The sequence below is a fragment of the Brevibacillus sp. SIMBA_040 genome, assembly GCF_046535075.1.
GTDB lineage: Bacteria > Bacillota > Bacilli > Brevibacillales > Brevibacillaceae > Brevibacillus.
In genome coordinates this window covers 57672-173014 of record NZ_JAWRXI010000007.1, presented here as the reverse complement: position 1 = coordinate 173014, position 115343 = coordinate 57672, and the positions used below count along the sequence as shown (strand labels likewise).

At 48.7% G+C, this 115343-nt stretch carries 115 protein-coding genes and 1 tRNA gene (2 of these 116 cut by a window edge); 42 read left to right on the top strand and 74 right to left on the bottom strand.

Annotation, left to right across the window (positions count from 1 at the left end; genetic code table 11):
• The 6 genes from SB752_RS13850 to SB752_RS13825 all read right to left on the bottom strand — a co-directional run.
• A protein-coding gene (locus SB752_RS13850; protein WP_410716212.1) for a potassium channel family protein crosses the window boundary here: on the bottom strand, nt 1–708 show its 5' portion. The gene continues 60 nt to the left of window position 1, outside the view; 708 of the gene's 768 nt are visible here — the first part of the coding sequence; the start codon lies at nt 706–708; the stop codon falls past the left edge of the window.
• A 51-nt stretch (nt 709–759) separates the two neighbouring features.
• Nucleotides 760–1197 (bottom strand): DUF350 domain-containing protein, encoded by a 438-nt coding sequence (locus tag SB752_RS13845; RefSeq protein WP_410716211.1) that lies wholly within the window; start codon nt 1195–1197, stop codon nt 760–762.
• A gap of 25 nt (nt 1198–1222) precedes the next feature.
• Nucleotides 1223–2464: a glutathionylspermidine synthase family protein gene (locus tag SB752_RS13840; protein ID WP_410716210.1), complete on the bottom strand. Its 1242-nt coding sequence runs from the start codon at nt 2462–2464 to the stop codon at nt 1223–1225.
• Nucleotides 2465–2467: 3 nt separating this feature from the next.
• Nucleotides 2468–2734: a hypothetical protein gene (locus tag SB752_RS13835; RefSeq protein WP_410716209.1), complete on the bottom strand. Its 267-nt coding sequence runs from the start codon at nt 2732–2734 to the stop codon at nt 2468–2470.
• Between the two features lie 11 nt (nt 2735–2745).
• Entirely contained in the window at nt 2746–3195 is a 450-nt protein-coding gene (locus SB752_RS13830; RefSeq protein WP_410716208.1) for a hypothetical protein, read from the bottom strand.
• A 141-nt stretch (nt 3196–3336) separates the two neighbouring features.
• Nucleotides 3337–4113, bottom strand: coding sequence for an inositol monophosphatase family protein (locus SB752_RS13825; protein ID WP_410716207.1), 777 nt, complete (start codon nt 4111–4113; stop codon nt 3337–3339).
• Nucleotides 4114–4319: 206 nt separating this feature from the next.
• Here SB752_RS13825 and SB752_RS13820 point away from each other — a divergent pair, with 206 nt between their 5' ends.
• Nucleotides 4320–4697: a hypothetical protein gene (locus SB752_RS13820; RefSeq protein ID WP_410716206.1), complete on the top strand. Its 378-nt coding sequence runs from the start codon at nt 4320–4322 to the stop codon at nt 4695–4697.
• 58 nt (nt 4698–4755) lie between these two features.
• On the opposite strand, the gene SB752_RS13815 is transcribed toward SB752_RS13820, so the two are convergent.
• Nucleotides 4756–5232 carry a PaaI family thioesterase gene (locus tag SB752_RS13815; RefSeq protein ID WP_410716205.1) on the bottom strand — a complete coding sequence of 159 codons (477 nt, stop codon included), beginning with the start codon at nt 5230–5232 and terminating at the stop codon, nt 4756–4758.
• Nucleotides 5233–5451: 219 nt separating this feature from the next.
• Here SB752_RS13815 and ilvD point away from each other — a divergent pair, with 219 nt between their 5' ends.
• Nucleotides 5452–7128, top strand: a complete 1677-nt coding sequence (ilvD, locus tag SB752_RS13810) for a dihydroxy-acid dehydratase (protein ID WP_410716204.1) — start codon at nt 5452–5454, stop codon at nt 7126–7128.
• A 186-nt stretch (nt 7129–7314) separates the two neighbouring features.
• Here the strand turns inward: ilvD and SB752_RS13805 are convergent, their stop codons facing one another.
• On the bottom strand, nt 7315–7815 hold the full coding sequence (locus tag SB752_RS13805) for a C40 family peptidase (RefSeq protein WP_410716203.1): 501 nt from the start codon (nt 7813–7815) through the stop codon (nt 7315–7317).
• Between the two features lie 492 nt (nt 7816–8307).
• On the opposite strand from SB752_RS13805, the gene trmB reads away from it, so the two are divergent.
• Together trmB and SB752_RS13795 are read left to right on the top strand one after the other, a co-directional pair.
• Nucleotides 8308–8952 carry a tRNA (guanosine(46)-N7)-methyltransferase TrmB gene (gene trmB / locus SB752_RS13800; protein ID WP_410716342.1) on the top strand — a complete coding sequence of 215 codons (645 nt, stop codon included), beginning with the start codon at nt 8308–8310 and terminating at the stop codon, nt 8950–8952.
• Nucleotides 8953–9100: 148 nt separating this feature from the next.
• A complete protein-coding gene (locus SB752_RS13795) occupies nt 9101–9286 on the top strand; it encodes a hypothetical protein (protein WP_410716202.1) in 186 nt (61 codons plus the stop codon).
• Between the two features lie 25 nt (nt 9287–9311).
• Here SB752_RS13795 and SB752_RS13790 read toward each other — a convergent pair whose 3' ends face one another.
• The 5 genes from SB752_RS13790 to SB752_RS13770 form a co-directional block, all read right to left on the bottom strand.
• A complete protein-coding gene (locus SB752_RS13790) occupies nt 9312–10172 on the bottom strand; it encodes an ABC transporter permease (RefSeq protein ID WP_410716201.1) in 861 nt (286 codons plus the stop codon).
• Nucleotides 10144–11106: an ABC transporter ATP-binding protein gene (locus SB752_RS13785; protein WP_410716200.1), complete on the bottom strand. Its 963-nt coding sequence runs from the start codon at nt 11104–11106 to the stop codon at nt 10144–10146. Before SB752_RS13785 ends, SB752_RS13790 begins: the two co-directional genes overlap by 29 nt.
• A gap of 76 nt (nt 11107–11182) precedes the next feature.
• On the bottom strand, nt 11183–12364 hold the full coding sequence (locus tag SB752_RS13780; protein ID WP_410716199.1) for an anti-sigma factor family protein: 1182 nt from the start codon (nt 12362–12364) through the stop codon (nt 11183–11185).
• Nucleotides 12361–12909, bottom strand: coding sequence for an RNA polymerase sigma factor SigX (locus tag SB752_RS13775; RefSeq protein WP_410716198.1), 549 nt, complete (start codon nt 12907–12909; stop codon nt 12361–12363). Before SB752_RS13775 ends, SB752_RS13780 begins: the two co-directional genes overlap by 4 nt.
• Before the next feature lie 140 nt (nt 12910–13049).
• A complete protein-coding gene (locus SB752_RS13770) occupies nt 13050–13766 on the bottom strand; it encodes an AAA family ATPase (protein ID WP_410716341.1) in 717 nt (238 codons plus the stop codon).
• A gap of 67 nt (nt 13767–13833) precedes the next feature.
• Here SB752_RS13770 and SB752_RS13765 point away from each other — a divergent pair, with 67 nt between their 5' ends.
• Nucleotides 13834–15258, top strand: coding sequence for a L,D-transpeptidase (locus SB752_RS13765; protein WP_410716197.1), 1425 nt, complete (start codon nt 13834–13836; stop codon nt 15256–15258).
• 127 nt (nt 15259–15385) lie between these two features.
• Here the strand turns inward: SB752_RS13765 and SB752_RS13760 are convergent, their stop codons facing one another.
• The 3 genes from SB752_RS13760 to tkt form a co-directional block, all read right to left on the bottom strand.
• Complete coding sequence (locus tag SB752_RS13760; protein ID WP_410716196.1) at nt 15386–15736, bottom strand: hypothetical protein; 351 nt, start codon at nt 15734–15736, stop codon at nt 15386–15388.
• A 101-nt stretch (nt 15737–15837) separates the two neighbouring features.
• Entirely contained in the window at nt 15838–18396 is a 2559-nt protein-coding gene (locus SB752_RS13755) for a transglycosylase domain-containing protein (RefSeq protein WP_410716195.1), read from the bottom strand.
• A gap of 227 nt (nt 18397–18623) precedes the next feature.
• Nucleotides 18624–20630 carry a transketolase gene (tkt, locus tag SB752_RS13750; RefSeq protein WP_410716194.1) on the bottom strand — a complete coding sequence of 669 codons (2007 nt, stop codon included), beginning with the start codon at nt 20628–20630 and terminating at the stop codon, nt 18624–18626.
• Nucleotides 20631–20757: 127 nt separating this feature from the next.
• Here tkt and SB752_RS13745 point away from each other — a divergent pair, with 127 nt between their 5' ends.
• The gene (locus tag SB752_RS13745; protein ID WP_289143032.1) at nt 20758–20916 is read left to right on the top strand and encodes a hypothetical protein; all 159 of its coding nucleotides are present in this window, start codon (nt 20758–20760) and stop codon (nt 20914–20916) included.
• Nucleotides 20917–20936: 20 nt separating this feature from the next.
• On the top strand, nt 20937–21392 hold the full coding sequence (locus tag SB752_RS13740; RefSeq protein WP_410716193.1) for an NUDIX hydrolase: 456 nt from the start codon (nt 20937–20939) through the stop codon (nt 21390–21392).
• A 62-nt stretch (nt 21393–21454) separates the two neighbouring features.
• Here SB752_RS13740 and SB752_RS13735 read toward each other — a convergent pair whose 3' ends face one another.
• The 3 genes from SB752_RS13735 to SB752_RS13725 form a co-directional block, all read right to left on the bottom strand.
• Nucleotides 21455–22027: a DedA family protein gene (locus SB752_RS13735; protein WP_410716192.1), complete on the bottom strand. Its 573-nt coding sequence runs from the start codon at nt 22025–22027 to the stop codon at nt 21455–21457.
• A gap of 172 nt (nt 22028–22199) precedes the next feature.
• Nucleotides 22200–22406 (bottom strand): YqgQ family protein, encoded by a 207-nt coding sequence (locus SB752_RS13730; protein ID WP_410716191.1) that lies wholly within the window; start codon nt 22404–22406, stop codon nt 22200–22202.
• Nucleotides 22403–22801, bottom strand: coding sequence for a hypothetical protein (locus SB752_RS13725; protein WP_410716190.1), 399 nt, complete (start codon nt 22799–22801; stop codon nt 22403–22405). Before SB752_RS13725 ends, SB752_RS13730 begins: the two co-directional genes overlap by 4 nt.
• Nucleotides 22802–22986: 185 nt before the next feature.
• Between SB752_RS13725 and SB752_RS13720 the strand changes: the two genes are divergently transcribed.
• Entirely contained in the window at nt 22987–24159 is a 1173-nt protein-coding gene (locus SB752_RS13720; RefSeq protein ID WP_410716189.1) for an MFS transporter, read from the top strand.
• Between the two features lie 63 nt (nt 24160–24222).
• Here SB752_RS13720 and abc-f read toward each other — a convergent pair whose 3' ends face one another.
• From abc-f to SB752_RS13700, 4 genes are all read right to left on the bottom strand, one after another.
• Nucleotides 24223–26172, bottom strand: coding sequence for a ribosomal protection-like ABC-F family protein (gene abc-f, locus SB752_RS13715; RefSeq protein ID WP_410716188.1), 1950 nt, complete (start codon nt 26170–26172; stop codon nt 24223–24225).
• A 364-nt stretch (nt 26173–26536) separates the two neighbouring features.
• Nucleotides 26537–27301, bottom strand: a complete 765-nt coding sequence (locus SB752_RS13710) for a stalk domain-containing protein (RefSeq protein ID WP_410716187.1) — start codon at nt 27299–27301, stop codon at nt 26537–26539.
• A 168-nt stretch (nt 27302–27469) separates the two neighbouring features.
• On the bottom strand, nt 27470–28408 hold the full coding sequence (locus SB752_RS13705) for an AEC family transporter (RefSeq protein WP_410716186.1): 939 nt from the start codon (nt 28406–28408) through the stop codon (nt 27470–27472).
• Nucleotides 28409–28423: 15 nt separating this feature from the next.
• Entirely contained in the window at nt 28424–28828 is a 405-nt protein-coding gene (locus SB752_RS13700; RefSeq protein WP_410716185.1) for a hypothetical protein, read from the bottom strand.
• Between the two features lie 266 nt (nt 28829–29094).
• On the opposite strand from SB752_RS13700, the gene SB752_RS13695 reads away from it, so the two are divergent.
• The 4 genes from SB752_RS13695 (at nt 29095) to SB752_RS13680 (ending at nt 32313) form a co-directional block, all read left to right on the top strand.
• Entirely contained in the window at nt 29095–29922 is an 828-nt protein-coding gene (locus SB752_RS13695) for an amino acid ABC transporter substrate-binding protein (RefSeq protein WP_410716184.1), read from the top strand.
• A 117-nt stretch (nt 29923–30039) separates the two neighbouring features.
• Nucleotides 30040–30876, top strand: a complete 837-nt coding sequence (locus SB752_RS13690) for an amino acid ABC transporter substrate-binding protein (RefSeq protein WP_410716183.1) — start codon at nt 30040–30042, stop codon at nt 30874–30876.
• Nucleotides 30863–31558 (top strand): amino acid ABC transporter permease, encoded by a 696-nt coding sequence (locus SB752_RS13685; protein WP_410716182.1) that lies wholly within the window; start codon nt 30863–30865, stop codon nt 31556–31558. Before SB752_RS13690 ends, SB752_RS13685 begins: the two co-directional genes overlap by 14 nt.
• Nucleotides 31559–31575: 17 nt before the next feature.
• Nucleotides 31576–32313 (top strand): amino acid ABC transporter ATP-binding protein, encoded by a 738-nt coding sequence (locus SB752_RS13680; protein WP_410716181.1) that lies wholly within the window; start codon nt 31576–31578, stop codon nt 32311–32313.
• 507 nt (nt 32314–32820) lie between these two features.
• On the opposite strand, the gene SB752_RS13675 is transcribed toward SB752_RS13680, so the two are convergent.
• The 3 genes from SB752_RS13675 to SB752_RS13665 all read right to left on the bottom strand — a co-directional run bounded on the left by SB752_RS13675 (nt 32821) and on the right by SB752_RS13665 (nt 35879).
• The gene (locus SB752_RS13675) at nt 32821–33381 is read right to left on the bottom strand and encodes a nitroreductase family protein (RefSeq protein WP_410716180.1); all 561 of its coding nucleotides are present in this window, start codon (nt 33379–33381) and stop codon (nt 32821–32823) included.
• 437 nt (nt 33382–33818) lie between these two features.
• A complete protein-coding gene (locus SB752_RS13670; protein ID WP_410716179.1) occupies nt 33819–34844 on the bottom strand; it encodes a phosphotransferase enzyme family protein in 1026 nt (341 codons plus the stop codon).
• Nucleotides 34845–35096: 252 nt separating this feature from the next.
• A complete protein-coding gene (locus SB752_RS13665; protein ID WP_410716178.1) occupies nt 35097–35879 on the bottom strand; it encodes a SagB/ThcOx family dehydrogenase in 783 nt (260 codons plus the stop codon).
• 140 nt (nt 35880–36019) lie between these two features.
• On the opposite strand from SB752_RS13665, the gene SB752_RS13660 reads away from it, so the two are divergent.
• A complete protein-coding gene (locus SB752_RS13660; RefSeq protein ID WP_410716177.1) occupies nt 36020–36916 on the top strand; it encodes a LysR family transcriptional regulator in 897 nt (298 codons plus the stop codon).
• Nucleotides 36917–36953: 37 nt separating this feature from the next.
• On the opposite strand, the gene pdxR (SB752_RS13655) is transcribed toward SB752_RS13660, so the two are convergent.
• Nucleotides 36954–38393, bottom strand: coding sequence for a MocR-like pyridoxine biosynthesis transcription factor PdxR (gene pdxR, locus SB752_RS13655; RefSeq protein WP_410716176.1), 1440 nt, complete (start codon nt 38391–38393; stop codon nt 36954–36956).
• Between the two features lie 165 nt (nt 38394–38558).
• Here pdxR (SB752_RS13655) and SB752_RS13650 point away from each other — a divergent pair, with 165 nt between their 5' ends.
• A complete protein-coding gene (locus SB752_RS13650; protein ID WP_410716175.1) occupies nt 38559–39488 on the top strand; it encodes a DMT family transporter in 930 nt (309 codons plus the stop codon).
• A gap of 18 nt (nt 39489–39506) precedes the next feature.
• On the opposite strand, the gene SB752_RS13645 is transcribed toward SB752_RS13650, so the two are convergent.
• Together SB752_RS13645 and fdhA are read right to left on the bottom strand one after the other, a co-directional pair.
• Nucleotides 39507–40253, bottom strand: a complete 747-nt coding sequence (locus tag SB752_RS13645; RefSeq protein WP_410716174.1) for an MIP/aquaporin family protein — start codon at nt 40251–40253, stop codon at nt 39507–39509.
• A gap of 18 nt (nt 40254–40271) precedes the next feature.
• Entirely contained in the window at nt 40272–41489 is a 1218-nt protein-coding gene (fdhA, locus tag SB752_RS13640) for a formaldehyde dehydrogenase, glutathione-independent (RefSeq protein ID WP_410716173.1), read from the bottom strand.
• Nucleotides 41490–41741: 252 nt separating this feature from the next.
• Between fdhA and SB752_RS13635 the strand changes: the two genes are divergently transcribed.
• The gene (locus SB752_RS13635) at nt 41742–43502 is read left to right on the top strand and encodes a sigma-54-dependent Fis family transcriptional regulator (RefSeq protein ID WP_410716172.1); all 1761 of its coding nucleotides are present in this window, start codon (nt 41742–41744) and stop codon (nt 43500–43502) included.
• Nucleotides 43503–43617: 115 nt separating this feature from the next.
• Here the strand turns inward: SB752_RS13635 and SB752_RS13630 are convergent, their stop codons facing one another.
• Both SB752_RS13630 and SB752_RS13625 read right to left on the bottom strand, forming a co-directional pair.
• A complete protein-coding gene (locus SB752_RS13630) occupies nt 43618–44712 on the bottom strand; it encodes a glycoside hydrolase family 15 protein (protein ID WP_410716171.1) in 1095 nt (364 codons plus the stop codon).
• A gap of 244 nt (nt 44713–44956) precedes the next feature.
• Nucleotides 44957–45772, bottom strand: a complete 816-nt coding sequence (locus SB752_RS13625) for an inositol monophosphatase family protein (RefSeq protein ID WP_410716170.1) — start codon at nt 45770–45772, stop codon at nt 44957–44959.
• A gap of 169 nt (nt 45773–45941) precedes the next feature.
• On the opposite strand from SB752_RS13625, the gene SB752_RS13620 reads away from it, so the two are divergent.
• Nucleotides 45942–46388 (top strand): hypothetical protein, encoded by a 447-nt coding sequence (locus tag SB752_RS13620; RefSeq protein ID WP_410716169.1) that lies wholly within the window; start codon nt 45942–45944, stop codon nt 46386–46388.
• A 67-nt stretch (nt 46389–46455) separates the two neighbouring features.
• Here the strand turns inward: SB752_RS13620 and SB752_RS13615 are convergent, their stop codons facing one another.
• Nucleotides 46456–46668: a CstA-like transporter-associated (seleno)protein gene (locus tag SB752_RS13615; protein ID WP_410594921.1), complete on the bottom strand. Its 213-nt coding sequence runs from the start codon at nt 46666–46668 to the stop codon at nt 46456–46458.
• Complete coding sequence (locus tag SB752_RS13610; RefSeq protein WP_410716168.1) at nt 46665–48755, bottom strand: carbon starvation CstA family protein; 2091 nt, start codon at nt 48753–48755, stop codon at nt 46665–46667. The genes SB752_RS13615 and SB752_RS13610 overlap by 4 nt, the downstream gene beginning before the upstream one ends.
• Before the next feature lie 640 nt (nt 48756–49395).
• Between SB752_RS13610 and SB752_RS13605 the strand changes: the two genes are divergently transcribed.
• On the top strand, nt 49396–49518 hold the full coding sequence (locus SB752_RS13605) for a hypothetical protein (protein WP_410716167.1): 123 nt from the start codon (nt 49396–49398) through the stop codon (nt 49516–49518).
• Between the two features lie 155 nt (nt 49519–49673).
• A complete protein-coding gene (locus SB752_RS13600) occupies nt 49674–50159 on the top strand; it encodes a hypothetical protein (protein ID WP_289138860.1) in 486 nt (161 codons plus the stop codon).
• Between the two features lie 72 nt (nt 50160–50231).
• Here the strand turns inward: SB752_RS13600 and SB752_RS13595 are convergent, their stop codons facing one another.
• The 5 genes from SB752_RS13595 to hppD all read right to left on the bottom strand — a co-directional run bounded on the left by SB752_RS13595 (nt 50232) and on the right by hppD (nt 55265).
• Nucleotides 50232–50564 (bottom strand): hypothetical protein, encoded by a 333-nt coding sequence (locus tag SB752_RS13595; RefSeq protein WP_410716166.1) that lies wholly within the window; start codon nt 50562–50564, stop codon nt 50232–50234.
• A 12-nt stretch (nt 50565–50576) separates the two neighbouring features.
• The gene (locus tag SB752_RS13590; protein WP_410716165.1) at nt 50577–51278 is read right to left on the bottom strand and encodes a pirin family protein; all 702 of its coding nucleotides are present in this window, start codon (nt 51276–51278) and stop codon (nt 50577–50579) included.
• A gap of 249 nt (nt 51279–51527) precedes the next feature.
• Entirely contained in the window at nt 51528–52319 is a 792-nt protein-coding gene (locus SB752_RS13585; protein WP_410716164.1) for a LytR/AlgR family response regulator transcription factor, read from the bottom strand.
• On the bottom strand, nt 52288–54015 hold the full coding sequence (locus SB752_RS13580; RefSeq protein WP_410716163.1) for a LytS/YhcK type 5TM receptor domain-containing protein: 1728 nt from the start codon (nt 54013–54015) through the stop codon (nt 52288–52290). The genes SB752_RS13585 and SB752_RS13580 overlap by 32 nt, the downstream gene beginning before the upstream one ends.
• Nucleotides 54016–54173: 158 nt before the next feature.
• Nucleotides 54174–55265 carry a 4-hydroxyphenylpyruvate dioxygenase gene (gene hppD, locus SB752_RS13575; RefSeq protein WP_410716162.1) on the bottom strand — a complete coding sequence of 364 codons (1092 nt, stop codon included), beginning with the start codon at nt 55263–55265 and terminating at the stop codon, nt 54174–54176.
• A gap of 220 nt (nt 55266–55485) precedes the next feature.
• On the opposite strand from hppD, the gene SB752_RS13570 reads away from it, so the two are divergent.
• Both SB752_RS13570 and SB752_RS13565 read left to right on the top strand, forming a co-directional pair.
• A complete protein-coding gene (locus SB752_RS13570; protein ID WP_410716161.1) occupies nt 55486–56181 on the top strand; it encodes a class I SAM-dependent methyltransferase in 696 nt (231 codons plus the stop codon).
• Between the two features lie 185 nt (nt 56182–56366).
• Nucleotides 56367–58067 carry a M14 family metallopeptidase gene (locus tag SB752_RS13565; RefSeq protein ID WP_410716160.1) on the top strand — a complete coding sequence of 567 codons (1701 nt, stop codon included), beginning with the start codon at nt 56367–56369 and terminating at the stop codon, nt 58065–58067.
• Between the two features lie 80 nt (nt 58068–58147).
• On the opposite strand, the gene SB752_RS13560 is transcribed toward SB752_RS13565, so the two are convergent.
• From SB752_RS13560 to SB752_RS13525, 8 genes are all read right to left on the bottom strand, one after another.
• Nucleotides 58148–59095, bottom strand: coding sequence for a methyl-accepting chemotaxis protein (locus tag SB752_RS13560; RefSeq protein ID WP_410716159.1), 948 nt, complete (start codon nt 59093–59095; stop codon nt 58148–58150).
• A 26-nt stretch (nt 59096–59121) separates the two neighbouring features.
• Nucleotides 59122–59874, bottom strand: a complete 753-nt coding sequence (locus SB752_RS13555; RefSeq protein ID WP_410716158.1) for a hypothetical protein — start codon at nt 59872–59874, stop codon at nt 59122–59124.
• A gap of 192 nt (nt 59875–60066) precedes the next feature.
• Nucleotides 60067–60306 carry a helix-turn-helix domain-containing protein gene (locus SB752_RS13550; protein WP_410716157.1) on the bottom strand — a complete coding sequence of 80 codons (240 nt, stop codon included), beginning with the start codon at nt 60304–60306 and terminating at the stop codon, nt 60067–60069.
• A gap of 99 nt (nt 60307–60405) precedes the next feature.
• Complete coding sequence (locus SB752_RS13545) at nt 60406–61026, bottom strand: LysE family translocator (RefSeq protein WP_410716156.1); 621 nt, start codon at nt 61024–61026, stop codon at nt 60406–60408.
• Between the two features lie 5 nt (nt 61027–61031).
• A complete protein-coding gene (locus SB752_RS13540; protein ID WP_410716155.1) occupies nt 61032–61466 on the bottom strand; it encodes an Lrp/AsnC family transcriptional regulator in 435 nt (144 codons plus the stop codon).
• Nucleotides 61467–61675: 209 nt separating this feature from the next.
• Nucleotides 61676–63163 (bottom strand): DEAD/DEAH box helicase, encoded by a 1488-nt coding sequence (locus SB752_RS13535; protein ID WP_410716154.1) that lies wholly within the window; start codon nt 63161–63163, stop codon nt 61676–61678.
• A 269-nt stretch (nt 63164–63432) separates the two neighbouring features.
• Entirely contained in the window at nt 63433–64506 is a 1074-nt protein-coding gene (locus SB752_RS13530; protein WP_410716153.1) for a M42 family metallopeptidase, read from the bottom strand.
• 25 nt (nt 64507–64531) lie between these two features.
• The gene (locus SB752_RS13525) at nt 64532–65539 is read right to left on the bottom strand and encodes a LysR family transcriptional regulator (RefSeq protein ID WP_410716152.1); all 1008 of its coding nucleotides are present in this window, start codon (nt 65537–65539) and stop codon (nt 64532–64534) included.
• A gap of 145 nt (nt 65540–65684) precedes the next feature.
• Between SB752_RS13525 and SB752_RS13520 the strand changes: the two genes are divergently transcribed.
• Together SB752_RS13520 and SB752_RS13515 are read left to right on the top strand one after the other, a co-directional pair.
• Entirely contained in the window at nt 65685–66146 is a 462-nt protein-coding gene (locus SB752_RS13520) for a nucleoside deaminase (RefSeq protein WP_410716151.1), read from the top strand.
• Nucleotides 66139–67335: an MFS transporter gene (locus SB752_RS13515; protein ID WP_410716150.1), complete on the top strand. Its 1197-nt coding sequence runs from the start codon at nt 66139–66141 to the stop codon at nt 67333–67335. The genes SB752_RS13520 and SB752_RS13515 overlap by 8 nt, the downstream gene beginning before the upstream one ends.
• A 68-nt stretch (nt 67336–67403) precedes the next feature.
• Here the strand turns inward: SB752_RS13515 and pepV are convergent, their stop codons facing one another.
• The 5 genes from pepV to SB752_RS13490 all read right to left on the bottom strand — a co-directional run bounded on the left by pepV (nt 67404) and on the right by SB752_RS13490 (nt 72710).
• Nucleotides 67404–68840 carry a dipeptidase PepV gene (gene pepV / locus SB752_RS13510; RefSeq protein WP_410716340.1) on the bottom strand — a complete coding sequence of 479 codons (1437 nt, stop codon included), beginning with the start codon at nt 68838–68840 and terminating at the stop codon, nt 67404–67406.
• Nucleotides 68827–69558 carry a GTP pyrophosphokinase gene (locus tag SB752_RS13505; RefSeq protein WP_410716149.1) on the bottom strand — a complete coding sequence of 244 codons (732 nt, stop codon included), beginning with the start codon at nt 69556–69558 and terminating at the stop codon, nt 68827–68829. Before SB752_RS13505 ends, pepV begins: the two co-directional genes overlap by 14 nt.
• Nucleotides 69559–69560: 2 nt before the next feature.
• Nucleotides 69561–69857 carry a hypothetical protein gene (locus tag SB752_RS13500; protein WP_410716148.1) on the bottom strand — a complete coding sequence of 99 codons (297 nt, stop codon included), beginning with the start codon at nt 69855–69857 and terminating at the stop codon, nt 69561–69563.
• Between the two features lie 191 nt (nt 69858–70048).
• Nucleotides 70049–72127 (bottom strand): methyl-accepting chemotaxis protein, encoded by a 2079-nt coding sequence (locus SB752_RS13495; RefSeq protein WP_410716147.1) that lies wholly within the window; start codon nt 72125–72127, stop codon nt 70049–70051.
• Between the two features lie 109 nt (nt 72128–72236).
• Nucleotides 72237–72710 carry an N-acetyltransferase gene (locus SB752_RS13490; protein WP_410716146.1) on the bottom strand — a complete coding sequence of 158 codons (474 nt, stop codon included), beginning with the start codon at nt 72708–72710 and terminating at the stop codon, nt 72237–72239.
• A 199-nt stretch (nt 72711–72909) separates the two neighbouring features.
• On the opposite strand from SB752_RS13490, the gene SB752_RS13485 reads away from it, so the two are divergent.
• Nucleotides 72910–73509 carry a TetR/AcrR family transcriptional regulator gene (locus tag SB752_RS13485; RefSeq protein WP_410716145.1) on the top strand — a complete coding sequence of 200 codons (600 nt, stop codon included), beginning with the start codon at nt 72910–72912 and terminating at the stop codon, nt 73507–73509.
• Nucleotides 73510–73539: 30 nt separating this feature from the next.
• Here SB752_RS13485 and SB752_RS13480 read toward each other — a convergent pair whose 3' ends face one another.
• Genes SB752_RS13480 through SB752_RS13470 form a run of 3 tightly spaced genes read right to left on the bottom strand, consistent with a single transcriptional unit; the run spans nt 73540 to nt 76701 of the window.
• Entirely contained in the window at nt 73540–75228 is a 1689-nt protein-coding gene (locus SB752_RS13480; RefSeq protein WP_410716144.1) for a peptide ABC transporter substrate-binding protein, read from the bottom strand.
• 3 nt (nt 75229–75231) lie between these two features.
• Nucleotides 75232–75405, bottom strand: a complete 174-nt coding sequence (locus SB752_RS13475) for a hypothetical protein (RefSeq protein WP_289138903.1) — start codon at nt 75403–75405, stop codon at nt 75232–75234.
• Between the two features lie 18 nt (nt 75406–75423).
• Nucleotides 75424–76701, bottom strand: coding sequence for an ATP-binding protein (locus SB752_RS13470; RefSeq protein WP_410716143.1), 1278 nt, complete (start codon nt 76699–76701; stop codon nt 75424–75426).
• Nucleotides 76702–76883: 182 nt separating this feature from the next.
• On the opposite strand from SB752_RS13470, the gene SB752_RS13465 reads away from it, so the two are divergent.
• On the top strand, nt 76884–79376 hold the full coding sequence (locus SB752_RS13465) for a U32 family peptidase (RefSeq protein ID WP_410716142.1): 2493 nt from the start codon (nt 76884–76886) through the stop codon (nt 79374–79376).
• Between the two features lie 29 nt (nt 79377–79405).
• Nucleotides 79406–79636, top strand: coding sequence for a DUF1128 domain-containing protein (locus SB752_RS13460; RefSeq protein WP_410716141.1), 231 nt, complete (start codon nt 79406–79408; stop codon nt 79634–79636).
• A gap of 84 nt (nt 79637–79720) precedes the next feature.
• Here the strand turns inward: SB752_RS13460 and SB752_RS13455 are convergent, their stop codons facing one another.
• Nucleotides 79721–81217, bottom strand: coding sequence for a DHA2 family efflux MFS transporter permease subunit (locus tag SB752_RS13455; protein ID WP_410716140.1), 1497 nt, complete (start codon nt 81215–81217; stop codon nt 79721–79723).
• Between the two features lie 225 nt (nt 81218–81442).
• Nucleotides 81443–82687, bottom strand: a complete 1245-nt coding sequence (gene fabF / locus SB752_RS13450) for a beta-ketoacyl-ACP synthase II (RefSeq protein WP_410716139.1) — start codon at nt 82685–82687, stop codon at nt 81443–81445.
• A 131-nt stretch (nt 82688–82818) separates the two neighbouring features.
• On the opposite strand from fabF, the gene SB752_RS13445 reads away from it, so the two are divergent.
• Nucleotides 82819–83691 (top strand): helix-turn-helix transcriptional regulator, encoded by an 873-nt coding sequence (locus SB752_RS13445; protein WP_410716138.1) that lies wholly within the window; start codon nt 82819–82821, stop codon nt 83689–83691.
• 33 nt (nt 83692–83724) lie between these two features.
• On the opposite strand, the gene cimA is transcribed toward SB752_RS13445, so the two are convergent.
• The 5 genes from cimA to SB752_RS13420 all read right to left on the bottom strand — a co-directional run bounded on the left by cimA (nt 83725) and on the right by SB752_RS13420 (nt 90046).
• Nucleotides 83725–85347: a citramalate synthase gene (cimA, locus tag SB752_RS13440; RefSeq protein WP_410716137.1), complete on the bottom strand. Its 1623-nt coding sequence runs from the start codon at nt 85345–85347 to the stop codon at nt 83725–83727.
• Nucleotides 85348–85519: 172 nt separating this feature from the next.
• Entirely contained in the window at nt 85520–86359 is an 840-nt protein-coding gene (locus tag SB752_RS13435) for an alpha/beta hydrolase (protein WP_410716136.1), read from the bottom strand.
• Between the two features lie 175 nt (nt 86360–86534).
• On the bottom strand, nt 86535–87662 hold the full coding sequence (locus SB752_RS13430; protein WP_410716135.1) for a YheC/YheD family endospore coat-associated protein: 1128 nt from the start codon (nt 87660–87662) through the stop codon (nt 86535–86537).
• 110 nt (nt 87663–87772) lie between these two features.
• On the bottom strand, nt 87773–88966 hold the full coding sequence (locus SB752_RS13425; protein ID WP_410716134.1) for a M20 metallopeptidase family protein: 1194 nt from the start codon (nt 88964–88966) through the stop codon (nt 87773–87775).
• A gap of 84 nt (nt 88967–89050) precedes the next feature.
• Nucleotides 89051–90046 carry a PHP domain-containing protein gene (locus SB752_RS13420; RefSeq protein ID WP_410716133.1) on the bottom strand — a complete coding sequence of 332 codons (996 nt, stop codon included), beginning with the start codon at nt 90044–90046 and terminating at the stop codon, nt 89051–89053.
• A 179-nt stretch (nt 90047–90225) separates the two neighbouring features.
• Here SB752_RS13420 and SB752_RS13415 point away from each other — a divergent pair, with 179 nt between their 5' ends.
• Genes SB752_RS13415 through SB752_RS13405 form a run of 3 tightly spaced genes read left to right on the top strand, consistent with a single transcriptional unit; the run spans nt 90226 to nt 91894 of the window.
• Nucleotides 90226–90411: a hypothetical protein gene (locus tag SB752_RS13415; protein WP_410716132.1), complete on the top strand. Its 186-nt coding sequence runs from the start codon at nt 90226–90228 to the stop codon at nt 90409–90411.
• Between the two features lie 21 nt (nt 90412–90432).
• Complete coding sequence (yqeK, locus tag SB752_RS13410) at nt 90433–91056, top strand: bis(5'-nucleosyl)-tetraphosphatase (symmetrical) YqeK (RefSeq protein WP_410716131.1); 624 nt, start codon at nt 90433–90435, stop codon at nt 91054–91056.
• 13 nt (nt 91057–91069) lie between these two features.
• Entirely contained in the window at nt 91070–91894 is an 825-nt protein-coding gene (locus SB752_RS13405; protein WP_410716130.1) for a class I SAM-dependent methyltransferase, read from the top strand.
• A gap of 11 nt (nt 91895–91905) precedes the next feature.
• Here the strand turns inward: SB752_RS13405 and SB752_RS13400 are convergent, their stop codons facing one another.
• The 3 genes from SB752_RS13400 to SB752_RS13390 all read right to left on the bottom strand — a co-directional run bounded on the left by SB752_RS13400 (nt 91906) and on the right by SB752_RS13390 (nt 94093).
• Entirely contained in the window at nt 91906–92730 is an 825-nt protein-coding gene (locus tag SB752_RS13400; protein WP_410716129.1) for a class I SAM-dependent methyltransferase, read from the bottom strand.
• Nucleotides 92731–92828: 98 nt separating this feature from the next.
• The gene (locus tag SB752_RS13395) at nt 92829–93302 is read right to left on the bottom strand and encodes a dihydrofolate reductase (RefSeq protein ID WP_410716128.1); all 474 of its coding nucleotides are present in this window, start codon (nt 93300–93302) and stop codon (nt 92829–92831) included.
• Nucleotides 93299–94093: a thymidylate synthase gene (locus SB752_RS13390; RefSeq protein ID WP_410716127.1), complete on the bottom strand. Its 795-nt coding sequence runs from the start codon at nt 94091–94093 to the stop codon at nt 93299–93301. The genes SB752_RS13395 and SB752_RS13390 overlap by 4 nt, the downstream gene beginning before the upstream one ends.
• A gap of 129 nt (nt 94094–94222) precedes the next feature.
• Between SB752_RS13390 and pdxR (SB752_RS13385) the strand changes: the two genes are divergently transcribed.
• Both pdxR (SB752_RS13385) and SB752_RS13380 read left to right on the top strand, forming a co-directional pair.
• On the top strand, nt 94223–95653 hold the full coding sequence (gene pdxR / locus SB752_RS13385; RefSeq protein WP_410716126.1) for a MocR-like pyridoxine biosynthesis transcription factor PdxR: 1431 nt from the start codon (nt 94223–94225) through the stop codon (nt 95651–95653).
• Nucleotides 95654–95783: 130 nt separating this feature from the next.
• Complete coding sequence (locus tag SB752_RS13380) at nt 95784–95981, top strand: hypothetical protein (protein WP_410716125.1); 198 nt, start codon at nt 95784–95786, stop codon at nt 95979–95981.
• A gap of 96 nt (nt 95982–96077) precedes the next feature.
• On the opposite strand, the gene SB752_RS13375 is transcribed toward SB752_RS13380, so the two are convergent.
• Entirely contained in the window at nt 96078–96284 is a 207-nt protein-coding gene (locus SB752_RS13375; protein ID WP_103106582.1) for a cold-shock protein, read from the bottom strand.
• Nucleotides 96285–96469: 185 nt separating this feature from the next.
• Here SB752_RS13375 and SB752_RS13370 point away from each other — a divergent pair, with 185 nt between their 5' ends.
• The 4 genes from SB752_RS13370 (at nt 96470) to SB752_RS13355 (ending at nt 99574) form a co-directional block, all read left to right on the top strand.
• Entirely contained in the window at nt 96470–96931 is a 462-nt protein-coding gene (locus SB752_RS13370) for a hypothetical protein (protein ID WP_410716124.1), read from the top strand.
• A gap of 187 nt (nt 96932–97118) precedes the next feature.
• Nucleotides 97119–98582: a sodium/proline symporter PutP gene (gene putP, locus SB752_RS13365; RefSeq protein ID WP_410716123.1), complete on the top strand. Its 1464-nt coding sequence runs from the start codon at nt 97119–97121 to the stop codon at nt 98580–98582.
• A gap of 120 nt (nt 98583–98702) precedes the next feature.
• On the top strand, nt 98703–98942 hold the full coding sequence (locus tag SB752_RS13360) for a DUF3951 domain-containing protein (protein ID WP_410716122.1): 240 nt from the start codon (nt 98703–98705) through the stop codon (nt 98940–98942).
• Nucleotides 98943–99001: 59 nt separating this feature from the next.
• A complete protein-coding gene (locus SB752_RS13355) occupies nt 99002–99574 on the top strand; it encodes a GNAT family N-acetyltransferase (RefSeq protein ID WP_410716121.1) in 573 nt (190 codons plus the stop codon).
• A gap of 85 nt (nt 99575–99659) precedes the next feature.
• Here SB752_RS13355 and SB752_RS13350 read toward each other — a convergent pair whose 3' ends face one another.
• The 3 genes from SB752_RS13350 to SB752_RS13340 all read right to left on the bottom strand — a co-directional run bounded on the left by SB752_RS13350 (nt 99660) and on the right by SB752_RS13340 (nt 103959).
• Nucleotides 99660–100100, bottom strand: coding sequence for a zinc ribbon domain-containing protein (locus SB752_RS13350; RefSeq protein ID WP_410716120.1), 441 nt, complete (start codon nt 100098–100100; stop codon nt 99660–99662).
• A 245-nt stretch (nt 100101–100345) separates the two neighbouring features.
• Nucleotides 100346–102313 (bottom strand): dynamin family protein, encoded by a 1968-nt coding sequence (locus tag SB752_RS13345; protein ID WP_410716119.1) that lies wholly within the window; start codon nt 102311–102313, stop codon nt 100346–100348.
• Complete coding sequence (locus SB752_RS13340) at nt 102310–103959, bottom strand: dynamin family protein (RefSeq protein WP_410716118.1); 1650 nt, start codon at nt 103957–103959, stop codon at nt 102310–102312. The genes SB752_RS13345 and SB752_RS13340 overlap by 4 nt, the downstream gene beginning before the upstream one ends.
• Nucleotides 103960–104156: 197 nt before the next feature.
• Here SB752_RS13340 and SB752_RS13335 point away from each other — a divergent pair, with 197 nt between their 5' ends.
• From SB752_RS13335 to SB752_RS13320, 4 genes are read left to right on the top strand one after another with little or no spacing between them, the layout of a single operon-like run.
• The gene (locus tag SB752_RS13335) at nt 104157–105734 is read left to right on the top strand and encodes a spore germination protein (protein WP_410716117.1); all 1578 of its coding nucleotides are present in this window, start codon (nt 104157–104159) and stop codon (nt 105732–105734) included.
• Entirely contained in the window at nt 105731–106837 is a 1107-nt protein-coding gene (locus SB752_RS13330) for a GerAB/ArcD/ProY family transporter (RefSeq protein ID WP_410716116.1), read from the top strand. Before SB752_RS13335 ends, SB752_RS13330 begins: the two co-directional genes overlap by 4 nt.
• Nucleotides 106830–108041 carry a Ger(x)C family spore germination protein gene (locus SB752_RS13325; protein ID WP_410716115.1) on the top strand — a complete coding sequence of 404 codons (1212 nt, stop codon included), beginning with the start codon at nt 106830–106832 and terminating at the stop codon, nt 108039–108041. The genes SB752_RS13330 and SB752_RS13325 overlap by 8 nt, the downstream gene beginning before the upstream one ends.
• Before the next feature lie 22 nt (nt 108042–108063).
• The gene (locus SB752_RS13320) at nt 108064–108213 is read left to right on the top strand and encodes a hypothetical protein (protein WP_410716114.1); all 150 of its coding nucleotides are present in this window, start codon (nt 108064–108066) and stop codon (nt 108211–108213) included.
• A 54-nt stretch (nt 108214–108267) separates the two neighbouring features.
• Here the strand turns inward: SB752_RS13320 and SB752_RS13315 are convergent, their stop codons facing one another.
• The 6 genes from SB752_RS13315 to SB752_RS13290 form a co-directional block, all read right to left on the bottom strand.
• Nucleotides 108268–108795: a type 1 glutamine amidotransferase domain-containing protein gene (locus tag SB752_RS13315; protein ID WP_410716113.1), complete on the bottom strand. Its 528-nt coding sequence runs from the start codon at nt 108793–108795 to the stop codon at nt 108268–108270.
• Nucleotides 108796–108998: 203 nt separating this feature from the next.
• Nucleotides 108999–109081: transfer RNA gene (locus SB752_RS13310), tRNA-Leu, on the bottom strand.
• 162 nt (nt 109082–109243) lie between these two features.
• Nucleotides 109244–110443: a cytochrome P450 gene (locus SB752_RS13305; RefSeq protein WP_410716112.1), complete on the bottom strand. Its 1200-nt coding sequence runs from the start codon at nt 110441–110443 to the stop codon at nt 109244–109246.
• Between the two features lie 93 nt (nt 110444–110536).
• Nucleotides 110537–111553 (bottom strand): anti sigma factor C-terminal domain-containing protein, encoded by a 1017-nt coding sequence (locus tag SB752_RS13300; RefSeq protein WP_410716111.1) that lies wholly within the window; start codon nt 111551–111553, stop codon nt 110537–110539.
• Nucleotides 111543–112067 (bottom strand): RNA polymerase sigma factor, encoded by a 525-nt coding sequence (locus tag SB752_RS13295; protein ID WP_410716110.1) that lies wholly within the window; start codon nt 112065–112067, stop codon nt 111543–111545. Before SB752_RS13295 ends, SB752_RS13300 begins: the two co-directional genes overlap by 11 nt.
• A gap of 55 nt (nt 112068–112122) precedes the next feature.
• Nucleotides 112123–112626, bottom strand: coding sequence for a hypothetical protein (locus SB752_RS13290; protein ID WP_410716109.1), 504 nt, complete (start codon nt 112624–112626; stop codon nt 112123–112125).
• Between the two features lie 136 nt (nt 112627–112762).
• Here SB752_RS13290 and SB752_RS13285 point away from each other — a divergent pair, with 136 nt between their 5' ends.
• From SB752_RS13285 to SB752_RS13275, 3 genes are all read left to right on the top strand, one after another.
• The gene (locus tag SB752_RS13285; RefSeq protein WP_410716108.1) at nt 112763–112990 is read left to right on the top strand and encodes a hypothetical protein; all 228 of its coding nucleotides are present in this window, start codon (nt 112763–112765) and stop codon (nt 112988–112990) included.
• Between the two features lie 108 nt (nt 112991–113098).
• Nucleotides 113099–113527, top strand: a complete 429-nt coding sequence (gene fosB / locus SB752_RS13280) for a metallothiol transferase FosB (protein ID WP_410716107.1) — start codon at nt 113099–113101, stop codon at nt 113525–113527.
• A 462-nt stretch (nt 113528–113989) separates the two neighbouring features.
• On the top strand, nt 113990–115343 hold the 5' portion of the coding sequence (locus SB752_RS13275) for a protoglobin domain-containing protein (RefSeq protein ID WP_410716106.1). Its footprint extends 368 nt past the window's final position; the window shows 1354 of its 1722 coding nt (coding positions 1–1354); it begins with the start codon at nt 113990–113992; its stop codon lies off the right edge, out of view.

The following is a 115343-nucleotide window of genomic DNA, read 5'->3' as shown; positions in this document are numbered from 1 at the left end:
TTCATATTCTTGCTCGTTCAAACCTTCGATTTGCTGTATGTGTCTGATCGCCTGCTGCTTCATCTCTGCTGTCAATCGATCTGGCTCTTTCGGGGCTTTGGAATCATGCGTTTCCGTCCAATGGGTGGCAAAGTTAGCTGTCAATGCTCCTAGCATGCCGATTCCCGTCAGCATCAGAATCGCTGCCATGATTCTCCCGCCTGATGTCACCGGTGAAATATCGCCATAACCTACCGTTGTAGTCGTGACGATCGACCACCACAGTGCATCCTGAAAGCTCTTGATATTGTCATTAACGCCGTATTCCAGCAAATAGATCGCCGTCGAGCTCCATAGCATGATAATCGTCACGACACCAAACACACGACGCATGTTGCCAGAGCGAACGATTCCCCACAAAAACGGAGATGCCCGCACAATACGGATCAATCGGACAACACGCATAATTCGCGCAATATAAAAATACGAATCCAATGGAATCATCGCAACCAAGTCGAACCAGTTGGTCATTACGAATTTTCGCTTGTTTGGTGCCAGCCATAGACGGACCACGTATTCCACAACCAGTAATGCAATGAGTGCGTTGTCTACCACATGCATGAGTTCGTCCGTCAACAATGGGTGATTGGAAAAGTCCGCAGACAAAAGAATCGCATACGTAATCACGAGCATGATCACAAAAATCTCATACATGATGCGCCAAAACACTTTTGACTCCTCCCTAGACTCTCAGGTGTCACACAAGCTGCCGCAAGCCACTTAATAGCTGATGAGGGCTGCCATTAACAAGCCAGCCGCGATGCTGAGACGGGAGGCGAAAATGCCGACAGATACGTTTCCATTCGGAATTTCAGAGACGACTTTAAAAGGGGTAACCCATTCAAACAAATAAAAAATGAGCACTTGGAAAACCATGCCGACGATACCCCAAACGACCAAATCCAGGAGATTGACCGAGTGATACACAGCCGAAGCGAGAACAATGGCAAGGCCAATGATCTTGCCTCCCAGATCGTGCGCGGCTGCTTTTGCTGCTGCCATTTTCTTCGGATCGTCCGTTTGCGCCCCTTGTTTGATCAGATCAAATTCCTTGTAAGGAGTGGTAAATGTAAAAACAAAAATCCCGATGATCAGAATCGGAAGCGTCACCGCCAAATACATCAAAAAATTGAGGATATACCCCCATTGAGAAAGCATACTGCTCTCCTCTCCTTTCGAATCCTTATCCGTCGATGCCTACCGGCAAATAGTAGGACATGTTGTTCGTAATGGGACCTCCGACACGGGCGACAAGTGCTGAAGCTTTTCCGCCGATCCAAAAAGACCCCCAGAGCAGATGACCCGCATATGGTCCTTGCGCTGTTTGCACGCGAATATCCGGCAGCTGCACCCGTTTTTGATAAATCATGGGCTGCTCCCAGTAAAACTCCTCCTGATCTTTTTCCAGGACGTTACCTTGCGCATCAAAGATCACGACTCCGCCGCCCTCTCGTCCAAAGATGGGCTTGGTCACGTAATCCGTACTCTCTTCAAAACGATTTTCAAAGTAAGTCGGCAGCATGTACTTTTCAATACTGTCCTGTTCCTCTGGCGTAAAAAACTGATTGGACTCATGCAAATTCCAGATGAGTGCCTGAAGTGCTTTTGTCTGAATGAGAAAAGCCGATGGCGGATTGATAATCGCCAGTTTGCGTTCTGCAATCAAGGAAAGAACATGCTCCCCAGTGGGATATCCATCTTCGTCCTGTTCTGTCGCCAGCTTTTCCAGCGCATGCAAGCGGTACAGCACATCTACTGGGAGCAGCTCATCGCCTTGTTTTACGTATAAACGATTCTCCCACACGCGCAGCTGTTCCAGTGCAGCAAATCTAGCTGGAAGCCCCGAGACGCTCAGCAAATACTGCGTCGTTCCTTTATCCTCTTCATGCCAGTCCAAGGAGCTGAACCAAATATGCTCAGTCCAGTAGCCACGCCGCTGATAATCCACCAAAGCACCCGCAAATGCACAAGTGAGGTGTGCTTCCATCCCGGTATTCGGGTCTTCTTGCCCAAAAAAGCGACAAGCGCGACCGTTCACATAAAAAGCTTCTACAATTCCCGTCGGTGTATCACTGTTACATTCCAGCATTTTCAAGCCTTCTGTTGTTTGCGCAAAATCAAATCGTCCGATCACGGTTGGCTGTATCTCGTTCACGACTGTCCGGACTGCACCCAATGCCTCTCTCGGCACTCCCAGCTCAAGCAACAAAGAATCCTCTGCCCGCTGAAGCACAGGGACGACCTTGGAAAAAATCTGGCCCAAGCGCTCGGTTGCCGTAGATAGCTCTTGTCTGAAATCGCGCGAGATTAGGTGAATATCTGCCAGCGCATATTCTTCTCCATACATCCAATCCCACGTAAATATGCCTTGCTCACGCATTGGTCTATACAGCTGTTCACGTCGATCCTGATCAGATGTCCTCATAAGTCACCCCGAGCTGGACGAGCCGGAGCTGCCGATTCCGCCTTTGGAGCCGCTTGTAATGCCAGACGAACTACTTTTGTACTTGCTGCCGCCTGAGCCTACGTAGGTGGATGAGCTTCCACCCCCGCTGCCGCCATCGTCACAATATCCATCATTATTGGAATCGTAGCAATCATCGTCATATCCGTTCGCTCCTGACGAGCAGCCACTGACCGTCAAAGCAGCGGCTACAAACAGGCCGACTACTTTGGCAGACTTTGTTTGTGCCATTTTTCTTCCCCCTACGCTGTCGGCTGTGCGTAATAGATGTACACATGCCTGTCTTCATCCACTTCTGCCGATGTTTTTTCCCATTCCATTCCATTCAGGAGCAGATAATCGCTTTGCAGATGCAAGAGCGCATCATCATCATCCTTGAAATGATAGGTATGAACCAGTGGATAATCAGCTGTTCCTTCCTTATAGTGCCGCAGCTCGAGCTGAATGCTCCCCCAGCGTTTTGCCGCTTGTTGGACGTAATCGACTGCTTGTTCCTCCGTTGAGCGCTTCACATAAATCACGTAGCAATTCGGCTCAATGGCGCAGGACGTTTTTTCATAGACGACATGCCCTTTGACCAAATAATCGCAGGCAAAGCGCAATGATACCTCGTCCTTATCAATAGGATCGTAATAAAATAGCAACGGAAAGCCGTTAGCCTCATCCAGAAGCCGGTATTCTAACCTCGCCAACCTATTCACCTCTTTATTTCATCTCGAAGGATAACCATATATACGCGCCTCGAAATAAATGGTTGCCCTCAAAAAGAAAAAATCCGGCAGATAAAAAACCCTCTATCGAGGGCATCTCATGGAGGAGCGACCGCCGCTTCTTTATTCGTGGATCATGCCGCGAATCGTCTCGTGCAAATGTCCATTGCTGGCAACTAACGAACGCATATGCTCCGATTCAAACGCCTCATGCTGATAAGGAACTCCCTGCCAATCGGTGATGGTTGCTCCTGCTTCCTGGGCAATCACAATCCCTGCAGCGACATCCATAATCCCTGAGCGCTGCATCACGATATACTCAATCCAGCCGTTTGCCAGCAAGCACCAATCAAGCGCTGGACCCACATTGCGCAAAACGCGTTTCGTTTCCATGACGAATGGATTTGTAAACGCCAGCTCCTGTTCCTTGGTAATGCTGTTTCGTCCACGAATATACGTGCCCACTGCTCTTGCTTTGTCTGTTCTTTTATTAACCGAGATACGCTTTCCATTCAAATAGGCACCTTTGCCTTTTTCCGCCCAAAACATCTGACCTGCGACCGGATTGTAAACGACCCCGAGGACAAGCTCCCCACGGTGCTGCAAGGCAATCGATACCGAGAAGTAAGGGTAACCGATAAAGTAATTATTGGTACCATCGAGCGGGTCGACGATCCATAAATACTCTTCATCTCGTGAAACCATTCCCACTTCCTCGGAGAAAATCGTATGGGTAGGAAAATGACGGTGCAATACCTCGATGATCCGCTGTTCACTTTCTTTATCCTCTGGCAGCTTTACATCGTTATGAAGCTCCTCGTCCGGAATGAGCTGTTCCAAAAAGCGTTCCTTTAGAAATTCTCCCGCCACGCTCGCTGCCTCTTTAGCAATCTCCAGCAATGATTCCATCTCCTTCTTCGTTTCCCGATTGTTTTCCCTTGCACTTATGCAGCAAGCTTTTCTATTATAGAGAGATACCCAGCGCCATGTCGATGAAGCGATACTTCATTAGCTATAAAAACGATCCTATTTAAGGAAGTCACGGCGTATTTGCGAGGGGCAAGGCAAATGATAGAGATGCCCGACGCTGATCAAGGAGGGGAATTATGAACAGTAACTTCATTCGTCTGAAAAACATGGAGGGTGAGCTCAAGTTCACCCAAATGAACAATAGTCTTGGCTGCACTGTCACGAGCAAGGAGCTGGTGTTTTTCAAGCCACACATGACGTACCACCTGTTCCTGCACGATATCGTGAGTATGGTTCCGATCACATTAAACGCAGCTCCCGTATCATTTCGCCAGCAAAGTGAAACGATTCAAGCGTCGTTCGGTTCGGATTATTACAAGCTCATTGTTAAATGGGTGCGGGTCATCTCCCGCTCTGGCATCGTGGAGAAGGAAGATATGGAATTTATCGTTCCACTCTCTCCTAAATTGTTGTCCTACATTTCACAATACAGCGGGCTGGTTGTGATTCGTTGAGCAAGCAGGAGAGAAATCAGGAGAAAACGCTCCTGCTCTCTCTCCCCAGCTTTTCCCCCTATTTCTTCAGCACAATAAAAGTCCCCGTTCCATGCGCTACCCGTTTGTTCCGCTCATCGTAAACTGTGCTTTCCATGACTACCAAGGTTTGTCCCCGATGCAAGAAGGTCGCCTCAGCACGAAGCCTCTTTCCTTTTCCTGGACGTAAGTAATTGATTTTTAGCTCCGTTGTCACAGCATACTCAGCAGGTGACAAGGACCGATTGATCAATGATCCCATCGCTGAATCAATCAGCGTGGCGAGGATTCCACCGTGAACAGCCCCACCTGAGTTGTGCATGTAAACGGTCAAGGGCACGTCAAAACGGTAGGTCTGCTTGGCTTCATCGACAAACTCGCCCTTTAGCCCGAGGAATCCAGATACATAGGAGCTATTGCGCTCGCGTTTCTGACGGATGGCTTGAACTGCCAGCTCCAAAATTTTGCGCTCGTCCTCTGTCCCTTCTTCCCATATATTTTTTAATTCCTCTATCATTTCGTTCACTCCAACAAAAATATTTTCGTTTTTCTATTTTAGCTCAAACGCCCGATTTTTGCTATGATACCAAAGCTTATCTCGGTCAGAAGTGCCTCTGCCAAAGTGCTGGACTGAGCAAATGTTCAGACTTTTACGGTTGTTTCTAGTAATAAAAATTGATAAGATAGTCAAAACAAAAAGACAGGTATTTTTCTAACTGGAAGGGAGATTTTCAAATTGGCTAGACAACGCAGCGATATGATCAAAAAAGGCTTTGACCGCGCACCACACCGTAGCTTATTGCGTGCAGCAGGCGTAAAAGACGAGGATTTCGACAAACCGTTTATCGCCATCTGCAACTCGTACATCGACATTATTCCAGGTCACGTGCATTTGCAGGAGTTTGGCAAAATCGTCAAGGAAGCTGTTCGTGCAGCGGGCATGGTTCCGTTTGAATTCAATACCATCGGAGTAGATGATGGAATCGCCATGGGACATATCGGTATGCGCTACTCCCTGCCAAGCCGTGAAATCATCGCAGACAGCTTGGAAACCGTTGTAGCCGCTCACTGGTTCGACGGCATGATCTGCATTCCGAACTGTGACAAGATCACTCCTGGTATGATCATGGGTGCCTTGCGTGTGAACATCCCTACCGTGTTTGTTACTGGTGGCCCGATGAAAGCCGGTAAAACAAGTGATGGCCGTTCTATCTCGCTCTCTTCTGTATTTGAAGGGGTAGGCGCGTATCAGGCTGGTCTGATTGATGACAAACAGCTGGACGAGCTGGAGCAATATGGATGTCCGACTTGCGGTTCCTGTTCCGGTATGTTTACTGCCAACTCGATGAACTGCCTGTTAGAAGCAATCGGTCTCGCCCTGCCTGGAAATGGTACTGTTCTCGCTGTTTCTCCAGAGCGCAAAGAACTGGTTAAGTCATCTGCAGAAAAACTGAAAAATCTGATTGAGCGTGATATTAAGCCACGTGACATCGTAACACTCGAAGCGATTGATGATGCTTTCGCACTCGATATGGCAATGGGCGGTTCCACCAACACGGTTCTGCACACGCTGGCGATTGCACAAGAAGCTGGCTTTGAATACCCAATCGAGCGCATTAACGAGGTAGCGAAGCGCATCCCGCACATTTGCAAGCTCGCTCCATCTTCTGATTATCATATTGAAGATTGCCACGAGGCTGGCGGTGTGTCTGCCGTTCTCAATGAAATCGCGAAAAAACCAGGTGCGATCCACCCTGACCGCATCACGGTTACCGGGCAAACTCTGGCGGAGAACATCGCCAATGCCGAAATCAAAAACGATCAAGTAATCCGTCGTTTGGACAACCCGTACAGCGCTTCCGGCGGACTGGCGGTTCTGTTTGGAAACCTGGCGGAGCAAGGCTCCATCATTAAAACAGGTGGGGTAGATCCTTCTATTAAAAAGCACGAAGGTCCGGCCATTTGCTTCGACTCGCAAGAAGATGCACTCGCAGGAATCGCAGCTGGCAAAATCAAATCCGGTCATGTTGTTGTCATCCGCTACGAAGGTCCAAAAGGTGGCCCAGGTATGCCAGAAATGCTGGCTCCTACCTCTCAAATCGTAGGGATGGGTCTGGGTAAAGAGGTTGCTCTCGTCACAGACGGACGCTTCTCTGGCGCTTCTCGCGGTATCAGTATCGGTCACGTATCTCCAGAAGCAGCTGAGGGTGGTCCAATCGCTTTCGTACAAGACGGAGACATCATCTCGATTGACCTGGAAGAACGCACCATACATCTGAACGTAGACGAGAGAGAGCTGGCTCGTCGCGCAGAAGGCTGGAAAGAGTTTGAGCCAAAAGTGAAGACTGGTTACCTGGCTCGTTACTCCAAAATGGTTACCAATGCGAGCATGGGTGGTATTTTGAAAATCTAATCTGTGCCAATTACAAAAGCTCTTGTATGACGGGATCTCCCTCATAACAAGAGCTTTTTGTTTTGATACAGCGGAAGGGTGGCTTCACCCTGCCCGTCAGCCACTAGAACGCCGCGATTTACAAATATTACTTTCGACCTAGACGCAACATCTTGCGTTTTCAGACGTATTACTTAGTAGAGTAGATTACAGAACGCGACGCGCTGAGACAAAGCGCTTCTCCCAAGACGTCCCTTTGAAAGAAGAGAAGGTAACGCCAGGTTGTCCATAGGTATGTAAGAGCTTGTTGTTGCCCGCATAGATCGCCACATGTGTGATGCGCTTGGAGGTCGTAGTCTGGCTCGCCTTAAAGAAGATCAGATCGCCCTTTTTCAAATTGCTCTTGGACACGCTTATCCCCTTTTTGGATTGAGCACGTGAATCACGAGGCAATTCTTTCCCGACCGCTACACGAAACACGCGTTGCGTAAAGGATGAGCAGTCAAATACAGCCGTTGTATTTTTGCTCGCGCCAAATTTATAAGGTGTACCCAAATATCTTTTCCCAGTCGCAATGACTTTGTCAGCCTTCGCTTGTGTCCAAGCTGCATGCGCTACATTTTGATCTCCCGGCAATGGCGCTACGATAGCGGTCATGCCTAATGTTAGGCCCATCAGGATTCCTACGAATGCTTTATGTAATTTCATGTTGTTCATCCTCCCTTTTGTTCGTGTTGAAAAGGTATCGTACGTGTATCGTACAAAAAGCAGCTAAGCCTCCCTTTCCGAAACGCGTTGCATGGTTTTATATGCAAAGTTTGGCTGACCTCTCACTTGTTCTCTACTTTACCAAAGCTATTACGCCTTGAAATTACCAAATTATTGCCAAACTACGTAACCACTTCTGGATATCCTTTCCCCTTGACAGCCTGAAGCCTTATTTTACGGGCATTCCTCAAATTTTCAGTAAATTTTATTCCCAAGATGTTCCTCGCAATTGTGCTAAATTTATCCTGCGCTTTTCCCCAAAACCCACTCGTTATGCGACTTATGTCCTAGTGCTCTTTGTAAAAAATTCCTAACTATCGATGCGGTTGGTGGTCTTTGCTGGAATCAATAAACTCTTTCTTCTCTAGGCTTGCAACCTAGCAAGACTCATCGTAAAGTAGATAGGAGTTCGTTTTCATGAAGGAGGCACATATGCGACTGCGCAACATTCCAGGTGCCGAATCGGCCCTGCGTGAATATCCGACATTCGTTGATAACCCCGTTAGCTACAAGGGACGGTGGAAGGATCGCTTCGGAAATGACAATCCGATCCACATCGAAATCGGCTGTGGAAAAGGACGTTTCATTAATACACTGGCCGAGCGCCACCCTGACGTAAACTTCATTGCTGTTGAGCTAAAGGCTGAGGTCGTCCTGCGCGCTGTTCAGCGCACAGAATACCGTGAGATACCTAATCTGGCTTTTGTTCAGTTTGATGCTTCAAAACTGACTGAACTGTTCGCGGATCATGAAGTTTCTCGCCTTTATCTCAATTTCAGCGATCCTTGGCCAAAAACACGTCATGCCAAGCGCAGACTTACCTACGCGAGCTTTCTCCAGACGTATCGCCAAGTGTTGAAAGAGGACGGCGAGATTCATCTCAAGACAGATAATGAGCCATTGTTTGAGTTCTCCCTCAACCAATTTGCTGGCGAGCGTTTCCAAATGCACCATATTACGTTCGACCTGCATCAGTCCAAGCTAGCAGCAGACAATGTAATGACCGAGTATGAAGAGCGCTTCTCCAATCGCGGACAACGCATCTACCGCGTAGAAGCCAGCTGTCAGATCAAGTAAACGGTACCAAAAACAAAATCGCCTGATCATCCAGAAGAGTGAAAATCTCTTCCTGTGAGGTCAGGCGATTTTTATTACTTTTCCCCCAAATCAAAGAGAGAAATGGTAGAATATTATAAACCTAAATTTTCCAGATGGAGGCTGTACTATGCTTGAATTCGGATTCGCCCCTTTTCTCCCAATACTCATTATGCTAGCGTTTTACGCGCTGGTTGTGTACTTGATCATCTCTGTCATCCGTTTTATGAAAAACAAGACCTTGCATGACCAACAACAAAATGAGAAGCTGGACCAACTAATTCAGCTACTAAAAGAAAGAGAACGGCAGCAATAGCCGTTCTCTTCGTATTTTCGTCTGCTTACACATCGCGTTTCTGAAAAACCCGAACCGCCAAGAGCAAAGCAGCCACTCCATAACAGAGCGTGTAAATAAACATCGCCGTGCTCGGTGCGGACGCCGTGCCAAAAATTCCTTGTGACGCAAACGAAATGGGGTCGTCAGCCGTATCAAACAACGCAATGGTCGATTGTCTGAACAGTGAATCGGTAGGAAATAGCAGGCTGGAGATGATACCTATGTTCATCAACGAGCTATTGCCGATCATCGTGCCCAATTGCTCAATAAAACCGCCAATAAAGCTGATGCCGTAAAGGATGATCAGGATAATCCCGCCGGTCACCGTAGTGGTCATACTGCTGAGAAGCAGGGAGACGCATACGAGAATGACGGGCATCAACACAAAGTAGAAAAGGGAAGAGAAAATTTGTCCCACACTGACATCAACCGCCAGAACGCCTCCGCCAACCCATTGATTAATCCCTAGCAGACCGACAAACATCAGCGTCGAATAAATGATGAGCATACTTGCGAGTCCGCCAAACTTGCCCAGTAGATACTTGTGCCGGGGCAGCGAGCGCGCGAGCCATGTATCGATCTGATGGCTTTCTACCTCTGAAGCGATGCTGCCAACACTGCTCAATATAGCGAGTAATGCGGTAATAAAGGAACCGAAGTACAGTCCCATCCCAAGCAGTTGGGTTGAGAAAAAGCTCTGCTGCAGCAGCATCTCGCTGCCTCCAGTCATTTCGCCCATTTCCCGAGAAGCGTACCAGGTAGCCACCCCGAATAAGATCAGAAAGGCAATCGACATCAGGATCGTAATCGTAAATATCCGTTTGGAAATCATCTCTCTATACGTGATTTTTACGATCGGCCACATGCGCTTCCCCCTCCTTTTTCTGCACCCAGTACAGGAATACTTCCTCTAGCGACTGCTGCTTCTTGATCACCTCATGAACGGCGGCACCACCTGCAATCAATTCTGCCAAAAGGGCTGGGACACGCCCATCTTCGTCCAACGTGAACAGCCACGTCGCCTGCCCTTCGTTTTGCCTGAGCAGCCGCATGTCCGTGACATAGGCTGGGACATTCGCTTGCAGCTTGTCACTCCCTTGCTCAAGCGTCAGCTCAATCTGTGGCAGAACCGCACTCAGCTTTCGCCATTCACCATGAACGACCAGCTCTCCCCGATGAATGATGCCGACATGATCACACACGCTCTCCATTTCACTCAGCAGATGACTGTTGAGAAAAATCGTCTTCCCTTGATCACGCAGCCTCGCTATCAATTCACGAACTTCCTTTCGCCCAATCGGGTCCAAGGCTGACGTCGGTTCATCCAAAAAAATCAGCTCCGGGTCAGACAATAGGGCACATGCGAGACCGATACGCTGCTGCATCCCTTTGGAAAAGCCGCGGATTCTCTCTTTTTCCCGCCCTGCCATGCCTACCAGCTCTACGACATCGCGAATGATCGTCTTGCGTTCGCTGCGGGGCAATCCACATAGCTCGGCATGATGCTCCAGCAGCTGCGTACCGGTCAACCAGTCCGGATATCGGAACAGCTCCGGTAAATACCCTACCTTTTTGCGTGACTCTACACTCCCGATCCGGTGCCCAAGCATGAGCGCTTTTCCATTCGTCGGATGCAAGAGCCCGAGCATCGTACGGACAAACGTACTTTTTCCCGCTCCATTTTGTCCAAGAAAGCCAAAAACGGAGCCTCGTGGTACTTGAAGGGTAATGTTTTTACAGCCTGCCTTGCCGCCGTACTGTTTGGAAAGCTCCCAGGTTTCGATAACGAAATCAGACATCCGTTTCCTCCACTTCCGCCAAAAACAGGATAAAGCAGAGTCTCCCCTGATGGAAAACTCTGCTAGCTCCCTGTATTTACTTCAAATTTTTTGCCAATGTCAGCAGCTCTTCTTCGGTTGAATTGCTGCCGCCCAGTGTATGGATTTGACCATTTTCCTGCCAGATCAGCTGCTTGTGGTACGAATTCGTGATCAGAACGCCTGCCTGACCGTGTACTTTTACTTCTTTCATTTTGCTATCGCCGTCTTCCAGATACGGAAGCGGGAGAGTATGCTGCCAATCGTCAATGCTCAGCATTTGTTTTTTCACGTTATTTGGGATAAAAGGCAAGGACAGCATGGTGTCTCGAAGCTGCCCCATGTCTACTCCATCTGGCGCCTGCAGCTCAGGTGCGCTCACCACGGAGTATGAGATGCTGTCCTTATCGTTTTTCATCCAGATGTTTTGCATGTTGGCTACGTGGAGCGAGAACCGTTTTCCACTCAAATTTTCGTCAAAACGGTTTTCAACCTTCAGCTGTGCCAAAAGCTTGTTTGCTTTCTCGACATTCATTTCAAAATGGATCGTATACGGTGTGCTGACGTCTACACCCTCGAACGTCATATCACTTGGGATAGCTGGCAGCTTCACACCTGCTTTTTCAGCTGATTCTCTACTATTGTAGTATTTATTGTGCTCGCCTTTGTCGATCTTACCCTGATCAGCCTCGTCAATCCACAGCTTGCCGATGCCCGCAAGCTCCATCTCGCCTGCCTTGCCGCTGTTCAGCCAGCCTTCTACCTGCGCCAGATCATCTTGTGTTACTTTTACAAACTCCACTTTATCCATTCTGAAAATGGACAGGAAATCACTCGCAGCCGCCTGCACTTGTGGAAACGATAGCGATACAACCAGAACCGCTGCTACCGATGATCCTGTTACCCATCTCTTTGTCTTTTGATTCATGTCCTTCCAGCTCCTTTTTGCCACATGCTCTTGATTCGCAGTACGATTTTGTGAAACAAAGCTTGTATGCTGCCCGATCCGTTGTGAAAAGGTCTGCCAGGCAGCCTCCGTATTTACCTTTACTTGATCGGTCGGACGAAATAGCTGCTGCTTAAGCGTCCCGCGGGTCCAGGAATCAAGCGCAGACAATGCTTCCAGCTGCTCACTGCATTCCGTGCATGTCTCCAAGTGGGCAATGAATCGCTCGCTTTCCTGAAGTCCGCATTCTCCATCCAAAAATGACTGCATAAAGCCCGTATCTGCACATTTCATCCTTCTTCCCCCCTTAGCAGGTCGTACAGCTTGCGAAATTTGCTCTTGGCTCTTGATAGGATCGTCCCTACGGAGCTGACCTCCATCCCTGTGGCCTTTGCCAACTCCGCATAAGGATAGCCTGAGTATTTCATAATGAGCAAGGTTCGTTCCCGCTCGTCCAGCTGCGCGAGAACGTCACGCACCTGATCGATCGCTTCCTTTTCCAGACACATCTCTTCTGAGGAAGGAGATACTCTTTCCTCTTCAGCTGCTCCTCGCTCTTGTCTGTCATACCTGCGCTTTTCTGAACGCAAGTAGTTATAGGACGCGTACAGGGCTGATTTGGAAAGCCATGCCGGGATGTGCTCAATAGCCGAACGATCTGTATGATAAAAGGAGAGGAAAACGTCCTGGGCGATATCCTCAGCCGTTTGCTGATCTTTGACAATCCGCATGATCTGCCTGACGACAAAGGGATAGTACGTCGTAAACAAATCCTTGAAGGAATCTGTCTCATCTTGGACATGCACTCGATTCATCATCAGTTTTGCATGCACCTCCACTAGCTCTCCCTCCCCTCACTCATGTGCCTGCCATACGCTACTGACTCGTGCCAGCCGTGTATGGAGAGGCTGCTTTCTGCTTCGCTCATCTAATAGAAACCGCCGAAGCCATTTTTGTGACAGTTAGGAGAGATATTTTTTTATTCCATGAGAAATTTGGTCGGATTCTCGAGAAATCGCCTTGTAATTTGGTAATGCTCCGTCTCTTCGTATCGTATCTCGGTGAGCGGAGAGGCATCGAAGTTCAAAATAGTAGCTCCCGGCAGTCCCATCAAAATCGGAGAATGCGTAGCAATCAAAAACTGTGCCCCCTCCGCAATCAGATCCTGCATGACATACAGAAATGCTAGTTGACGCATGGGCGATAAGGCCGCCTCGGGCTCGTCCAAAAGGTAGATCCCTCTCCCTTCGAATCGATGCGAAAACAAGGAGAGAAAAGATTCCCCGTGTGACTGCTCGTGGAGGGAGCGTCCACCGTAATTTTTATAGCGCGTGGAGCGAGTTCTCTCTGTTTCATCTATATGACTGGCAAACTGATAGAAGCTCTCTGCACGCAGAAAAAAACCATGGGTCAGCTTGGGCATCCAGGAGAGGCGTATGTAGTCGCCAAGGCTCGCTTCTGCCTTGTCCACGTCGTAAAAATTATTTCTGGACCCGCCCGCAGTATGAAACCCGCATTGATAGGCAATCGCTTCAAGCAGTGTCGACTTGCCCGATCCATTCTCCCCTACAAAAAAGGTGACCGGGTTCTCCAGCTCGATCTCCTCGATGGACTGCAAAGAGCCAAGCCCGAACGGATATTGTTTCGTATCGGGAAATTCGTCTCGAAGAAGCTTGATCGTTCGCAAGCAAACCATCTTTTTCTCCTCCATCCTCACTATTTTGCTCATCTGTGCCGATACATCCTAATAAGGGGGAGTATCGGTGGACAAGGTTTCATTTTTACAAGAGAAAAGCGCGTTTCACATGAAATATCCGGATCAAAGCGACCTCTCCTTTTACCGATGGTTTACCGAACAGCATCCCGATGAGGCGATCGGTTGGTATCATCTTGGCCAAGAGAGAGAAGCGCGAGGAGAGTCAGAGATGGCGCTTGCCGCGCTCAGACGCGCATTGCGCGCAGGGCAAGGCCCCTTCTACGATGATGCGAGAGAAGCCTATCAAACACTACTGCGAGCAAAACGACAGCAGGACATGAGAAAAAGAATACGTTTGCTGCTTGGCTCGATGCTCTTTCTCTTTTTCCAGTTTGCCTATTCGCCAGGACTGTTGACTGAGCCTGACCAAAAGGCTACCTCTCCACAAACGGCTATACCCAAACCGGCGGCGGTTCCTGACCGGCCCCATGTAGAAGTCATTGCCGTTCCATTGAATCTCAGCAAAGAAGAGAGAGCAAAGCAATTACGTCTCTATATAGAAGCAAGACGTCCTGCGCCCACACAGCCATTTACATTGATTGCTGTTCCTGAGGTTCCCGGCAGCCCATTATTTACGCCGCTCTTGTTTTATCAGCCAAGAGAAGTGCTTGGGGTCATGCAGTACAATCCCGTGAATCGAACCGTCACGAATCAAAAATGGTTTGACCGTCCTGGTCGTTATGAACAGGAGCCGTTGGTTCTCTCGGCAAGAGCCCTACTTGAGCAGGAGCAAATAACTCTCCAGCATGTCCTGACATTGCGCAACGCACTGTATCGAACGTATCAGCAAACAGGCTCGTTGCCTGCTCGCTTGGCTGATTTGGCGGCAGCCTACCCGAGCAACACGCTGCCACAAGTCCCTGCGCCACTCACGGAATTAGGTCTGCTCTCTTATGAATATCGACCGGGATTGTTCCGTCCAGAGACTGCTTGGGCAAGCATACGTGATGTTCTGCCTCTCCCTGGGTATCCCGAGCCGCTGCATTCATTGGAGCCGCTCCAGATTCAGCTGTCACAGTCGACCCGAACAATGCGGCTTGTAAGCGGCTCACACGTTGTGCGCAGCTATCCTGCTGGGATCGGTAAAAACGGCTCTACACCTGAAGGCTATTATACGATTCAGCAAAAAATCAGTCGCCCACGTGGTCATGACAACATCTACGGCACGCGCGGCATGGTTTTTTCCGGCGATGGATATGCCATTCATGGTACCAATCATCCGGAGAGCATCGGGAGTGAGGTCTCACTCGGATGCATTCGCTTGCATAATAAAGATGTCGAAGAGCTTTACAGCTTTGTCTCATTGGGAACAGAGGTGGTCATTTCAGATATAGCGGCACCTGTTAAGCCGTGGAGCAATCCAGCCCCTTTCATACTGGCCGCAGGTCCAAAAGAGGAAACGCCAACGATTACGTACAATTGGCTGCATTGAGGTATTTCACTCGCGCCCCTTTGTAGGAAAGACGAGAGAGAATGGATTTCGTTACGCTAGAAAGTTTCTCCAGCAACCAGGAATCAACCAAAAAAGCGCGCTCCCTTTTCACGGGAACGCGCTTTACTTATTTTTCTTCTTCAAGCTGGCTAATCGTTTCTTCTTGTTCTTCTTCCGCTTTCCAATAATCGAGCACTTTTCCTTGCAGAACTTTCCCCTTGATGAATTCCACTTGCTGCTCACTGAAATCCTGTGTCCATTCGACGCCCAGTTCCTCAGCCAGACGTACCACGGTCAACAGCTCCGACCAAGCGACGTATCGTTTGTACCAGAAAAACTGAGGCTGTTCATTCATGTATGGGTATAAATCGTCAAAATCGGTGTGTTTACAGTCGAGAGCTCGCTCAAAATTCACCTTGGCTTGGCGCAATTGTTCAATGAAAAATGTGGGTAAATCCCTTTTTGCGTAGTCAGACATGGACTGTCCCCCCCTGTCTCCCGATTTATTGGTATTGTACCACGCGGAAGAAGATGTGCAAATAGGTGAATCTGTTTGAGTGGTTCATTCTATGCTAGTCGTTACCCATTTGTTCCTTCGGGAAATGGCTGCTGTGAGCCATCCTCAGGTGGTGGCGGTAATTCAATCCCTCCAGAACCCGGTTGGTTTCCGGTCGAATTCCCGATATCAGGCGGTGGTGCTTCTCCACTGTTTGGGTTGCCCTGATTTCCCTGGTTACCGTTATTTCCTTGGCCACCTGGCTGCTGACCATCTGTCTGGTTGCCGTTACCTTCACCGTTGCCATTATCGGGTGGCAGCTGACCGGAATCACCATTCCCATTTCCTTCTGGAATTCCTTCTTGATTATTGCCATCCTCGTGATGATCCTGGCCGTCATTAATCAAGTTTTCCAGCTGCTTCGTGTTGATCTCAACGATTGGCGAAGGTGTCTGTTCCTGCCCTTCCTTATTGCGTGGAATAACCATGTAGCGATATTTCACTGGGCTATCCAATACGTCTAGATAGATCGTATCTTTAACATCAGAGGCGATTTTTTGGCTTTCACCATTCTCTTTCACTCGGTAGACGTCATAGGTGTAGTCAGGTTCGCCACCAATCCAGCTTAAAAGGACTTGCAGTTGCTGAGTATTGCTATCCATCGTCATAGTCGCTTCCAATTGAATCGGCGGAGTTGTTTCTTCCTCTGGCTCTTCTTCTGCTGCTCCACCAGGTCGGACAAAGTCCGTAGACTTCACACCTTTCAAGCCCTCTGCCAATACCTTGGAAAACATCTGGGCTGTCAGACTGCTACCTTGACGCATCAAGTGATTTTTATCCTCTTTATCAAAGCCCATCCAGACTGCACCGACGTATTCAGGGGTGTAGCCTACAAACCATGCATCCTTGTTGACGCTGCTGTCTCCAATCGTGGATTGAGTTGTACCCGTTTTCCCTGCTACATGACGGCCAGAGATACGAGCTGCTTTACCGGTCCCCTCTTGAACTGCCCTTTCCAGCATGGTGTGGACAGTCCACGCTGTCTGTGGCTTCAGAACCTCAGTTTGTTTTACTTCATACTCACGCAAAATACCAACGGCTTTGTTTTCAATCTTGGTGATGGTATGCCCCTCAGAGACTACGCCTCCATTCACAAAAGCCGTATAGGCTTGCGCCATTTTCAGCGGGGACGTTCCTTTGCTTAGACCCCCCAGCGCGATAGCCAGGTTACGGTCCTCAGGCTCCATCTCAATGCCGAATTTCTCCAAATATTTCAATGCAGTTGGTACTTTAATCTCGTTCAACAGCCAAACAACAGGAATGTTCAGTGAGTCAATCAATGCCCGGTTCATGCTCACAGTCTCGCTGTACTTGTTGTTGTAGTTGCGCGGCTCATAGCCGTTAAAGCTTTGCCTTTTATTGCTGAGAGATGAATTTGGACCCCATTTTTTACTATCGATATCAATCGCTGGAGCGTATACCGCGATTGGCTTAAAGCTCGAGCCTGGTTGACGCTTCATATCTGTTGCAAGGTTGAAGCCTTTTACAGCATAATTGCGTCCGCCCATCATGCCTGCAATCCCGCCATTTTTAGCATCCACCACGATCATTGCAGACTCTACACTGCGCTCTGTTCCGTCTTTCGGGAAGTTTTTCGGATTTTCATACTCTTTGACCATGGCATCCTGGATTTTCGGATCAAACGTCGTGTATATGGACCAGCCACCGCGATACAGCTCTTCCTCTGTCACGCCATACGTCGTTTCCGCTTCCTCTACCATGTGATCGAAAAATGCCCGATAGCCTTTTTTCAGTCCCGATGAGCCTGGCACCTCAGACGGTTCCGTCGGCAGCGGCTCTGCCTGTGCTTCGTTCTTTTGCGCTTCCGTAATGATGCCTTGCTCTGCCATCAGGCGAATAACCGTATCCCGGCGAAGCTTTGCTTTTTCAGGATTGTTGAATGGGTTGTAGGTTGTCGGTGCTTTTGGAATCGCCGCCAGCATCGCTGCTTTTGCGATCGTAAACCTTTCATCGGAAACTGACATTCCAAAGTAATACAAGGAAGCATCCTCGACCCCGAACTCCCCTTTACCCAAATACACGCGGTTTAAATACATCTCCAAAATTTGATCCTTGGAGTATTTCCGCTCCAATCCGATTGCGATACTCATTTCTTTCGTTTTACGCCAAAATGTTTGATCTAGGGTGAGAAATACGTTTCTAGCTAACTGTTGAGTAATGGTACTGCCGCCCTCTGCCAACGACCCTTTTTTGATGTCATTGACGATGGCGCCGCCAATCCGAATCATGTCCACGCCCTTGTGATCGTAAAAGCGTCGATCCTCAACGGCGAGGAAGGCATTGGTTAATATTTTTGGCATTTCACTAATCGACTTGTATTCACGGTTTTTTTCACGAATCAAGCTCGTGAGCTCGACGCCGTTTTTGTCATATATTACGGTTGGTTCTGCTTTCAGATCCTTCAGCTTTTGCTCATTTTCCTCAATCATCCGGTCTCCGGCGTACAGCAGGGAAAAGTATCCCCCGATGACGCTCAAAAGAAGAAAGATTGCAAATGATACAGTAATCATCAGCAAGCTGCTTTTCTTCTTCTTGACCTTCTTCTTGGCCTTTGTTGCCATTTTTTACCTCCTGAATTCTCTCTCCCCCACATCATTATAGACGATTGCATTCGAAAAAAGTTTCTTTGCGCGGGTAGCTATCTATCACTTGGTTGTATTTTGGCGGCTTTTGGCGGCCACGGGCTGCCTTTATCCTACCATTCTTTTTCGCGTTGTACGGTGGAAAAGTATTGGAAAAAGCCTATCTTCCATAATAGAAGATAGGCCTGCCCCGATAAACAAATTGCTTACTTCAGCAATTTTTCAGCTTCTGCTACTACATTTTCAACGGTAAAGCCGTATTCTTTCATGATGCGGTCTCCAGGTGCAGATGCGCCAAACTGGTTGATGCCGATTACGATACCGCCATCTCCTGCATAGCGCTCCCAGCCCATTGGAGAGCCCATCTCTACTGCTACACGCGCTTTTACAGCTGGTGGAATTACAGAATCACGGTATTCCTTGGATTGACGCTCGAACAGGTTCCAGCTCGGCAGAGAAACGACGCGCGTTTCTACTCCACGGGACAGAAGCTGTTCACGTGCTTGCATCACCAAGGATACTTCTGAGCCAGTCGCAATCAGGATGAGCTGTGGTTTGCCGCTTGGTGCGTCCGCGAGTACATAACCACCTCTGCTCACGCCTTCTGCTGCTTTTTCCAGCGTTTCCGGCAAGACAGGCAGATTTTGACGAGTCAGAACCAATACCGTTGGCTCATCTGTGCGAGATACTGCATATTTCCATGCTTCATTCGTTTCTACCGCATCGGCTGGACGCAGTATGTTCAAGCCTGGCATCGCACGCAGGGACGCCAATTGCTCGATTGGCTCATGGGTTGGTCCATCTTCACCAACAGCGATGGAATCGTGCGTGAAGACATACACCACTGGCTGCTTCATCAATGCAGAGAGGCGGATTGCTGGACGGACATAGTCAGAGAAGACGAAGAATGTACCGCCGTAAACTTTTACGCCACCATGCAGCGCCATACCATTCAGAGCCGCTCCCATCGCGAACTCACGAACCCCGAACCAGATGTTGCGGCCTTCGTATGTGCCCGGCAGAAAGTTGCCAGCCTCTTTGATCACGGTATTATTGGAGTGTGCCAGGTCAGCAGAACCGCCCAGGAAGAACGGAACGCTAGTCGCGAGTGCATTGATCGCATTACCAGATGCTACACGGGTAGCCAGTTTTGCGCCTGCTTCATACGTTGGCAAATGGTTGTCCCAGCCTGCTGGCAGGTGACCTTCCTCTGCCGTTGTGAATTGCTGCGCCAAGTCAGGGTATGCTTTGGCATACTCAGCAAACTGGTCGTTCCAGGATGCTTCTGCCTTTTCGCCAGCCGCCGCCAGTCCTGCATACAGCTCAGTTACTTCTTCTGGTACATGGAACTCGCTTTCATGTGTCCAAGCGTAGTTCGCTTTTGTCAATTTTACTTCGTCTTTGCCGAGTGGTGCGCCGTGGGAAGCACTGGAACCGCCTTTATTCGGGCTGCCGTAACCGATCACGGTTTTTACCTCGATCAGGGTAGGACGATCCAAATCCTGCTTCGCTTCAGCAATCGCTGCTTCAATCGCAGCCAAATCATTTCCATCCTCTACACGCAGGTACTGCCAGCCATAGGCTTGGTAGCGTCCAGCTACATTTTCGGAGAAGGAACGAGACAGCTCGCCATCCAAAGAGATATCATTAGAATCGTACAAAACGATCATTTTCCCCAGTTTCAGGTGAGCTGCCAGAGAGGAAGCCTCGCTGGAAACACCCTCCATCAAGTCGCCATCGCCACAAATCACATAGGTGAAGTGGTTTACGATGTCGAATTTGTCGCGGTTGTATACAGCAGCCATGTGCTTTTCAGCCATTGCCATCCCTACAGCCATCGCGATACCTTGTCCCAGAGGACCGGTCGTGGCATCAACACCAGCAGTATGACCAAACTCAGGGTGCCCAGGCGTTTTGCTGCCCCATTGGCGGAAATTATGTAGATCTTCCAGAGAAACATCGTATTTCATTAAGTGCAGCATCGAGTATAATAGCATGGAGCCATGCCCTGCTGACAGGACAAAACGGTCACGGTCAATCCACTTCGGATTGCTCGGGTTTACCTTCATAAAACGGCTATACAGCACGTGCGCCATTGGAGCTGCGCCCATAGGCATTCCTGGGTGGCCGGAGTTTGCCTTTTCGATGGCATCGATAGCCAGCGTGCGGATGGTATTAATGGAAAGCTGATCAACAGATGTATGCTGAGTCATCTCGAAAAATCCTCCCTGCTTGTTCTTGAAATCACTGCCTGTAACCGAATGAAAACATACTGTGCAATTATAGCACAGTTCAAGCCCATATTCATGTCTGCTTTCACGAAAAAAGGAGGTACCTATTATGTCTACTTTATATCTCATTATCGGAATTGTGCTGGGTGTCGCAGGCTTTGGCATGCTGCTTTTGGCCATGACAAGCTCCCCACTTGTGAAACAAAGAAAGCTGGAACGCCAGCGCAAAGCAGCTGAAAATCACCGTCCGGAAGAAGGCGGCTTCTAAAAAGGGAGAGATAAAGGCACATGAACAAGGATCGCTTTACCATGCCGGTAGCCGTTCATCTTTTTCTAGTTCGCGGCACCGAAATATTGCTGCTTCGCCGTTACAATACAGGCTATGAGGACGGCAATTACAGCGTGCCTGCAGGCCATTTGGATGGGGGCGAGGAAGTGGTGGCAGGAGCCATCCGTGAGGCAAAAGAAGAATGCGGCATCGAAATCGAGCCTTCAGATCTGCAAGTCGCAGGCGTCATGCATCGTCGTTCTACTGACGAGCGAATCGACTTTTTTCTGGTCACCTCCCACTGGAGCGGTGAAATCATCAATTGCGAGCCGGAAAAATGCGATGAGCTGCGCTGGGTGAACATGGATCACCTGCCGACTAACGTCATTCCTTACGTCCGTCAAGGCATCAGCAATTACAGGAGGGGACAATGGTTTGACAGCTTTGGCTGGGTCAAGTCCGCCTCTACCGTATAAACCGAGAAAATGAAAAAAGCAAACAACCACAATGGGATATTCGTTCCCGGTTGTTTGCTTCTTTATCCTTTCTCCATCCGTTGAAGCTGCCGAATCGCCATATATACAGCGCCAACCACGCACAGCCCGACTAGAGTAATTTTGCTGTACGTATAGACACCCGCCACCATTTGATCCATCCGATCCGCAAATAAATAGCCCGCGAGATAATAATGAAAGGTCCACAGAATGCTGCTCGGAAAAAAATACAGGCAAAACATCCGAAACGGCAGACGCCCCGCCCCGACTACAAACGGAACCAAATGACGAACAACCGGAAAAAAGAAACCGAGGCAAAGCATCCATCCTAGGTATCGGTTCCACTCCTCCCGGGTTCTCTCCAGTCCCGCCGGGATGATCCTTCGCTTGCGCAGCCAGTGGACGATGGGGCTTCCTATTAATGCCCCGACTATGTATCCGGTTACTAGCACGATTGACACTCCAGAGTAAATCGCGAAAAAGGCTAACCATACCTGTAAATCTATATGTGCAACCTGCGCCCCCATGGTCATCACTGTGATTTCATCCGGAATTGGCTTTTCTATCATTCCTTTTACCATAGTGGCAAACAGAGTAATATAATCTGCTCGTATCACTCCCCATCCCTCCCTTGCTCCCTACCTCTATCCTACCGAGGAAACCTTTCAAAAAGAGAGAGATTCGTTTAAGAATGTTTAAAGGATTTCTGAAGAATTTCTTAAGGAGACGGAAAAAGGCGTGCTCATCGCCAGACACATGCCTGATGATAAACACACCTTTTCTTTTTTCTTACTGTCGTCCCTCTGCCTTTCGCTTGTCACGCAAAGCAGACAATGCCTCCAGAAACTCTTCCTTGTCGATGACATTCAACTCATAAAGGTCCCGGATTTCATCTTCTATCAAAAGCAAATCCCCCTCGGGATCTCCCGTATAAATGAACAGGCCGAAGCGGTGCAAAAACGCTTTTAAATCGAAATCATTCGAGCCAGCTTTCAATTTGCTCCCTCCAGATCGCTTTCCATCCTAGCGAGGACGGCGTCGTAGTCAAATTCGACAGCAAAGCCAGTAATTACGATGATCTTTGCAGTTGGATACGCTTCGAGCCACGCCTCCTCCTCTTCTGGCTTCAAACCGACGATGTACAAAGGATCTGATGATAGCTGTTCATGCTCCAGACAGAGCTTTAAAAATGTGTGGCATCTGTCTTGTTCCTGTGCCGCATTGAGGACGAGTACCGCCCGTGTTACCTCTCCTGACTGCCTTTTCTCGGCTAGCATCTCAAAGGTTTTCGCGGTAGGGACAAGCGCATTCACCTCAGGAAAACGATCGAGGACTTCATCCAGCCAATCATCTTCATGCCAGGCCAGGTAGTACATCATCGCAGTAGACATGATCACAAACACCTCATGGATATATACTTGACAACATTCTGAACGATTCTTGTTTCTTTTCCATTATAACATGGATCATGCCCACATGCTTATGTTGCTGGCTTGACTTCCCATGAACCATCACGTAAGGTGGAAAAAGTAAACAACATCCTGAATCGATTTTTGTGTGAAAAGAGGTATTTTTTGTGAATAAGAAGCATCTGGCCCTCTTGTTCTTGATTGCTTTTCTCACGATGCTGGGCTTTGGTATTATTATCCCGATCCTACCATTTTTTGCGGAACAGCTGGGCGCGTCTTCCTTTCAAATTGGCGTCCTGTTCGCCAGCTACAATATTATGCAGTTGGTGTTTGCTCCGATCTGGGGAACACTTTCAGACCGCATCGGAAGAAAACCTTTAGTTTCGTTTGGCCTGCTTGGATTTTCCATCACCTTTATCCTGTTTGGAATCGCGGACAGTTATACAGAAATGCTCATTTACCGGATTTTGGGTGGAATCGTCTCTGCCGCTGCACTGCCTACAGTGACAGCGATGGTTGCTGACCTGTTCCCCTCCAATGAACGGGCAAAGGGCATGGGAGTAATCGGCGCAGGGATTGGTCTCAGCTTTGTTTTTGGACCAGTCATCGGCGGATTGTTAAGCGGTTACGGATTTGCCGTTCCTTTTTACGCTTCCGGTATCGTGGCACTTCTCACGTTTTTTGTTATTTTGTTTGCACTACCTGAGAGCTTGCCAAAAGAAAAGCGGGCTTCCTACAAGCGCGAAGCACATGGAAATCCGCTCGTGTCTCTATTTGGCTCTCTATCACTACTGTATGCGATTCTATTTATTGTCTCTTTTGCTTTTTCGGGACTGGAGACGACCTTCGCCCTGTACATCCATGATCTGTACGGCTTTACCTCCAAAGATTTGGGCTATATGTTTTTGGTCATGGGGATTATTGCTGCCATCGTCCAAGGCGGGATGATCGGCAAAATGGTGAAGCGACTAGGTGAAGCAGCCGTTCTTACTCTGGGAATGATCTTGTACGGAATCGGTTTTTTCGCTATTCCACTCTCCGGAAACTTTTGGGTGCTCGCCCTCATTCTTTCCTTGTTTGGAGCTGGACAAGGCATGATTCGAGCGACAGCTACGGCCATGATCACGCAGAGAACCACACAAGGACAAGGTGTCACGTCTGGAGCCATCAGCTCTATGGACAGCTTGGGCCGGATTTTGGGTCCGCTCGCAGGTGGTGCTGTCTACCAATTCACGTACAGCGGTCCTTTCCTTCTCGGAGGAGTATTAATGGTCCTGATCCTGCTCTGGTTCAGAAACAGCTACCGTCGCTTGCCTGAGCCGAGTGTACAACAAGCATAAATACATACAAGAAGATCCGCCAGTGATGAACAAATGCTGGCGGATCTTTTTTACTTCCCCAACCTATGCTTCTTGCAACGCAAGCCAAGCAGAATAGGTGGCGTCCATCTCGGATTGCACCTGCTCCATCTCTTGCTGCCATGCAACGAGCTGCTGATAATCCGCTCCCTCGCTGTGCAGGAGAGCTGTTAGTTCTCCCTTTTGCTCTTCCAGTCCGGCGATTTTTTGTTCCAGCTCTGCCAGCTTGTAAGCGTTCGGACGCTTGGCTGGGACTGGAGCTGGAGCAGCTGCTTCCGCGGGTGTGGTGTCAACGACTGGAACAGGCTTCTCTGGGACTACCGTCTTCGCACGCTCCTCACGCACCACCGTCTGGACCAGACTGCGCTGCTTTTGCTTTTCCCGCGCTTCCTCATAAGAACCAACATCGTGAACCAGCCCTCTGTTCTCCACCCAGAATACACCATCTACCATCTTTTGCAGGAAGTAGCGGTCGTGAGAGACGATAAACAGCGAGCCTTTAAAATCTGCGAGCGCTTCCTCCAACGTTTCACGAGCCTCGATGTCCAGATGATTCGTCGGTTCATCCAGAATCAGGAGATTGATTTCCTGATGCATCATCTGGGCAAGCCGCAGGCGCATCCTCTCTCCGCCACTCAGCTGTCCAAGCCGTTTAAACACTTGCTCTCCGTAAAAAAGGAAGCGGGCAAGCAGATGTCGCGCTTCAGGCTCTGTGACGCGAGCAACCTCACGGAATACGTCAATCAGCCTTTGATTCTGGTCACCCTCCAGCGCTTGCTGTGATAAATAGCCGACCTTGACGTTGCTGCCTATCTTCAGCGTACCGTTATCTGGTGGAAGCTCGCCCAGCAGCAGCTTGATCAATGTGGATTTGCCGCAACCGTTTGGGCCGAGCAGTGCTTTTCTTTCGCCAAATCGAAGCAGGAAGCTCGCGTCCTCAAACAGGCGTTTCCCACCAAAGGACTTATGCACGCCAGTCGCCACCAGGACATCCTGACCGCTGCGCTCCGTCTTTTGAAATTGAAGGCCCATGCGATTCTCTTCCATTCGCGGTCTTTCAATTCGTTCGATCCGCGCCAGTGCCTTCTCCATGCTTTTTGCCCGGCGATGAAAAGCCTCGTTAGGCGGATTGGAGCGATTTCCCCATTCCTTCAGCCGCTTGATCGTTTCTTTCATTTTCTTGATTCTCTTCTGCTGTTCTTGGTAAGCGGCAAATTGACGCAAAAGCCGTTCTTCCCGCTCCGTCACAAACGCACTGTAGTTCCCGATGTAAAACTCTGCCTCGCCACCGTCTACATGATAGACCGAGGTTACGACCGCATCCAGGAAGTAACGATCGTGAGAAATGATCAATACTGTGCCAGGATAGCTTTTTAGAAACTCCTCCAGCCATTCCATCGAATGGACGTCCAAATGGTTTGTCGGCTCATCGAGAAGGAGAACATCACTACGCTGACACAGCAGCTTGGCCAGACCGGCTTTCGTTTTTTCTCCCCCACTCAGTTTGGCGAAAGGAGTAGCCAGCAAGTCAGGGGAGATTCCCAAGCCCTCTGTCACTTGTGCCATTCTCGTCTCCCACTGATACCCGTCCATTTGCTCAAACTCGTCCTGCCATCTCTGATAGCGTTGCATCAAACGGTTCAGCTCTTGTTCGTCTTCACAGGCGTCCCCCATCTGCTGTTCCAGCTCGCGCAATTGCTCCTCAAGCTTGCGTACTTCCGTAAAAGCACTCGCAACTACGTCTTCTCCTGTCCACTCTGCTGGATAAGAAGGCGTCTGCGGCAAATAAGCCCATACCGTTCCTTTTGCGCGGTACAGCTCACCTGCATCAGGGCTTTCGATTCCTGCCAGCAGCTTGAACAGAGTCGTTTTGCCAGCACCGTTTGGCCCTACGATTCCGACCCGTTCGCCTGCTTTTATTTCCAAAGTGATATCCTGCAAAACCGGATCTGCTCCATACGATTTCTGGATCTGTTGAGTAGCTACAATTATCATGATAAATTCCTCCCTGGCATGGTGATACGACTAAAAATGGACGCAAAAAAGCCGCAGGCATCATACCTGCGGCATCGTGAAAGGCTGACTACACAGCAAAAGCTGGTGCTAGTCAGTAGCCTTAAAATTTACAAGAACAAATTGTTCCCGCTAAGATGCATGGTACGCCTCTGGATACTCCGTTCAGTTGTATGACTGAAAAAGGACAGACTGATCCCGTTAGGCGCTACATCATGCGTCATACTGGAAGTTTCTACCACAAACCAAGCCTGAAGAGTTCCGAACACGTACCTACACCTCCATTCCAAATAAGTAATCTTATCCCACATCATACAACAGGGAGTGGAAAATAACAACAGCAATGCTACTTAAATGGTTGATTCGTATCAACATCGATGACAACCAGCGTCGTGTATGGCGCAAGCTTTGCCTTCCCTACCAAATACGGATAGGTGATTACCTGCGGATACATCCGATCAGGATCAGGCGAGGTCTGCTTCACGTATACGATTAGCTGCTCCCAGCTTTGCTGAACCTTGACCACTTGTAGCCCATACCCCGGATGCGGTGATTCCCCTCGGGCTATGACATACAAATCGCCCAGGTTATACACTCCCTTTTCCTTTTTCACCGATTCAACAAAAGCCTGCTGCTCTGCCGTCAGCTTCTCGGCAGCCACGAGCACAAATTTATCCTCAGACTGCGCTGCGATGACTTCCACCGCCCTTTTTTCTGCATTCCATTCGATTTTGTAGCCCGCTTGTTCTGCCATCCATCTCAGCGGCAAGTAAACCGTGCCGTCACGAACAATAGCGGGCTGCCCATTCTCTTTCCAGGTTCCGTTCACAGCCACTTTCCCTGAATCTATCTGAAACGTCAGGGTAGCTTGCCCACGAGTTAGTTTTCCTGTATTTCCTTCCTGCTTCCACTCTGCCTGCAACAGGCTTTTCGCATCCTCTGCAGACACATACGTGCGCTGAGCAACGATAATTGACACCTTTTGCATCCCGGCTTGCTTTCCGTCTACCATGATCGCCGGAGTAGCAGACGACGCTGGTGCGGCCATGATCGGTTGTGCTGCGAATAGCGACATCCCTAGTACAACAGCAAGTGCAATCTTTCTTTTCATCGCCATTCCTCCATTCTTGTATTTTCATTGTCTCTATCTTGTTAGACAGAGTACCCCTCTTATTCGTTTCATGGGCAAAAGAAATAGTCGCACCTGCGCAAAAACCCGATCCTCTCACAACTGCGAAAAGACCGGGCTTCTGGTGTTGTAATTGTTGTTGAAAAGCGATTAGTGCAAAAGCCAATTTCCCATGAGTACAACTGCCGGTATCGAGAGCAGCGCAAGCAGAGTGGAGAAAACCGTCGTCATCGCGCCCATCTCTTCATCCGCAGAATAGCGTGCAAACAGGATAGAGGCAAGCGTCAACGTAGGCATCGCTACCTGCACCAGTGTTACGCTGACAATGTCCTGATCCAGCGGAAAGGTCGACAATAAAAAGGCAGTGAGCAGCGGGAACAAAAACAGCTTAAACGCAATCGGCATCCCGAGGAGTGGCAAGGATACTTGCGGCTTATTGCGTAAAAAGAGCGGCAGCAGCATCCCGATGTACATCATTGCCAGCGGGGAAGCCAGCTTGGACAGCGTACCGAATAAGCTCTTGACTGGCTCTGGAGGTGCAAATCCGATCAATGCCGAGCCGAGTCCGAGTACAATTGCGATCATCGGAATATTGACGAGAGTCTTCAAGCCTTTCAGCGAAAACGAGCCTTTTTCCTGGAGCATCATAACCCCGACGGTCCAAAGGACAACATCTACACCCGCATCAAAGATCGCTGCCAGCAGCGCTCCCTTCGGACCAAACAGTGCGGCACAAAGTGGCAAGCCGATAAATCCCGTATTGCCTAGACCCGACAGAATCGCAATTTCACGCCGTTTTTTAGCTGGCAAGGGAAGAGTCCGCGCGCCTGCCCAGCCAAGAAAAATTCCTAAACAATTTAAGAAAATGGAAATGAGGAATATTGTGAAAATTTGCGCGATGACTTGCTTGTCCATCGGCGTCTGAAAAATCCCGTCCAAAATAATACAGGGCATTGCCACATTAATAATAATGGTGATAACCAGCTGGCGGGAATCGGCCGTCAGTGGCTGTCGGTAACCAATCAGGCTACCGATCCCAATAATGACGGCCATCACAAGAATGGACTGTTGCAGTGTTTGCAGTTCCATCGTACTCTCCCCCGCCTACATTTCTACAGGGAGCCATTGCAGCTGCTTCGGCTCACCTTTATCGCATGTACGCAGCACATCCCCGCATAAAGGCACTACCTGCTCTAAAGGTACACACCATGAGACCGGAAATGCCACTTCACTTCCCTCGATCACCAGCGATGCCATCACAGCAGCTCTCTGCTCATCTGCCGTCAAAACAAAATGCTTCTCAGAAGGCTCATGCTCCTTCCACTGAACGAGCACCAAGCCGTTATTTCCACCTGCAACCACGAGGTCTACGTGATAGCCATAGGCAGCATGCACCAAAGTCCGATCGACACCGTTTAATTGGGCAATCTCCTTTAATACCTCATGCCAAGCAACGTGCTTTTGCTCGACGCCGCTCTCATCTGTATAGACACGCCAATCGTTTAACATGATTACGAACTCCTTTTGAAAAAAGCCCAAGATTCGTACCTAATTGTACGCTTCTTCTGGAGGAACCTCAACCACTAGTTGTCCAGTCCCCGCTATTTTCAACATAACCTGCGAGGAAAAAGCGAATCCTTATGAGGTGGGCAAACACAATCAGCTTATCAAATACATAGTATTATGATCGGAATTTAAATAATTTTCGTTGACAAAGCCATTGTCTGCCACTACTATGAATCCATGAAATCAGATCAACAAAAGGGGATTTTCAAATGAAGAAGATCGTTTTCTCCACTCTATTATCTTGTCTGCTCCTGGGAATGGTCGGTTGTAGCAGCTCCAGCTCCCCTTCCCAGCCTAATAACGCTACACCTCCAACTGAGCAAGCTTCCGCTCAAAATTTGCTCGAAAAGGTCAAAAGCGAGAAAAAGCTCGTCATCGGAACGGAAGGAACATACTCTCCGTTTACTTTCCATGATCAGTCCGGCAAATTGACCGGCTATGATGTGGATGTCGTAACCGAGGTTGCCAAACGTCTCGGAGTGGAACCCGAGTTTCAGGAAACCCAATGGGATGCCATGTTTGCAGGTCTCGATTCCAAGCGCTTTGATGTGATTGCCAATCAGGTAGGCATCCGCCCTGACCGTCAGGAGAAATACGATTTTTCCAAGCCCTACTCCATTTCTCGCGCTGTTCTGGTTACGCACAAGGATAATACTACCGTAAAAGATTTCAAAGACATTAAAGGACTAAAAGCAGGACAATCGATGACGAGCAACTACGCAGATCTCGCTCGCGCCAGCGAAGCAGAAATCGTCGGCGTAGACAACTTTAATCAAGCGATCGATTTAATTGCGCAAAAACGTGTGGACGTCGTCATCAACGATAACTTGTCCGTACTCGATTTCTTAAAGGCTAAGCCAGATACACCGATCAAGGTCGTAGCGAAAAACGAACAAGGACAGCCAACCGGCTTTATGTACCGAAAAGGCAGCACCGAGCTGGCAGACGCCATGAACAAAGTGCTGGATGAAATGCAACAGGATGGTACACTCAAAACGATTTCCGAAAAGTGGTTTGGCGAGGATATTTCCAAGTAACAGCCTTGCTGGTTTCATACGATCAAGCATTAAATTTTTCTTATACGTTGACAAAACAGCTTGGCCCTTTTAGTATGGGTCTAAATTAATTCACATCGGTTTAGTGGGGGATCATTTATGAAAAAACTATTGCTTTCCGTTCTCGTTTCTGGATTATTCGTCGCACTTGCGGGCTGCGGTGCTTCGTCTACTGATCAATCTCAGCCAAATAACAATACTTCCACCCCAGCAAAGGAAGATAAGAAAGAGCAAAGCTTGTTGGATAAAGTAAAAGCAGACGGAAAAATACTCATTGGTACAGAAGGAACCTACGCTCCATTTACCTTCCACGATCCATCCGGCAAGCTGACCGGGTATGATGTAGACGTAGCAACAGAAGTAGCCAAGCGAATCGGTGTGGAGCCTGTGTTCCAGGAAACGCAGTGGGATGCGATGTTTGCGGGGCTCGATTCCAAACGCTTTGATGTGGTAGCAAACCAGGTAGGTATCCGTCCTGATCGCCAGGAAAAATACGACTTCTCCAACCCGTATACCGTTTCTACAGCTGTTCTCGTAGCGCATAAAGACAACACCACTGTAAAAGGCTTTGAAGATATCAAAGGACTGAAAGCAGGGCAAACCTTGACGAGCAACCTGACTGACATCGCTAAGAAAAATGGCGCTGAAATCGTTGCTGTCGAAGGCTTCAACCAAGCAATTGATCTGCTCGTTACCAAACGGGTAGACATCACTATCAATGACGGATTGTCCTTGCTCGACTTCCTGAAGCAAAAGCCAGATACTCCAATCAAGATCATTGCTAAAGATCCGAACGTATCGAAAAACGGATTCTTGTTCCGTAAAGGAAGCACTGATCTCGTAGAAGCTTTCAACAAAGCCCTCGACGAAATGGAAAAAGACGGTACAAGTGCAAAAATTTCCGAGAAATGGTTTGGTGCAGATGTTTCTAAATAACTTTTTTGACAACCCTGAGCGCCTGAACCGTTGGATCGATATCGCACAAAGCTCCTTTCTGCCTCTTTTGAAAGGAGCCTTGCTCTATTCTTTGACACTTGCCCTCGTTTCCTTTTTCATTGGTCTGATCATTGCGATTTTGACTGCACTGGCTCGTCTCTCCGGAATCAAGCCGTTGATCGGGCTCGCTCGTTTTTATGTCTCGATCATTCGAGGGACACCTCTGTTAGTGCAGCTGTTCATCATTTTCTTTGGTTTGCCGAGTGTCGGAATTATGATTGACCCGTTTCCTTCTGCGGTGATCGGCTTCTCGCTCAGTGTCGGTGCCTATTCCTCCGAGGTCGTGCGCGCTGCGATTTTGTCTATTCACAAAGGACAATGGGAAGCGGCGTACTCGCTTGGGATGACGTATTGGCAAGCGCTTCGGCGTGTCGTTCTGCCACAGGCTGCCCGTGTCTCGGTTCCTCCTTTGTCCAACTCGTTTATCAGCTTGGTCAAGGATACGTCACTGGCAGCTGCTATCCTCGTTCCAGAGATGTTTCGCAAAGCCCAGGAAATCGTGGCCGCTACATACGAACCGCTTTTGGTCTATTCAGAGGCCGCTCTTATTTACTGGATGATCTGCTTTGTCCTCTCTATCATTCAGGATCGCATCGAAAACAAACTGGACCGTTACGTATAAGAAGTAGGTGAATGCTCATGATTACGATTACGAATTTGCATAAACAGTTTGCTAGCCTCGAAGTATTAAAAGGGATTTCGCTGAACGTCGAAAAAGGAAAAGTAGTCGTTATCATCGGTCCTTCCGGCTCTGGCAAAACGACTCTGCTCCGCTGCCTCAACGCCTTGGAAATCCCAACGAGTGGAAGTGTCCAAATCGGCGAGGTCAAGCTCGATTTCTCCCAAAAGGTTGAACGATCAAGTATTCCGCGCCTTCGCAAACAAACCGGGATGGTTTTTCAGAGCTACAATCTGTTCCCCCACATGACTGCACTGGAAAACGTCATGGAAGGTCCTGTGACCGTAAAAAAGGAAGACAGGGAGAAAGCAAAAACAAAAGCGGCTGCATTGCTCGCAAAAGTAGGGCTGGGAGACAAGCTGGACCATTTTCCGGCCCAGCTCTCTGGGGGTCAGCAGCAGCGCGTAGGCATTGCTCGTGCGTTGGCTATGGACCCGCAGGTTATGCTGTTTGACGAGCCTACCTCTGCTCTTGACCCAGAGCTGGTCGGAGAAGTTCTGAAGGTCATGAAGGAGCTCGCCCTGGAAGGCATGACGATGGTTGTGGTGACTCATGAGATGGGCTTCGCTCGCGAAGTTGCTGATGAAGTCATTTTCATGGATCAGGGTGTCGTCGTGGAGCGCGACAGCCCTCAGCAGCTGTTTAGCCAACCGCGCGAGGATCGGACGCGCCAATTTTTGCAGCATCTCAAATCGTAAACTGTATAAATAAAAAGGCTCTGCGTTCGCATTTGAACACAGAGTCTTTTTCCATTTCTATTAGGCATTAGTCATCCCAAAAGCTCGCTACCAGAAGAATAATCAGAATGATCCACAAAAAGCCGCCGTTACCAAATCCAAAGCCGCGTCCGCATCCCATCTGCTTCACTCCTCTCGTCTCATACCATTGTAGAAGCACCTCGCTCTTGAATCAAAAGCGCTTCACGTTAGCATATGACGAACCTTGCTTGCCTGCATGGATGCCTGTCTATAAAAAAGGGATTTACGAAAAAAAGGGTGCTTGCCCTCTTTGGTGGGATGAGTCTAAAAATTAACAAATGCTTTATGATGTCTCTACTCTACCTTAATATCCAACGTCTATCATATAAATTGTCAGACCCTACGATGGACATAACGTCCTCCATTTACCGCCCGTATAGCCCCCTTCTAGATCGGGCGGGCTTTTTTATTTTTAGCCTCTCCCATGGGTAGTCTCGCTTCTTGTATTTATTCAAATCGGGTGAATTTTTCTTCTGCTGGTGTACGCGTTTTGGCAGCAGGAGGATTCTCTGTATCGAAGAAGCCCAGGTGCAAAAAGCCGACAATTTTCTCTCCTGGCTGTACCCCGAGAATCGTATGGGCTTTGGGGTCCCAGTTGTGCGGGTTCGTTTTCCATACGACGCCCAGATCTCGCTCCCATGCAAGCAGCTGGAAGTTTTGAATCAAGCAGCACACTGCACTAAAATCTTCCTCCCATTGCTTTTGACGCGGGTCCTCTTTCATGATGACGATCAAATAAGCCGCTGGTTGGCTATACATTTCCCTGCGTTTGTCATGGACGTCAGGAGAATAAACCGTAATCAGGCGCTCTACGAAAGCTTCCTTCTTTTCCGTAGAAACAAATACGAAGCGCCACGGCTCACGCAATCCATGGTTTGGCGCATATACTGCGTCATTTAACAGCTCCAGAACGAGTTCTTCTGAAACAGCATCCGGTTTATAATTGGTTTTGATAGAGCGGCGCTCTCGAATTACTTTGGCAATGGACACAGTCTTCACCTTCTTCATTTATAGACATCGTCTTTTGATAATGGTTATCAATATCATATAATATCTTTTACTCGTAGCAAAATCAAGTAAAAGTTACCTTTTGAAGCCACTGCTCTCCTACTTTCACTTTATTCAAACTCAGTCAAGCCTGCGACTTAAAAAGCGACAATTGCGCGTTTGTACTGTTGTCCTTAAAAATAATCACCCACCAAAGAAACAGCGGCTGACCAAGACCTGAAAAAAGCCTTAGACAGCCGCCATTGTTATTGAACTAGCGTTTATTCATTTGAATTATTAAATCTAAAGATTAACTTATATCCATCAAATGTCATGCCAGACTCTTCATTGTAATTACCACTCGAATAATTCGATACAGTTTTACGCCAAAATTTTTGTCCTATTGTATTTCGTTCTGATGGATTGGTATGTAGTCATCCCCCCTAAATCTAATCAAATCACGGTTGATCAACTTCTACGGGTTCTATCCCCTTGAAAAGAAAACTATTGCCATTTATGTATTCTTTGATATATGCCTGGGCATATTTTTGTTCATGAATCAAATTCGAAATTTCAGTGGGATCAGAAGAGTGATGACTATAATTTTCAATCATGATCATGACAAAAAAGCACTCTAATTTGTGAATATAATCCATACCTAAACTTTTAACGCTCTCATAACCTTGAATAAATAATTTTCGCTGTCTGGGGGAAAGTCCCAACAAAGCACCCGCCATGTCATACAAATAGTATCCATAGCCACATCTTCCAAAATCGATTGGGTGTGGTTGTTCATTACAAAAAACGACGTTTCCTGAATGTAAGTCAGCGTGAATAAGACCATAGTCCTGATCAGTCTGACCCATACCTTCAAGGTGGTCTACAATCTTATCTATAGCTAATTGATATAGACTCCAAGCACTGCTCGATAAAAATCTTGCATAATAACGTTCTAGGTTGCGGATATCGGAAAGAAAGCTAGTGATGCCCCAATGAGGTCGAACAAAATTATATGGTGTAACAAAACGAGAAGAAGCTTCGTGCAGTTTCCCCATCAAAACACCCATGCTAAATACACGGTTATCCGTAAATTCTCCACTTGAATGCTCTCCGTCAACCCAACTCATTATGGTGACAAAAGGTCTATGATATCCCTCTTCAGTAACACACTCCAACACATAAGAATCATGAATGCTTGCAATTCCTACAGGGACAATTATACCATGTACGTTTCTCAATTCATTAAGAAGTAATAACTCAGAATAGATCTCTTCTTGATTCATTCGTTGCGAATGAATGCGAAGCAAATAACTATTTGACGTGTTTGTTTCAATTTTATATGTAATGGTATCTGACAATTGAATGAAGCGGATGCAATTCCATTCTAGTTCATACTGTTGTAGAGCTGTTAAAGCAACTTTTCTCGCACGCGAAAGCAAAGCTTGCCTACTTTCCTCTGAATCAAAATGAAAAAATTTATTCAATTAATGATTCTCCTTCCCTGTTTTGTTTAGTGCCCAAATCCATTTTGATAACTGTATTTCAAAAATTACGTGAATATAAAAGTGTCCATACAAAATGTTCGCGAAGAAACCGACTCTTCCTTTATTTGTAATTAAACACCCAGTTTGCGTAATGAACAACCGCTAGTCATACACACAGGTTTGACATACGAACGAAACCAAAGAGCATATAAAAAAAGATAGCTTGCTTCACACAAGCCATCCTCTGCTTCCTTATTCCGGGCGCCGATCCTTCCGCCAATCTCCGCCCGCTATTTTACCTACAGATGCCATCAGGACCGACAAGTGCGAGTTCCCATCGATTCCCAAATATTCGTTCATATCATAATCCATCCAGTGGCCGATTGTGCTTACCCCAAGACCCAGGCTGTTGCCTGCCACATGCAGGTTTTGTGAAACATGCCCCGCATCCCACCAAATATAGCGATAGGCACGCTCTTTATACTTATCCTTGGTGCGATCAACCACGGCTGTCCAGACAAAATTAACTGCTGCACGGCGTGTCATCTCTTGCTCCTCGGTAAACAAATAAACGGTTTCTGACGTGTCCCCCTGCTTCAATCCCTCCAATGTCCAGTTTTCAACATCGAGGTGATAGAGCCCCTTTTCCAAGCCTTCCACTTGATTGACAAACAAATACGTTTCGATCGGATACAAAGCACCTGCAGAGGGTGTCGTCCGCAGCTGGTAGTCTCCCATGTCATCTGTAATGCCTTGGGTTGCCCAGAGTAATAAATTAAGCTCATTTAACGTCAATGGCTGTGGCAAAAAATTACGCTTGGACCGCCGATTTGCCATTACCTCCCACACATTTGCTGCTGCAGGAAATTGTGGCTGACCTAATGGTACTCTAACGAATGCCTCCTCATATCGCATATAGGTCGCCGGTCGTTTGGAAAAATCGTAGCGCGAAGCCCATCCTTTTTCCAGCTCTCCTACGCGGTAAGACGTTGCTTGAATAAAATCATTCGCGATTCGTTGCCAGTCGGGATGCAAAATCGTTCTCCTCCTCAGAATACCTTCTTAATATACTGCTTCTTGCCTTTTACTATAAGCAACTACGTTCCATTAGTAAAACAATCGTTTATAATAATTAGTATTAGCTTTTCCTAATACTAAAAAAGGAGGACGCACTCGTGACACTGGCGCAACTGCAAGTGTTTGTCGCCGCAGCCAAGGCCGGTAGCTTCACAAGGGCTGCGGAGGAAATCGGCTTTACGCAATCGGCTGTCTCGCAAATGATTCACGCCCTGGAAAAAGAGCTCGGCGTCTCCCTCTTTCACCGTAGTAGAAGCGGAATTACTCCTACTAGCATAGGTGAACGTATGCTACAGCATGCGCGGGACATTTTGAACATCACCTCCTGCATGACCCAGGAAGCGAATATGGCTCGTGGTCTTGCTTCTGGAACATTGCGCATCGCCTCTATTCCAAGTGTTGCCTCTCGATTTTTGCCTGGGCTTCTCGGCAGCTTTCGCAAACGGTTTCCCGCTGTGGAAATTCTCCTGTTGGAAGGTGAAAACGACGAGATCAATTCGTGGTTAACCAACTCTGTCGTCGACATCGGCTTTACTGTTCACGCAGACAAAGACCTGCAAACCATCCCGTTGCTGCAGGACGAGATGATGGTCATTCTTCCCGATACCCATCCGTTAAAGGATCATGCCACTCTCAGCTTTTCGCAGATTGTCAATTACTGCTTTATCATGCCAAAGGACGGCTGTATCAAAAACATGCTGCACAAAAACAGCATCAATCCCTCGATTACATTTGAAGTTCGTGACGTCACCACCATTTTGACCATGGTGCAGGAATACGTCGGGGTCACAGTCATGCCTGAGCTCTACATTCCAGAGATTATCCCAAAGGTGGTCGCCATTCCCCTGCATCCCGCTATTACGCGTGAGGTCGTTCTAGCGGCAAGAGACTGGCAGGCGATTTCTCCGATCACGGCGGAATTCGTTGTACACAGCCAGAAGTATGTAAAAGAATTGGAGCCGATTCACATAGCTAAACAGGGACAAAACCAATAGCCGTTTTGTCCCTTCCCCTTTTTATCTGCTATACGCTTTATAGACCGCGAATTATCTCGCTTAGTCGATAGATGCCTGTCTCCATATCTTGCAACGACGCGTATCCGTAGGAAATTCGCAGGTACCCCTCTGGCTCTTGACCGTATATATTTCCTGGATTTAAAAGAATTCCTTGGCGCAATGCCTTGCTAAACAGCTCCATCATGGATATTTTCCCGTTGATCGCAAGCCAGATCAGGAACCCTCCCTGCGGTATTTCCCACGTCGCCAGATCACTCATATGCTTTTGCAAGGCGCAAATGACAGCTGCCCTCCTCACCGCTAACTGCTCCCGTACCTCACTCATATGCTCTTCGTACAGTCCGCTTGCCAGCCATTCTGCAGCTACTCGTGATGACAGCGAGCTCGCACCATAGTCCGTTTGCATTTTCAAATCGGATAGCCGCTCGATTACTGGCTCCGGACCGACTACCCAGCCAATGCGTAGACCCGGCGTCAGTGTTTTGGACAGGCTGCCCATATAAAGCACATGTCCGTGCTTGTCTTTCGCTTTTAACGGCGGAGGAGGCGGTGCATCGATCCATAGCTCGCGATAGATGTCATCTTCAATAACCGGGAGCCGCTCAGTCTCGCAAACGCGCATGAGTTCTTCCCGCCGACTCGCAGACATCAAGATGCCTGTCGGATTATGAAAGCAGGGGATTGTGTATAAAATCGAGCTGTTTTCCTGCTTACGCCTCTTGATGATCTCATCAGGCTTCAGTCCATGCTGATCTATCGGCAATCCCGCCAGCTGCATTCCCGCGGATTGAAAAACGTGTAACGAGTATAGGTAGGATGGCTGCTCCAGTAATACGGTAGAGCCCCGCTGCAAAAGTCCGACCGAGATCAATTGGAGTGCTTGTAATGCTCCCGAAACAATCAGAATGGATGATGGCGAAGCCTCAATCCCTTGTCGTCGTAGATAGTCGCTCAGCGCCTGTCGCAGAGGATAGTATCCTCTAGGCTCCTCATACCCGAATCTCCCCAGCTCTCTAGTGACCTTCTCCATGACATGCTTCATCGTTTCCAGCGGAAAAATATCGGGAGAAAGCTCTCCTTTGCTCAGCTGAATCAAATCAGGATCAAATTCATCCTGATTGATCTTTTTAACAGCTGTCAGGCTCGGCTTGTGCAGCCCCGATTTGACGTACTCATTCCAATCCGGAGGAGGCGTCGCAGCAAGCAATGTCCACGTATTGTTGACCACGACCGTTCCCATCCCCATTTTACCCTCAATCAATCCGTCAGCCGTCAGCTCCTCCAAGGCTGTGATGACCGTGCTTCTATTTACGCCAAACTGCTCTGCCAAAACTCGCTGACTAGGAATTTTACTGCCAATTGGCCATTCCCCAGTAGAGATTTTGCCTCTGATATAATCGATGATTTGCTGATATTTAGGCAGCTGACTTGCCTGGCTGCGCCGCTCTCTCGCCATCTCATCCCATCCCTTTGTAAATTCGTTTCCGTACGAGTGGTTGGTTTTTTTGTCGCGCAAGTGGTTGCAGATATTTTATCACTTGTTGATTACGATGGTAAAAAGAATGATGCACAAAGCACAAGGTGGTTGGTTTTACTTTACGTAAAGAGAGGAACGAGAGGCATGTCCAATCATACCCGAATTCGAGTTTTCGCTGCGCATGGAATCAGTATTTTTCTTTGGGCATCAGCCTTTGCCGGAATACGTGTCGGACTTGAGGCCTACTCACCAGAGCATCTGTCCGTCTTGCGTTTTCTCGTAGGCTCTCTTTTCCTGGCAATCCTGACGCCCTTTTTTCGTATTCGCTTGCCTGCGCTACGAGATGTACCCTTCCTGCTATTATTGGGGGCTTTGGGCTTTACAGTCTACCATACGGCGCTCAATTACGGAGAGCAAACGATCAGTGCGGGGGTCGCAAGTCTGTTCGTAGCCACTACGCCTATCTTTGCGGCATTGCTTGCCCTCCTGTTCTTTCGAGAGCGCTTTGGGATAAAAGGGTGGATCGGCGCACTGATCGGTTTTACCGGCGTCGCACTGAGCTCCGTTGGGACAGGTGAACCGATCCAGCTAAGCAGTGGGATTTTTCTGATTCTTTTGGCTTCTTTTTCGGAGAGCATTTACTTCGCCTTTCAAAAAAAGTATGTAGAAAAGTACGGCTCGTTTGCCTTTACCGCTTACACGATTTGGGCGGGAACGCTGTTTATGCTCGTTTTTTTGCCGGGACTGGATACGGCAGTGATGCAAGCACCGTTAGACGTGACACTCAGTGTTTTGTATCTCGGCATTTTTCCTAGCGTCGTGGCTTATTTGACTCTTGCTTACGTGACATCGGTAGTCGGTACTTCGGAAGCCACCAGCTCACTTTATCTCACTCCGGCTCTTGCCTTTTTGATTGCGTGGGTCTGGCTAAAGGAAGTGCCCTCGCTACTCACGATTATCGGGGGAGTAGTGACGCTCGGCGGAGTATTGCTCTCCACCGTCAAAACTGACAAGACAGGCAGCACGATACCTCAGACAGAAAAAAGAAGCACTGCTCACGTCAAAAATGTGTGAGCCTGTGCCTATTCTTCCTTATTGCTGCAAGGACTGATCCCGCGAGCGAGAAAATGCGATTTTGTCGTAGGAGAGCGCAGCCAGAATCGCTCCCGCAAGCGGTCCTATGAGATAAATCGGAAATTGACTCCAGTAGACCTTGCCGCCCATCAACGAATCGATGACGTACGGTCCAAATGTACGAGCCGGATTGAAGGAAGAACCTGTCGGGCCTGCCGTCATCATGATAATCCCTGCTACCGTCAAACCGATGATCAGACCCGCAAATCCTGCCGGTGCACGCTGATCAACCGCAACACCCATGATGACGAGCATCAGCACGTAAGCTTCGATCGCTTCGATCACCATCCCGCGAATATAGCTCGTGTCTGCCGAAAGCACCGTAGCACCCAAATTTCCGATCACGGCACCATCGCTGCCCAGCACAGCCACAATCCCTAGTGCGCCAATTACCCCACCCACCAATTGGGCAGCGATATAAGCTGGAACCTCCTGCCAGGAAAACCGCCCGACAGATGCCAAAGCCACGGTGACAGCGGGATTGATATGGCACCCGGAGACTTTGCCAAACGTGTAAATCATCGCGGCAACAATCAATCCAAAAGCCAGGCTAACCACACCGATATCAGCGAGAGTAGCTGTCTGATTGCTCTTGGCTGTCAAAATCCCTAAGAAAGCTGCCGTTCCTGGCCCAATCAAAACTAACAACGCCGTTCCAATCAGCTCAGCAGCACTCCGCTTCCACAGAGAAGGGGGATGCTCCATTGTCCCCACCTTCCTCTCTTATCGGCGTACCAACCCGTGCGGATCAATGACGAACTTCTTGGCTGCGCCACTGTCAAACTCGCTATAGCCTTTCGGTGCATCATCAATCGATATGAGCGTCGCATTGACAGCTTTGGCAATTTGCGCACGTCCACTCAAAATGGACATCATCAAACCTTGGTTGTATTTCATGACAGGAGTTTGACCAGTCACAAACGTATGCGCCTTTGCCCAGCCCAGTCCGAAGCGAATTTTCAGTGTCCCTTCTTGTGCATCTGCATCGATCCCGCCCGGGTCACCAGTAACGTACAGTCCAGGAATCCCCAACCCTCCGCCTACACGTGTAACCGTCATGATCGAATTCAATACAGTCGCGGGCGCTTCCGAATGATTCGGGCCGTGACCATGCGCTTCAAAGCCTACGCAATCAACCGCGCAATCCACGACTGGCTCTCCCAGTATTTGCTCGATCAGCTCACCAAGATTGTCATGCTTGCTAAGGTCCACCGTCTCGCAGCCAAAGCTTCTCGCCTGTGCCAGCCGCTCTGAATTGAGATCGCCGACAATCACGACGGAGGCACCTAGGAGCTGTGCGGAATGAGCTGCTGCCAAGCCAACGGGGCCAGCTCCCGCAATGTAGACCGTTGAGCCTGGCTTCACACCTGCGCTAACAGCCCCGTGGAAACCTGTCGGGAATATATCGGAGAGCATAGTCAGATCGAGTATTTTTTCCATTGCTTTGTCCTTGTCCGGGAATTTCAGCAATTGGAAATCGGCATAAGGAATCATCACATACTCTGATTGACCGCCTACCCAACCGCCCATGTCCACGTATCCGTAAGCTGAGCCGGGACGATCCGGGTTGACGTTCAGACACACATGCGTTTTTTGCTCCCGGCAGCTACGGCAACGCCCGCACGCAATATTAAAGGGAACGGAAACAAGATCGCCTTTTTTCATAAATTCTACATCTCTGCCTACCTCTAGCACTTCTCCGGTAATTTCATGCCCCAGGACCAATCCCTCTGGCGCAGTTGTCCGTCCCCGTACCATATGCTGATCGCTACCGCATATATTGGTAGTGACAACCTTCAAAATCACTCCATGATCACACTTGCGCCCGACGTTCAGTGGGTTTACTCCAGGTCCATCGTGCAGCACCAAATCTGGATAACCAATGTCCTCCACACCTACTCTGCCCGTTCCTTTGTACACGACTGCTTTGTTTCCTGCCATCTGTACCCCTCCTCAGATCGTTCGCTCGTTAGGAAGCGACTACAGTGACTAGCTATAGCAGATTTTGTACCAACCGGAAAAAGAGCAGTCAAATCAGCTTTCGTACACACCCTGCTTCGCATAGTGTTACAAAACAGGACAAACGAGTGTGGATTTTCGTGACAACTGCTCAACTTTTGAAATTTTCTTACTTTTTTCATGTTATACTATCGTTGAGTTGAGACATTCCATTTCCTGTAAGGAGGTGTAATTGTGTCTTCAGTCGTGTATTCCCATGAATTTGAAATGATCCGGGAATCATGGCAGCGCTGCTATGCCCAAGGCTTTCTTCCTACCGATTCTGTACGTGGTCAGTTGCTGTCTGAGAGTCAAATCCTCTCTTTACAAAAAGACTCCCGTTTCCTTTTAGAGCACGCTATCCCCGTTTTTGATTCCCTGTATCCACTCTACAAGCATGCCGAGTACATCGCAGTTCTCACCGATCGCCACGGCACCATCATCCATACTGTTTCCACTCCGGAATTTCAGGAGCTGGCTGACTCCATCTACATGCTACCTGGAGCCAATTGGCTGGAAAACACGATGGGAACCAATGCCATGGGCGTGACACTGCTTGAGAAAAAGCCGGTTCTTGTTTATGGCGAGGATCATTTTTACCGGACCAATCATTTTCTTGCGTGTGCTGCCAGTCCCATCTTCAACTCTTTGGGAGAATTGCTCGGAGCAGTAAACATCAGCTGCCGCATCGAGCAGTACACCTCTTCTATACTGCCTTTGGTAACCATGCTTGCCGACACCTTGCAAAATCGACTTTTGCTCAGTGATGCCCGGCAAGAGCACTTGCTTACCCTCAGACACATGGAAAAGCTGGAAAATGAACATACCACAGCTCTACTCACCCTCGACAGCGAGCAGCGAATCGTTCGCGCGAATCGTGCAGCAGAGCGTATTATTGGCCGAGACTGTCTGGGTAAGGAGTTCCGCATAAAGGAAGGCTACATCATGGAAAGCATCTCGGACCATTCCCAGAGATTGTGGCGCTCGATTGCCATTCGTCCGCGACCAGCCTCCAAGCAAAAGCATTATGTGTTTGACGATATTTTTGGTACATGCCCGAGCATCACCCGTGTGAAGCAGCTTGCTGTTCGAGCCGCCTCCATGGAAATGCCCCTTTTGCTCAGCGGAGAAAGCGGTACGGGCAAGGAATTGTTTGCCCAAGCCATTCATTCAGCTAGTAGACGCAGTGATCAGCCTTTTATCGCCGTCAATTGCAGTGCGATTCCGGAAGACCTGGTAGAAAGCGAGCTGTTTGGCTATGAGCGCGGTGCATTTACCGGAGCAAAAGCCGAGGGCAGTATCGGCAAATTCGAAGCAGCCCACAACGGCACGCTGTTTCTCGATGAGATCGGCGATATGTCGCCACGTGCTCAAGCCGCCTTGCTGCGAGCGGTGCAAGAAAAAGTCATTACGCCAGTCGGCAGTGTCAAAAGCAAGCATGTGAATGTGCGCATCATCGCTGCCACACACAAAAATCTGCCTGACGAAATTCGCTCCAAACGTTTTCGCGAGGATTTGTACTATCGGCTAAAAGGAGTCCAGCTGACACTGCCTCCTCTGCGCAGGCGGAGCGACATCGGCGCACTCGCTATCCATTTGCTGCACAAGCTTGATGCTACAGCCTCGATTTCTCACGAGGCGTTATCGCATTTGCACCACCATTCGTGGCCGGGCAATGTCCGGGAGCTAAACAGTATCCTTGTCCAAGCCGCCTTTTTAGCAGAGGGAGGGCAAATCGAGCCTGTCCATCTGCAATGGGAGCAAGATTTGAGCGAGGAAAACACCCTGTCTCCCAGTCCTTCTCATAGATTATCGCTTGAAGAGACGGAGAAAGAAACGATTTTGCGTACATTGGATACTACGCGCTGGAATATTAGCCGCGCAGCCCAGCTGCTTCAGGTTAGCCGCAATACGCTGTATCGCAAGCTGACGGAGTACGGCTTTCATCGGCAGTGAGTTAGAAAACCTGCTATGCCATGATTTGGCAGCGGGGTTGCACTTATACTGCATAGGATTTTATTCTGATCTGTGCAAATAAACACGGCACCCCGAATTGGAGTGCCGTGTTTTCTCATGTATGCCCTATGAAGCCAAGCTCAGCTGCCAGAACAAGATACATCGCGTGAGACCAGAGCAATGGGACAGCTGGTTCACCCGATTTCTTTTCCCAGGACGAGTAATCTGACGGCGAAAGCAAATGCTCCTGTACTTGCTCAGGCAAGCCTGCCTCTTTTTGCTGAGACACGATCCATTCAGCGATATCGTAAGCCTCCTGACTTCTTCCTGTCCGTGCATAGTACCAGCCCAGCCACGCTGACAAAAGCAGCCATTGCCCGCCGCCGTAGTACGTATCAGATGTGTAGCGATGCACACCGTGGCCTGCGAGCAGCTCCTTTTCAATCGCCTGTACCGTTTGAACCATGCGCGGATCATCGACCTCGACCACACCATATGGCAGCGTCAGCCATAAAAGACTGGCATCTACGGCTGTATTTCCGATCGACTTTACAAATCTCCCGTTTGCCGTGCCATGCGCGAAAACGAATTGACGGATCGACTCTGCCAGTTGGGCAAGCTCATTTGCTCTCACCGGCAGACAGGCTTCCATCGCTTTGACACCTGCAAAAATGGCTGCCAGTGTCACCGGATGAACCCGATCCCCCGCTTCTTCCCAGCAATCAAAATTGGGCAGTTGCCAACAGGTCGTCAGATAATCGAGTGTCAGCTCAATCGATGACGCCAGCTGCCGGATCAGATCAGCTTCTCCACTGCACTGTACATGGCTAGCCAGTCCCCACAGCCACGTACCGTATCCATCGAGTTGAAAGCTGCCCCAATCCCCTGAGACTTCCTCTCCGTCCAATGTGTAGCGGGTATGCAAAAAACGGTTACTCCCTGTTTCTCCCCCACGGTCTCCTGCTTTTACTGCATCTATCGCCGCTTTCGCCTTTTGTTCATGCCTGGTGATTACATGATCACACCACTTATAAAAACGGCTTGCGCTCTCGTGCTGGCCAACACGATTCATTGCGTAAGCCGTAAAGGCTCCATCACGAAGCCACGCATACTTGTAATGAGTAAAGGCCGGTGAGGCGATATACGCCCCTGACGTAGCCTGGTGCCGCAAGATCAGCTGAATACTTTGTGTGCACAGGGTATTGGTCATCACACGATCCTCCCTCAGCAAAAGACAAGCCTGCGCCATAAGCTGCCTATGTGCGCTCGTCTTTTAGCCATGCTGCTATAGCATATGCGTCAATTTACATGATGTGTCCATGATGCCCTCTTTCCAGACCTAGAAAACCTGATTACGCCATGCCTTTGGCGGGATTGGGGCCTGCGCCTAGCTGCGCAAAAACCCCACTGGAAGGACTTCTCCAGCGGGGTCATGGTGTGCTCTCTATCAAGTTTTACGCGTCCGTCGTCTCTGACAAATTCAAGTAATGCTGAAGCTCTTCATAAAAAGTGGGATTGCAGGCCATGACACTGCTTTTTTGGTCATACGGCAGCGGCTCTCCCATCATGTTGGTCACGCGGCCTCCCGCTTCCTCCACGATGATCCGTCCTGCTCCAAAATCCCACGCATTCAGCGAGAGACTGACATAGCCATCCAGCCGTCCGGCAGCAACATAGGACATTTCCAGCGCTGCACTCCCCAGCAAACGCATCCCACGTACTTTTCCAGCCAGCTTTTTTACAATCAAGTCAATGCCCATCTGCTCGGCACGCTTGTTCCAAAACACGCTTGTGCATAGAATAGCTTCCTCCAGACGCACAGCCCTGTCCAGATGAAGAGGACGGTCATTGAGAAATGCTCCCTCCCCCTTGACTGCGTAAAAAAGCTCGTCTCTGGATGGATCGTAAACGGCTCCGACGAGTCCCTCACCCTTATGATAAACGGCAATGGAAACGGCAAAATTGATTTGCTGATGGACAAAATTAGTGGTGCCATCAATCGGATCAATGACCCACAGCGTATCGTAATTTCTGTAATCCTCGGCAAAGGTACTTTCTTCACCCAAAATGCCGTGATCGGGAAAACGCCTCAGAATCATATCGATCACATGCTTCTCCACTTCTTTATCTACAGCTGTGACAAGATCGGAGGCAGATGTTTTATACTCGACCGTAAAAGGCTCCTTCATTCGCTTCATACTCAGCTCACCCGCTGAACGGGCGCAGCCCAGAGTCAGCTCTTTTAGCGCCGCCAGTGTTGATGCTTGCACTCGTATCGCCACCCAAAACATGACTTTTTTTTAGTGTACCATACTTTACCTGCTGTTACACCACACCTAAATGCCTGTAGGTCTGACTTCTTGTAACTGGAAAATCATGTAACATACTATACCTCTCAAGCGTCTAACAGGAAAAGATCCGCATGGAGGAATTTCTGCTATGAAGCGAGGCATATCACTGCTATTATTTTCAGTCATCGTCATACTCGTTCTTGGCTGGAGTCGCAGACAAACTATTCCTGAGCATCCAGACACCGAGGCGGAAATCGCTGCTCGGCAATATGTGGAAGCATACGGCTACCAGGTTGTGTCTTACACAGGTCCTATCTCCAGTTATACGCTTTCGCTAGAAGATTTATCCAAGCTCCCACATGCACAGGTTTGGCGCGTGATACCAATTGATCCTGCACCTTTTATTGGAAAGGAAATACAAGTTCACCAGCTGATCGTCTCCAACCATCCCCTTGATTCATACCCGGACTCTCTTGGCAGCACCTCTATCTCTCTCCTATTTTGCGAAGGCCAAGTACTTGGTGGGACATCCGCTCCCATAACAAAAGAACCTCTCCTGGGAGCACCTTTCTCGCTTGATGGAAGGAGCTATTGACACGAACAAAACAAGATGCCCCATCGTCATTTTACTGACTATTAGGGCATCCCTCTTGTCTTGCCTTTTAACAACAGCGTGTCACGCCGCCTTTTTCATATCGCTCTGTAAGTGCGTACATGTAATACTCTCGCTCCGTCATCGGAAAAATGCCCGGAGCCGCATGTGTCACTAGCCAATGCTGCAAATAGCGATCATAGTCTGGCATTCCAAAGATCGTTTTGATGGCAGAGCTTACGCGGCGCAACGACTTTCGCATCGCTCTCCATTTTCGACTCATGCTACGTGATGCCCTTTGCCGTCAATGAAGTTTCCTTTGGATTCGATATAAGGCGCTTCGTACAATGGATACTTTTTGCCTCGCAATATATTGATCCACAAGCGCGCCCCGTCGAGGATGATTCCTATCGTAATGACCATGAAAATAGCGCAAACGGCAGCGTCGATTTGGTCATTGAGAATCATTTTTTGTGCAGCCTCAATCGTTTTTACCCCGTTTGGCAACGTTCCTGCATCGAGTGCCTTCTGGAACACTTCTGCATGCGCCAGGAAGCCGATTTTGGGATCTGTATGGAACAGCTTTTGCCAACCAGCTACGAGTGTAGCCGTCGTCAGCCACGCCATCGGGACGAGTGTAACCCACGAGTAGCGCGCCTTGCCCATTTTAAAGATGAGGGTCGTTCCTACTGTAAACGCAATCGCGGCAAGCATCTGATTCGCGATACCGAAGAGCGGCCACAGGGTATAGATGCCTCCAAGCGGGTCCATGACCCCCTGGAGCAAGAAGTAACCCCAACCGATTGTAATTAATCCAGAGCCGATCAAGTTTCCTGGAAGCCAGTTCACTTCTTTCATTTTCGGGAATACGTTGCCGAGCATATCTTGGACCATGAAGCGACCGACACGCGTCCCCGCATCAATCGTCGTCAAAATGAAGACGGCTTCAAACAATATCGCAAAGTGATACCAGAATGCCATCAGTGCCTTGCCGCCCAAAATTCCGGAGAAAATGGTTGCCATCCCTATAGCAAGTGACGGTGCCCCGCCCGTTCGGGAGAGAATCGTTTTTTCCTGAATATCATCAGCTAGCGTAGTCAGCTGATCAGGAGTGACGGTAAAGCCCCAGCTGGAGATCGTCGTCGCCGCCGCTGCTGCGTCCGCGCCAATCACGGCCCCCGGTGAGTTAATTGCAAAATAAATACCTGGTGTAAGCACGCATGCTGCAATCATCGCCATGATCGCTACACCTGATTCCATCAGCATACCGCCGTAACCGATCAATGGAGCGTGCGATTCCTTGGCAATCATCTTCGGTGTCGTACCTGAGGAAACGAGAGCGTGGAATCCCGACACAGCACCACACGCAATGGTAATAAACAAGAACGGGAACAGATTACCCGCAAATACTGGCCCCGTACCATCGATAAACTTGGTCAATGCTGGCATGTGCAGAGGTGGCAGCGTAAGTATGATTCCGACCGCCAGAATGGCAATGGTTCCGACTTTCAAAAAGGAGCTGAGGTAGTCACGCGGTGCCAGCAAGAGCCATACGGGAAGCACCGACGCTACAAAGCCGTACACGATAATCATCCACGCAAGCTGTACTTTGGAAAACGTAAAGGCTGGACCCCATGTTGGCGACGCAGCTACAGCCTGCCCCAGCCAGAGGGAGAAAAACAGGAGGGCCAGACCGATCAGTGACCCCTCCATGACACGCCCTGGTCGTATATAACGCATGTAAAGCCCCATCAGGATCGCGATCGGCAGCGTCATAAATATCGTAAAGGTAGCCCATGGAGATTCGGCAAGCGCATTTACAACAACCATCGCCAAAACGGCAATCAAAATAATCATGATCGCGATGATACCGACAAGCGCTAGCGCTCCGCCAAACGGACCGATCTCTTCTTTTGCAATTTGTCCGAGCGATTTCCCATTGCGACGCATCGAGCCAAATAGGATAATAAAGTCTTGAACCGCACCACCGATGACCACTCCGACAATGATCCAGAGTGTCCCCGGCAAATAACCCATCTGCGCAGCCAGGGTAGGTCCCACGAGTGGTCCTGCACCTGCAATCGCAGCGAAGTGATGTCCAAAGAGTACCCATTTGTTTGTGGGAACGAAGTCTTTTCCATCATTGTTGACTTCGGCTGGAGTAGCTCTCTTGTCATCGAGTCCCATCAATTTTTTGGCAATAAAACGGCTGTAAAAACGATAAGCAACGGCATAAGTGCAAATTGCAGCTGTCAGTAGCCAGAATGAGTTGACGGACTCTCCACGAGTCAGAGCAATGATTCCAAATCCAATTGCTCCTAGAGCGGCAATCCCACCCCAGATGAGGATGGAAAGAAGCCATTTCTTCATACGTGCGCCTCCTTACCTATTTCTATAAAATTCAGGCAATTAGCCTTAGAACAAGGTATCATAAGGAAGAAATTGTCTAAACGAATCTTGGCTGAACCGTACAAAAACAGGCATGAGCGGCACCATTCTCGTATGAGTGAAAGCGCATACAGGACAAATCACTTGCTGCGATACCAAAATCTGAAACCTTTCAGCTGGTCTATCGTATTGCATATCTACAGCATTTTTCTGCTTAGGAGGGACAAGATGCCATCTCGCCCCAACTCTTTCATACATATTTGCTGGCTTGCACTTCTGGTTACATGCTTATGCTATTTCCCCAGCAGCTCGATTTCTACCGAGCCTACTGTTCATGATGCGCAGGCATCCTATACTACCCTGCATAAAGGCGTGTTTCACCTCGTCAGCTACCGACAGCACACCCCTGTCAAAGTTTTCGTGCAAAAGCAACAAGCCCATTTTATGCCGGTAAAACAGCAAAACACGCTATATTTGCTTCTCGCCCTTATCGTTAGCTTTTTGTTTATTGTCCAGACGAGACTAAAATGGATTATTCTCATGCCGATCAAATACGGGTCCAAATTTGTGGACGACCTCCTCAAAGGAATGGTAAGCAAACCTGAGAGGAGATTGAGGAGCAATGAGATATACAAAAAAAGAAGCGGACATGATTCAAGGAACGATCAGAGATATCAAAGTTTTTTCTATCGCCCTGGTCGTAGTGGTCATCGGTTTGTTCGTCTTGAAATACTACATCGGATAACTTGAATGCATCTATCATTCCTCCCTTTTCCTCTTGGATTGGGAGGTTTTTTATGAGGAAAGGGAATGTATCCGCCCCGAGACTGATTCTTGCCTTTACAACGTATGATAAAATGATACAAGAATTGGAAGGTTGACCAAAAGGAGAACTTGCTCATGAGACATATTGGCGGCTATCTATTAATTGGGATTGGCGCGATGTTTGTAATGGCCACGTATTTCAACATCCCGCTTGCAATCGACAAGCTTTGGCCTGCATTTTTGCTTATCCCTGCCATCGCTTTTCACATTTTCTTTTTCATGAATCCAAGGCCCAATCGTGCAGGCTTGCTGGTGCCGGGAGGAATCCTGCTCGTTTACGCCCCGCTCTTCTTTTTCAGTCAAATATTTATGGATGGCGACATGAGCACGACCTGGCCGTTCTTTCTGATTGGTCCCGCGGTCGGTCTTACGGAATTATACATTTTTGGCGGACGGAAAAAGGGTCTGTTGATCCCTATCAGCATTTTGACGACAGTCGCTCTCATATTCTTGGCAGCGAATCTGTTATCGAGTCAGGTAGGTGGCCTTCTCGGCTTGCTGCTGATCGTTTTGGGCGGTTACCTGGTATCACGCAAAAAAAGCGACGATTATTCGGTGTAAGCAGGAAAAGAAAAAGACCAGTTCGGCACAGGAGATTTTCACTCGTGTCGCACTGGTCTTTTTTCTATTTCTTTACAGCTGGGCACTAAACTGGTCGGGAATGTATTCGATTTTCGACTGCGCCACAATCGTTAGCTGTGCCGATGCGGCATCGTATGTGATAGGACCGTCCTTCACGTAATACCAGATCTTTTTAATAGGCTTTCCCTCTTGCTCCTGGAACAAAAAGACATTCAGCTCGTCTTTCCACTTCATGATCTCTTGTACGTGCTCGGGCGGTACCGACAGCAAAAAGCGTGTCGCCTCGCCTGCTTGCTTCCATTGATAGGAAACGCCATCTTTTCCCGAGTCAATAAAGGTTCTGCCGCCAACGGCATGCTTGACCAGTAATGTTTCTTTCATCATGCGTATCCTCCTTTATGGCAAGTCAATCAGCATGAAAAACGCTGCTTCTTCTGCTGCTGTAATCGTGAGGCTCGTCTCTGCCTCGATTCGTGCCGAGTCTCTCGTCCCCATGGCTTGTTCGTTCACAGAAAGCGATCCTTCGATCACAAACAGAAACGTCCGTCGGCCAGCTTTTTGCGAAAAAGATACTGTGGTGGCTGGCTCAAGCCGGCTCAAGTAAATCGTCATATCCTGATGAATGGCAGCAATTTTCTCTCCACCCTCGGGGGATACGACCGGCAGCAACTGATTTTGCAGCCCCTCCGCATCGTAACGCTTTGTTTCAAAGGATGGGGTCAGCCCCCGCTCGGATGGCATAAACCAAAGCTGTAAAAAGTTCAGATCGTCAGTTTCCGAGGCATTGTACTCCGCGTGGATGATCCCGCTCCCCGCACTCATCCGCTGAACTTCTCCAGCTGAAGTCACCTCGACATTGCCCAAATTGTCTTCATGCTTGATCGCCCCGCGCAAAACGACAGTTACGATTTCCATGTCACTGTGAGGGTGCGGTCCAAAGCCTTTTCCGCCCGCTACCTCGTCGTCATTGCACACACGCATAACACTAAAGCCAGTATTATTTTCGTCAAAATACTCGCCAAACGAAAAGCTGAGATGACTGCGCAGCCACCCTAGATCAACGGAATATCTCAAATTTGAAGGATATACTTGTATCATACCAATCTCCCTTTCCTCGCAGCTCTCTCTAGTTTACTCGGAAAAGTACTTTTCGACCAGTTTTTCAGCTGTGCGCGCTTTTGAGTGCTGGGTGGTCAGCGTTAGTCTAGGACCTCCCAGAGGCTGTTGATCTGGAGAGCGAGAAAGATGGGAGAGGAAATGAATGCTCCAGCTCCCCTATCACAAACTCGTCTACGTGCAAATCTGTGGCTTGCGTCTCTGTATTTGTGTGTCATCGGCCCTTGAGCGTCAAAATCCTAATCTCCTTTTGAGCTCCTTTACCACATTGCGGCTTACAGGCACCTCCGTCTTGCGATTATCCTGCATCACCAGATGAATCGATCCCTTGAACCATGGCACCAGCTCAGCTGTTCTGGAAAGATTGACGATATAAGCGCGATGAGTCCGGAAAAATTGCTGTGGAGATAGCCTGCTCTCCAGCTCCTGCAAGGTAAAGGAGGTCGCGTATTGCTCGCATCCAGTATAAATGCTGGCGTATCTACCCTCCAGCGTAGCAAAAACGATTTCATTTGGGTCGATCAGTATGATCCTTCCATTTTTCTCCACCGGAACTCGACGTGGCTGCTGATCCGACAGTACGCTTTGCAGCAAAAATTGCAGTCTTTCCTCAAATTGTGGCGTTTCTACCGCTTGCGCAGCACTTGCTGTCCGCAGCAGACGACGCACACGATTCATCGTCTTCTCAAGACGCAGCTCACTAAAGGGCTTGACAATGTAATCGACCGCTTCCGTCTCGAACGCCCGGACAGCGTGGATTTCATAAGCGCTCGCAAAAATGATGACAGGCGGCTTCACCATGGATTCCAGCAGCTCCTGACCCACATCGACACCATCGCGATCTTGCAAATGGATATCCAAGAAGACCGCATCAGGCTCAATCTGAACGATCGCATCGATTGCCTCTTCCCCACTGCTAGCCTCGCCGACTACAGAGACTTCAGGAAATTGCTCGATTAAATACCGCAGCTCTTCTCTCGCTGGCGCTTCATCATCCACGATGAACACTTTTAGCACTCGCATTCACCCCCACCGGTAATTGTATCGTGCAGGTCGTGCCCCGCCCGGCTTCACTTTCAATGACGATTCCATAAGGATCACCATAAATGGAACAAAGCCGGCTTCTTACATTGGAAAGACCGATACCAGACAAACGCCGCTTTCCATCCTTTTGCGTCTGGGCAGAAAGAAAAGGGTCCTGATCCATGCCTACGCCATCATCGGCTACAGTCAGCTCCAACGTCTGCGTGTCCAAACGCCGCGCCCTGATCTTCACCGTGCCGCCTTCCCGCTTGGGTAAAAGTCCGTGCTTCACCGCATTTTCAACCAGTGGCTGCAAAATGAGTCCGGGCACCGTTACCCGCTCGACTCCAGCTTCAATGTCGTACTCCACATGCAGCTTGTCTCCAAATCGGGCACGTTCGATTGCTAGGTATGCTTCGATATGCTCCAGCTCTCCAGCCAGACTGACATAGCCTCCGGAATCGTGCAAATTGCGTCTAAAATACTCCCCCAGATGAATCAACAGCTCACGTGCCTGCTCCGGGCGAAATCGAATAAACGAAACGATTGTATTGAGTGCATTGAATAAAAAATGCGGGTTGATCTGTGCATGCAGGGCTTTGATCTCTGCATCTGCCAACAGACGGGACTGCTGTTCCAGCTCTGCCAGCTCCAATTGGGTAGAAATAAAGTTCCCCAAGCCGCGAACCAGCTCCAGATCGACAGCGGACAGCTTGCGTGAACGATCCTGGTACAGCTTCAGGACACCTGCTACCTCTTGTCTGCGCATCAGGGGAACGAGAATCGCGTAGCGCAGCGAACAGTTTGGCTCCTTGCAGCCGATCTCCTCTTTTGTCCGGGCGATCATCATTTCCTTGGTCAAAATGACTTCCTTGGTTGCTTTTGTCGTAATTCCTTCCCCGACTACATGATGGGAGGAGCCAGCACCGACATGGGCAAGCACCGTGCGCGTATCTGTGATGGCGACAGCCGCTACTCGGGTCGTACGCAATATTTCCTCTGCCACTTTTTTCGCAGAATCGTAGTTCAAGCCTTGGCGCAAATAGGATAACGTCTTGTCAGCCACCTGCATCGTTCTTTGTGCCTGCAGCGCGCCGATGCGGTCTTCTTCCTTTTTCACCAAATCAATAATGATGATCAGGATCGCCACACCGAGTGAATTCACGACGGACATCGGGATGCTTATCGACTTGACGAGGGCCAGCGCTTCCGCATAGGGACTTGCCAAAAGTAAAATAATGCCCATTTGCATCCATTCGGCGATAAACCCTACACCGAGTGCTGTCGTCCAGCCAATTCCCTGGTTCCGATTTCGCCGATACTGATAGATCAAGCCAGCGATCAGACCTTCACTGATGGTTGATACGGCACAAGCCAAATCGGTAAAACCACCAAGCGAATACCGATGGATTCCCGCTACCAGACCCGTTAAAAGTCCTACCCACGGTCCGGCCAATAGTCCGGCTACCACCGTGCCAATCACCCGCGAATTGGCAATCGCATCCTGATACCAGATGCCATTGTAGGTTCCCAAGATAGAAATGGCGGAAAAGATCAGCACCATGACCGCTTTTTCCCGCCAGGTTGCCTGTTGGTTCAAAATGCTGCGAAAGGCTCGTACACGTGTAAATAAAAGGGCGGCAACGATCAAGACAGCCGTCCGCTCAGCCAAAGGAACCATCAAGGCTACATTCATAACACTTCCCCCTATAAACCCCTCTCCCCTCATTATCCACATCAGACATATAGACGGTCAAGCGAATTGTCTGACAAGACTGACTACGGACGAAAAACCACCCTCAGCGCACACGTGCCACGTTGAGGATGGTTTCCTTGGTCGAGGAAAAAGATGGCTTACAGATTCCCGCGTCTCTCTTGCTCGCGCTCCAGCGCTTCAAACAGCGCTTTAAAGTTGCCGTTGCCAAAGCCCCGTGCGCCTTTACGCTGGATGACCTCAATAAACAAGGTCGGGCGGTCTACGATTGGCTTGCTGAACAGCTGCAGCAAATACCCCTCATCGTCTCGGTCTACGAGGACGCCGAGCTTTTTCAGTGCTTCAATATCCTCGTCGATTTCGCCCACACGGTCCTTCAGTTCTTCGTAATACGTATCTGGTACGGAAAGAAAGTCTACGCCATTTTCCTGAAGCTTGGAGACAGTTGTAATAATGTCATTGGTCAAAATCGCGATGTGCTGAACACCAGGCCCTTTATAGAACTCGAGGAACTCCTGGATTTGCGACTTGCGCCGTCCTTCCGCAGGCTCGTTAATCGGGAACTTGATGCGTCCTGTTCCGCTTTGCATCACCTTGGACATGAGCGCGGAATACTCCGTCGAGATATCATCCTCGCTGAAGTTTTGAACGGCTGTAAAGCCCATGACCTTTTGATAATACTCAACCCACTCATCCATCACTTCCACGTTGCCTACGATGTGATCGATCCCGACGATTCCTGTACCTTCTGCCTTGATGGGCGATTGATAAGCTGTATATCCTGGCAGGAATGGACCGGTGTAGTTTTTACGCTCGATAAAGGAATGAATGTTTTCACCATAAGTGCCGATAATTGCTTTTTTCACAGTTCCGAACTCGTCTGTATATTCGGTAGGCTCCATGATCGGAATCGCACCGCGCGATACAGCTTCCCGATATGCTTGTTCACAGTCTTCTACACGAAGGGCAACGTCCTTGACACCGTCTCCATGCTTTTTCACAAATTCTGCAATTGGATTATCCGGATTCAGCGCTCCGCTGATCACAAATGTCATATGATTTTGCTTCAACACATATGAAACCTTTTCGCGAGAGCCTGTCTCCAGTCCAGAATAGGCGACTGCTTCAAAGCCGAATGCTTTTGTAAAATAGTGCATCGTTTGCTTGGCATTGCCTGTGTAAAACTCGAGATAATCCCAGTCTTGAATCGGAAAAAAATCGGTATTGCTCATTACTACCCCTCCATTTTTCCTGCTTTTTCAATTAATAAGACTTTTTGGGTTATTATGATTATTTTGTCGACATATTGAGATTACATTGGAAACGCTTACTCATGCAAGAACGCGAAACACCGGGAAAACGCTCAACCGCTTTTATCGATTAAAGTACGCATTTGAGCGGGCGCTTGGTACAATAAAGGCAAGATATTACTTAGAGGGGGACACAAATTTTATGAGCCAATGGAGTGAACAAGCAGCCAAGCAGTGGGATCATTTCGCCGCAGATTGGCATTCGAAAAGTGATGCCATGTGGGAAACAGGAAGTCGACGTACCATTCTCCCATTTTTCATGCAGCATATCTCCACTCAGACTGGCCCCGTACTGGATGCAGGCTGCGGCGATGGATACGCGAGCTGCAAGCTTGCCGGGCAGGGCTATACGGTGGAGGGCATAGACATTGCCGGGGAAATGATTCGCCTCGCCCATGACCGGGCAAAAGCAGAAGATGTTCAGGTTCAGGTTCATTTTCAAACAGCAGACATTAGTCACATGCCTTTTTCTGATGAAAGCTTCGCAGGAGTGCTATCTATCAATGTGGTCGAATTCACTCCCTCCCCTCTTCAGACATTACGGGGGCTGCATCGTGTGCTCGCACCGGAAGGCGTATTGATTTTAGGCATTCTCGGCCCAACAGCAGGACCGCGTGCACATAGCTATCGGCGACTCTATGAGGAAACGACGATCCAGAATACGATGATGCCATGGGAGGCCAAGCAGTTGGCTCGCGAAAACGGCTTTTTGCTACTGTCCGAGGAGCCTGTTTACAAGGAAGGCATAACACCTGACATCGCCGGTCGCTTGAGTGTAGAATTGCGTGAGGCAGTTAGCTTTTTGACACTGTTTGCCCTGCAAAAAGAAGCGAACTAAGCTTGTGCAGCAGCGGGCTGTTGGCTCCTCTACCAACGGCCTGCCCCCTGTTAGCCCTCTTTATGCTCACACGTTAGACCTAATTTTCACCCTCCAAAAATGGATAAACAGGTTGATTAACATTTTTGTAATTATCTGATAATTTTATATTAGATTTACTTTCATCCATTTTTAGGAGGGACGCTATGAGTAAGAAAATAGGTGTTGCTGTTTCAACCGCTCTCATCATGTCCATGTTCGCCAGCGGTTCTGCCACTCCGACGATGTTTGCTGTTAGCAAAGCGCAAGCGGCAGAAGCCAAAACGGAAAAACAGTTTATCCCCTATTACGGATACGGTCCTAGTTATGTGCAACCAGAGAGCATCCAGGCACTCTTTCCTAAACCAGAGATAAATTTTGAAACCCCCGCTTTTCAGACAGGCAAGGTAGCCTTCACTTCCCAACAAGAAATGATCGATTACATAACCAAGCTAGCTGCAGGCAACAAGCAAATGAAGCTCGTCACAATCGGTACCTCTCTGGAGGGACGCGACATTCCACTACTCCTCTTTAGCAATGATCTGAATTCCATCAAGAAAAACAAAGACAAGCCGCTGATCTGGCTGCAGGCGCAAATCCATGGCAATGAGCCAGCTGCAGGTGAATCGGCACTCGTTATCGCCAAATGGCTTGCGGAAGAAAAGCTTGGTGCTGACCTCTTGGAAAAGGTGAATATCGCGATCGTGCCACGGATCAATCCTGATGGCTCCTATGGCTTCAAGCGTTATATTGCTACGGATTTTGATGCCAACCGCGATTACATGAAGGTCGAATATCCCGAGGTGCAAGCGATTCACAAAGCCATCAACGAGTACGAGCCAGACGTCATTCTCGATGCTCATGAGTATGGCGTAAACTACAGTCAATTTGCCAATATCGGGCCTAAAGGAGCGATTTCCTCCTACGATGTGCTGATTTCATCTGCGAAAAACTTGAACATCCCTGAGTCGCTGCGCAAAATGTCTGACAATCTGCTATTAACAGATGTGCAAAAAGCACTGGATCAGGAAGAGCTTTCTCACCACGCCTATTTTACACTCGCAAAAGGCAAGGACGGCAAAGTGACCGCCACAGAGGGCAGCACAGAAACTCGGATCGGACGAAATGCCCTCGGACTGAAAAATACACTGACATTTCTGGTAGAGACACGAGGGATTGGCATCGGACGTGCCGATTTTGAACGACGCGTATACAGTCAGGCCGTTACTCACTCTTCCTTTATTCAGTCTGCCGCTGCCCACGCAAGCGAGATCAAGACAGCCGTTGCCACTGCCCGCCAGGAGATCACAGAGAAAGGCAGAAAAACAAATGATAACGACAAAATCGTGATTGTAAGTGAAAATAAGCGAGTGCCCGACCAATCTCTTGTCGTCGTTGATTTGGCTGCAGCGAAAAAAGTTTCTGCTCTGATCGATTGGGTCAGCTCGACCGATGCGTTTCCCGTGCTGGAAAGGGAGCGTCCAACAGCCTATCTGATGCCACCTGCCTATCATGACATCGCGAGCAAGCTGGAGCAGCTTGGCGTTAAGGTAAGCAAGCTTTCCCAAGACACGACGGTTCCCGTAGAGAGCTATACGGTAAGTGAAAACAAAGTAAACACAACGTATGAAAATGGTCATTTTACAAATCAGGTGACCACCAATGTATCTGAGCAAACCAAAACATTCCCGGCTGGCAGCTATGTGTTTCAGATGGACCAGCCAAACGCCAACTTTATTGCCTTGGCTCTGGAACCTGAATCGGTCGATAGCTACGTTGCCTTTAATTTTATTGCCGTGGAAAAAGGCGACGAGGTGCCTGTGTACCGTTATATGCTGGAGCAAGCTCTTCCTCTCGCCAAGCGTTAAGTAAACACATGCCAAAAACGTCCCTCTCCTTAGTTCTGGAAGGGACGTTTTCATATAAAGGGACAGATAGAAGTCGAAAATTAGGCCAACACTTTTTTCACGTCTTTGAGGCTTGCTTGCAGAAGCTGGTCTACCTCACCTGCTTCTCTTACATGGCTCAGTAGATCATCATTTAGCTCGTCCAACAGGCTCTTGGCTTCATTCACTTGCTGTGATACTTCACCCGCAAAATGCTTTTGCTGCTGAATAATTTGCAGGACACCTGTAACCTCGTCATTGACCTTGTGGAAAGCCTGAACAATGCCTTCCATTTTGCCGGAAGCATCCTTGCTGATTGACAGGCCGTCTTTGATCGCCGCACTGCTCTTTTCACTGTTCGCCAGTGCTTCTTTCGTTTCTTCTTGTATTTTTCCAATCAAATCTGCGATGTCTTTGGTCGAATTCGCCGTCATTTCCGCCAGCTTACGAACCTCGTCTGCCACCACAGCGAAGCCGCGTCCCTGCTCGCCTGCACGCGCTGCCTCGATCGCAGCATTCAGCGCCAGCAGGTTTGTCTGATTGGCAATATCACTAATAACTTTGACAATGCTCGTAATTTCTGACGAACGATCCTCGAGCCTGCTCATGGAACGTGAGGTGTTCACCGAATCCTTTTCCAGCGTACTCATGACCTGCACGACTTCATTCATCGCTGTTTTGCCCGCATCTGCACGTTCAACCGATTCCTGGCAGATCGAGGTCAAGCGCTCCCCGCGCTGCAACAATTGGTTGGCTGACTCGTCATCGCTCTCATTAATACGCTGGATTTTTTCTACCACCTGCATCATTTGTGTCGCCAGCTGCGCGAGTCCGTCATGCTGGGCGTTTACTCCATCATGCGAAGTGATGATAGTCCCCATCTGTTCATAGATTACTACTAATTCTTTCTTCATCTCGCGCTGCATTTCTTCTGCCTGGTTTACCTGAGTCGCTACTGCTGTTGCTGCTGTTTCCTTTTCTGCAAGTCCCTTGTCCTTTTTCCAAAACATACCCGTTCACTCCTCTGTGTACACAGTTAGTCATCACGGCGTGAAAACATACGGGATTCCACGGTACCCGGATGCTGCTTCGCCAAGATCAGCAGATTCTCCAAAAAAAGGTAATGCCCTTCCAACAACTCCACGTCCTTGCGCTCAAATTGCTTCACCTGCAAATACTGCTGCATTTCGAGCGCGTAGCGTTCTAGCTTATCGTGAAAATCGTTAGCCCTGAGCATCTGCTCCACTTCAGGATACTCTGTTTTTAGCCGGGTAATTTCCCCGTACACCTTGCTGCCCTCCAAAATCATCTGATAAGCGATCCGCTCCATGGATGCAGTCGTCGCGGCTTCTTGCTCTTCGCGATCTGCACGCACATCGGATAAGTAAGTGATGAAATGGTAGACAGTCAAAAACAGTGGTCCCAAAAATAAAATGATCCCCGCTTTGTACACATGCTGATTGGACAAATTGCTGATGAGCAGGAACAAATGAAATAAGATCGCGCCCAGCCATACGTAAATGATGATCTGGTGGTTGACCTTCCCGGCCTGTTGATGGCGCGAAAAGGCAAAGGTTAGGCCTAGCAAATAAAAGGCGAGCAAGGTAAAGCTAGCTGAAAACAAGGCCATCTCCATTTCTTGCAGCCAAGTTGCATCGGCGGGAATCTCGATCAAAAATTCAAAAGCGAGCACCAGCAGTGAGAAAAGCAACCCCATGATCCAAAACCGGCTAACTTCTGTATCGTTCCTCCGCCGGGAGCGGTAACGTTCTGCACGGGATCCCTTCATGATCTTCTCACCTCAATCACTATGATTCGCCACGATTCTAGCTTTTCCTTTCATGTTCGGCCAAATTCTGACAAGATGAGCTTTTGACCGCGCTCGCGAAATGAAATTTTCCAAAAGTAGAAAAAAGCCCTCGTGCCTGCAAAACATTTTCTTGCTTACTGGCAGTGGGCTTTCCGTAGTACCTATGTGCAGTTATCTCCCTCTCCGGGGGTGGTTGTCCACGACACTCAAGGAACCATCCTTGATATACCGCAATATTTTCGATACGGAAATGCCTGTCGCATTGGCAATTTGCATCGCATTTGAATTCGGGTAGCTTCTCACATAGTTTCGAATCATCCGATAGTCTTCCATATCGTTTTGACCGCAAACCTGGCAAGTATACTCGCCGGGATTTAGTATATGTCCGCATTTAAAGCATTTATCCGTCATCGCTGGTTCTCCTCATACCCTGTGCTTTGGCATTATTTGGCCTAAAGGGTTCCATCTACCTATATATTACCCACAATATAGTAGGAGGAAAACACTATTTCACACAGATAGTCCTTTTTGCAGCAAAAGCACGGCAAAACCGATTAAGCAAATGCCTACCAGCCTATTTACTATCCGCAACCATTTGGGCACAAGATAACGCGCTAGCAGTTTTCCGAGCATCGCGACGAATCCGAGAAATACGAGCGTCGATAGCAAGCAGCCAGTCGCAAATAAAAGCAGCGTCGGCATGTCTGGCAAGTGGTGCGAAGCCATCAAGGAACCAAAAACGCCCGACCAAAACAGTATCGTTAGCGGATTTGTGAGCGTCAGAGACAGTCCATACACAAAGCTGTTCCGTTCTGCTCCTGCCGATGCTTCTCCCGTCATCTCTGCGTCTCCATCGGCTTGCCGGGAACGCAGGCTGTCTACGCCAAACCAGACCAGTGTAGCTGCGCCTCCAATCAGCACGACTTGCTTGACCCACGCCAGCTGTAAAACAAGAGAAAGCCCTCCAATCGCACCCGCCATATAAAAGGCATCTACCAACGCCACACCCGCAATCATCTTCCACGCATGAGCAAATCCACGTCTGATCGACAGCTGCAAGATCGCCAGGCAGACGGGTCCTACAGAGAGCTGAAGAAGCATCCCGAACATGATACCGTCCCATAAAGCCATTCGCCTCACAGCTCCTCTTTCATCGTTGACAAGGCGATCATCGTATTCGTCTTACTGACCCCCTCAATTTGCTTGAGTGTGTCCGATATGAGCTGCTCCAGCTCCGCTGTTCCTTTTACAGCAACTTTTACCAGGTAATCATAGGAGCCTGCAAGATGATGACATTCCAGCACATGATCGGTCTCTAAAATCTGCTTTCGAAAGCCCGCAATATGCTCTGTCTTTTCAAGCTGGACCATGATAAATGCGATCAGACGAAGCCCCATATACTCGCGATTTACTTTCACAGTGAATTGGTCAATGACCCCTGTCTCTTCCAGCTTACGGATGCGTTCGGATACGGCTGGCACGGAGAGATGGACCTTTTTGCTTATATCCGAGCTGGTCATTCGGCTGTTATCTTTTAGCAATTGCAAAATTTGTTCATCGATACGATCCACGATATCCCTCCTTTCCTCCATTATAACAAGAGACTAAATCATTTAAGTCATTTCTCTCAACAACGATAAATATGTAAGTCAAAACTCAGTTTTTCATTATTATATTTTGTTCCAGGTTACTTTACAGGCAGTTGCTTAAAAAGATAAAGTCAGGACAAAAAAGACTGTCCCGATACAAAACGTATCAAGACAGTCTTGAGTGAGCTGAATTAGCCTCTTCCTTTGCCATTGCTTTTTCCTGCAGACGGTTGAAACGGTCTTCCGCCTTTTGCTGGGCGTCCAGCTCCGCCTTTGCCTGCTTTCTTAGCTGCAGGCTTCACGGTTTTTCCAGCTTTCCGTGCAGCGATTGCTTCCGCCTTTTTGCGGTTTTGCTCGTACTTGGTTTGCAATTCGTCCAGCTCACGAGCGAGCTTTTTCTTGTAGCCTGGTTTTACCCTTGCCTTTTTCTTCAAGGCTTCACGAACAGGAGCAAACTCCTTGTCCTTTTCCTTCTTTTGCTCTTTTTGCTGTTGTGTGCGTAGCTCGACGTAGTGCGCTTCCCGCTCCTCTGCGCGCTGACGACGACCTGCATCCAAATGACGGCCTGCTTGAAGGATGCGTTCCTCAATAGATGCCTTGGTTGCTTTGGCGAAGCGGCCCATCAGGTTTTTCTGACGAGGAGAAATGAGCGAGATCGCTTTTCCCTTTTGTCCCGCACGACCTGTACGTCCAACACGGTGAATATAGCTCTCCACGTCGTTCGGCAAATCGTAGTTAATGACATGCGTCACGCCTTCTACATCAAGCCCGCGCGCTGCAATATCCGTGGCGATCAAATATTGGAAACGAATTTCGCGGAATTGCTTCATCAGCTGTTCACGCTTGTTTTGGGACAAGTCGCCATAAAGTGCTTGGGCAGACAGTCCATTCTCCTGCAAACGCGCAGTCAGCTGCTGTACACGTACTTGGGTATTGGCAAATACGATCGTCAAAAACGGCTGCTCCTGCTCCAGTACGTCCACGAGTGCATCCGTCTTGTCGCTTTGATTGGTTACGTAGTAAAACTGCTCGATTTTCTCAACGGTTTTTTGCTTGCCCTCGATCTTGATGTGCGGCGGCTGCTTCATGAAGCGATGAGCCAGCTTTTTCACCAGATCAGGCATGGTTGCGGAGAACAATAGAACCTGTCGTTGGGACGGTGTGTGGACAATGACTTGCTCCACATCCTCCAAAAAGCCCATCTCCATCATTTTGTCTGCTTCGTCCAATACCAGTGTAGAGATACGTCCAAAATGGAGCGAGCCCCGCTTCATATGATCCAATACACGTCCTGGTGTACCGACGACAACATGTACAGTCTCTTTCAGCTTGTTTAGCTGTCTGTCAATATCCGTTCCGCCGTGCAGCGACAGTACATTGATATCAAGATGCTTCCCTAGCTTTTCTACCTCTTTTGCAATCTGAATCGACAATTCACGTGTCGGCGTCAGGATCAGCGCTTGAATATCCCGCTTCCCGGCCTCCAGACCGTTCAGGATCGGCAGCATGAATGCCGCTGTTTTTCCTGTACCCGTCTGTGCCTGTCCGATCACATCTTTTCCTTCCAGAATCAGTGGAATTGCTTCCTCCTGAATCGGGGTTGGTTCTTTATAATACAGGTCTTGAATCCCTTGCATCAGCTCCGGTCGAAAGCCAAAAGACGCAAACGATTTTGCCATGGAGTCCACTTCCTTTCACAAGCGGTCCGATTCGCCACACCAAAGACTGCATGGACAGTGGGGTGCGAAAAAACCGGCAACCGTCAATCATAATCATCCCAGGCAAAAGTACGCCCGCTCAGATTCCTATCCTACCTATACTAAATGAGTCGTTGCAAAAAAACAACTAAACCATTTGAGATCAGATGAAATCGCTGGGTAAGCGACAAAGCCCTCCCCTTCACGCAACAGTCGCTGTACATGAAATGGAGAGGGCCTTTAACATTCAGTTAGTCTAGCAGCGAAGCAACGGTTTCGCGATCGAGCTTCTTGATGACCGCAACCAGTAAATCTGCCGCTTGCTCAAAGTCTTTTTTGGCCATGATCGAATTATGACTGTGAATGTAGCGGGTGGCAAAACCGACAACGAGAGAAGGGCAACCGATGCCGTTTGTATGGAATTTGGCCGCGTCTGTGCCTCCGCCAGCGAGTGCATCCACTTGTACATTGATTCCGATTTCCTCTGCCGTATCCATCACCAGATCGCGCAGTCCTGTATGTGGAATCATCGTCGCGTCAAACAGCATGACAAGCGGTCCGTCCCCAACATTGCAAGTCATCGGGTACGATTCATTGCCCGGCGTATCATACGCGATCCCCACGTCGAGAGCAAAGGCAATGTCTGGATCCACCAGGTGGGCAACTGTTCCAGCACCACGCGACCCCACTTCCTCCTGTACCGTTGCACCGGCATAGACGACATTTGGATGATCTGTGTTTTGCAGTCGGTTCAGTACCTCTACAGCCAGGGCACATCCTGCCCGATTATCTAGAGCTTTTGCGACCCACAGCTCGCCATCGCGCATGGTGGTAAAATCACTCGCCGGAACGATCCAGTCACCGGGACGAACGCCCATCGCTTTGGCATCTGCTTCATCCTTTGCCCCGATATCGATGTAGAGGTCCTTGAGCTTCATGACTTTTTCACGTTCTTCTTTTTCCAATGCGTGCGGAGGCTTGGAGCCAATGATTCCCAGGTGCTCGCCTTTTCGGGTCTTCACTTTGACACGCTGCGAGAGAATGTTGTGCGGCCACCATCCGCCAAGCTGGATAAAACGCAGATAGCCTTTGGAGGTGATGTGTGTAACCATGAACCCGATCTCATCCAGGTGACCAGCCAGCAAAATCTTTGGACCATTCTCGGCTCCGGCCTTTTTCCCGAGCACACCCCCCAATTTGTCTTTTAACAGCTGTTCACTCAGTGGCTCGAGCAATTGCTCCATCTTTTTTCTAACTTCGCGCTCGTGTCCTGGGACCCCGTCTACTTCCGTCAATTCCTTGATCAATTTGGTTGTATCGTCCATCTACAGTCTCCTTTTTGAATCAGACCTATTTCCATATCATTTCGCCAGCCGGCAGAAAAAAACCTTGAACTTCCAATTCCTTTTTTGGGCCAGAACTTTTTTTTGCTACTTGATTTGTAACCATCTTCTTCAGCTCCAAAACAGCGTCCCCAGCTTCTGGATTGAAGTCTAGCAACTGCTCAATGAAGTTTCTCGCTGCAACGGATAGGTAATGGTCCTTTAGCCAAATCAGACCCGAGCCTGCACTTAAATTCGGCTCCGCAATCCGGGTGATTTTTAGCGCATGTCCCTTGTGCATTTTCAGGACAACCTCAGGAACGATGGTTGCACCAAACCCCGAAGACACCAGCTCCAAAAGCAAAGGAATATCCGAGCATTCGGACAGCAAGTTGATTTCCAGCTTGCGACGAGCGAATTCCTCCAGAATCAGGTGGTACACCCCTAGCCCCCCGGTACTCGGCAATATCATCGGATAGGCTTGCATTTCCTCAAAGGTGATCGTATTTGCGCACCGAGCATCCTGCGCCGAAGAAACGAAGAAAAAAGGCTCCTGCTTCAAATGCAAAATCGAAAAGTCCTCAAGTGCAAGCGGAAAACGCACAATGGCAAGCTCAATAGTACGTTCCTTGATCAGCTTGCAGAGCTGCGCCGACTCGTTTTGTTGAATTTTATATGTCATGAGCGGATAGCGCTCACTAAATTTGCGCAATTGTGGTGCGAGTAAATCCGAGGAAAGGGTATTGACGCCAATGCTTAATTTCCCGCGAACGCCCTCACTGACCTCTTTTACCTCCATACGCGATTCTTCCATGTATTTCACGATTTGCAAGGCGTGCTTGTACAGGTTGTTCCCTGCTTCCGTCAGCTCCAAGCCTTTTTGATGCCGGATCACCAATTCGACACCGAGATCTTGCTCCAAATTTTTCAACTGCTGGCTTAATGGAGGTTGAGCCATATGCAGCTTTTTGGCTGCTGCCGAAATTTTTTTCTCTTCTGCAATGACGATGAAGTAGCGCAGTTGCTTGATATCCAAATAGAAGCTCCTCCTTTTCGCTATACGAAAAAGATTATCAAAATGAATTTCATTAATATTTTCCGTATATCTTTCTCCATGGTAGCATAATGAAATGGAGCACCAAAGGAGTTTACTCATCTATGCCCATCAGGAGGAACCCATTATGAAAGCAAACCCATTCATGCAGCAAGCAATCGAATTAGCGTACGAAAATACACGCAAGAATCAAGGAAAGCCGTTTGGTGCCGTGATTGTCAAAGAAGGTGTGGTGATCGGAACCGGAGTCAATGACGTCCTCGCGACACATGATGTAACCGCTCATGCGGAAATGCAAGCGATCCGCGAGGCATGCAAAGCATTGGACAGCCCTTCACTGGAAGGCTGCGAGGTATACGCCAGTGGACAGCCCTGCCCGATGTGTCTTGCTGCCATCTATTGGACAGGAGCCAAGACCGTTTATTATGCCTACACGGAAAAGGATGCAGATGAGGTAGGGATGAGCACCAAGCACGTGTATGAGCAGCTGGCGCTTCCGTTTGATAAGCAGGTGCTGCCAATTGTGTATATGAAAAACGAGGACGAGGGTAAAAATCCATTTGCCCTCTGGAAGCAAACTCGTGGGTAACCAGAAAACGTTTCCTCTTCTCTTAGTAAACATGTTTCTCGCCATGCTTGGCATCGGACTCGTCATCCCGGTACTACCCCAATTTTTACATGAATTTGGCGCAGGCGGACAAGCAGCGGGATATTTGGTTTCCTGCTTCGGGCTGACTCAGTTTCTTTTCTCCCCCATTGCGGGCAATCTGGCGGATAAGTACGGACGAAAGCCCATGATTGTTCTTGGTCTCAGCCTGTTTGCTCTCTCCAACCTCTGTGCTGCTATCGCTGATAATCTGTGGTTATTGTTCGTGTCACGCCTTATCGGAGGTGCCGGCTCTGCTGCGCTTGTCCCTTCGATTATGGCGTATGCAGCAGATATCACGACAAACGAGCAGCGGACAAAAGCCATGTCCTACATAGGAGCATCTATGTCCTCCGGTTTTATCATCGGACCAGGTGTCGGAGGCTTGCTCGCTGAGTTCGGCATGCGGGCGCCTTTTTTCGCATCGGCATGCATCGGTGTACTGGCGATGCTCGGTAGCATGATCGTGCTGCCAGAGCCTCTTTCGCTGGAAACGAGATTGAGACGGCAGCAGTCCACTATAAAAAAGCCAAACGTTTTCGTTCAGCTCGCCCTTTCGATCAGATCCCGATTTTTCGTCCTGCTCTTTCTCGTTTTTGCCCTTACCTTTGGGCTTACACACTTCGAAGCGATTTATCCGCTATACGTAGTGGAAAGCTATGGCTTTACTACCCTTGATATCGCCATTTTATTTACGGTCTGCTCCTTGATCGGCACGGTTAATCAAGTCGTGCTCACGACAAGACTGATTCACCGCTTCGGGGAAAAGAAGACCATCAATTACACCTTGCTGCTGTCCTCGATCTCGCTTGTCTTTCTGCTTTTTTCAGGTAACTTTTGGTATGTGATGTTCGTTACGATGATGTTTTTCACCTGTAACAACATTTTGCGGCCAACGATAAATACGCTTCTTTCCAAGGGAGCAGGAGAACAGCAAGGCTTTGTCGCCGGAATGAACAATGCTTACATGAGTCTCGGCAATATTTTCGGACCCGTACTAGCCGGCATACTGTTCGACATTCAAATCAATCTGCCTTATTTGTTTGGAGCCCTCGTGCTGCTCATCGCCTACTTCGTCTCTGTCAAATGGATCGAGAGCAAACGACCGATCATGAGCCTGGAGATGAGCTAGAGCGATACAGGAAAAAAAAGACGACTGGAGTGTGCGATCTTGCTGCATCTCCGTCGTCTTTTGCTTTTTTACTTTGCCAGCTCGTAAATCGCTTGGGCGTAAATCGCCGTCGCTTTGATCAAATCATCTACAAGAATATGCTCATCACGCTGATGGGCACTGTCAGCACGTCCAGGGAACAACGGTCCGAATGCAACGCCAACGTCCAATGAGCGTCCATAGGTTGCACCACCGATGGCAATAATGCCTGCTTCTTCTCCTGTTTGCTCTGTATACACGCGCTGCAGGGTAGTGACCAGAGGATGCTGTGGGTCAACCCGATGCGGTGTCAAATGCTCCGCCACTTCCAATGCCAATCCCGCTTCAGCACCGTGCTCTGTCAGCAATGCCGACCATTTCTCAAATGAAATCGAATGGGGGTAACGAATATTGAGACGGAACAGAGCGTCCTTGTCTTCCTCATATTCAAGCACCCCCGTATTTACTGTCAAGGCTCCCATTTCCTCGTCTACATGCGCGATTCCCAATGCCTCGCCGCCATGCTGACGATACAGATAACGGTCAGCGAAGCCTACGTAGGCAGCGCCTCGCTCATCCAAGACGAGTGTTTGCAAGAAATGCGTCAGCTCTGTACCTGCATTGATGCCTTTGCTAGGGTCCATCCCGTGTACAGAAACGCCCTCCATGTGAAGCTCTACAGAGCCATCTTTTTCGACGGCTTTGCCCGTAAGGTCGTTTTCCTCCAGATGCTTCTGATAACGCTCTATGATAGCCTGAGCTTCCAACCCACGCGGCTCAAGCACAGCTACGCCTTTATCCGGCACCATATTCATCCGTAGGCCAGCCTGCAAGGAAACGAGACACGCCTGAACGTTTTCTGCTGCCGATAGCCCCAGATTCTGGAATGCCTCCTTTGTCTGGCGCAGGGTGAGGTCTGTCAGTCCTTTTTCAGCGTAAATCAGCGGGAAATCAGCGTCGGGTGTAAAGCCCATCGTCGGCATTTCCTCTGTTTCAAAATACTTTTTCACGCATTGCCAGCTCGATTCCTCGTCGGTACCCAAAATGAACCGGACTCGCTTGGTGAGTGGCAGTCCCAGCTCCATTACGATTTTGGCTGCAAAAATGGCTGCCATCGTCGGTCCTTTGTCGTCGATCGCCCCACGAGCCACCAGACGGCCATCTACAATCTCTGCCGCATACGGAGGCGTACTCCAGCCATCGCCCTCTGGCACGACATCCACGTGACTCAAAATCCCGATCAATTCCTCGCCTTGACCGAACTCTGCATGTGCTGCATAGCCGCCAACGTCTTTGATCGTCATCCCTGCTTTTTCGCAGACACCCAGGGCATAGTCCAATGCTTCGCGAATCCCTTCTCCAAATGGCGCACCTTCACGCACTGTTGCCGGATCGAGTACGCTTTTTATTCGCAAAAAGGCTTGGGTAGTAGAAAGGAGTTCTTCCTTGCGCTTGTTCGTTTCCTCCAGCCAATTAATGATTGTCATCATCTTGTTCTTTCCCTTCTGTTATGCTCATATCTTCCATCCCGGCATCGATGTCCAGGTCCAGCTCGACCAAGGACAGTAGCGATTCCATCGGGACTTCCTTTTTAGTAAATTCGGCCTGCGCCTCTTTGATCTCGTCTCGGATGTTGTTCATCTCACTATCCAGCTTATAAGATGCCTTGGCAGCCTCAAATAAGCGCTGACGAACAATTGACGGGATAATGCCCTCGTACTTGTAATTCAGAGAATGCTCAATCGTCGCCCAAAAATTCATTCCCAGCGTACGAATTTGGATTTCCACCGGAATGGTCACTTGCCCACCTGCCATCATAATTGGATACTCAACTGCCAGATGGTAGCCGCGATACCCACTTTCTTTTGGTGTGGACACGTAATCCTTTTCCAGGTAGACTCGCATATCTCCGCGCTTGCGTATCATTTCTACGACAGCTGGTATATCATCAATAAACTGACAAATAACACGAACACCAGCGATGTCGCGCAGCTCCCAGCAGATGTTCTCATCAATCGGAAATTGCAGGCGATTTGCCTTGTTATATATGCTAGGGATTGATTTTACCCTGCCAACAGCAAACTCAATCGGCGAATGTTCCTTGCGCTTGCGCAGCTCATTCCGGATATTTTTAATTTTGACTTTGATTTCTTCAACAGCTTGCTCGAACGGCAGCAAATATAGTTCCCAATCTAGTTTGTGCACGCTTACGTCCCTCCGGCCCAAAACTCTCCATCGTCCTTATCATTCAACATTTTGGTTAAGATATCCTTCAAAATCGTAACAAAGACGTCTTTCTTCTTGAAAGCGGCGTCTTTGTTTGCTGTTGTACGTGGCTTCAGTGGTGGGGAGGAAACAGGAGAAAACGCACCAATAGCAACGATCAAGTATTCTTTACTTCCTTCGCCTGAACCGCTGTACAGGTATTCGAGGGGAGCGAACTCATTTAGCTTGAAGTTTTCACCGAAGAAATGCCGGTAGCGGACGCTGAGGTACCTTGTCATGCGCTCCGGAATTCATAAGCCTCACGCTTATAAATTCCTATATGATAAGAAAACCTCTATCGAGGCTTCTCCAAGGAGGAGCGACCGCGTTTTGGCGGAAGGTTATTCTTGCTAAATCAAGATGCAGATACGTGAAGTTTATTCTTTCTGATTTAGTAAAAAGAGACCAGTCTTCTGGCCTCTTATCTTTCTTAATTTTCAGTTAAAACAAACGATGATAACGCCAAACGCAAATCCTCCGCCATTTTTGCCAGCTGATCAGCAGATTGTGCGATGAGCTCCATAGCTGCGCTCTGCTCCTCTACTGCTGCGGAAATACTTTGTACCCCTGCGGCAGCCTGCATCGAGGCTGACGACACTTCTTGTGCTACTGTGACTACCTGTCTCGCGTCGGGAGCCATACGTGTAAAAGCCTCACTGACTCTCTCCATCTCCTGTGACACGCGGATAATGTTTTCCTCGATCCGCTGGAACATCTCTCCCGATTCTCTCGCTGTTTTCATTCCGTGCGCGGTTGTTTCGGCACCCACCAGCATTTTTGCCACGACTGCTTTTGTATCTTTTTGAATATCGCTGATCATGCTCACGATCTGTTGTGTAGCCTCATTGGTGCCCTCTGACAGCTTGCGCACCTCTCCTGCGACCACTGCAAATCCTTTGCCATGTTCTCCGGCACGTGCCGCTTCGATCGCTGCATTCAAGGCTAGCAAATTCGTCTGTCTTGCAATCTCGTTAATGACGGAAATGATCCGGGAAATGTCTTGTGACCGTTGCTCCAGCGTATGTATGACAACCGTAGCCCCTTCTACCGAGCGATTAATTTCTTCCATACTGTCCATGACGGCCGTTACCGCTTGTCTACCTGCTTCTGCATGGTCCTTCATCTGTTGGGAAGACACAAAGACCTGCTCTACATTTTCAGTTACACCTGTCACATCATTCGTCAAATCAACAGCGAGCTGCAAGGTCATTCCCATTTTCTCCATCTGACTGTCAGCAGACAAGGCTACTGTATCCACTACCTGCACGATTTGCTGACTCGATTGTGCGATCTCTCCCGTATTTCCATGGATGTCGCGTACTGCGTGAGAAACGGAGGTCGCTGCTTGCCGCACTTGCTCAAGTATCGTATGCAATTGATCCCGCATCACTTGCAGCGAGCGTGCCAGCTCTCCCAGCTCATCCTTTCGCTTCAGCAGCTTTTTGGGGAATGGACTGGAAAAATCCCCATGACCGATCCTATCAGCTATCAAGAGCAGCGCACGAAATGACTGACGCAGCCAATTCGCTGTGAACAAAGAGATTATGACAATCAGGAAGAGGACTACGCCATTAAATACAAACATGGCATTTTTGATCCGGTTCGGTCCTGACAATATTTCGGTCATGCCCATCTCTGCTAGGATCGCCCACTTTGCATTTCCTACCTGTACCTGATCGTAGGAGACAAGCACCTGCTCCCCCAAATAATCCACACTCTGCTCAGTTCCAGAAACCTGTTCCGTAGTCATCCATTTTTCTGTAATCGGAGTTTCGACCTTTTGCGTCAGGAGCATATCTTGTCCTGATCCAATCTGAGAGCGCATCAGCTTGTCTGAGCCAACGAGATAAATTTTTCCCGTCTGACCCAATCCTTCTCGTTGATTCAGTTGACGAGAAATGTACTCGAGTGGAACCTCGACAGCCAGTTGTCCGAGAATATACCCTTTTTCGTAAATTGGAGCGGCGATGTACACACTAGGAGTATCACCTGAAGGCTCATAGCGTCCTAAATCCGACATTTCCGCGCTTTGCACCTTCAACACCTTTTGTACGGTTTGCCCAAGCACCGAGCTAGCATGCTGTCCGTTTAGCAAATTCGTCCCCAGGTCAGTCTGTGGTTTCGTCTGGTAGACGATGTCGCCCTTGTCGTTTAAGAGAAAGGCGTTAGCAAAGCCGTAGCGCGCTACCTCCATTTTCAATTCTTTCGTATAGCTGCTCTCTGCCTCCTGATAAGCGGCTGAATCCTTGCCCTGCTGCCAGATTCCTTCGAAGGAAGAAAGGGCAGATATGACGGTGCCTGATGCAGCCAGCGTATCTACGTTTCGTGCCCGCTCGCGAAAGTAATTTTCGACCTGCTCCTTCTTGCTGTTCCGCAGTGCTTCCAGGGTAGCCGCACTTTCACCCAGCAATTCCTGCTTGGTTTCTTGATAAGCAAATACGCCTGCTGCTGTTAATGGTAGGATACCAGCAAGCAACAGGACAATGAGTACGCGCGCCCCCAATTTCATAGAAAAGCCCCCCAATACCAATCTGTTCTGGCAAACTATTCTTTATATTTGTGTACTTCTCATAAATATAGTACCTGAACAGAAAAAATGGAAGGCTCTACCTAAAATATCAAGCAGTTTCCATGATCATAGCAATTTCATCACACATTGGCAGCTTGGAGCAGTTGATACAATCCTTCCAAACCTTTTGTGGCAGTGTTTCTTTTGCGACAATCCAGAACCCGCATTTTTCAAAGAACTCTTTTTGGTACGTCAAGGCAAGCACACGTTTGATGCCGATCACCCGGCACTGTTCAACCAGATGCAAGACCAGATGCTTTCCGACGCCTTTTCCTTTTGCCTTTTCAGAGATGGCGAGGGAACGAATTTCGGCCAGGTCTTCCCACAAAATATGCAGTCCTGCTACGCCCACTACATTGTCCCCGTCATGAGCGACGATGAATGACTGCAAGTTTTCACAAACAGACAATTTGGTTCGCGGCAACATCAACCCTTGCTGTGCATATTCATTAATAATTTCTAACATCGCATCGACATCTTTCATAGTTGCCTGACGCACCGTCAGCGCTTTAGCGACACTCATTTCATTCTCCTCCACTCCATGCTCTGGCAGCTTGGTTTGATTTAATATTTATTCATTATAGTATATAAATATACAATCGACTTTCGCAGAAGTCTATCCCTTTTTTTGGCGTTTTTTGCCCGATCTTTATGGATCAATTCTTTTGTAGGTAACGGTTGTGTTATAATCAAGCATACGTACCTTGGGAGGTGTTTCTTTATTGACGACTAGACGAGAACGAAAAAAGCGCGAGACTCGCGATAAAATCTTTGGCTCAGCGATCAAGCTATTCAAAACATATGGCTTTGAAGCAACCACCATTGACATGATTTCAGAAGAAGCAGATGTCGCTCGCGGCACGATCTTTCTGCATTTCACGTCAAAAGAAGCGATCCTTGCCAACTGGGGCTACGAACGGCTGCACGAGATTGAGGAGCGGCGCAGTGAGTGGGATTTCGGGGACGATTGCAAAGCGAAGGTACTGCGCATTTATAAAATCATGAATGAAGTGACAATCACAAACTTTGACTTTATCAAGGTAGTGGTTGAATCTTCGATGAAGCATCGCAAAGTGCTGGAAAATGAGAAGAACATGTACTTTGAACTACGCCAGCTCTTTGCGGACTTAATCGAGGAAGCGCAGGAAAAGGGACAGCTGAAAAGCAAATTCAATTCACTGGTAGCTGCCAACATGCTGGAGAATATTTACTACAACGCCCTGTATGACTGGGTACGCAGTGAAGGTGCCTGGGCTTTGGAAGAAATCATGGAAGAAAAGGTCTCGATCGTATTCGAAGGGCTGGTCGTGGAAGAATCCTAGCAACCAGCCCTTCATGTTCTCATTTATTCCTTATTCAAAATAAGCCCATTTGTATTGAACATTCCCCAGTCCTGAAATGACGACACCTTTCAGATTGGGGTTTTTTGCATATACGGTTGACTTGAAGTAGAACGGGATCACCGGCATATCGTCAACTAACAGCTTTTCTGCATCCTGCAAAATCGCTTTGCGTTTCGCCGCGTCCCCTTCCTTGGAAGAAGCTGCGAGCAAGTCCGCAAACTCTTTCTTCTCCCATCCTGTATGGTTGTTGCCTTCCTTGGTCCGGAAAATTTCCAGGAAGTTGATCGGGTCATTGAAGTCTCCCGTCCAGCCCATACGCGCTACCTGATACTTGCCGTTTTTGATGTTTTCGTAGTAAACGTTCCATTCCTGGTTTTCCAGCTTCACATGAACGCCCAGATTTTTTTGCCACATGTCCTGTACAGCCTGAGCAATTTTCGTTTGTGCTTCTTCTGTATTATAGGAGAGAGTAATCGGCGGCATCGCTTCCACACTTGCATACCCTTCTTCTTTCATACCCTCTGCCAGCAGCTGCTTCGCTTTTTCCACATCGTTGTCCATGAACAAGCCCTTTTCATTCTCCACAAACATCGTTGGCGGTACGATTGCCGTAGCAACCAGCTCGCCTCCCTGTGTCACATTGTCTACGATGTCTTTCCGGCTGATCGCGTAGGAGAAGGCCTGTCTGATTTTCTTGTTGTTAAACGGCTTCTGCTCCGTATTGAACTCATACCAGTACGTACCCGCCTTTGGCGTAATTTCGAGTAGGCCCTTTTCCTTGAGCGTTTGCATCGCGTCAAGCGGCACATTTCCTGTCGGAGCACCCGCCCAGTCCAGGTCTCCGTTTTCCAGCATGGACAGCTCGGTATTGGCATCGTTGATGATATTCATTTCAATTTTGCCTAGTTTGACATTTTGCGCGTCCCAGTAATGCTCGTTCTTTTCCAAAACGAGTTTGGTCTTATGCTCCCACTGCGTCAGCTTGAATGGACCATTGGATGTATAGTTAGGACCGGCTTCCTTGGCCCAGTCCGGATTTGCACTCACGACCTTTGTATTCAATGGAAAATAGCTGTAAAAAGCTGTAAGCTCCAGAAAGAACGGAGTCGGATTTTCCAGTGTCACGACCAAGGTTTTATCATCTGTAGCCTTGACGCCGATATCCTCTGGCTTCGCCTTGCCGCTAAAAGCTGCTTCTGCATTTTTTACATAAAAGAGCTGATAGGCATACTCCGAGCCATTTTTCGCATCCAACACCCATTTCCAGGCGTTTTCAAAATCGTGGGCTGTAACCGGGTCACCATTGGACCACTTGGCATTGTCCCGAATCGTAAAGGTGTATGTCAGCAGATCGTCCGAGGCCTTGATTTCACTCGCAATCGCTGGCTGCGGCACACCGTCTTTATCCGTTCGAGTCAACCCTTCAAACGTCTGGAAAATAACGTTGGAGGACCATACATCCGTAATCAGCCCCGGATGCAGAGATAGCGGCTCTGTAAAGTTGTTTAGTCGCAGCACTTGATCAGAAGTCTTGGCAGTTGACGCTGGATCCGTTGTTGTCGTACCTGCTGCCTGTGGCTGCTCCGCCGGTTTTGCTGCTTCATTCGTTTGTCCGCATGCGGCAAGCGATACAGATAGCCCTGCGACGAGGACTGCCTTGATCGTCTTATTCCACCATGCATTGTTCGATTTACCCATCTGTTATTCCCCTTTGTCTGGGAGCCGTTGTTGCCCTGTTCGTTGTTGCCATTCTTTCAGCTCAGCTTTGATTTGGTAGAGCTCTGCCCTGGTCTCTAGCTTGAATGCCTTCATTTCGCTGCGTATGCAGGCAAGCTCGTAAAATAGCTTGTCCCACAGCTCTTGATCCTTTTCCATATTCGCCTCCTTTCCAGGTCAAGGTACAGCCGGCAGACGCACCGTTACTACTGTACCTTTTCCAAGCTCGCTCTTGATTTTGACACTGCCCTCCATGGCCTCAATGATGCGACAAGTCACCATGAGACCAAGCCCGGTTCCCTTTTCTTTTGTCGAGTAAAAAGGAAGACCGATTTGGGCAATCTGCTCTTTGGACATGCCTGATCCTTCGTCACGTATGGTGATGATGATGTGTGCGTCGACTTGCTCTACCTTTATATACAACACGCCTCCACACTCCTGCATGGCCTCAATGCCGTTTTTCATCAGATTCATCAAAGCCTGCTTCACCTTGGAGGAGTTGCTGTATATAAACATCTCCGCTTTCGTGCTGGTGACGATCTCTATTCCATTAATCACGGCATAAGAAGCCATGAGAGCAGATACTTCCCTGACGATCAGCGTAATATCCAGACGGTCTTTAACCTCCGCTTGAGGCTTAGCCAAATTCAGATAGTCCGAGATGATGAATTCAGCTCGGTCCAGTTCGTTTAAAACCAGTTTTATGTATTCATTCTTATGCGGCTTGGTCTCTTCCCCTAAAAGCTGGACGAAGCCGCGCACCACCGTTAGCGGATTGCGGACTTCATGGGCAACACTGGCAGCCAGCTCACTGATCAGATTCAGTTTCTCGGATCGCTCCACCTGAATGCGGATGATGTACGATTCCCGGATGTATTCCATTAAATAAGTAATGGCACCCAACACAACCAGGCTGAAAAGCCCTATCTCTGCAATCGGCTTGAGATGCGCGTACATTTGAATCGTGGTATACCCCTTCGCAAGTTGTATCCAAAAGAGGCCGATCAATAGGGACACTTGCTTCACAAAGCCTACAAACAGGATGACGCCCATTCTTTTTCGAAAGGAATAGCTATACCATCCCTTCATCCAAAAGCATGCAGTACTGGCATAGACGATGCAGCTAAATATCGTCAGAAAAATGCCTGCTCCTGATCCTCCCTGAGAAATCCGAAAGGCGATCATGACGAGTATCGTAAGCAGCCCCGGGATATAGCCAGCGTATAGAATGGTAATAATGATAGGTAACGCACGAAAATCAAACAGCGACTCTTCTCCAAACTGTATAGGAAAGCTCATGCATAAAATGACACTTATCGAACTGAGCAACACGACAAAGGATGATCGGACATCCAGTTTGTTTAAATTTGAACGATCCAACCAGACACCCTTAAACAATAGAACAGGGACGATAATGAATAGAAATTGCAATAAAATGTCTTTGATGATTGGCATATCGGTTCCTCTGATCGTTATCAAATTTTTTGGACTTTTCTTTCAGAATACCATTATATCCTGTCTGTCTGGAAGCGACATTTTCAACATCTGGCAGAGACGATGTTTTCCTTGCGGTGACCTGCACATTTCCCTATGATGAAGAAGAGCTTGTTTGAAGACCTTGGAGGTAAGACATACACATGCGAAATGGTATCAAGCGTGAAGATATTGAATTGTTGGCCCCTGCTGGTAACTGGGACTGTTTGAAGGCTGCTGTTGCAAACGGCGCCAATGCGATCTTCTTTGGTGTAGAAAAGTTCAACGCCCGTGCGCGAGCTGAGAACTTCCATATGGCGGAATTGCCTGAGATTATGTCCTATTTGCACATGTACGGTGTAAAAGGATTTCTTACTTTTAACATCCTGGTGTTTGAAAACGAACTGGAGGATGCTCGTGAGCTGATCGACGCCTGTATTCATGCCGGGGTAGATGCGGTTATCGTGCAAGACCTCGGTCTGGTAAAGCTGATACGTGAAATCTCTCCTGACTTCCCGATTCATGGCTCGACACAGATGACGATCACCTCTCCCGAAGCTGTCGAGTTCACCAAGCCTTTTGACATTGAGCGCGTGGTGCTTGGTCGGGAAAACTCGTTGAAGGAAATCAAAAAAATCGGTGAGAAAGCAAAACTCCCGATGGAGGTATTTGTACACGGTGCCCTGTGTGTTTCCTATTCAGGACAGTGCCTGACCTCTGAAATGTGGGGTGGCCGCTCTGCAAACCGTGGTGAGTGTGCCCAAGCCTGCCGCTTGCCATATGATCTGATGGTGGATGGTGTACAAAAAGAGATGGGCAACATCGCTTATGTGCTCTCTCCGAAAGACTTGGCTGCTATCGACCTCGTACCGGAGCTGATCGAGGCGGGCGTCACTTCCTTTAAAATCGAAGGACGTCTCAAATCCCCTGAATATGTAGCAAACGTTGTAAGCAAGTACAATGCAGCGATTGAACGTTATTTTGCTGGTCAGGACACGGGACCTAGCGAGCAGGAGGTTCGCGAGCTGCAGCAAAGCTTTTCTCGCGGATTTACGCACGGCTTCTTGACTGGAACTAACAACAAGCAGCTGGTCGACGGGTCGTTCCCGAAAAGCCGCGGGGTGTTTTTGGGTACTGTCAAAAAACTGATGAGCAACGCTGTGCTGGTTGAAATCACTTCCCCTGTGAAGCGTGGGGATGGAATCGTATTTGACGCTGGCGACCCGACGCAAAAGGAAGAAGGCGGACGCATCTACGACATTCTTTCCCGTGGCAAAAAAGTAGAAGGCGAAGTCCAAAAAGGCATGTACGAAATCGTCATGGGTCGCAACGACGTCAACCTGAAGCGTCTCCACGTAGGAGATCGCGTCTGGAAAACGAGCGATCCTGAGCTAGATAAACGACTGCGCAAAACATTTGAGACCGAAAAGCCTTACCACACCTTCCCGTTAGCCGTGCATGTGAGCGGCAAGCTCGGCGAAAAGCTGAGTGTCACTTGGGTAGATAAGCTGGCTAACCATGCAGTCTCTGTTCCATCCGAAAAGCCTGTGGAGGCTGCTCTCAAGCGCCCATTGACCACAGAGCTCTTGCATGATCAATTAAGCCGTCTCGGTGGTACATTGTTCCATCTGGAGCCAGGTGATTTGACTGCTGATCTCGATGGCGATCTGATCGTCCCTGTCAGCGAGCTGAACCGGATGCGCCGGGAAGCAGTAGAGCAACTGACGTTCCTGCGTTCCAAGCCACCTGTTTATCGCCATCAGGATGTCAATGTGTACGCAGACGTTCCGAAAAAGCAACAAGTAGATAAGCCATTGTTGACCGCTCTGTGCCGTTCCCTGGAGCAATTGGAAGCCGCTGCGCAAACGGACGTAGATTTCCTCTATGCTGACTTTGAGTTCGTCAAGCAGTATCCAGAAGGGGTCAAGCTGGCACATAAATATGGCAAGAAAATCGGGATCGCGACTATGCGCATTCATATGCCGGATGAAAACGGCGTGCTGGCACTGATCGCCAAAAGCAAGCCTGATGCGATTTTGGTGCGCAATACCGGGGCACTCTACTACTATCTGTCTCGTCGGGACGAATTTGACATCCCATTAATCGGCGACTTTTCGCTCAATGTCGCCAACCATAAGGCCGTCGAGCTGTTCCTGGAGGCTGGTCTGTCACGCGTCACACCGTCGTATGATCTGAATATCCAGCAGATGGTTGATTTGCTCAGCCGCTCCAATGCAGCAAAAATGGAGCTCGTACTTCATCAGCACATGCCGATGTTCCATACCGAGCACTGCGTCTACTGCACCTTCATGAGTGAAGGAACAGATCACACCAACTGCGGAACTCCTTGTGAAACGTCTCGTATCTCCCTCAAGGACCGCGTAGGCTTTTCCCATCCGATTCGAGTCGATACCGGTTGCCGTAATACGGTCTACAATGCGATCGACCAGTCTGGTGCGGAGTATTTGAAAGAATTCCAAGCCCTCCAAGTTGGAAGCTATCGGATCGAGTTTTTGGAAGAAGAGCCTGAGCGAGTAAAAGAAGTCATCGATCTGTATCGCAAAGCACTCTGCGGAGAAGTAAGCGGCACACATGTATGGCGCACCCTCAAGGCAACCAACCAGCTGGGCGTCACACGTGGACAGCTGACGAAATAAACACCTTTTCTCGGGAGGAGAGAAAACAAATGGCTGATCTGAACCAACCTACAGTGGAGAACCTCACTGTCATCATCGAGGGAATCAAAGCAAAGCTGAACATGGCAAACACAGCTGTCATGCGCCCAGAGGATTTTGATTTGGAGCATTATGAGGACCTTTTGTTTTTGTACAAAATGGTACAGAAAAAAACAGCTTTCGGCATCAATGAAATGACGGCAATCGTCGAAGAGCTGGGCGCAATGCGCAAGCAAGCATAATCATAAACGAAAGAAAGCGTCGCTCCCTGATTGGTCGGGCGACGCTTTTTCCTTTTGACTTTATGACTTTTGGCAAATAATCGCTCAGGAAAGCTGTGGTACGCGTTTTTTCTCCGTGACCTCATTTCTGCGTGGAGTGTTTTTACGCATAAATAGAGCCAGTATCAGCGCAATGACGGTAAAAAGCGTCGCAATCAAAAACGCATCGCTCGTTCCCATCGCCATGCCCTGCATGGTTGCCAGGCCCATATGTGCCTGATCTGCGGGATTGATGTGCTCGCTTCGGACGATGTCAGCTGTATGTGCCGCGCTTTTCGTCGTCATGATCGTCACGAACAGGGCTGTCCCCAATGCTCCACCAATCGCATTAATCGTATTGGACATGGCGGTTCCATGCGGATTTAATTTCAGCGGTAAGGCATTCAAGCCGGAGGTCATGACAGGCATCATCAGCATCGACAGACCAAACATGCGAACGGTATACAGGGTCACAAGATAGGTATAGGTCGTATACAAGCTCAGCTTGGTAAAACCAAAGGTCGTGACGATGGTGATGACGAGTCCAGTCAGAGCAAGTCCCTTCGCCCCGAACTTGTCAAACAGCCTGCCCGTTATCGGAGACATAATCCCCATGATAATACTGCCTGGTAATAAGAGCAGACCTGACTGCACAGGGGTGAAATGCAGGATATTTTGGACATAGACAGGCAGCAGAATCATGCCTGAATACATCGACATGTTGACCATCAGGCTGATGAGGACCGCCAGTGTATAGGTCGGTGTCTGGAAAATACGGAATTCCAGCATGGCATGATCAATCGTTAGCTGCCGCCACACAAACACTCCCAGACTGATACAGCCAATGGCCAGCATAATGATCACTTCCGCATTTCTCCAGCCCAAGCCTCCCGCAGAGCTAAATCCGTACAACAAGCTTCCAAATCCAATTGTCGAGAGCATGACTCCCCACACATCCAGCCTTGGACTGCTTGTCTCGGTGACGTTTTTCAATACAAAAGAGGAAATGATAAGGACGATGATGGCTATCGGCAGCACAATGAAAAACAACAGTCGCCACGAGTAATGCTCCACAATCCATCCAGAAAGCGTAGGGCCAATCGCCGGGGCAAACACCATCGCGATACCGACAATGCCCATAGCCGATCCCCTTCTTTCAAGCGGGAACATATTGAAAATCACATTCGTCATGAGCGGCATGAGAATGCCCGCGCCTGATGCCTGTACGACACGCCCGATCAGCATGATTGAAAAGCTTGGCGAGATGCCGCAAACAAGTGTTCCAGCGGCAAACAGACTCATGGCGGTAATGAACAGCTGTCTCGTCGAAAATTTTTGCATCAGAAAGGCCGTGGTCGGAATCAAGACACCATTGACCAGCATGTAGATCGTAATGACCCATTGTGCGGTCGAGGTCGTGATATGGAACTGCTCCATCAGTTTCGGCAAGGCGACATTTAATAGTGTCTGATTGAGCAAAGCGGCGATGGCACCCGCGATGATAACAGCTAGAATCGGCCCTCTGTTTATGCTATTGTTTTCCACTCCTTGGTGTTTAGCCATTGTCGTCTTACTCCTTCTCCACCTTCAGATGATGGTCATTCAATCCTCGATAGTATGTAACGAAGGAGTCATTACCATTCTTTTTCAGCTAAAAAGGACGTGACACCCTTGAAAAACAAAATGAACCCCTCAGCGACTGGGGTTCACTTCGTTTCTGGCTAACCAAGACTCATTCACACAGGCTCTCCAGCTTTCTTGCTTATCGAGTTTGATTGTGACACGCCTCTATACGGTTTGATACTTTTTCAAGACAATCACTGCATTATGCCCACCAAAACCGAATGAATTGGAGATGCCAATATTCAGATTAGGTTGTCGGCGTACCTGATTCGGTACGTAATCCAAATCACAGAGGGGATCACGTTCTTCCAGATTGATCGTAGGAGGAATAAACCCGTCCTGCAAGCTTTTGGTAAGCGCAATCGCTTCAGCGCCACCAGCAGCTCCGAACATGTGCCCGATCATCGATTTATTTGCAGTAACAGGAATCCGGTAGGCGCTCTCCCCAAACAAACGCTTGATGGCCGCTGTTTCTGACCGATCACCGATTTCGGTGCTGGTAGCGTGGGCACTGATCAGATCAACTTCCTCTGGCCCTATCTGCGCTTCCCGCAGCGCCCATTTCATCGCCAGATAAGCACCGGTGCCTTCTGGATGAGTCGCCACCATATGATAAGCGTCCGAGCTGGCGCCGTAGCCAATCACTTCTGCATAAATACGAGCATTGCGGCGCTGTGCATGCGAGAGCGACTCCAGAATCAGTATCCCTGCGCCTTCTGCCATCACGAAGCCATCACGATTGGCATCGAATGGTCTGCTCGCTTTGGTAGGCTCCTCATTTCTCGCGGACAAAGCAGTAGCATTCCCAAAGCTGGCAAGAGAAATTTCGGTAACGGCTGCTTCAGCCCCGCCTGCTACGACGACATCCGCTCCCCCCATTTTGATCAGCCGAAATGCTTCCCCGATTGCTGTATTGCCAATTGAGCAAGCGGTAACTGGTGACATCGTTGGACCTTGTACCCCAAGCTTGATGCTGATCATAGCCGCAGCCATATTGGAGATCATCATGGGCACAAGCGTAGGGCTGACACGCTCCGGCCCTCTTTCCTGCAAAACGGCATGCTGGTCGATAAGCGTTTGCACCCCGCCGATTCCTGACCCAACATAAACGCCTACTCGCTCACGATCTAGCTGTTCGAGATTGATTCCTGAGTCGGTCATCGCTTCTTCAGTTGCAGCGAGCGCATATTGACAAAATCGGTCCATTCTCCGTGCTTCCTTGCGTCCGAAACGCCCCTCCGCATCGAAATCACGGACGATCCCCGCTATTTTCGTTTTAAATCTCGTTGTATCAAATGTATCAATGCGGGATATGCCCGACTTCCCTTGGACCAAGCTACTCCAAAATTGGTCAACCTGATTTCCGTTTGGTGAAATGACTCCCAGTCCAGTAATAACGACCCGTTCCATCGTAATCCCCCTATCGCAATTATCCTTATGGACACCATCTTGTCACACCTGTTATCCTATTACAAGTTGTTGTTTATCCTAGTATAATAAATACCAGAATGACCACCACTACCAAGGATTGGATGAAAGCGATGAATCATCAGACAAGATTGCAGGCTCTGTCTACGTTTTTAAAAACACAACGAGCGAAAATTTTGCCTCAATCAATCGGGCTTGCTCCCGGGACCCGCAGACGCACGCCTGGTTTACGCAGAGAAGAGGTCGCCCAGCTCGCAGGGGTTAGTGCTACTTGGTATACGTGGCTTGAGCAAGGACGTGACATCAAGGTGTCTGCGTCTGTTTTGGATGCGGTCGCCAAAGCATTGCAGCTAACCGTAGATGAGCGAAAATACTTGTATGCGCTCGCAATGGAAACAGGTACCGGAGTAAGTATCCAAAAAGAAGAGGCCCCGCAGATCAGCCCATCGCTTACGCGGATTTTGAAGGAGCTGCGCTCTTGTCCATGCATCATCTCAGACAGACGCTTGCACATCGTCGGGTGGAATGATGCCGCCTCACACGTGTTTATGGATTTTGAACAAATCCCGTATGAACAGCGAAACATGCTGCGCCTCTTGTTTACCCGAAAAGAGTTTCAACGACTGGCTGTCAATTGGGAGCATTTTATGAGCGGCTTTCTCGCCATTTTCCGTGCCTATTACGGTCAGTATGTAGAGGATGAGTGGTACGAGCAATTTTTAGCAGAAATGAAAGAGGTACATCCAGATTTTCTCGCTCTCTGGGAAAAAAGTGAGGTCAGCTCGGCTCCTGAGGTTTCGATTGAATTTCGTCATGCAAAAGCCGGAAAGATGCTTTTCCATCTGACGTCGCTAAAAGTGCAGGGCAGTGCAGATTTGCGTTGCAGTATTTATACACCGGACCCTGATTCTGCTACCGAAACGAAGCTGAGACAACTTATGGAACGGCCCGAGCAAACAAATGCCGCTTACGAAGAAAAAGCCTGACCACAGTGGCCAGGCTTTTGGTTCCTCTTTTGTTTAGTGGTTGATGATGCCTACACGCGCTCCTGCTGCAGCGTGATTGTCGGCTTCCTCGCAGCCTTCCTTCCACAGCATGTAGCGAATACTGTCAGCCAATGCTTCCCAGCTCGCTTCGATCACGTTTGTAGACACGCCAACTGTACTCCATTTTTCCCCGTTGCTTGCCGATTCGATCAAAACGCGAACCTTTGCTGCCGTTGCACCATTCTCATCGAGTACGCGTACCTTGTAATCGGCGAGATGCATATTGGCGATGCATGGATAATAGCCTTCCAGCGCTTTTCGCATGGCATTGTCGAGAGCGTTGACCGGACCGTTGCCATCTGCTGCTGTATGAACGGTTTCGCCATTGACGCTGAGCTTGACTGTAGCCTCCGACGTAATCGATTGCACAGCCGCTTTTTCCATCAAAATTTTGAACGAGTCGAGTGTAAACAGGTTTTTCAGCTTGCCTGCTGCTTCCAAAAGCATCAGTGTCAGTGAAGCTTCCGCCCCTTCATACTGATAACCCTGGAACTCGCGCTCTTTAATACGAGTAATGACCTCGCGTGCTTTTTCACGATCCAGCGAGAGATCGATTTCCAGCTCCTCCATTTTTGCCAGCAGATTGCTTTGACCCGCCAGCTCGGAAACGAGAACGCGCCTTTTGTTGCCGATATTTTCCGGCTCGATATGCTCATACGTTTTTGGATCGCGCAGCACGGCACTCACGTGGATACCGCCCTTGTGCGCAAATGCACTATGTCCAACAAACGGTTGATTGTTAGGCAGTGTCATATTGGCGATCTCAGCGACATAACGAGAGAGCTGCGTCAAATCTTGCAGTTGCTCGTTCGAAATGCAGGTAAACCCGAGCTTCAGCTGCAAATTCGGGACAACAGAGATCAGGTTGACGTTTCCACAACGCTCGCCGATTCCATTGATCGTGCCCTGCACCTGCGTAGCTCCCGCCTGAACAGCTGCCAGAGCATTTGCGACCGCTACCCCGCTGTCGTTGTGCGGATGAATCCCAATCGGAACACGCAGCTGGCTAACAGCGTTTTTCACAATATCATAGACCTCATGTGGCAGGCTTCCGCCATTTGTATCACACAGAACAATCCAGTCTGCGCCAGCTTCTTCAGCAGCCTCGAGTACCCGCAGGGCGTAGCGAGGATTCGCCTTGTAGCCATCAAAGAAGTGCTCCGCCAAAAAGAGCGTCGTCAGGCCTTTTTCTTTGAGGAAAGCGACGGAATCAGCTACCATCCGAATATTTTCTTCCAGTGTCGTTTTTAGGGCGTCTGTAACGTGCAAATCCCAAGACTTCCCAAAAATCGCAGCTGCCGAAACACCACTGGCGATCAGCGCCTGCAAATTCTCGTCCTCGGATGCAGCTACGTTCGGACGACAGGTGCTACCAAAAGCCGTAACCTTGGCATGCTGCAGCGGAATCTCCCGGACGCGCTCGAAAAATGCCATGTCCTTTGGATTGCTGCCTGGCCATCCACCCTCGATAAAATCGATACCGAATTGATCCAGTCGCAGTGCGATCTTTATCTTGTCTTCCACTGACAGGCTGATCCCTTCTCCCTGCGTACCATCTCGCAGGGTCGTATCATACAGATACACCTTGCTCTCCATGTCTCCACCCATTTCCATTGTTTTTAAGCTTTTTATACGCTCCAGAATTCATAAGCATTCATCCTGCTGAATTCTGAAACTTTCAGAATAATCCAATCATTTGAAACTTTGGATGTTACCCAGTATACCATAGCCCAAATGGAAAGAAAACGCGCGAAATCACTGGTTTTTTCTATGTCCGTCGGTGGAGGACAAAAGCTGCCGTTTGCTTGATTGCCGCCTCGAGCTGAGGTGAAGTGCCCGAAAACGGATGACGCGTGTTAAATGTATGATCGGCGCCCTCTATCCAGTGCAGCTCACTGTTTTTGGCAACCGCGTGCATGCGCTTCGCACCCTCTACCAGACGGACAAAATCTTTTTCGCCAATGATGATGCACAGAGGCTGTTGCATCACAGAAACCTTTTCTAAGAGGTCGTATTCCTGCTGATTGTTATCCACATCATCAATAACTACGCGTGTAATAGGCATGTTTTGGCCGGTACGCGCATTCGGTATGTAGCCTACTCCGTTTTCCTCGATTTGCTGGCGCAGCTTTTCATCGAACAAATTGACATGGGCGATTCCGTTCCAGGTGACGATGCCTGTGACATGAGGGTTGCCAGCACTAAACAAAATGGCGTCTCCTCCGCCCTTGCTATGCCCGAGTACGTATAGGCTTGTTTTGTCTACATAAGAAGGCAATGGGATTTTTCCCGTAGTGATCCATTCTGTAAGCAAGGTTAAATCCGTTATCTCCTGTGCGTATGTATTGCGCCCGAACTTTTCCAGCTCATCAAAATCAGTCAAGCTCTCCCCTACGCCATTGCAGCTGAAGTTGAACCGGATCGTCGCAATTCCCCGTTTCGCCAGCTCCTCTGCTACATACGGAAAGCTCCCCCAATCCTTGAAGCCCTTAAAGCCATGGCAAAAAATAAGCAGTGGCTGATTGGCCCCACCAGACTCATCTGCGTGCAGATCACCACGGATGATCAAATCGTCTCCTGCCGGAATGGAAAATGTAGTATGGTTCATTGCTCGTTCACTCCTTCATGAATATGCTTCGATTTTCCTTTTCTTCTAGTATGCTATGTTCCCCTCATAAAAGAAACAACAGCAATAAGAAAACCTGTAGATGAGCAGAAGGTTATGCTTGCTTGATCAGGAAGCGGGTATGCAAGAAAAAAGACCTTCCGTTGACCGGAAGATCTTAGGGCTGTGTACGCTCTTTCTCTTGCACTTGCTCTTGCTCTCTCTCCTCTATTTGATTGGCGAGATATAAAGCGTACTCCAATGGTCTGCGCACAGCCTGCAAATATCGCTTGTGCTGTCCCAGCTGGCGAAATATTTCCCGTCCCGGCTTGGGATTGATCTCGATGATCCATACTCTACCCTGAATGTCGATACCAAGATCAAATCCGAATTCCATCATCTGTCCATAATGCTTTTCGATGCGCGACACTGTTTTAAGCGCCAGCTCCTTGCACTCCAAAATGATACGCTCTGCTTCTTCCCGCCCGAAATGATTAATCAAAAAAGCAGCCGCTGGCACCGCAGAACCTCCCCCATGCAGATTGGAGGTCGATGAACGACTTGCCCCTATACGTAACCCCATGCCTGTCAGTCGCCACTCGCCACTGCCGTCCTTTTGTACCAGCAGCCGTGCATCCACCGTTCTCCCTGGTATTAAGGACAGCTGAAGTCCTTGCTGCAAGAAAAACTGCTCGTTCCCGCTCTTCTCTGATTCCATCCAGCCCTCCAGTCTTTTGCATAAATCAGCAAGGGTGTACAGTCTTTCCCTGCTTTTGGCTTGTTGCTTGGTCCTGCCGTGTAGCACGTATCCGCTCGACTGTCGTTCCACTCGCAAAATACTGCGTCCTCCCGTGCCGTTCGTTGGCTTTAAGTAAACCATGCGGTGCTGCTCAAGCATGGAAAACAACGTTTCTTTGGAATAAGGACACGTCTCTGGCAACCATCGCTGCAGCTCTGGGTCCTGCACGAGAACCTGGTGTACGCGATATTTATTGGAGAAGCGATTATTCGCATAGCGAAACCATGGCTGCTTGCGAAAAGGCAGATAGATACTATGCTTGGCTAACGGATAATAGCGATAACGGTCGATGACAATGTCGGGCCAATCGTACCAGTCACTCGTCCACCCCGTCTCCAGCGGGACATAGCCTCTGATTTGGCGGATTGAATAACGGACATCCTGTGGACTGAACAAAAAGACCTCAGCGCCCATTTTCACTCCTTCCTTTACCAGCCGGCTCAGAAAACCTGGTTCAACAAATCCTGTTTCTCCACGGTAGGTTAGTATGCCAATCCGTTTCCGCACCGGGGGCAACACCCTCCTTTGTGTACATTCGCCCTATCTCCCTATCAGTTTATGGCTGAAAGTAAAAAAAGCGCCTTTACCCTTGATAGGCAAAAGCGCATTTTCATAGGTTAGCCCTGATGTTTTTCCAAATAGTGAAGCGCTGTACGTCCCAACAGCTCCCCAGCAATCAGCATGCAATCCTCGTCAATGTCGAAGCGAGGATGGTGATGTGGATATTTTGCCAATTTGTCCGGATTGCCAGCACCGACGAATAAATAGGCACCCGGAACCTTTTCCAAATAGTAGGAAAAGTCTTCGCCGCCCATCAACGGCTTCATCGGCTGAACACGATCTGCTCCAAACGCAGCAATAGCCGCTTCCTGGGCGATTTGCGCTTCTTTTTCATTGTTAATTACTGCAGGATAGCCGCGATCATAATGCACGGTTGCACTACCCCCGAGCATCTCTGCGGTCCCTTCTGCAATCTCTGCCAAACGCTGCTCGGCACGATCACGAACATCCGGCAAGAAGGTGCGGACTGTTCCTGTGAGGCGGCAGCTGTCGGCAATAATATTGTTGTTGTCTCCACCGTTAAAAGTACCCACGGTCACGACTACACTAGCCAGCGGGCTTACATTGCGGCTGGCAATCGTCTGCAAGCTGCCTACGATTTGGGACCCGATCACGATGGAGTCAACTGTTTCTTCCGGTACAGCACCGTGACCGCCCTGGCCTTTAATTTCAATCACGAAATCATCCGTATTTGCCATAATCGGGCCTGGGCTGATAAATACTTTGCCCACAGGCAGCATAGACCAGAGATGAACACCGAATACTGCATCGACCCCATCAACCGCTCCATCTGCAGCCATCTGGATCGCTCCGCCTGGCGATTCTTCCTCCGCATGCTGGAACAAAAAGCGAATCTCCCCGGCAAACTGATCACGTCTAGGAGCCAAAACACTAGCCAAACCCAGCAGCTGAGAGGTGTGCGCATCATGGCCACAAGCATGCATCACTCCTGGAACCGTCGATTTGTACTCGACTTCTTTTTGATCCTGGATTGGCAGAGCATCGAAGTCAGCGCGGAGGGCAACTACTGCTCCCGGCCGGCTGCCACGCAGAACGCCTACTACTCCTCGTCCGCCTACACCTGTACGCACCTCATCAAAGCCTAGACCTGTCAAAATTTCTGCAATCATCGCCGGCGTTTTCTCTTCCTGGAAAGACAATTCTGGATGTTGGTGCAGATGGCGTCGCCAGCTAATGATTTGTGGCTCCATCTCCGCCAGCAGCTCTTTTAATTGCGCTTGTAAAGACATCGTTTTTTTTCTCCTCCCACAAGGTGCACTTTTCGTTTCTCGTCCTTTTATCATAGCAGAAACGAAAACGAAATGGGGGCTTGACTAATCGAGCGGCAGGAGACTGCGCTGTCTTCTTTCAAATATGGAAATGGCTGTGATGCCTGAACGTTTGAGCAGTCCACGTGCTTCATCGAGGTGCTTCCCCACCTGATCAGGGAAAAACGCGTTGGACGATGTCGTGATCGGCACCTCATGATGGGCTAGCATTTCTAGCAGGCGATTGCTGGGCGAAGCCTCCTTCATTGGTTGATGGAAGCCTCCTGTCGTGATTTCTGTCGCGACATTCCATCGACTGAGAGCTCGCGCCACGCGCTGGTAGTACGGCAAAAGGGCTGTCTCATCAGGACGATAGCCGAATACCTTGATAGCATCTATGTGCGCAATCACGTCAAACAGTCTGCTTTCGATCGCTTGCTCCACGAGATCAAAATAACGGCTGTACAAGACAGACAAGTCCATTCGTCCAAACTTGTCCTTGGTTTCGGGATGATGAAGACAAAAGCCTTGGATGAAGTGGACGGACCCCATGCATACATCCCATGGATGGGCTTCGATCACATCGGATAGCACATCCTCTGCGCCAGGAAAATAATCCAGCTCGATGCCAATCCGCAGCTCCACTCCATCGTCCCTCCAGCGCTTTTTTTCTTCCTCCAAAAAAGCCGTGTAGGCGCCCAAGGAATCGTTCATCACACAATCCAGCCAGCTGCGCTGTATTTGTCCCAAGCGATCCTGAGCGAGATGCAGCCTTTGCTCATACAGCGATCTGAATTCTTCAAAACGGTAAAGATGCTCAACTATACACACGACTTCAATACCCGCTTGCTTCGCGCGTGCCCGATACAGATCGAGCCACTCCCGTGAATAAGGACCTTGTCTGAGCCTTTTGGCAAGCTGACCGACCATCTCGTATGCCCATTCCCGTTTGCTCTGATTATGCTCATCACCAAGCGTCGGTCCAAACGATCCAGCGAGTTGATGCAGCCACTGTGACGAGTATGGTCCTTCTTCTAGATGCACATGAAAATCAACTCTCATCCCGATCCCCTCCATGGGATTGTCCACAGCTACTTTCTATTGTTTTTATGCTGAAAAAGCAGGACATATGTCGCATATCTACAGCAGGAAAATAATGGTTGGAGGGCGTATAATAAAAAATGGAATAAAAAGGAATTTCATTTCCATAAGGAATCGATTCGCAAAAAGGAGGACCTGTCATGTTGTGGATGGTTTTCGGAGGCATACTTGCTTGTATTCTTGCACTCTCCTACGTCAGCAGTCTGATGAAGCAAAACCGTTATGGGCAGCCCGAGCATTTGTCTGGTGAAGGCTTACCGCAGGCACACACCAGGGCGACCGATACAGAAGCACAGCACGCGAATCATTCCGTAGACAAGCCTTGATAGCGAAAGGAGGATTGGACGATGGAGACATACGCACAACTGCGAGAAGGCTGGCTGCAGGTTCATGATATTGCTACCGATTCAGAAAGCTTGCTGCACCTGCATGGGTGTAAGCATACTGCGCTTCATTCCAAGCACGTAGCCGAGGAGGCTGCTCAGTTGGCTAACCGTTTTGGCATTGATCCGATTTGTGCCAGGATTGCTGGATACTTGCATGACATTAGTGCGATTATCCCTAACCATCAGCGGATTCCGATTGCAGAGGAGCTCGGCATCGAGATTTTGCCCGAAGAGCGCACTTTTCCCATGATCGTTCATCAGAAAATTTCAAAAGCTATGGCTCGTGATTTGTTTTCCATACAAGATGTGGCTGTATTGGGTGCCATTGAGTGTCATACCACATTAAAGGCGCAGCCCTCGCGTATGGACCTTGTCCTCTTTGTTGCTGACAAGATCGCGTGGGATCAAGCAGGCACACCTCCCTATCTTCATCGGCTTCTACCTGCTTTGGACAAATCTCTCGAACATGCCGCCCTCGTCTACCTCTCCTATTTGTGGGAGCAGCGGGAGAAGCTGCGGGTCGTGCATCCTTGGTTGGTGGAAGCGTATCGTGATCTTAATAATAATTACTTTCACTTACAGTAAAGGGGAAAAACAGGTGGGTAATGTAGCAGATTACTATTCGTTCTTTGGGGAAAGGGAATGGACAAGACTTGATCGCGAGCCACTTGAGTTTCTAATTAACTGGCACTATATGGTACAGCATTTGCCTGGACCAGGAACCGTGTTGGATATTGGTGCTGGCCCAGGAAAGTATTCCTTACAGCTGGCAAAAATGGGCCATCGGGTTACGCTTGCGGACCTCACCCCCAAGCTAGTAGACATAGCTCGACAAAAGGCATCCGAATTTGGACTACTACATCAGTTTCAAGGTTTTCATGTGACGGATGCTTGCGATCTCAGTCATTTCTCTAGTGAATCTTTCGATGCCTCTCTTATGCTTGGTCCTATGTACCATTTGCAAAAGGAAGAGGATCGTGTCACTGCTGCAAGCGAGTTGTACCGTGTTACCAAAAGCGATGGGATCGTTTTTGTCGCCTTTCGCTCAAGGTCCAATCACATCATGTCCTCGTTAATGGCTCCAGAAAACTGGAAGCCCCATCATCAAATAGATGCCATCCATGATTTTTATCAAACAGGAATCTTTAATCACGCAGAGGAAGGTCGCTTTACAGGTGCCTATTTCTATCCTGTCGATGAAATTAGGCCTTTTATGGAGTCTATCGGTTTTCAAACGATACAGTTGATTGGTTCAACGAACATCGGGGCCGTTTTGACTACGGATCACTGGCGTTATTGGCAGGAACGCGGAGAAGCTGAGAAGGTCATACCATTATTAATTGAAACAGCGACGGATCCAGCTCTACTCGGGATGTCTTCCCATCTGCTTTATATTGGGAAAAAGGGCAAGGTTTTTCCTTAGCCCTAACCTTCTTATAAAGGCTTCTTCCCGCAAGCCATAAAAAACACCATCATGGCAACCGCATCTGGGGAACGGATGAAATTCTCATATGATTTCGTTAATTCATCATACTCGTTCTTCGCGATGATTCCGTTCTCATAAAATCGAGTAAATCGGTTACTATCCAGCTGTCGATTGAATCCCTCTCTCCCGTGCAAATCACTATGTTGAATCACCGCATCCATATCCACGTCGATAAAGCCAGCTTGGGACAAAATACGTGGCAAGCTTCTGCCGATATGTCGGTTACCTCCCCTGGAGGCCTGTGCTTTTGACAGCTTTTTCAAAACGGAAGGTAAAGACTCTACATCTGGTTGAATCGCACCAAAAACGCCATCATCAATGTCGGTTATAACGAGCTTGCCCCCTGGTTTTAAAACACGTATCAGTTCTTCTGCTGCTAGCCATGGGTCATGCAAGTGTAGGAAGAGCAATCGTGCGATGACAAAGTCAAATTGATTGTCAGGCAAGCCCGTTTCGTAAACGGACGCTTGGTGCAAACTCAGTCTGGATGCTGGGACATGACGCAGCAGCTGTTCAGCCCGTTCAAGCAAACCATCATCTATATCCAATGCAGTAATGTGACTCGTTGGGAAATGCTCCAGCAGTTTTTCTGTAAAAAATCCGGGACCGCATCCTGCTTCCAGTACCTTCATCCCATCTTCCAGTCCAAACCACTTCAAGTTGCGGGATTCCTTGTCCCAGCCCATCAAAGCTTGTTCTTTTAAACGTACGTATTCCGCCTCTGCTCCAATGCCAACGTTTTGAAAGTTGTAGGTTGAATTGCGTTTAACCATAACGTTTTTCCTCCATAGCAAAATAGACCTCTTGAACAACCGTGAAGCTGCTCTAAGAGGTCTTTTTCTTTTCCTGTTTTCAAAGCCATTCAGGGAACTTATTTTTTCCGATCAAATGTATAAAACGTATGCGGAACCTGGTTTTTCTCATCCACGATTCCCTCACGCTTATCCACCAGCGTGTACGCCTCGCGATCCCACTGCGGGAAAAAGGTGTCGCCCTCTGTTTGCAGATCAATTTCAGTAATGTACAAGCGATCTACAACATCGAGGAATTGCCGATAAATTTCCGATCCGCCAAAAATGATGACATCCCCAAGAGCCATTACCTCTTCCTTGGTATGAACGACGTCGACGCCATCCGGGTGAAAATCACGACTTCTCGTCAATACGACGTTACGCCGATTCGGCAGTGGCTTTCCAATCGATTCGAATGTCTTACGGCCCATCACGATCGTTTTGCCTGTCGTCAATTCTTTGACATTTTTCAAATCGGCAGGAAGATGCCATGGCATGTCTCCATCTTTGCCAATCACTTGACCTTTCGCATACGCGACGATGAGACTGATCATACGGCCACTTCCCCTTTGATATGCGGATGAGATTCATAGTCGACGATTTCTATGTCATCGAAGGTAAAGTCAAAAATCGATTTCACGTCCGGATTGAGCTTCAGCTTTGGCAATGCCATAGGCTCACGGCTAAGTTGCAGCTTGACCTGCTCCAAATGATTCGTATACAGATGAGCATCTCCGAGCGTATGGACAAAATCGCCTGCTTCCAGCCCTGTCACGTGTGCAATCATGTGAGTCAGCAGGGCGTAGCTTGCGATGTTGAACGGTACCCCCAAAAACGTGTCTGCACTGCGTTGATACAGCTGGCAAGAAAGCTTGCCATTCGCCACGTAAAACTGGAACAACAAGTGGCACGGTGGCAAGGCCATTTTGTCCAGCTCGGCAGGATTCCACGCGCTGACAACCAAGCGGCGCGAATCAGGGTTGCGCTTGATCTCGTCAATTACCCATTGAATCTGGTCTACCGTTTTGCCGTCGCGCCCTGCAAAAGAACGCCACTGCTTGCCGTAGACTGGACCCAGATCGCCGTTCTTATCGGCCCATTCGTTCCAGATCCGAACGCCGTTTTCCTGGAGATAACGAATATTGGTATCTCCTGACAAAAACCACAAAAGCTCATGAATGATTGATCTCGTGTGTAATTTTTTCGTCGTTACCAAAGGAAAGCCCTCACTCAGATCAAAGCGCATTTGGTGCCCAAAAACGCTAATTGTGCCCGTACCTGTCCGGTCTTCCTTGGTGACACCCTCGTCCAAAATTCGCTGGCACAAGTCCAGATATTGTTTCATCTCGCAACACTCCTTCCACCCATCTATACTAAACCAAACCGCAGCAAAATTGAATGATGAAATCCATGCTATAATGAGCAGGATAGTTATGGGATACACACCGTATTTTTGAAAGAAGGCGGGATGGTCATGGATGAAAAAATGACGTCGTCAACCAAGCCGATCTACAAACAGATTGCAGAGAGAATTGAACAGCGGATTAGTAGTGGAGAGTTTGGGCCAGGCAGCTTTTTGCCATCAGAACGCTCCTTGGCCAAAGAGCTTCACGTCAATCGTTCCACAATTGTTGCGGCGTATGATGAATTGCAAGCGGCTGGCGTCGTTGAGCGCAAGCAAGGCAGCGGAACCCTCGTGAGCCGGGATATTTGGGGGTTGGCTCGCACACGCGTTCCGAATTGGCGCCATCTGACGGAGACAGGCTCCTTTCGCCCGAATCTACCCCTGATCCAAAAAATTCGCCGGGAAACACATGAGCATGAGCTGATTGATCTGGCAAGTGGAGAGCTGTCACCGGATCTCGTTCCCCACCAATCCATCAAGCAATTAATGACTGCCAATGATTTTCCCGATCATTTGGGCTACGAGCATCCACTTGGGAACTGGTCCTTGCGCGAAACCTTGACTGGACATATGAAAACGTGGCGAAGCATCGATGCGCCTCCCACCTCGATTCTGGTTACCTCTGGCGCACAGCAGGCGTTGCATCTCGTTGTCCAATGCCTGCTCAAGCCTGGCGATGCCGTAGCGATCGAGGAGCCTTCGTATTGCTACTCGCTGCCTCTCTTTCACTCGGCCGGCTTGCGTACGTTTCCGCTGCCTATGGACCATGAGGGGATTGATCCGGATCAACTGGCAGATTTGCATCGCAAGCATCGGATCAAAATGGTATTTCTCAATCCCAACTTTCAAAATCCAACGGGTACCCTGTTGTCACTCTCGCGGCGCATACGACTTCTTGAAATTTCGGCTGAAATTGGGATTCCTATTATCGAGGATGATCCTTATAGCCTGACGTCCTTTTCCAATGAGCCTGTCCCTACCCTCAAGTCACTCGACAAGCATGGTACAGTCCTCTATATCAGCTCATTGACGAAGATCGTGGCGTCGGGCTTGCGCATTGGCTGGATTGTCGGACCCCAAACCGTCATAGAGCGATTGGCTGACGCCAAGCAGCAATTTGATTTCGGGCACAGTATCTTTCCCCAATGGCTGGCTGACCGCTTCCTGCAATCACCTGATTTTGTCAATCATATCAACAAGCTACGCTCACAGTTATCCATCCGCTGCGACCAGCTGGCGTTTTCCTTGCAGGATCAGTTTGATGATCAGGTAGAGCTGATCAGTCCAGAGGGAGGCATCCACTTGTGGTGCAAATTGGCCGGAGATTGGAGTGAGCAGCGCTTGCTTACGGAATCGGTAAAGCGGGGTGTCGTCTTTGTTCCAGGCCATCTCTTTGGGGCGCAAAAGGGGTTTGTCCGCTTCACCTTTGGTCGTGCCGAGCTGGATTATATCCCCGAAGCAGTCGCCCGTTTTAAAGATGCTTTTACTACCAGTGGATGAGCAAAAAAACCTCGAAGTGGATGACCATTTTTTTCGTTGATCGTTATATGATCGAAGAAAGAAAACATAAGCATCCCCGCATACGCAAGCGGAGGATGACTGTTATCTGCAGAAAGGACGATACACTACTATGTCAGTTACGCCATTTATAATTGCTGTTTTCGTTCTGGTTTTCGTCGCTTTCGTTTTGACCTTCCGCATCGGACTAAATCCAGAAGAAGCCACGGAGCGAAGCTTTGTACATCGTTCTCGGAACCTGCTTCTTATTTATGGGATCATTACCTTGATTCTGCTGATTGCCTTGTCTGTCTATCTCTATAATCTTTAGGCGCAACAAAGACGCCGTCCCATCCAAAAAGATGAGATGGCGTCTAGATTATGGAGAGGTATAAAGTCACCCTGTTGCTACTGTCAGGATATATTCCTACACTGCTTTGCGAGCTACGTTTGCTGCTTGCAGTCCTCGCTGTCCATTGACGATTTCGAACACGACCTGCTCGCCTTCTTCCAGATTACGGTAACCCGATCCAGTAATGGCGGAATAGTGAACGAAAACGTCAGGACCTCCTTCTCTCTCAATAAAGCCATAGCCTTTTTCTTTGCTGAACCATTTTACTTTCCCTTGAATCATTGTGTTTCCTCCCTGTAATCAATGCAGCTCTTACGCTTACCCCATCATATGCGGATGGCTAGAAAGTGGAGATACACCAGCACAAATTTTCACGACAAACATGCGTGATTTCTTATATAACGAAACGTTTCCCTTTTCCATTCGTAAATCATGAGTAAGACCAGAAGCAAAAAAGGGGGACTTAGATGGTGCGCAAGGCATTGATCGTTGTTTGCGCGTTGATGCTTACCGCCTGCTCGGAAATTTCCGAAGGGGTACAGTCAGCACAGCAGGCCGTAGAAACAGGGAAACAGGCCATTGAAACAGGAAAACAGGTGGTTGAGGCAGGCAAACAGCTAGCAGAATCAGAGGTAGCCCAACAATTAAAAGCGTATTTACAGCAAAAATACGAGTCCTCGGAGCAATTACGCAATGCCATGTTCAGTGGAGACGGTAAGCTTATGACTGAGGAATTGCAAAAAACGGAGCTGGCGAACTTCAGCTTTTACAAATCGGATCTGTTTTCAGTAGAGTACAAGGGTCAACTGAATGCAGATGGTACCTTTAAGGTCGTCAAACAAGATTTGAGCAACCCGAATGCGGAGCCAACCGTTGTGAAAGAATTCAAGGTCAGCTTGGATAACGCCGGTCAAGTATTGGTAGAATAAGGATAATGAGCAAGTCGAAAGCCTGCGTATGCAAAAACGCAGGCTTTTTTAATTTGATTAAAAAGTTTTTATTGATGATCTACGAAATCTTCAGTATTTCCTTATAGATTTTTATAAATATACATGATATTGTGTGTTTTGTTCATATTATTTTTATGAATATAAAATACAACAAGAGGTGATGCCAATGAATATGCTGCTCACGTCCATCATTGTGTACATGGCCGGAATGCTTTTAATCGGTTATTACGCCTACAAGCGTACCTCCAATTTGACGGACTACATGCTTGGCGGTCGTTCACTCGGGCCAGCGGTCACTGCACTGAGTGCAGGCGCATCCGATATGAGTGGTTGGCTGATGATGGGCCTGCCAGGTGCGATGTTTGCCCAAGGGTTAAGCGCTTCCTGGATCGCCATCGGTCTGACACTCGGCGCGTATGCAAACTGGCTCTATGTCGCTCCCCGCTTGCGTACGTACACGGAGGTCGCCAACAACTCTATTACGATTCCTGCCTTTTTAGAAAACCGCTTCGGGGACGGCTCCCGGATGCTGCGCCTCGTCTCTGCTCTTGTTATCATGATCTTTTTTACGTTCTATGTGTCATCCGGTCTTGTATCTGGTGGCGTCTTATTCGAAAACACGTTTCACATGAACTATCAAACAGGCTTGTGGATCGTCGGTTTGGTGACGATTGCATACACACTGTTTGGTGGGTTTCTCGCGGTTAGCTGGACGGATGCGGTACAAGGCATGATTATGGTGCTCGCCCTGATTATGGTTCCTCTCGTTACATTGCTTACTGTCGGTGGCATCGGACCTACCTTTACCGAAATTCATTCGATCGATCCTTCTCTGCTCGATATTTTTAAAGGGACGAGCCTCGTCGGAATTATTTCCTTGTTCGCCTGGGGACTCGGTTACTTCGGGCAGCCACATATCATCGTCCGTTTTATGGCGATCACCTCTACCAAAGAAATTAAAAAAGCGCGCAGTATCGGCATGAGCTGGATGATTTTTTCCGTTGCTGGCGCTATGCTAACCGGTCTTGTCGGTATCGCACTTTATTCCAAGCAAGGCTGGACACTCAGCGACCCGGAAACGATCTTCATTCAATTAGGAACGATTCTGTTCCATCCACTGATCACAGGCTTTCTACTCGCTGCGATTTTAGCTGCGATCATGAGCACGATTTCATCCCAATTGCTCGTGACCTCCAGCTCCTTGACCGAGGACATTTTCAAAACGTTTTTGAAGCGGTCCGCGTCAGACAAAGAGCAGGTCATGGTCGGCCGCTTCTCTGTTCTGCTTGTAGCCGTTATTGCCTTTTTGCTGGCTCTGAATAAAAACGACACGATTCTCGATCTCGTAGGCTATGCGTGGGCTGGATTTGGAGCCTCGTTTGGTCCCGTCATCCTGTTGTCCCTCTACTGGAAGCGCATGAATAAATGGGGTGCTCTTGCCGGTATGATCGGCGGTGCATTGACCGTCATCATCTGGACCCGTTTCGACGTATTAAAGGACTTCCTGTATGAGATGGTACCTGGTTTTGCAGTTAGCCTGCTTGCCATCGTGATTGTAAGCCATCTGACAAGTAAGCCTTCGAATGAAGTAGCCCAGCAGTTTGACAAGTACAAAAGCATGACAGAATAATTTCGTGCCCCCTTTCGTTGAACGAGCGTTCAGCATGAAGGGGGCATTTCTTTGAAACTGCTCATACAGGCAATCGTAAACCAATAGAAACCTGCTACTCGTGCAGAAAGGAAGACTGCCATGTACATCATGTCTGGTTTGATTATCGCCGTCTCCCTCTTGATATTCGTTACTCTTGGCATGGCTAGCTATCAGTTTTTCATCAAGAAAAAGACAGTGGAGCACTATTATACTCCTTTGGATCGAATGTTTGGACAAACGCCCATCGAATTTCACGAAGAAAAAATCGAAAAAAAGGAGTCAGAGGACGATGAGGGCGACGATAAGGATAAAAATCAAAAGAAGCAGAACTATGAATAACTCCCAACTTGATTTACATTAATTGTAATAGATAGACAAGCAAAGAGAGGAGTACATAAATGAACGTACATCTACAAGGCAAAAAAGTGGTACTTCGCGATATCAGAGCTGAGGATGTCCCGGAAATTTACTATTGGAAATACGAAGCAGAAGATCGCGAGCACCTCAACTGGAATGGACCATACAAACCTTTAGAACCGCTCACAAAAGAAGAATATGTCAGTCTCCCCCGCTACGCCGAATCATTGGCGCTTGTGGGAACGGATGCCGCTCGAACCGAGCTAATCATCGAAATAGATGGGCAGCTAAAAGGCAGCGTGGGTCGCTACTGGATTTCTGAAGAAACAAACTGGTGCGAAATCGGCATCGTCATTTACGACTCGCGGTACTGGTCGAATGGATACGGCCGGGAAGCTTTTCAAATGTGGATCGATTACTTGTTTACACACATGGATACGGTCCGTCTGGGGATTGGCACCTGGTCTGGAAATGAGCGCATGATGCGGCTGGCAGCTTACTGCGGAATGATCGAGGAAGCGCGGGTTCGCAAGGCAAGAATTGTGCGCGGAGAGTACTATGACGCGATCAAGATGGGGATGCTGCGCGAGGAATGGGCAGCACGTAAGGCATAAGTGGACAAACCACGAGGATTGGGAAAAAAAGAGAGAGCCCTTACTTTGTAGTAAAACCTGCAAAGAGGGCTCATCTCTATTTTGATTAATTACGTGAATCGTTCTTTGGATCAGTATAATTCCTCGTTTCATGGAGCGGCGGAGAAACCGCAGAGATATCAATGATCTCTGGCGGCACACTGAACTGATGACCGCATGCTGGGCAAAACTTTGTTTCGAGGGCAACAATCTTTCCACAATCGCATTCCTTTTCGTTGTTCAGCTCTTTGATTTTGATTTGGAGCTGCTTGATCTCCCCCTGAATCGTCACGATTTCGTCGCAGTAGCCTTCGATTTCGGGCGTAGCTGTCACAGCCTGATTTTGGGAGAAGCGTGCAAATACGATTTCACCAATCTTGGCTTGCTTTTCTTCAATCTGCTTTTGCAAGTCTTGTGCTTGGAGCTTCAGGCGATTGATTTCCACAACAGTCTTTGCTTTTTGTCCCGCATCGGTTACTCCTTGCTTCAATTTATCTAGAAAGCTCATATGGACCTCCTCTCTTCTCCTCTGCCGAATGCCTTTTGCTTCGTGCCCTTGCCTGATTTCATCCACGTTTTATTACTCTATATGGATATGGATATTCGACAGTGCTCCAGCCGATTACTGCGGTACTAGCGTTGGCTGTCCGCTAAATGAAAATAGTGTGCCAAAAAGCCCAGGGAGCACTTATGCAGGCGCTCCCTGGGCTATCTTTTGTCCTACTTGCTCTATATTGCTATAACAACTCTGCCTTACGCGAGCTCAGCGGCTACGCGATTCATCTTGGCTTCCAGCTCACCCAGATCGACATTCATATCGAGTGCAGCAAAAACACCAGTGAAATAGGCGTCGATTTGCTCGATGACGCGGGCGCGCTCCCCTGCTGCGATTTCGGTAAATACCGTTTGGAACTGCTGATCGAGCTGTGCACTGCCAGTCGCAACATAAGCAGCTACCGGATCTTGCAGACGCTTTTCCAGGTCTTCACGCATTTTCACCTTGCCATCCTGCTCAAAAAAGTCCTTCGTATTTTTAAACAAGGAGAGCGCTGGCTGGAATGCAGTCGGTGCCACAGGCAGGTCCTCTGCAAAGGAAAGCGTCTCTACTTGACGTGCCTGGTACGGAGCCAGTGTCAGGCTGGTAGCGTAGGTTTGAACATCCTTTTGCCATGCCTGCACCAGCGAAACGCCCTGCTTGTTGATGAATTTTTCCAGACGCAGCGTGGTTGCACGCAGCTCCTGTGCCAAATCGTAGCTGATGGAGCGCAACAGGTCAGTCAGACAGCCATGTAGCGCCTGCTTCAGATTGCGACCATCTTCCTTGAGAACAGCCGGATTAAACGCAAAATTATAAAGCTCAGCGAATCGGAAAAAGAGGCGCTGCTTCACGTAATAAACCAATTCTTCCCGCTCTTTTGCCAAATCCCGCTCCAGTGAAGTGGTTGACAAGGCTTCTACTGCTGAGAGGGCTGCCGTTTGTGCCGCAGTTGCCGCCTCCCGACGTGCTAAGCGCTCACTTTCACCGGATTGTGCCATCCGCATGAATTCACTCAAGGTGTCGTATGCCCGGCGGATTTCGCCCACGGCTGCATTCACAGCGATCTGGGTCAGCTCTTCAATCGTAAAGCGCAAGAAATCTGCTTCAAATGAAGCCATACCAGACAGCTTGAAAGCCTCATCGGCAGCCATCAGCGCCTCGCCTTCGGCTGTTTGCGTACGTTGACGGTATACTTTTTCAGCCGATGCCGCTAGCTTGCCTTTTTCGTGCATACGCGCAAGCAGTGCGGTCTGACTGGAAACCGGATAAATTCGCGGCAAACGAATTCCGCAGGTAAGCAGGTTTTTCTCCACATGGGTAATCACGCCTTGCAGCTCTTCCTCCGATGCAGCCAAATCAGCCGCATTGACAATAAAAAACATTTTGTCCATCTCAAACGTATCTTTTACGCGTCCCATTTGCAGCAAGAACTCGCGGTCCGCTTGTGCAAACGCGTGGTTATAGTAAGTAACAAACAACACGGCATCCGCATTTTTCATATATTCAAAGGCTACACCTGTATGGCGCGCATTGATTGAGTCAGCACCAGGCGTATCTACCAAAACAATCCCTTGATCAGTCAACGGGCAGGAGTAGAACAGCTCGATGTACTCAGCAAAACATGCTTTTTCTTCCTTGGCTACGAAGCCTTTAAACGCCTGCATGTCTACAAGCAGCTCGCCGCCCAGATGACTTGTCATGTCTCCCAGACCCTTGGTGACGGCTTTCAGGAAGGTATAGTGCGGCTTCGCTGTTGGCGGGATTTGTGTAACATCAATGTTGCCGAGCTCAGCTAATGCGTCTTCCAGCCCGCTAGCGGATAGGCCAAATACAGCAAGGGAACGAAGCACGTCCTGCTCGATTGCCTCTCTTTCCTTCAGTACAACGCGCACTGTACCATGCGGATGCGCCTCATCTGGAGGCATGATTTTATTAATCGCTGCTGTCGTCGGGTTTGGCGACACTGGCAGCACGAGATCACCCATCAATGCGTTGGCAAAGGATGATTTTCCGGCACTGAACGCCCCGAACAATGCCACAGTAAAGCGGTTGGCTATAAGGCGATCTGCACGATCCAGCATCGCTTCTGCCTGCGCCTCCATACCTGGCACGGAGGTGATTTCTTTACTTGTACGGCGCAAGCGATCTGCTGCGGCCACTAGTTTGTCTCGTAGTTGATTCATGATTCCTTGTCTCCTTCACGCATGATCGCCTGCAAGCGTTCTTTTGCTGCTTCCTCGCCCGCAGCAAGGTCTGCAAGCTTTTGGTGTACATCAGCCAGCTCACGTAATGCCGCGAGCTTCTCATGCTGAGCCGCACCCTCTGACCTCGCCTGCTCTTCCAATCGTGCTACTACCTGCTCGATGAAAGCAAGACCGGCACGTCTGTACTCCAGCTTGATGCCAGCAGAAATATCGTTACAGTAATTCATAACATATTCACGCGATTGTGCCCCATCCTTGATGTGCTTGGCGAGAAACTCGGAGGTAATCTCGATTTTGGTAGCATGGACACGAGCATGATACTCGTCATCACGGATGTCATACACTTGTGGTTGTTTTCCCATTAATTCTTTGAAATGGAAGTCGAGATTACCCGCCACCTTCTCACGGAACTCTGCCAGCAACACTTCTTCACGTCGCGTACGCTCTTCCTCTGTCTTTTTGCCCGCGAATAAAAAGCCCAGCTTGAATCCAGGCTTGCGACTCTCCAAATAACTCTCTGCCGCCTCGTTTGTGCTGTAATAGGTCAAACGAGCGTTGTCGAGCAAAACGCCCAAGTCCTTCTCCATCTGTCTGCGTGCTTCCTGCGAACGATTCTCCAGTGCTTTTACATGCGACTGCGCCTCTTGCAAAGCAGCTGCAACTTCTTGTGCGCTCCGGCTGTCAACACCAGCTACCTCCAGGCTGTCCAGCTTGCTTTCCAGCTCCTGACGATTGCTTGCCTGGCTAGCTTTCATTACTTGGATGTGTTCGTCAATCAGATGTGCTGCTGCACTGCGAACACTTTCTACAACCAGCTCTTCGCGATCAGTGATCAGCTTACCGAGCATGAGTCTGAAATCTTCATACTGATTCTCCATATGATCCGGCTCAGCCAGCGAAGTGTAGTAAATGCCGTCTGGCTTGATATTCCAGGTAGCGAAAGCTTCTTCCACACTTTCCTTGTAGCTGTCGAAGTCCAGCTCGAAGTCCAGATGCTTGTCAATCATGTTGACGACCAAATAAACCGGTTTGCCCCGGTCTTTCAGCGTTTTGGTGAAATTAAAGTTTTCCTCTGCCTGCACATGGTTGTAGTCCATCATGTAGATGACGACATCCGCCAAATGAAGGGCTGATTCTGTCGCGATTTTGTGAGCTGCATCAGTAGAGTCGATACCTGGTGTATCCAGCAGGCTCGAATACTCATCCAAAAATGTACCCGGATACGAAACTTCAACGGATTCGACGGTATCTCCATCTACAGCAAACTGCTTCAGCTTTTCCATCTCGGTATCTGGATCAAACGTGATGACCCCGTTTGCATTTGTATACACGCGAGCTGCCTTTTCGCCACCACGAATCTTCACGACATTTGCACTCGTTGGAATCGGATTGGACGGCAGCAGTTTTACTCCGAGGAGTGTATTGATCATCGTCGATTTCCCTGCAGAAAAGTGTCCGCAAAAGGCGATGTTCAGCTCCGCCCGCTTCGTTTTGTCAGCCAGCTGCAACAGCTTGGCAGGTGTTGTCTTGTCACCTTGTTCCTTCATCTGTTCAGCCAATTGTTCCCATGTATGTGCAAGCCGGGAAAAATCCGTTTCCCGTACCAATACCTGGCTATTAAGCACTTCTATCCCACCCTCTCCAGTATTCCTACTCTCTCTACTACTCTCTATTCTACCATGCCGAATGTATCATACCTTATGGGGTTGTTCAATTCTTTGTATGAAAGTTTATCCGTGGAATTTTCATCCGCATAATTTTCCTCTATTCTGGAAAAAATCGCACTAACATGATATTCGCATCCTGAACGGGAGGGACTTCCATGTTGCGAAGATTTTTGACTACGCGTCGCAAAAAGAAAACCTCCTCCCCCTTCATGCAAAAGGCATTGCATCAGCAATCGCCTCCCGTTTTGTTATCTACCAGCCTGCAGGAAAATATGGAGACAATTAAAACCGAGCTCGGAAATCCTCACGATCTGCTCGTCCGCTCGCTCTTGATCGGTAACAGCAGCCATACGTGTGCGGTCGTGGCCATTGATGGGCTCGTGAACAGTGACATGCTGCACGATCAGGTGTTAAGCCATATTCAACTCAACATATCCATGGCAGGAAAAAGCGTTCCCATCGAGCCAGAAATGATTCTCAGTTTGTTGTATGAAGAAGTGCTTTCTGTCAGCGAAATCAATAAATCCTGCACCTTAACCGATGTCATTGATTGTGTTCTCTCCGGCGATATTGGCCTCTTCGTAGATGGGGCAAGCGAAGTCATCATCATCGACAGCAAAGGCTGGAAAACGCGTGCTACGGAAGAGCCGGTCTCGGAGGGAGTCGTCCGCGGCCCGCGCGATGGCTTCACGGAAAGTATCCGAGACAACACGGTTCGCATCCGCAGACGGGTAAAGGATAAAAATCTGCGATTTGACGGCTCCTACGTGGGGGCACGCAGCAAAACCGAGCTTATTATCGCGTATATAGACAGCATTGTCGACCCTGAGATGCTCAGTGAAGTCAAGCGCAGAATCGCCACGATTGATATCGACGAGGTAGAGGAATCCGGCTTTGTCGAGCAGTGGATTGAGGATGATTTCATGTCTCCCTTTCCGCAGATCCATAATACGGAGCGACCCGACAAGGTGGCAGCCGCCCTGTTCCAAGGCCGTGTAGCCATTTTACTCGATGGCACACCCATGGTCCTGATTTTGCCCATCACAATCGGCTTTCTTCTGCACTCACCAGAGGATTATTACGAGCGGTGGATCGCTGGCACACTTGCTCGGCTACTCCGCTACCTCGCTGCTTTTTTAGCTGTTTTTTCGCCTGCTTTTTACATCTCACTGGTCACGTTTCATCCTGGACTTATTCCATCCGATCTCGCATTTTCGATTGCGGCTACACGGGATGGGGTTCCTTTTCCTGCCTTTGTAGAGTCACTCTTGATGGTCACCACGATGGAGCTGCTGCAAGAAGCAGGATTGCGCCTTCCCAAACCGATCGGTCAAACAGTCGGGATCGTGGGAGGTCTGGTTATTGGAGATGCAGCCGTATCCGCAGGCATCGTCAGTCCGGTCATGGTTATCGTCGTTGCACTCACTGCGATTGCTTCCTTTGCCATTCCTTCGTATCCTTTGGCCATTGCTTTTCGGATGATCCGTTTTCTCGCCATGTTTGCCGCTGCCATTTTTGGCATATACGGGGTCGTGCTGAGCTTTATCATGATCATGATCCATTTAACCAATTTGACGAGCATCGGCTATCCGTACCTAGCTCCTTTTACCCCTCAAATGCCCCAGGATTGGAAGGATTTGATCCTGCGAGCACCCATTACGTTTTTGCGGAAGCGACCGGGATCATTGCATCCAAAAGATGAAACACGCACAGGAACAGGGGACTCCACATGAGTGCACAAACGCTTGCTGAAAAGTTAATAAGCAAAAATCATATGGGGATCAACATTGCCTCTGTGACGATCGGAGTCGGCATCCTCACGTTTCCCCGTACGTTGGCAAAAGCAACCGGAGCGTTTGATGGTTGGATTTCGGTCATCCTGAGCGGATTAATTGCGTGGATAATTGGTTGTATGCTGGCAAAGCTAGCTGCTCGCTTTCCCCGGCAAACGTTTTTTGAGTATACGTCCATAATCGCATCCAAGCCTGTCGGATTCGTACTGACCTCTGTGGTCTGTGTGTACACCATGATGTTCGTCTCATTCGAAATCAGAGCCATCGGAAACATTGCAAAGCAGTATTTGTTCTACAATACGCCAGTCGAAATGATTACCCTGAGCTTTTTGCTGATCGTCCAATATGCGGTTGCCGGGTCACGCATTGCGATGCTGCGCTTGAACCTGCTGTTTCTCCCTGTTGTCTTTGTGGTGATAGCCATAGTGTTGTTGTTTACGACGCAGCTGGTTGAAATCGAGAATGTGCGCCCGTTTTTTTCCTCTGACTGGCGTTCTTTGCTCAAGGGCACAGAGGGAGTTGGTCTGTCCTACTCCGGCTTCGAAATCATTTTGTTTTACACCATGCTGATGCGAAATCCACAGGATGGACCACGGGCGATCGCGCTGGGGCTTGCCATACCCGTTCTGCTCTATTTGACGATTTATATGTTTGTCATCGGGGTGTTTTCGGCAGAGGTAGCTAAAAATCTCACCTACCCAACCATTGAGCTTGCTAAAGAGGTAGAAATCCCCGGCGGCTTTTTTGAACGTGTTGAATCGATCTTCTTCACCATTTGGATCATGACCATATTCAATACATGCGCCATGTGGCTGGATATCACAATCATCAATTTGACTTCGATGTTTAGGCGGATAACCAAGATTGTTTGGATTCTCATTCTCTCTCCACTCATCTATTTCATCGCAATGCTCCCGCAAAATCTGGTCGACTTTTTCTCGTTTGCCGATAGACTGACCTACTCTGGCTTTATCATTGTGTACCTCATTCCTATCATTCTCTTGCTTATGGCAAAGATGCGCGGGGTGAAAGGCCATGAATAAGCGTATCGTCTCTCTCAGCCTGTTCGTCACACTTTTGACCATGGTAGCCGGATGCTGGGATCAGGTTCAAATTGAGGAACGAGGATTTGTCGTCGGTGTAACGATTGATGTTCCACGGTCCAGCGAAGCGGAAAAAAAAGCGAATCAAGAGGCTCCTGATAAACCCAAAGGCAAACAGCGTTTTCTGATGACGCATCAAATTGTCATTCCCGGAGGTCTGATCTCAGGCTCGCAAGGAATCAGCGGCGGGCAAAATACGACAGATGAAGCCTTCCTCAATCTCGTCTCTGAGGGTGATTCCTTATTTGAAGTATCACGCGAGCTGTCTACCCGCATCAGTCGAAACCCCTTTTATCAGCACTTGAAAATCCTTGTCGTTTCAGAGGAAATCGCCCGCCAGGCATCAACGTTTACCGATGCAGTGGATATTCTTTTGCGAGACCCGGACTCGAGACGCAGCAGCAAGGTTTTCATTTCCAAAGGAGACGCCAGAAAGGTCATTGAGGTACGGCCCAAAACAGAAAAAATTCCTTCCCTTTATATCAATTCAGTAGGCGAAAACATCAACAAAAATTCGCGAATGCTACCCGAGGTTACAATTGGAGATGTGCATCAATATTTGTTGAATCAGTATAGCTTTGCCCTACCCCGTATCATTGCGGAAAAAGAAGAGGTGAAGGTCGCAGGCTCAGCCATTTTTTCCACAAAAAATAAATTAATCGGCTTTTTGGGCGAAGAAGAAACAGAAGGTCTCAATTTTCTTACGGGCCACGTTCAAGGCGGATTGCTGAAAGCACAGTACAAGGATGACCTGATCGTTTTAAATGTCCATGGAGCCAAGAAAAGTGTAGAAGCAGACACTCGGGACAAAAAACACATCAAGTTTACGATCAAGATTCAATGCGAAGGCACAATTTTTGAATCCTACGCCAAAATCGATTTATTGAATGCAGCCATCATGCAACAGCTGCAAGCGGCCTTTGCCAAAGAAATTGAGCGCTTGTGCCGTGACACCATCCGAAAAGTACACCATGATCTGAAAGCGGACGTTATTGGCCTTGGCAGCCATCTCAAGCAGACTCATTATTCCCTCTGGAAACAAATAAACGATGACTGGGAGCAGGGCCAAAAGCTTTTTGAAAAAAGCGAAATAAACGTAGAAGCGAATGTCTACATCCGCAACATTGGTGGAATCAACAAGTAAGAAAAAATAGGCGGTGCATAGGATGACCAGAATCTTCGGGGCTCTCCCTCCCTTTTTTACATTAGCAGGTGTCATTCTCTCGTTCTTGATCCCGTTTGTCGCTTACAAGATTACAAGCACGATAAAAAAGTACGGAAATCCCCCTTGGAAAAACGGGAACAACAGCGGGTAAGGAAAAAGGGCAGCCGAAATGTATCGGACATGCCCTTTTGTTTATTGAATTTCATTACGCTTGCTCAGCCAGCAAATCAGCAAATGCTTTGGCGTAAGAAGGCAGATCTGGTGGACGGCGCGAACCGACGATGTGTCCGTCTACTACCACCTCTTCATCCACCCAAGTAGCCCCTGCGTTTTCGATATCATCCTTAATCCCAGGCGTGGAGGTCGTTGTCACACCCCGAAGTATTTTCGCAGAAGCGAGTACCCAGCCAGCGTGGCAAATATGGCCGATAGGCTTTTTCGCCTCATGCATAGCGGCTACGAATGACAGCACCTCTGGATATCGGCGCAGTTTATCTGGCGCCCACCCACCTGGCACCAGCACACCAGCATAGTCAGCTGGATCAATTTCTGCCATGCCTTTATCCGTTTCACATGGAACACCGTATTTGCCTATGTACACATGATTTGCTTTTGGTCCAACGAGATGAACGACGGCTCCTTCTTCACGAAGTCGCAGAACCGGGTACCACAGCTCCAAATCCTCAAACTCACTTTCCACAAAACAAACGACTTGTTTCCCTGCAAGTCTCACCGTATCCGCCTCCTTTTGTCTCTATTATTGTAGCTTGTTCTGGAATGAAAAAAAGTGAGAAACAGGTCTAACTCACTGTTTCCCACCTTATTAGAAAACTTGGCTATGCCAAGCCTTTTGGCGTAGCCTTAGTTGCACTTATACTATCATCCTTACATCTTTATACTTTCCGATAGTATAACAAAAAATATGTATGGTGCTGATGGTGCCGGTAGAGGGACTTGAACCCCCACGGTTTCCCTCACGATTTTGAGTCGCGCGCGTCTGCCAATTCCGCCATACCGGCATATAGTAGGAGGTCCTAAAACCCATGTTGATCCAACCGCGTCATTCGACATTTTTCGCTATTTGCATCAACAATTAAATACTATATAGGTCATTTTGGGGAAAAGCAATACCGGATTTTTTTACCAGCTACAAAAGCCCTATACACCAGGCTTTATCCATTTCATTTTTCAAATGTTATCGGAAACTGCTTCACTCCGTAAACAAATGGGCTCGGAATCGGTGTAAGCTCTGTTCCGGACACAAACCGTATATGCTGCAATCTCTCTACGATAGCTTGGATCGCGATTTGGCCTTCTAGACGGGCGAGTGGCGCTCCCAGGCAAAAGTGAATACCGAAGCCGAACGCGAGATGCGCATTAGGCTTTCGATCCACGATAAAGGTATCAGGATCTTGGAATTTTGCCCTGTCACGATTGGCCGCTGCCACCCAGGATATCACTTGGTCATCCGCTTTAATTTGCGCATCCCCAATCTGCACATCCTTGGTTGCTACTCGACCGATCGCTTGAACCGGCGGATAAAATCGCAGGACCTCCTCGATGAAACCGGGAATGAGCGTTGGCTGCTCGCGAAGTGTCTGCTGTAATTTTTCATCCTCAGTCAGGCGGCGTACGGCATTTGTAATCAGATTGGTCGTCGTCTCGTTCCCCGCTGCTAGTAGAAGGATAGAGAAAATGATGATTTCTTTATCGTCGAGCTTTTCTCCGTCAATCTCTGCTGACAGGAGTAGGGAAATCAGGTCATCCTTTGGCTCCTGACGCCGCAGCTTCATGATTTCCGCAAAGTATACATCCAGCTCTTCGCGCGCCTGTGTTCTTTCCGCCATCACTTGAACGAATAGCTCTTCTGTATTTTTGGCTGGCCCCTTTACTAAAATATCCGACCAGTCTTTAAATAGCTTCCGATCCTTCGCCGGTACACCTAACAGCTCCGCGATGACGATGACAGGCAGCGGAACGGCGAGGTCGTGCACCATGTCCATTTTTTCCTCGTTTTGTACCGCATCCAATAGCTCATCCGTAATCGATTGGATGCGTGGAGCCAGATCGGCAATCACCTTTGGTGTAAAGGCTTTACTGACCAATGCCCTCATTTGTGTGTGCCTTGGTGGGTCCATCATGAGGATCGACTCATTTTCCTCCCCACCTCTTCTCGATGAAAAGGTAGCCGGGTCCTTCAAAATGCGATGAACATCCTCATAGCGAAAGACATCCCAGCAATTTCGATTTTCATCATAGCGAACAGGGGTTGTCTCCCGCAGTTGCTCAAAAATCGGAAAGGGGTTGAGCTTCTTCTCGATCGTATTTAAATCTTCCATCGGTATGATATTTGCGTACCGCTTCTTATTCGTTGTTTGCATATTTCATTTCTCCCATACTTGTCTTCTTGGTACATTCCTCCTCTATCGTCCCCATCCCATTCAATTTCATTCCTTACACGTGGGCCACTACCACTACCAATTCCATACCTCGATCCTGCCCAAACGGAATTCATGAAACTCCGGATCTTGCCCGAGCTTCTCTAGCTCACGCACAGGACCGGTGACAAGCGCTCCATAGACTGTGATGCCATGCTCTTTCAGATAAGCAAGGCGTGGCTCATCGTAGCTTTCGAATCTACTTTTCCCATTTGCCAGCACATACTCCAGGTCGGGAATCAACTGCTTTTCCGCACTCTCCACCGATTCTGTTAAATCAAAAGTCGTCTGTGACAGTCGCGATTTCTCGTCATAGAGCACTTCAGGTCTAAGCACCAGGAAAGGAACATAGGTCTCATCACCGCGAGAATGGGAGGGCTCAAACGTCTTTAGCTCTCCTGCGTACACAGGCATTTGTAAAATGGAGACGTCGTACTTGGAAAGCAACTTGCGCATTTGCTCCGGCGATTGCGGATCGATGGAGGACAGGGCCATTTCCGCCACATAACCGTCGGAGATGTGCTTGAGCTGATCCCATATATAGTCCTGTTCTTTTCGTTCTTTGATCGGGCTGTCGCCAGTCAGTGAACGCGGCAACGCAAATTGAAATGTCCCATCTCGATCATCCAATTCTTTTTTCTGATAGTTGATCTGATAGCTTATTTCTCCCCAGAAAGGCTTTTTCACGGTTACCGCCCCGACAACGAGCTCCCATTTGCCAATCTGTTTGTATAATGGCATCGTCGTCTCCTGTGTCAGTAACGGAGACAGCTCAACGGACGTATGATCCCACTTGCCGACCTTCAAGCCTGAGTAATGCGTCTCGATAAGTGTCGTGGCATAGCGAACCAATGCTTCTTCCTTTCCAAGCTGCTTGTAGCCAATCTGGATGGCCATCATATAGAGTGCATACAAAAACCAAATGATCAAAAGAATATGTACAATGTTTCGCCATAGAGTAAATCGTGCTTTCCATACCATTCGCCTTGCTTTTTTCTCGTCCCATTGCAAGATCGGCTCTTGCCAGTCCTTTAACAGCTTGTCATCTTCCATCTCGCTTACCTCCTTCGGCTCGGGCTTCCCACTCCCGAAATTTTTCTCTTGCCCGGTACAGAGTGACTTTCACCTGATCCAGGCTCAAATCGAGTGTTGCGCCCAGCTCTTGGTAGCTAAAACTCTCGATCTCACGCAAATACAAAATGGTACGCATTCTTTCCGGGAGCTGCTGCATGACCCACTCTACTTTCTCTTTATCTTCCTTTTGACGTAATGCGACTTCCGGCTCGTATGTATGTGAAGCTGCTGGAATCAGTCTTTTGATGTTTTCCAGCATTTTTTGCTCAGACGTTTGCCTGCGCAGCCAATCGACGTAAAGGTTGCGAGCTACCTTATAGAGCCACGCCCTAACTTGTCTGGCATCCTGAATTGAGAGGGAGAGCATGGCGCGGTAAAAGGTTTCCTGCAGCAGCTCCTCGGCGACCTCGCGTGAACCACACATGCGAAATAAATAACGGTACAGCGGATATTGATAATCAGCGAATAACTCGCTCCATGTCTGCGCCTTCATCTCCCACCTCCTCTCTTATCAACGAAGTCGCCCGTAAAATGTTACCAACTTTTTTTCATGCCCTTTTTCGCCTTCTCCTTCCGACACATGGCGCACAGCATCCGGCAAAAGGGCCCCGGCGTCTAAAATCACGTGGCAAATTAAACGGATAATCCAAGGGATGACGACCGAATACGATCCAGCGTCCATCTTGGCGTTTTTTCAATTGATACACACGGAAAAAACGATCACTTGGGTCAAATTGAAACCAGACAGCAAGCGTAACACACCTTGCGCCCTCGGAAAGCACCTGAGCTTTGATGATCGGGGGCGCTCCAATCCCATCGCCTACCGGGATAGCCAGCTGGCCATTGATTCGGCGCAAATCGAGGTTGCCGATCACACGACTTGCCAAGCAAGGAGTCATTGTTTTTTCTAAAAACCTGCGAATTTTCTGCTTCGAATTAAATTTTGTCGGCAAAATATTGCCGCGTTCTCCCACCCTTTTGTTTGCTGAAAAAACGATGGTCCAAAAAGCCTGTTCAGTCTGCCGGACTACTTGCACCCATTTCTTTTTCATTAGGCATACCTCCCTCCTAAAAGGGTATGCATCCAGTGGTGTAAGCGGTTGGGCTGTGCCTGCCTACATATTCATTCGTGAAGAAGGACATAGTAGCATGGTGTGCCAAAGATCATTTACACGGAGGAGAAGAATCATGCCTAGCCAGATCAATACGGATTCACTCAAAAAAGCTGAAGTAGCTGCTACTCTTGCAAAATCAATGATTACCCAAGCAATCGAACAATCTGCCGCCAACCCTCAGCTAGCTGAGGAGGCGCTAAAGACTGCTTCACAAGAAATTGCTCAGGCGCAAACAATGGTGTCGCAGGTCCAATCCACTATTCAAACCCAGCAGCAGCAACAACAACAGCAAAAATCATAAAAGCTCCTGTACATGTAAAAACAGGCAGACCCTGCGTCTTCACGGGTTTGCCTGTTCTTCTTCACTCTTTTACAATGAGAAAAAACGATTGTGAAAGAGGGGATTTGCTTGCTACCACAGCTTAAAGGAATTAACCATCTATTGTTCTCTGTGTCCGATCTGGAGAGGTCCTTTTGCTTTTATCGTGACGTGATGGGTGCCAAACCACTCGTACGCGGAAGAAAGCTCGCTTATTTTGATTTGCATGGGCACTGGCTCGCTATCAACGAGGAGCAAGACATTCCCCGTAATGAAATTGCCCACTCTTATACACACATGGCCTTTTCGATTGATGAAGCCTCGTTTGATACCTGGAAAACTCACTTGGAGAAGCATGGTGCCAACATATTGCCAGGACGCGAACGCGATGAGCGAGACAAGCGCTCTCTTTATTTCACCGATCCGGATGGTCACAAATTCGAGCTGCACACGGGCACCCTGCAAGACCGTCTCTCCTATTACCGTGAAGAAAAAGGGCACATGACTTTTTTTGAATAAGTACTCAGGTTCTTTTGTTATAGAAGGAAATGATTCGATATACAAAAAAGGCCAAACCGGCAAAGCCCGCTATCCCTGCAAAAATCAGCAGCGGATACAATGTGGAAAATATCATGCTGCCCAGAAACACTAGAAAGCAACCGATGAATCCGAGTACGTTTGGAAATATATTATTTTTTTTCATAGATAAAAATCATTACCTTTCTTTTCACTATTCTTTCATTATAAAGGAAGACTCCACTCGATAAACATTCACAAATTTACAATAGTTCAATAGTAGCAGTTTGATCCTCGTGATATTATGATGGAAGTAACCAGAATTGATTTCAGTGTGCTTGCAACTGACCTATTCGTTTGGTGATAGGTCAGTTTTTCTTGTACAGACCGCTGGGCATTATGGTTCATTCGGAACGGTATATTTATTCGTAGAGAATGCATGAGAGCAAAACGCGGAGGGATAGTATGTTTGTTAAGCGGGGGGAATCTGCCACAGCCACCAAGATTCAGCCAAGCGATATACCAGTGACAGAGCAATTGGAAGGAAAAGTAAAATTTTTGCAGCTCAATCAAGCAGACCTGGAACGCATGAAGCAATTGGAGCCGTTACTGACAAAACATCTCGACGCAATCACCGACCGCCATTACCAAATGCTTCACGAATATTCCCATTTGATGCATATCATCGAGTCAAACACAACGATAGATCGCCTGTCTAAATCATTTCGAAACTATTTGCAATCACTGCCAAATGCGCAGCTGGACAATACATATGTAAAAGGCAGAGAAAAAATCGGCGAGGTCCACAGCAGAATCGGTCTTGCCCCTGAGTGGTACACGGGATCCTATTTGCGGGTGTATGAGTATTTGATCCCTTCCGTCGTCTCTACCTACACAAAAAAACCACAGGAAACATCCGAGATTTTGCTTGCACTGATCAAGCTGCTGACACTCGATTCGCAGATCGTCCTACAATCGTATCAGGAAGATACGGATTACAAAGTAGTGGACCGACTCGGACAAGTACTGGAGCTCGTCATGCAGATCGATAAGATTAAACATGTTCTCGATACGGTAGAAACGACTACAGACGAAGCGAGCAACGTCCGGTTTGCCGCTGAACAGCTTAGTCAGTCCGTACAAAAAGTGGCCCAGTCTGCTGTTTTGGTAGCCGAGAATGCTACTACGACCATGGAGCAAGCTACAACTGGTAAAGAAATTATCCAGGCATCGCTCAAGAGCTTTCTTTCGATGGCTGATGAGTTCAATGACATGCAGGCGAAAATTTCTCAGCTCATGGCAACTATTGAAAACGTTTCCCAAGTTGTTCAGGTCATCCGCAGCGTCGCTGATCAAACAAATCTGCTAGCACTGAACGCTTCCATCGAGGCGGCGCGTGCTGGTGAGCATGGACGCGGCTTTGCGGTTGTTGCCGAGGAAGTCCGCAAGCTGGCCGAGCAAACGAAGCAATCCGTGCAAAACATTACCTCCACAATGCAGAACGTGCAGCAAGAAGCCAGTCAAGTCAAAGACTCGGCAGCTCAGATGAGTGAGCATTTCAGCAAGGAAGCCATTCAGACCCGTGACGCGATCGACCTGATGGGCGACATCGTCCAAAATATCGAAAAGGTTGGCCATTCAACTGGACATATCGCTGCACAAGCCGAAGAACAATCTGCCGCCACCGATGACATTTCCGAGCGAATCTCACAGGTCCAGTCCAATATGGAGCAAATCGCTGAACACGTATCCCATGCCGGGAAAAACGTCTATGACATCGGGGCAGGCATTAATGAACTGCATAAGCTCAGCATCAGTC

What these genes read in the sequence shown, in the direction of transcription:
- SB752_RS13845 (WP_410716211.1), bottom strand. Translation starts at nt 1,197, where the DNA reads ATGCTTTCTCAATGGGGGTATATCCTCAATTTTTTGATGTATTTGGCG.
- SB752_RS13840 (WP_410716210.1), bottom strand. Translation starts at nt 2,464, where the DNA reads ATGAGGACATCTGATCAGGATCGACGTGAACAGCTGTATAGACCAATG.
- SB752_RS13835 (WP_410716209.1), bottom strand. Translation starts at nt 2,734, where the DNA reads ATGGCACAAACAAAGTCTGCCAAAGTAGTCGGCCTGTTTGTAGCCGCT.
- SB752_RS13820 (WP_410716206.1), top strand. Translation starts at nt 4,320, where the DNA reads ATGAACAGTAACTTCATTCGTCTGAAAAACATGGAGGGTGAGCTCAAG.
- SB752_RS13815 (WP_410716205.1), bottom strand. Translation starts at nt 5,232, where the DNA reads ATGATAGAGGAATTAAAAAATATATGGGAAGAAGGGACAGAGGACGAG.
- SB752_RS13805 (WP_410716203.1), bottom strand. Translation starts at nt 7,815, where the DNA reads ATGAAATTACATAAAGCATTCGTAGGAATCCTGATGGGCCTAACATTA.
- trmB (WP_410716342.1), top strand. Translation starts at nt 8,308, where the DNA reads ATGCGACTGCGCAACATTCCAGGTGCCGAATCGGCCCTGCGTGAATAT.
- SB752_RS13795 (WP_410716202.1), top strand. Translation starts at nt 9,101, where the DNA reads ATGCTTGAATTCGGATTCGCCCCTTTTCTCCCAATACTCATTATGCTA.
- SB752_RS13790 (WP_410716201.1), bottom strand. Translation starts at nt 10,172, where the DNA reads ATGTGGCCGATCGTAAAAATCACGTATAGAGAGATGATTTCCAAACGG.
- SB752_RS13785 (WP_410716200.1), bottom strand. Translation starts at nt 11,106, where the DNA reads ATGTCTGATTTCGTTATCGAAACCTGGGAGCTTTCCAAACAGTACGGC.
- SB752_RS13780 (WP_410716199.1), bottom strand. Translation starts at nt 12,364, where the DNA reads ATGAAATGTGCAGATACGGGCTTTATGCAGTCATTTTTGGATGGAGAA.
- SB752_RS13770 (WP_410716341.1), bottom strand. Translation starts at nt 13,766, where the DNA reads ATGGTTTGCTTGCGAACGATCAAGCTTCTTCGAGACGAATTTCCCGAT.
- SB752_RS13760 (WP_410716196.1), bottom strand. Translation starts at nt 15,736, where the DNA reads ATGTCTGACTACGCAAAAAGGGATTTACCCACATTTTTCATTGAACAA.
- SB752_RS13755 (WP_410716195.1), bottom strand. Translation starts at nt 18,396, where the DNA reads ATGGCAACAAAGGCCAAGAAGAAGGTCAAGAAGAAGAAAAGCAGCTTG.
- tkt (WP_410716194.1), bottom strand. Translation starts at nt 20,630, where the DNA reads ATGACTCAGCATACATCTGTTGATCAGCTTTCCATTAATACCATCCGC.
- SB752_RS13745 (WP_289143032.1), top strand. Translation starts at nt 20,758, where the DNA reads ATGTCTACTTTATATCTCATTATCGGAATTGTGCTGGGTGTCGCAGGC.
- SB752_RS13740 (WP_410716193.1), top strand. Translation starts at nt 20,937, where the DNA reads ATGAACAAGGATCGCTTTACCATGCCGGTAGCCGTTCATCTTTTTCTA.
- SB752_RS13725 (WP_410716190.1), bottom strand. Translation starts at nt 22,801, where the DNA reads ATGTCTACTGCGATGATGTACTACCTGGCCTGGCATGAAGATGATTGG.
- abc-f (WP_410716188.1), bottom strand. Translation starts at nt 26,172, where the DNA reads ATGATAATTGTAGCTACTCAACAGATCCAGAAATCGTATGGAGCAGAT.
- SB752_RS13710 (WP_410716187.1), bottom strand. Translation starts at nt 27,301, where the DNA reads ATGAAAAGAAAGATTGCACTTGCTGTTGTACTAGGGATGTCGCTATTC.
- SB752_RS13705 (WP_410716186.1), bottom strand. Translation starts at nt 28,408, where the DNA reads ATGGAACTGCAAACACTGCAACAGTCCATTCTTGTGATGGCCGTCATT.
- SB752_RS13700 (WP_410716185.1), bottom strand. Translation starts at nt 28,828, where the DNA reads ATGTTAAACGATTGGCGTGTCTATACAGATGAGAGCGGCGTCGAGCAA.
- SB752_RS13695 (WP_410716184.1), top strand. Translation starts at nt 29,095, where the DNA reads ATGAAGAAGATCGTTTTCTCCACTCTATTATCTTGTCTGCTCCTGGGA.
- SB752_RS13690 (WP_410716183.1), top strand. Translation starts at nt 30,040, where the DNA reads ATGAAAAAACTATTGCTTTCCGTTCTCGTTTCTGGATTATTCGTCGCA.
- SB752_RS13685 (WP_410716182.1), top strand. Translation starts at nt 30,863, where the DNA reads ATGTTTCTAAATAACTTTTTTGACAACCCTGAGCGCCTGAACCGTTGG.
- SB752_RS13680 (WP_410716181.1), top strand. Translation starts at nt 31,576, where the DNA reads ATGATTACGATTACGAATTTGCATAAACAGTTTGCTAGCCTCGAAGTA.
- SB752_RS13675 (WP_410716180.1), bottom strand. Translation starts at nt 33,381, where the DNA reads ATGAAGAAGGTGAAGACTGTGTCCATTGCCAAAGTAATTCGAGAGCGC.
- pdxR (WP_410716176.1), bottom strand. Translation starts at nt 38,393, where the DNA reads ATGGCGAGAGAGCGGCGCAGCCAGGCAAGTCAGCTGCCTAAATATCAG.
- SB752_RS13650 (WP_410716175.1), top strand. Translation starts at nt 38,559, where the DNA reads ATGTCCAATCATACCCGAATTCGAGTTTTCGCTGCGCATGGAATCAGT.
- SB752_RS13645 (WP_410716174.1), bottom strand. Translation starts at nt 40,253, where the DNA reads ATGGAGCATCCCCCTTCTCTGTGGAAGCGGAGTGCTGCTGAGCTGATT.
- fdhA (WP_410716173.1), bottom strand. Translation starts at nt 41,489, where the DNA reads ATGGCAGGAAACAAAGCAGTCGTGTACAAAGGAACGGGCAGAGTAGGT.
- SB752_RS13630 (WP_410716171.1), bottom strand. Translation starts at nt 44,712, where the DNA reads ATGACCAATACCCTGTGCACACAAAGTATTCAGCTGATCTTGCGGCAC.
- SB752_RS13620 (WP_410716169.1), top strand. Translation starts at nt 45,942, where the DNA reads ATGAAGCGAGGCATATCACTGCTATTATTTTCAGTCATCGTCATACTC.
- SB752_RS13615 (WP_410594921.1), bottom strand. Translation starts at nt 46,668, where the DNA reads ATGAGTCGAAAATGGAGAGCGATGCGAAAGTCGTTGCGCCGCGTAAGC.
- SB752_RS13610 (WP_410716168.1), bottom strand. Translation starts at nt 48,755, where the DNA reads ATGAAGAAATGGCTTCTTTCCATCCTCATCTGGGGTGGGATTGCCGCT.
- SB752_RS13605 (WP_410716167.1), top strand. Translation starts at nt 49,396, where the DNA reads ATGAGATATACAAAAAAAGAAGCGGACATGATTCAAGGAACGATCAGA.
- SB752_RS13600 (WP_289138860.1), top strand. Translation starts at nt 49,674, where the DNA reads ATGAGACATATTGGCGGCTATCTATTAATTGGGATTGGCGCGATGTTT.
- SB752_RS13595 (WP_410716166.1), bottom strand. Translation starts at nt 50,564, where the DNA reads ATGATGAAAGAAACATTACTGGTCAAGCATGCCGTTGGCGGCAGAACC.
- SB752_RS13590 (WP_410716165.1), bottom strand. Translation starts at nt 51,278, where the DNA reads ATGATACAAGTATATCCTTCAAATTTGAGATATTCCGTTGATCTAGGG.
- SB752_RS13585 (WP_410716164.1), bottom strand. Translation starts at nt 52,319, where the DNA reads ATGCGAGTGCTAAAAGTGTTCATCGTGGATGATGAAGCGCCAGCGAGA.
- SB752_RS13580 (WP_410716163.1), bottom strand. Translation starts at nt 54,015, where the DNA reads ATGAATGTAGCCTTGATGGTTCCTTTGGCTGAGCGGACGGCTGTCTTG.
- hppD (WP_410716162.1), bottom strand. Translation starts at nt 55,265, where the DNA reads ATGAGCAATACCGATTTTTTTCCGATTCAAGACTGGGATTATCTCGAG.
- SB752_RS13570 (WP_410716161.1), top strand. Translation starts at nt 55,486, where the DNA reads ATGAGCCAATGGAGTGAACAAGCAGCCAAGCAGTGGGATCATTTCGCC.
- SB752_RS13565 (WP_410716160.1), top strand. Translation starts at nt 56,367, where the DNA reads ATGAGTAAGAAAATAGGTGTTGCTGTTTCAACCGCTCTCATCATGTCC.
- SB752_RS13560 (WP_410716159.1), bottom strand. Translation starts at nt 59,095, where the DNA reads ATGTTTTGGAAAAAGGACAAGGGACTTGCAGAAAAGGAAACAGCAGCA.
- SB752_RS13555 (WP_410716158.1), bottom strand. Translation starts at nt 59,874, where the DNA reads ATGAAGGGATCCCGTGCAGAACGTTACCGCTCCCGGCGGAGGAACGAT.
- SB752_RS13550 (WP_410716157.1), bottom strand. Translation starts at nt 60,306, where the DNA reads ATGACGGATAAATGCTTTAAATGCGGACATATACTAAATCCCGGCGAG.
- SB752_RS13545 (WP_410716156.1), bottom strand. Translation starts at nt 61,026, where the DNA reads ATGGCTTTATGGGACGGTATCATGTTCGGGATGCTTCTTCAGCTCTCT.
- SB752_RS13535 (WP_410716154.1), bottom strand. Translation starts at nt 63,163, where the DNA reads ATGGCAAAATCGTTTGCGTCTTTTGGCTTTCGACCGGAGCTGATGCAA.
- SB752_RS13530 (WP_410716153.1), bottom strand. Translation starts at nt 64,506, where the DNA reads ATGGACGATACAACCAAATTGATCAAGGAATTGACGGAAGTAGACGGG.
- SB752_RS13520 (WP_410716151.1), top strand. Translation starts at nt 65,685, where the DNA reads ATGAAAGCAAACCCATTCATGCAGCAAGCAATCGAATTAGCGTACGAA.
- pepV (WP_410716340.1), bottom strand. Translation starts at nt 68,840, where the DNA reads ATGACAATCATTAATTGGCTGGAGGAAACGAACAAGCGCAAGGAAGAA.
- SB752_RS13500 (WP_410716148.1), bottom strand. Translation starts at nt 69,857, where the DNA reads ATGACAAGGTACCTCAGCGTCCGCTACCGGCATTTCTTCGGTGAAAAC.
- SB752_RS13495 (WP_410716147.1), bottom strand. Translation starts at nt 72,127, where the DNA reads ATGAAATTGGGGGCGCGCGTACTCATTGTCCTGTTGCTTGCTGGTATC.
- SB752_RS13490 (WP_410716146.1), bottom strand. Translation starts at nt 72,710, where the DNA reads ATGAGTGTCGCTAAAGCGCTGACGGTGCGTCAGGCAACTATGAAAGAT.
- SB752_RS13480 (WP_410716144.1), bottom strand. Translation starts at nt 75,228, where the DNA reads ATGGGTAAATCGAACAATGCATGGTGGAATAAGACGATCAAGGCAGTC.
- SB752_RS13475 (WP_289138903.1), bottom strand. Translation starts at nt 75,405, where the DNA reads ATGGAAAAGGATCAAGAGCTGTGGGACAAGCTATTTTACGAGCTTGCC.
- SB752_RS13470 (WP_410716143.1), bottom strand. Translation starts at nt 76,701, where the DNA reads ATGCCAATCATCAAAGACATTTTATTGCAATTTCTATTCATTATCGTC.
- SB752_RS13465 (WP_410716142.1), top strand. Translation starts at nt 76,884, where the DNA reads ATGCGAAATGGTATCAAGCGTGAAGATATTGAATTGTTGGCCCCTGCT.
- SB752_RS13460 (WP_410716141.1), top strand. Translation starts at nt 79,406, where the DNA reads ATGGCTGATCTGAACCAACCTACAGTGGAGAACCTCACTGTCATCATC.
- SB752_RS13455 (WP_410716140.1), bottom strand. Translation starts at nt 81,217, where the DNA reads ATGGCTAAACACCAAGGAGTGGAAAACAATAGCATAAACAGAGGGCCG.
- fabF (WP_410716139.1), bottom strand. Translation starts at nt 82,687, where the DNA reads ATGGAACGGGTCGTTATTACTGGACTGGGAGTCATTTCACCAAACGGA.
- SB752_RS13445 (WP_410716138.1), top strand. Translation starts at nt 82,819, where the DNA reads ATGAATCATCAGACAAGATTGCAGGCTCTGTCTACGTTTTTAAAAACA.
- cimA (WP_410716137.1), bottom strand. Translation starts at nt 85,347, where the DNA reads ATGGAGAGCAAGGTGTATCTGTATGATACGACCCTGCGAGATGGTACG.
- SB752_RS13435 (WP_410716136.1), bottom strand. Translation starts at nt 86,359, where the DNA reads ATGAACCATACTACATTTTCCATTCCGGCAGGAGACGATTTGATCATC.
- SB752_RS13425 (WP_410716134.1), bottom strand. Translation starts at nt 88,966, where the DNA reads ATGTCTTTACAAGCGCAATTAAAAGAGCTGCTGGCGGAGATGGAGCCA.
- SB752_RS13420 (WP_410716133.1), bottom strand. Translation starts at nt 90,046, where the DNA reads ATGAGAGTTGATTTTCATGTGCATCTAGAAGAAGGACCATACTCGTCA.
- SB752_RS13415 (WP_410716132.1), top strand. Translation starts at nt 90,226, where the DNA reads ATGTTGTGGATGGTTTTCGGAGGCATACTTGCTTGTATTCTTGCACTC.
- yqeK (WP_410716131.1), top strand. Translation starts at nt 90,433, where the DNA reads ATGGAGACATACGCACAACTGCGAGAAGGCTGGCTGCAGGTTCATGAT.
- SB752_RS13400 (WP_410716129.1), bottom strand. Translation starts at nt 92,730, where the DNA reads ATGGTTAAACGCAATTCAACCTACAACTTTCAAAACGTTGGCATTGGA.
- SB752_RS13395 (WP_410716128.1), bottom strand. Translation starts at nt 93,302, where the DNA reads ATGATCAGTCTCATCGTCGCGTATGCGAAAGGTCAAGTGATTGGCAAA.
- SB752_RS13390 (WP_410716127.1), bottom strand. Translation starts at nt 94,093, where the DNA reads ATGAAACAATATCTGGACTTGTGCCAGCGAATTTTGGACGAGGGTGTC.
- pdxR (WP_410716126.1), top strand. Translation starts at nt 94,223, where the DNA reads ATGGATGAAAAAATGACGTCGTCAACCAAGCCGATCTACAAACAGATT.
- SB752_RS13380 (WP_410716125.1), top strand. Translation starts at nt 95,784, where the DNA reads ATGTCAGTTACGCCATTTATAATTGCTGTTTTCGTTCTGGTTTTCGTC.
- SB752_RS13375 (WP_103106582.1), bottom strand. Translation starts at nt 96,284, where the DNA reads ATGATTCAAGGGAAAGTAAAATGGTTCAGCAAAGAAAAAGGCTATGGC.
- SB752_RS13370 (WP_410716124.1), top strand. Translation starts at nt 96,470, where the DNA reads ATGGTGCGCAAGGCATTGATCGTTGTTTGCGCGTTGATGCTTACCGCC.
- putP (WP_410716123.1), top strand. Translation starts at nt 97,119, where the DNA reads ATGAATATGCTGCTCACGTCCATCATTGTGTACATGGCCGGAATGCTT.
- SB752_RS13360 (WP_410716122.1), top strand. Translation starts at nt 98,703, where the DNA reads ATGTACATCATGTCTGGTTTGATTATCGCCGTCTCCCTCTTGATATTC.
- SB752_RS13355 (WP_410716121.1), top strand. Translation starts at nt 99,002, where the DNA reads ATGAACGTACATCTACAAGGCAAAAAAGTGGTACTTCGCGATATCAGA.
- SB752_RS13350 (WP_410716120.1), bottom strand. Translation starts at nt 100,100, where the DNA reads ATGAGCTTTCTAGATAAATTGAAGCAAGGAGTAACCGATGCGGGACAA.
- SB752_RS13345 (WP_410716119.1), bottom strand. Translation starts at nt 102,313, where the DNA reads ATGAATCAACTACGAGACAAACTAGTGGCCGCAGCAGATCGCTTGCGC.
- SB752_RS13335 (WP_410716117.1), top strand. Translation starts at nt 104,157, where the DNA reads ATGTTGCGAAGATTTTTGACTACGCGTCGCAAAAAGAAAACCTCCTCC.
- SB752_RS13330 (WP_410716116.1), top strand. Translation starts at nt 105,731, where the DNA reads ATGAGTGCACAAACGCTTGCTGAAAAGTTAATAAGCAAAAATCATATG.
- SB752_RS13325 (WP_410716115.1), top strand. Translation starts at nt 106,830, where the DNA reads ATGAATAAGCGTATCGTCTCTCTCAGCCTGTTCGTCACACTTTTGACC.
- SB752_RS13320 (WP_410716114.1), top strand. Translation starts at nt 108,064, where the DNA reads ATGACCAGAATCTTCGGGGCTCTCCCTCCCTTTTTTACATTAGCAGGT.
- SB752_RS13305 (WP_410716112.1), bottom strand. Translation starts at nt 110,443, where the DNA reads ATGCAAACAACGAATAAGAAGCGGTACGCAAATATCATACCGATGGAA.
- SB752_RS13300 (WP_410716111.1), bottom strand. Translation starts at nt 111,553, where the DNA reads ATGGAAGATGACAAGCTGTTAAAGGACTGGCAAGAGCCGATCTTGCAA.
- SB752_RS13295 (WP_410716110.1), bottom strand. Translation starts at nt 112,067, where the DNA reads ATGAAGGCGCAGACATGGAGCGAGTTATTCGCTGATTATCAATATCCG.
- SB752_RS13290 (WP_410716109.1), bottom strand. Translation starts at nt 112,626, where the DNA reads ATGAAAAAGAAATGGGTGCAAGTAGTCCGGCAGACTGAACAGGCTTTT.
- SB752_RS13285 (WP_410716108.1), top strand. Translation starts at nt 112,763, where the DNA reads ATGCCTAGCCAGATCAATACGGATTCACTCAAAAAAGCTGAAGTAGCT.